At 71.4% G+C, this 112,392-nt stretch carries 109 protein-coding genes (1 of these 109 only partly in view); 22 read left to right on the forward strand and 87 right to left on the reverse strand.

What is annotated here, in order from left to right; all coding sequences use genetic code 11:
* Positions 1-351: 351 nt before the first annotated feature.
* The 4 genes from tyrS to AC4D2C_RS16655 all read right to left on the reverse strand — a co-directional run bounded on the left by tyrS (position 352) and on the right by AC4D2C_RS16655 (position 5,209).
* Positions 352-1,674 (reverse strand): tyrosine--tRNA ligase, encoded by a 1,323-nt coding sequence (tyrS, locus tag AC4D2C_RS16640; RefSeq protein ID WP_490915940.1) that lies wholly within the window; start codon positions 1,672-1,674, stop codon positions 352-354.
* 12 nt (positions 1,675-1,686) lie between these two features.
* Entirely contained in the window at positions 1,687-3,939 is a 2,253-nt protein-coding gene (locus tag AC4D2C_RS16645; protein WP_490915941.1) for a HelD family protein, read from the reverse strand.
* 47 nt (positions 3,940-3,986) lie between these two features.
* Positions 3,987-4,490, reverse strand: a complete 504-nt coding sequence (locus AC4D2C_RS16650; RefSeq protein WP_490916089.1) for an adenine phosphoribosyltransferase — start codon at positions 4,488-4,490, stop codon at positions 3,987-3,989.
* Between the two features lie 80 nt (positions 4,491-4,570).
* Positions 4,571-5,209 carry a DNA-3-methyladenine glycosylase gene (locus AC4D2C_RS16655; RefSeq protein ID WP_490915942.1) on the reverse strand — a complete coding sequence of 213 codons (639 nt, stop codon included), beginning with the start codon at positions 5,207-5,209 and terminating at the stop codon, positions 4,571-4,573.
* Positions 5,210-5,300: 91 nt separating this feature from the next.
* Between AC4D2C_RS16655 and AC4D2C_RS16660 the strand changes: the two genes are divergently transcribed.
* Both AC4D2C_RS16660 and AC4D2C_RS16665 read left to right on the forward strand, forming a co-directional pair.
* Positions 5,301-6,842 (forward strand): DNA-3-methyladenine glycosylase 2 family protein, encoded by a 1,542-nt coding sequence (locus AC4D2C_RS16660; RefSeq protein ID WP_490915943.1) that lies wholly within the window; start codon positions 5,301-5,303, stop codon positions 6,840-6,842.
* 42 nt (positions 6,843-6,884) lie between these two features.
* Complete coding sequence (locus AC4D2C_RS16665; protein WP_490915944.1) at positions 6,885-7,430, forward strand: methylated-DNA--[protein]-cysteine S-methyltransferase; 546 nt, start codon at positions 6,885-6,887, stop codon at positions 7,428-7,430.
* A 4-nt stretch (positions 7,431-7,434) separates the two neighbouring features.
* Here AC4D2C_RS16665 and AC4D2C_RS16670 read toward each other — a convergent pair whose 3' ends face one another.
* From AC4D2C_RS16670 to argC, 9 genes are all read right to left on the reverse strand, one after another.
* Positions 7,435-9,384, reverse strand: coding sequence for an ABC transporter ATP-binding protein (locus AC4D2C_RS16670; protein WP_490915945.1), 1,950 nt, complete (start codon positions 9,382-9,384; stop codon positions 7,435-7,437).
* 114 nt (positions 9,385-9,498) lie between these two features.
* Positions 9,499-10,965, reverse strand: coding sequence for an argininosuccinate lyase (gene argH, locus AC4D2C_RS16675; RefSeq protein ID WP_490915946.1), 1,467 nt, complete (start codon positions 10,963-10,965; stop codon positions 9,499-9,501).
* A gap of 29 nt (positions 10,966-10,994) precedes the next feature.
* Complete coding sequence (locus AC4D2C_RS16680; protein ID WP_490908170.1) at positions 10,995-12,197, reverse strand: argininosuccinate synthase; 1,203 nt, start codon at positions 12,195-12,197, stop codon at positions 10,995-10,997.
* A gap of 103 nt (positions 12,198-12,300) precedes the next feature.
* The gene (locus AC4D2C_RS16685; RefSeq protein ID WP_490908328.1) at positions 12,301-12,834 is read right to left on the reverse strand and encodes an arginine repressor; all 534 of its coding nucleotides are present in this window, start codon (positions 12,832-12,834) and stop codon (positions 12,301-12,303) included.
* Positions 12,835-12,836: 2 nt separating this feature from the next.
* Positions 12,837-13,802 carry an ornithine carbamoyltransferase gene (gene argF / locus AC4D2C_RS16690; protein ID WP_490915947.1) on the reverse strand — a complete coding sequence of 322 codons (966 nt, stop codon included), beginning with the start codon at positions 13,800-13,802 and terminating at the stop codon, positions 12,837-12,839.
* On the reverse strand, positions 13,799-15,079 hold the full coding sequence (locus AC4D2C_RS16695; RefSeq protein WP_490915948.1) for an acetylornithine transaminase: 1,281 nt from the start codon (positions 15,077-15,079) through the stop codon (positions 13,799-13,801). Before AC4D2C_RS16695 ends, argF begins: the two co-directional genes overlap by 4 nt.
* On the reverse strand, positions 15,076-16,023 hold the full coding sequence (gene argB, locus AC4D2C_RS16700; RefSeq protein WP_490915949.1) for an acetylglutamate kinase: 948 nt from the start codon (positions 16,021-16,023) through the stop codon (positions 15,076-15,078). Before argB ends, AC4D2C_RS16695 begins: the two co-directional genes overlap by 4 nt.
* A gap of 11 nt (positions 16,024-16,034) precedes the next feature.
* Positions 16,035-17,204 (reverse strand): bifunctional glutamate N-acetyltransferase/amino-acid acetyltransferase ArgJ, encoded by a 1,170-nt coding sequence (argJ, locus tag AC4D2C_RS16705; protein WP_490915950.1) that lies wholly within the window; start codon positions 17,202-17,204, stop codon positions 16,035-16,037.
* Positions 17,201-18,232, reverse strand: a complete 1,032-nt coding sequence (argC, locus tag AC4D2C_RS16710; protein WP_490915951.1) for an N-acetyl-gamma-glutamyl-phosphate reductase — start codon at positions 18,230-18,232, stop codon at positions 17,201-17,203. Before argC ends, argJ begins: the two co-directional genes overlap by 4 nt.
* A 129-nt stretch (positions 18,233-18,361) precedes the next feature.
* Between argC and AC4D2C_RS16715 the strand changes: the two genes are divergently transcribed.
* Positions 18,362-19,327 (forward strand): quinone oxidoreductase family protein, encoded by a 966-nt coding sequence (locus AC4D2C_RS16715; protein ID WP_490915952.1) that lies wholly within the window; start codon positions 18,362-18,364, stop codon positions 19,325-19,327.
* 97 nt (positions 19,328-19,424) lie between these two features.
* On the opposite strand, the gene pheT is transcribed toward AC4D2C_RS16715, so the two are convergent.
* The gene (pheT, locus tag AC4D2C_RS16720) at positions 19,425-21,968 is read right to left on the reverse strand and encodes a phenylalanine--tRNA ligase subunit beta (protein ID WP_490915953.1); all 2,544 of its coding nucleotides are present in this window, start codon (positions 21,966-21,968) and stop codon (positions 19,425-19,427) included.
* Positions 21,969-23,060: a phenylalanine--tRNA ligase subunit alpha gene (gene pheS, locus AC4D2C_RS16725; RefSeq protein WP_490915954.1), complete on the reverse strand. Its 1,092-nt coding sequence runs from the start codon at positions 23,058-23,060 to the stop codon at positions 21,969-21,971.
* A gap of 204 nt (positions 23,061-23,264) precedes the next feature.
* Between pheS and AC4D2C_RS16730 the strand changes: the two genes are divergently transcribed.
* Positions 23,265-23,735 carry an eCIS core domain-containing protein gene (locus AC4D2C_RS16730; RefSeq protein ID WP_490908179.1) on the forward strand — a complete coding sequence of 157 codons (471 nt, stop codon included), beginning with the start codon at positions 23,265-23,267 and terminating at the stop codon, positions 23,733-23,735.
* A 21-nt stretch (positions 23,736-23,756) separates the two neighbouring features.
* On the opposite strand, the gene pcp is transcribed toward AC4D2C_RS16730, so the two are convergent.
* On the reverse strand, positions 23,757-24,395 hold the full coding sequence (gene pcp / locus AC4D2C_RS16735; RefSeq protein ID WP_490915955.1) for a pyroglutamyl-peptidase I: 639 nt from the start codon (positions 24,393-24,395) through the stop codon (positions 23,757-23,759).
* Between the two features lie 64 nt (positions 24,396-24,459).
* On the opposite strand from pcp, the gene AC4D2C_RS16740 reads away from it, so the two are divergent.
* Positions 24,460-25,506, forward strand: a complete 1,047-nt coding sequence (locus AC4D2C_RS16740; RefSeq protein ID WP_490915956.1) for an Rv2578c family radical SAM protein — start codon at positions 24,460-24,462, stop codon at positions 25,504-25,506.
* On the opposite strand, the gene AC4D2C_RS16745 is transcribed toward AC4D2C_RS16740, so the two are convergent.
* The 3 genes from AC4D2C_RS16745 to AC4D2C_RS16755 form a co-directional block, all read right to left on the reverse strand.
* The gene (locus AC4D2C_RS16745) at positions 25,478-25,960 is read right to left on the reverse strand and encodes an NUDIX domain-containing protein (RefSeq protein WP_490915957.1); all 483 of its coding nucleotides are present in this window, start codon (positions 25,958-25,960) and stop codon (positions 25,478-25,480) included. The two genes, AC4D2C_RS16740 and AC4D2C_RS16745, sit on opposite strands and share 29 nt — an antisense overlap.
* Positions 25,961-26,030: 70 nt before the next feature.
* Complete coding sequence (locus AC4D2C_RS16750) at positions 26,031-26,279, reverse strand: hypothetical protein (RefSeq protein WP_490915958.1); 249 nt, start codon at positions 26,277-26,279, stop codon at positions 26,031-26,033.
* 103 nt (positions 26,280-26,382) lie between these two features.
* Positions 26,383-27,552 (reverse strand): glutamate--cysteine ligase, encoded by a 1,170-nt coding sequence (locus AC4D2C_RS16755; RefSeq protein ID WP_490915960.1) that lies wholly within the window; start codon positions 27,550-27,552, stop codon positions 26,383-26,385.
* A 325-nt stretch (positions 27,553-27,877) separates the two neighbouring features.
* Between AC4D2C_RS16755 and AC4D2C_RS16760 the strand changes: the two genes are divergently transcribed.
* Positions 27,878-29,113, forward strand: a complete 1,236-nt coding sequence (locus tag AC4D2C_RS16760; protein ID WP_490915961.1) for an MFS transporter — start codon at positions 27,878-27,880, stop codon at positions 29,111-29,113.
* A gap of 33 nt (positions 29,114-29,146) precedes the next feature.
* Here AC4D2C_RS16760 and AC4D2C_RS16765 read toward each other — a convergent pair whose 3' ends face one another.
* The 4 genes from AC4D2C_RS16765 to infC form a co-directional block, all read right to left on the reverse strand.
* Positions 29,147-30,091 carry a TrmH family RNA methyltransferase gene (locus tag AC4D2C_RS16765; protein ID WP_490915962.1) on the reverse strand — a complete coding sequence of 315 codons (945 nt, stop codon included), beginning with the start codon at positions 30,089-30,091 and terminating at the stop codon, positions 29,147-29,149.
* A gap of 46 nt (positions 30,092-30,137) precedes the next feature.
* Entirely contained in the window at positions 30,138-30,527 is a 390-nt protein-coding gene (gene rplT / locus AC4D2C_RS16770) for a 50S ribosomal protein L20 (protein WP_055772447.1), read from the reverse strand.
* An 87-nt stretch (positions 30,528-30,614) separates the two neighbouring features.
* Positions 30,615-30,809, reverse strand: a complete 195-nt coding sequence (gene rpmI, locus AC4D2C_RS16775) for a 50S ribosomal protein L35 (RefSeq protein WP_490915963.1) — start codon at positions 30,807-30,809, stop codon at positions 30,615-30,617.
* A 105-nt stretch (positions 30,810-30,914) separates the two neighbouring features.
* Positions 30,915-32,066 carry a translation initiation factor IF-3 gene (gene infC / locus AC4D2C_RS16780; protein WP_490915964.1) on the reverse strand — a complete coding sequence of 384 codons (1,152 nt, stop codon included), beginning with the start codon at positions 32,064-32,066 and terminating at the stop codon, positions 30,915-30,917.
* Positions 32,067-32,401: 335 nt separating this feature from the next.
* Between infC and AC4D2C_RS16785 the strand changes: the two genes are divergently transcribed.
* Positions 32,402-32,854 carry a DUF1844 domain-containing protein gene (locus AC4D2C_RS16785; protein ID WP_490915965.1) on the forward strand — a complete coding sequence of 151 codons (453 nt, stop codon included), beginning with the start codon at positions 32,402-32,404 and terminating at the stop codon, positions 32,852-32,854.
* A 17-nt stretch (positions 32,855-32,871) separates the two neighbouring features.
* On the opposite strand, the gene AC4D2C_RS16790 is transcribed toward AC4D2C_RS16785, so the two are convergent.
* The 8 genes from AC4D2C_RS16790 to AC4D2C_RS16825 all read right to left on the reverse strand — a co-directional run bounded on the left by AC4D2C_RS16790 (position 32,872) and on the right by AC4D2C_RS16825 (position 39,221).
* Positions 32,872-34,176: an MFS transporter gene (locus AC4D2C_RS16790; RefSeq protein ID WP_490915966.1), complete on the reverse strand. Its 1,305-nt coding sequence runs from the start codon at positions 34,174-34,176 to the stop codon at positions 32,872-32,874.
* 31 nt (positions 34,177-34,207) lie between these two features.
* The gene (locus AC4D2C_RS16795; RefSeq protein WP_490915967.1) at positions 34,208-35,074 is read right to left on the reverse strand and encodes an SseB family protein; all 867 of its coding nucleotides are present in this window, start codon (positions 35,072-35,074) and stop codon (positions 34,208-34,210) included.
* A complete protein-coding gene (priA, locus tag AC4D2C_RS16800) occupies positions 35,071-35,823 on the reverse strand; it encodes a bifunctional 1-(5-phosphoribosyl)-5-((5-phosphoribosylamino)methylideneamino)imidazole-4-carboxamide isomerase/phosphoribosylanthranilate isomerase PriA (RefSeq protein ID WP_490915968.1) in 753 nt (250 codons plus the stop codon). Before priA ends, AC4D2C_RS16795 begins: the two co-directional genes overlap by 4 nt.
* A gap of 64 nt (positions 35,824-35,887) precedes the next feature.
* The gene (locus AC4D2C_RS16805; RefSeq protein ID WP_490915970.1) at positions 35,888-36,046 is read right to left on the reverse strand and encodes a hypothetical protein; all 159 of its coding nucleotides are present in this window, start codon (positions 36,044-36,046) and stop codon (positions 35,888-35,890) included.
* Between the two features lie 4 nt (positions 36,047-36,050).
* Complete coding sequence (gene hisH, locus AC4D2C_RS16810) at positions 36,051-36,689, reverse strand: imidazole glycerol phosphate synthase subunit HisH (protein WP_104050753.1); 639 nt, start codon at positions 36,687-36,689, stop codon at positions 36,051-36,053.
* Positions 36,686-37,303: an imidazoleglycerol-phosphate dehydratase HisB gene (gene hisB, locus AC4D2C_RS16815; protein WP_490908193.1), complete on the reverse strand. Its 618-nt coding sequence runs from the start codon at positions 37,301-37,303 to the stop codon at positions 36,686-36,688. Before hisB ends, hisH begins: the two co-directional genes overlap by 4 nt.
* A gap of 143 nt (positions 37,304-37,446) precedes the next feature.
* On the reverse strand, positions 37,447-38,541 hold the full coding sequence (locus AC4D2C_RS16820) for a histidinol-phosphate transaminase (RefSeq protein ID WP_490915971.1): 1,095 nt from the start codon (positions 38,539-38,541) through the stop codon (positions 37,447-37,449).
* A gap of 83 nt (positions 38,542-38,624) precedes the next feature.
* Positions 38,625-39,221: a LysM peptidoglycan-binding domain-containing protein gene (locus AC4D2C_RS16825; RefSeq protein WP_490915972.1), complete on the reverse strand. Its 597-nt coding sequence runs from the start codon at positions 39,219-39,221 to the stop codon at positions 38,625-38,627.
* A gap of 383 nt (positions 39,222-39,604) precedes the next feature.
* Here AC4D2C_RS16825 and lexA point away from each other — a divergent pair, with 383 nt between their 5' ends.
* Positions 39,605-40,318 carry a transcriptional repressor LexA gene (gene lexA, locus AC4D2C_RS16830; protein ID WP_490916090.1) on the forward strand — a complete coding sequence of 238 codons (714 nt, stop codon included), beginning with the start codon at positions 39,605-39,607 and terminating at the stop codon, positions 40,316-40,318.
* 78 nt (positions 40,319-40,396) lie between these two features.
* Here the strand turns inward: lexA and AC4D2C_RS16835 are convergent, their stop codons facing one another.
* Both AC4D2C_RS16835 and hflX read right to left on the reverse strand, forming a co-directional pair.
* Complete coding sequence (locus AC4D2C_RS16835; RefSeq protein WP_490915973.1) at positions 40,397-42,478, reverse strand: ATP-dependent DNA helicase; 2,082 nt, start codon at positions 42,476-42,478, stop codon at positions 40,397-40,399.
* The gene (gene hflX, locus AC4D2C_RS16840) at positions 42,471-44,051 is read right to left on the reverse strand and encodes a GTPase HflX (protein WP_490915974.1); all 1,581 of its coding nucleotides are present in this window, start codon (positions 44,049-44,051) and stop codon (positions 42,471-42,473) included. Before hflX ends, AC4D2C_RS16835 begins: the two co-directional genes overlap by 8 nt.
* A 172-nt stretch (positions 44,052-44,223) precedes the next feature.
* Between hflX and AC4D2C_RS16845 the strand changes: the two genes are divergently transcribed.
* The gene (locus AC4D2C_RS16845) at positions 44,224-44,844 is read left to right on the forward strand and encodes a class I SAM-dependent methyltransferase (protein WP_490915975.1); all 621 of its coding nucleotides are present in this window, start codon (positions 44,224-44,226) and stop codon (positions 44,842-44,844) included.
* Positions 44,845-44,874: 30 nt separating this feature from the next.
* Here the strand turns inward: AC4D2C_RS16845 and dapF are convergent, their stop codons facing one another.
* The 6 genes from dapF to AC4D2C_RS16875 all read right to left on the reverse strand — a co-directional run bounded on the left by dapF (position 44,875) and on the right by AC4D2C_RS16875 (position 50,782).
* A complete protein-coding gene (gene dapF / locus AC4D2C_RS16850; protein WP_490915976.1) occupies positions 44,875-45,831 on the reverse strand; it encodes a diaminopimelate epimerase in 957 nt (318 codons plus the stop codon).
* The gene (miaA, locus tag AC4D2C_RS16855; RefSeq protein ID WP_490915977.1) at positions 45,828-46,772 is read right to left on the reverse strand and encodes a tRNA (adenosine(37)-N6)-dimethylallyltransferase MiaA; all 945 of its coding nucleotides are present in this window, start codon (positions 46,770-46,772) and stop codon (positions 45,828-45,830) included. Before miaA ends, dapF begins: the two co-directional genes overlap by 4 nt.
* Positions 46,769-48,319 (reverse strand): tRNA (N6-isopentenyl adenosine(37)-C2)-methylthiotransferase MiaB, encoded by a 1,551-nt coding sequence (gene miaB, locus AC4D2C_RS16860; RefSeq protein ID WP_490915978.1) that lies wholly within the window; start codon positions 48,317-48,319, stop codon positions 46,769-46,771. Before miaB ends, miaA begins: the two co-directional genes overlap by 4 nt.
* 45 nt (positions 48,320-48,364) lie before the next feature.
* Complete coding sequence (locus tag AC4D2C_RS16865; RefSeq protein ID WP_490915979.1) at positions 48,365-49,297, reverse strand: regulatory protein RecX; 933 nt, start codon at positions 49,295-49,297, stop codon at positions 48,365-48,367.
* A gap of 5 nt (positions 49,298-49,302) precedes the next feature.
* Positions 49,303-50,352 (reverse strand): recombinase RecA, encoded by a 1,050-nt coding sequence (recA, locus tag AC4D2C_RS16870; protein ID WP_490915980.1) that lies wholly within the window; start codon positions 50,350-50,352, stop codon positions 49,303-49,305.
* A 211-nt stretch (positions 50,353-50,563) separates the two neighbouring features.
* Positions 50,564-50,782: a DUF3046 domain-containing protein gene (locus AC4D2C_RS16875; protein ID WP_490908204.1), complete on the reverse strand. Its 219-nt coding sequence runs from the start codon at positions 50,780-50,782 to the stop codon at positions 50,564-50,566.
* Positions 50,783-50,988: 206 nt separating this feature from the next.
* On the opposite strand from AC4D2C_RS16875, the gene AC4D2C_RS16880 reads away from it, so the two are divergent.
* A complete protein-coding gene (locus AC4D2C_RS16880; protein ID WP_490908205.1) occupies positions 50,989-51,498 on the forward strand; it encodes a MarR family winged helix-turn-helix transcriptional regulator in 510 nt (169 codons plus the stop codon).
* An 80-nt stretch (positions 51,499-51,578) separates the two neighbouring features.
* On the opposite strand, the gene AC4D2C_RS16885 is transcribed toward AC4D2C_RS16880, so the two are convergent.
* From AC4D2C_RS16885 to dapA, 6 genes are all read right to left on the reverse strand, one after another.
* On the reverse strand, positions 51,579-52,019 hold the full coding sequence (locus AC4D2C_RS16885) for a helix-turn-helix domain-containing protein (protein WP_490908206.1): 441 nt from the start codon (positions 52,017-52,019) through the stop codon (positions 51,579-51,581).
* Between the two features lie 124 nt (positions 52,020-52,143).
* Entirely contained in the window at positions 52,144-52,641 is a 498-nt protein-coding gene (locus AC4D2C_RS16890) for a CinA family protein (RefSeq protein WP_490915981.1), read from the reverse strand.
* Positions 52,638-53,225, reverse strand: a complete 588-nt coding sequence (gene pgsA / locus AC4D2C_RS16895) for a CDP-diacylglycerol--glycerol-3-phosphate 3-phosphatidyltransferase (RefSeq protein WP_490915982.1) — start codon at positions 53,223-53,225, stop codon at positions 52,638-52,640. The genes AC4D2C_RS16890 and pgsA overlap by 4 nt, the downstream gene beginning before the upstream one ends.
* A gap of 9 nt (positions 53,226-53,234) precedes the next feature.
* A complete protein-coding gene (locus tag AC4D2C_RS16900) occupies positions 53,235-56,114 on the reverse strand; it encodes an FtsK/SpoIIIE family DNA translocase (protein WP_490915983.1) in 2,880 nt (959 codons plus the stop codon).
* Between the two features lie 108 nt (positions 56,115-56,222).
* The gene (locus tag AC4D2C_RS16905; protein WP_490915984.1) at positions 56,223-57,917 is read right to left on the reverse strand and encodes a ribonuclease J; all 1,695 of its coding nucleotides are present in this window, start codon (positions 57,915-57,917) and stop codon (positions 56,223-56,225) included.
* The gene (gene dapA, locus AC4D2C_RS16910) at positions 57,914-58,849 is read right to left on the reverse strand and encodes a 4-hydroxy-tetrahydrodipicolinate synthase (RefSeq protein ID WP_490915985.1); all 936 of its coding nucleotides are present in this window, start codon (positions 58,847-58,849) and stop codon (positions 57,914-57,916) included. Before dapA ends, AC4D2C_RS16905 begins: the two co-directional genes overlap by 4 nt.
* Before the next feature lie 101 nt (positions 58,850-58,950).
* On the opposite strand from dapA, the gene AC4D2C_RS16915 reads away from it, so the two are divergent.
* A complete protein-coding gene (locus tag AC4D2C_RS16915) occupies positions 58,951-60,132 on the forward strand; it encodes a heparan-alpha-glucosaminide N-acetyltransferase domain-containing protein (RefSeq protein WP_490915986.1) in 1,182 nt (393 codons plus the stop codon).
* 20 nt (positions 60,133-60,152) lie between these two features.
* Here AC4D2C_RS16915 and AC4D2C_RS16920 read toward each other — a convergent pair whose 3' ends face one another.
* The 7 genes from AC4D2C_RS16920 to AC4D2C_RS16950 are packed head-to-tail and all read right to left on the reverse strand — an operon-like array spanning position 60,153 to position 65,717.
* A complete protein-coding gene (locus tag AC4D2C_RS16920; protein WP_490915987.1) occupies positions 60,153-60,629 on the reverse strand; it encodes a hypothetical protein in 477 nt (158 codons plus the stop codon).
* Positions 60,626-61,396: a 4-hydroxy-tetrahydrodipicolinate reductase gene (dapB, locus tag AC4D2C_RS16925; RefSeq protein WP_490915988.1), complete on the reverse strand. Its 771-nt coding sequence runs from the start codon at positions 61,394-61,396 to the stop codon at positions 60,626-60,628. The genes AC4D2C_RS16920 and dapB overlap by 4 nt, the downstream gene beginning before the upstream one ends.
* Before the next feature lie 10 nt (positions 61,397-61,406).
* Entirely contained in the window at positions 61,407-61,844 is a 438-nt protein-coding gene (locus AC4D2C_RS16930; protein ID WP_490915989.1) for a molybdenum cofactor biosynthesis protein MoaE, read from the reverse strand.
* Positions 61,831-62,316, reverse strand: coding sequence for a MogA/MoaB family molybdenum cofactor biosynthesis protein (locus tag AC4D2C_RS16935; protein WP_490915990.1), 486 nt, complete (start codon positions 62,314-62,316; stop codon positions 61,831-61,833). The genes AC4D2C_RS16930 and AC4D2C_RS16935 overlap by 14 nt, the downstream gene beginning before the upstream one ends.
* A complete protein-coding gene (gene moaC / locus AC4D2C_RS16940) occupies positions 62,313-62,810 on the reverse strand; it encodes a cyclic pyranopterin monophosphate synthase MoaC (RefSeq protein WP_490915991.1) in 498 nt (165 codons plus the stop codon). Before moaC ends, AC4D2C_RS16935 begins: the two co-directional genes overlap by 4 nt.
* A 26-nt stretch (positions 62,811-62,836) precedes the next feature.
* Positions 62,837-64,141: a molybdopterin molybdotransferase MoeA gene (locus AC4D2C_RS16945; RefSeq protein WP_490915992.1), complete on the reverse strand. Its 1,305-nt coding sequence runs from the start codon at positions 64,139-64,141 to the stop codon at positions 62,837-62,839.
* Between the two features lie 22 nt (positions 64,142-64,163).
* Entirely contained in the window at positions 64,164-65,717 is a 1,554-nt protein-coding gene (locus tag AC4D2C_RS16950) for a molybdopterin-dependent oxidoreductase (RefSeq protein ID WP_490915993.1), read from the reverse strand.
* 126 nt (positions 65,718-65,843) lie between these two features.
* Between AC4D2C_RS16950 and moaA the strand changes: the two genes are divergently transcribed.
* Both moaA and AC4D2C_RS16960 read left to right on the forward strand, forming a co-directional pair.
* Positions 65,844-66,914, forward strand: a complete 1,071-nt coding sequence (gene moaA, locus AC4D2C_RS16955; RefSeq protein ID WP_490915994.1) for a GTP 3',8-cyclase MoaA — start codon at positions 65,844-65,846, stop codon at positions 66,912-66,914.
* 1 nt (position 66,915) lies between these two features.
* Positions 66,916-67,167 (forward strand): MoaD/ThiS family protein, encoded by a 252-nt coding sequence (locus tag AC4D2C_RS16960; RefSeq protein WP_490916091.1) that lies wholly within the window; start codon positions 66,916-66,918, stop codon positions 67,165-67,167.
* Here the strand turns inward: AC4D2C_RS16960 and AC4D2C_RS16965 are convergent.
* From AC4D2C_RS16965 to truB, 8 genes are all read right to left on the reverse strand, one after another.
* Positions 67,164-68,534 carry a M16 family metallopeptidase gene (locus AC4D2C_RS16965; protein WP_490915995.1) on the reverse strand — a complete coding sequence of 457 codons (1,371 nt, stop codon included), beginning with the start codon at positions 68,532-68,534 and terminating at the stop codon, positions 67,164-67,166. The two genes, AC4D2C_RS16960 and AC4D2C_RS16965, sit on opposite strands and share 4 nt — an antisense overlap.
* 102 nt (positions 68,535-68,636) lie before the next feature.
* Positions 68,637-70,892, reverse strand: a complete 2,256-nt coding sequence (locus AC4D2C_RS16970; RefSeq protein WP_490915996.1) for a polyribonucleotide nucleotidyltransferase — start codon at positions 70,890-70,892, stop codon at positions 68,637-68,639.
* Between the two features lie 298 nt (positions 70,893-71,190).
* Entirely contained in the window at positions 71,191-71,460 is a 270-nt protein-coding gene (gene rpsO, locus AC4D2C_RS16975; protein WP_087072138.1) for a 30S ribosomal protein S15, read from the reverse strand.
* Between the two features lie 103 nt (positions 71,461-71,563).
* Positions 71,564-72,559 (reverse strand): bifunctional riboflavin kinase/FAD synthetase, encoded by a 996-nt coding sequence (locus AC4D2C_RS16980; protein ID WP_490915997.1) that lies wholly within the window; start codon positions 72,557-72,559, stop codon positions 71,564-71,566.
* 153 nt (positions 72,560-72,712) lie between these two features.
* Positions 72,713-73,381 (reverse strand): DUF4345 domain-containing protein, encoded by a 669-nt coding sequence (locus AC4D2C_RS16985; RefSeq protein ID WP_490915998.1) that lies wholly within the window; start codon positions 73,379-73,381, stop codon positions 72,713-72,715.
* A 111-nt stretch (positions 73,382-73,492) separates the two neighbouring features.
* Entirely contained in the window at positions 73,493-73,951 is a 459-nt protein-coding gene (locus tag AC4D2C_RS16990; RefSeq protein WP_490915999.1) for a hypothetical protein, read from the reverse strand.
* Positions 73,948-74,316: a hypothetical protein gene (locus AC4D2C_RS16995; protein ID WP_490916000.1), complete on the reverse strand. Its 369-nt coding sequence runs from the start codon at positions 74,314-74,316 to the stop codon at positions 73,948-73,950. The genes AC4D2C_RS16990 and AC4D2C_RS16995 overlap by 4 nt, the downstream gene beginning before the upstream one ends.
* Positions 74,317-74,318: 2 nt before the next feature.
* Positions 74,319-75,245 (reverse strand): tRNA pseudouridine(55) synthase TruB, encoded by a 927-nt coding sequence (gene truB, locus AC4D2C_RS17000; protein WP_490916001.1) that lies wholly within the window; start codon positions 75,243-75,245, stop codon positions 74,319-74,321.
* 65 nt (positions 75,246-75,310) lie between these two features.
* Here truB and AC4D2C_RS17005 point away from each other — a divergent pair, with 65 nt between their 5' ends.
* On the forward strand, positions 75,311-76,483 hold the full coding sequence (locus tag AC4D2C_RS17005; RefSeq protein WP_490916002.1) for a pyridoxal phosphate-dependent aminotransferase: 1,173 nt from the start codon (positions 75,311-75,313) through the stop codon (positions 76,481-76,483).
* Between the two features lie 81 nt (positions 76,484-76,564).
* Here the strand turns inward: AC4D2C_RS17005 and rbfA are convergent, their stop codons facing one another.
* From rbfA to rimP, 5 genes are all read right to left on the reverse strand, one after another.
* Positions 76,565-77,002: a 30S ribosome-binding factor RbfA gene (gene rbfA, locus AC4D2C_RS17010; protein ID WP_490908229.1), complete on the reverse strand. Its 438-nt coding sequence runs from the start codon at positions 77,000-77,002 to the stop codon at positions 76,565-76,567.
* A 96-nt stretch (positions 77,003-77,098) separates the two neighbouring features.
* A complete protein-coding gene (infB, locus tag AC4D2C_RS17015) occupies positions 77,099-80,050 on the reverse strand; it encodes a translation initiation factor IF-2 (RefSeq protein WP_490916003.1) in 2,952 nt (983 codons plus the stop codon).
* 124 nt (positions 80,051-80,174) lie between these two features.
* Complete coding sequence (locus AC4D2C_RS17020) at positions 80,175-80,609, reverse strand: YlxR family protein (protein ID WP_490916004.1); 435 nt, start codon at positions 80,607-80,609, stop codon at positions 80,175-80,177.
* A gap of 35 nt (positions 80,610-80,644) precedes the next feature.
* Positions 80,645-81,634 (reverse strand): transcription termination factor NusA, encoded by a 990-nt coding sequence (nusA, locus tag AC4D2C_RS17025; protein WP_490908232.1) that lies wholly within the window; start codon positions 81,632-81,634, stop codon positions 80,645-80,647.
* Positions 81,635-81,644: 10 nt separating this feature from the next.
* Positions 81,645-82,274, reverse strand: coding sequence for a ribosome maturation factor RimP (gene rimP / locus AC4D2C_RS17030; protein WP_490916092.1), 630 nt, complete (start codon positions 82,272-82,274; stop codon positions 81,645-81,647).
* Between the two features lie 105 nt (positions 82,275-82,379).
* Between rimP and AC4D2C_RS17035 the strand changes: the two genes are divergently transcribed.
* Both AC4D2C_RS17035 and AC4D2C_RS17040 read left to right on the forward strand, forming a co-directional pair.
* A complete protein-coding gene (locus tag AC4D2C_RS17035) occupies positions 82,380-83,651 on the forward strand; it encodes a DUF4439 domain-containing protein (protein WP_490916005.1) in 1,272 nt (423 codons plus the stop codon).
* Positions 83,644-84,714 (forward strand): aminoglycoside phosphotransferase family protein, encoded by a 1,071-nt coding sequence (locus AC4D2C_RS17040; RefSeq protein ID WP_490916006.1) that lies wholly within the window; start codon positions 83,644-83,646, stop codon positions 84,712-84,714. Before AC4D2C_RS17035 ends, AC4D2C_RS17040 begins: the two co-directional genes overlap by 8 nt.
* On the opposite strand, the gene AC4D2C_RS17045 is transcribed toward AC4D2C_RS17040, so the two are convergent.
* The 9 genes from AC4D2C_RS17045 to dxr form a co-directional block, all read right to left on the reverse strand.
* Positions 84,700-85,518, reverse strand: coding sequence for a sulfite exporter TauE/SafE family protein (locus tag AC4D2C_RS17045; RefSeq protein ID WP_490916007.1), 819 nt, complete (start codon positions 85,516-85,518; stop codon positions 84,700-84,702). The two genes, AC4D2C_RS17040 and AC4D2C_RS17045, sit on opposite strands and share 15 nt — an antisense overlap.
* 6 nt (positions 85,519-85,524) lie before the next feature.
* Positions 85,525-87,324, reverse strand: coding sequence for a proline--tRNA ligase (locus tag AC4D2C_RS17050; protein ID WP_490916008.1), 1,800 nt, complete (start codon positions 87,322-87,324; stop codon positions 85,525-85,527).
* Between the two features lie 127 nt (positions 87,325-87,451).
* Complete coding sequence (locus AC4D2C_RS17055) at positions 87,452-88,354, reverse strand: GNAT family N-acetyltransferase (RefSeq protein WP_490916009.1); 903 nt, start codon at positions 88,352-88,354, stop codon at positions 87,452-87,454.
* On the reverse strand, positions 88,308-89,474 hold the full coding sequence (ispG, locus tag AC4D2C_RS17060) for a flavodoxin-dependent (E)-4-hydroxy-3-methylbut-2-enyl-diphosphate synthase (RefSeq protein ID WP_104179949.1): 1,167 nt from the start codon (positions 89,472-89,474) through the stop codon (positions 88,308-88,310). Before ispG ends, AC4D2C_RS17055 begins: the two co-directional genes overlap by 47 nt.
* Positions 89,475-89,573: 99 nt before the next feature.
* Positions 89,574-89,864 carry a YciI family protein gene (locus AC4D2C_RS17065; RefSeq protein ID WP_490908239.1) on the reverse strand — a complete coding sequence of 97 codons (291 nt, stop codon included), beginning with the start codon at positions 89,862-89,864 and terminating at the stop codon, positions 89,574-89,576.
* An 18-nt stretch (positions 89,865-89,882) separates the two neighbouring features.
* Positions 89,883-90,323, reverse strand: coding sequence for a hypothetical protein (locus AC4D2C_RS17070; protein WP_490908240.1), 441 nt, complete (start codon positions 90,321-90,323; stop codon positions 89,883-89,885).
* Positions 90,324-90,395: 72 nt separating this feature from the next.
* A complete protein-coding gene (locus tag AC4D2C_RS17075) occupies positions 90,396-91,004 on the reverse strand; it encodes a MarR family transcriptional regulator (RefSeq protein ID WP_490916011.1) in 609 nt (202 codons plus the stop codon).
* A 39-nt stretch (positions 91,005-91,043) separates the two neighbouring features.
* The gene (locus tag AC4D2C_RS17080) at positions 91,044-92,387 is read right to left on the reverse strand and encodes a M50 family metallopeptidase (protein ID WP_490916012.1); all 1,344 of its coding nucleotides are present in this window, start codon (positions 92,385-92,387) and stop codon (positions 91,044-91,046) included.
* Positions 92,384-93,652, reverse strand: a complete 1,269-nt coding sequence (gene dxr, locus AC4D2C_RS17085; protein ID WP_490916013.1) for a 1-deoxy-D-xylulose-5-phosphate reductoisomerase — start codon at positions 93,650-93,652, stop codon at positions 92,384-92,386. Before dxr ends, AC4D2C_RS17080 begins: the two co-directional genes overlap by 4 nt.
* 102 nt (positions 93,653-93,754) lie before the next feature.
* Between dxr and AC4D2C_RS17090 the strand changes: the two genes are divergently transcribed.
* Positions 93,755-95,326: an HNH endonuclease signature motif containing protein gene (locus AC4D2C_RS17090; protein ID WP_490916014.1), complete on the forward strand. Its 1,572-nt coding sequence runs from the start codon at positions 93,755-93,757 to the stop codon at positions 95,324-95,326.
* Positions 95,327-95,451: 125 nt separating this feature from the next.
* On the opposite strand, the gene AC4D2C_RS17095 is transcribed toward AC4D2C_RS17090, so the two are convergent.
* Genes AC4D2C_RS17095 through AC4D2C_RS17130 form a run of 8 tightly spaced genes read right to left on the reverse strand, consistent with a single transcriptional unit; the run spans position 95,452 to position 103,690 of the window.
* Positions 95,452-96,000: a dihydrofolate reductase family protein gene (locus AC4D2C_RS17095; protein ID WP_490916015.1), complete on the reverse strand. Its 549-nt coding sequence runs from the start codon at positions 95,998-96,000 to the stop codon at positions 95,452-95,454.
* Positions 96,001-96,038: 38 nt separating this feature from the next.
* A complete protein-coding gene (locus AC4D2C_RS17100) occupies positions 96,039-96,863 on the reverse strand; it encodes an HpcH/HpaI aldolase/citrate lyase family protein (RefSeq protein ID WP_490916016.1) in 825 nt (274 codons plus the stop codon).
* The gene (locus AC4D2C_RS17105) at positions 96,860-97,375 is read right to left on the reverse strand and encodes a MaoC family dehydratase (RefSeq protein WP_490916017.1); all 516 of its coding nucleotides are present in this window, start codon (positions 97,373-97,375) and stop codon (positions 96,860-96,862) included. Before AC4D2C_RS17105 ends, AC4D2C_RS17100 begins: the two co-directional genes overlap by 4 nt.
* Positions 97,372-98,022, reverse strand: a complete 651-nt coding sequence (locus AC4D2C_RS17110) for a CoA transferase subunit B (RefSeq protein ID WP_490916018.1) — start codon at positions 98,020-98,022, stop codon at positions 97,372-97,374. The genes AC4D2C_RS17105 and AC4D2C_RS17110 overlap by 4 nt, the downstream gene beginning before the upstream one ends.
* A gap of 2 nt (positions 98,023-98,024) precedes the next feature.
* Entirely contained in the window at positions 98,025-98,801 is a 777-nt protein-coding gene (locus tag AC4D2C_RS17115; protein ID WP_490916019.1) for a CoA transferase subunit A, read from the reverse strand.
* Positions 98,802-98,842: 41 nt separating this feature from the next.
* Positions 98,843-100,015, reverse strand: a complete 1,173-nt coding sequence (locus tag AC4D2C_RS17120; protein ID WP_490916020.1) for an acyl-CoA dehydrogenase family protein — start codon at positions 100,013-100,015, stop codon at positions 98,843-98,845.
* Positions 100,012-102,075, reverse strand: coding sequence for an acetyl/propionyl/methylcrotonyl-CoA carboxylase subunit alpha (locus AC4D2C_RS17125; protein ID WP_490916021.1), 2,064 nt, complete (start codon positions 102,073-102,075; stop codon positions 100,012-100,014). Before AC4D2C_RS17125 ends, AC4D2C_RS17120 begins: the two co-directional genes overlap by 4 nt.
* A gap of 4 nt (positions 102,076-102,079) precedes the next feature.
* Entirely contained in the window at positions 102,080-103,690 is a 1,611-nt protein-coding gene (locus tag AC4D2C_RS17130) for a carboxyl transferase domain-containing protein (protein WP_490916023.1), read from the reverse strand.
* Between the two features lie 121 nt (positions 103,691-103,811).
* On the opposite strand from AC4D2C_RS17130, the gene AC4D2C_RS17135 reads away from it, so the two are divergent.
* The 3 genes from AC4D2C_RS17135 (at position 103,812) to AC4D2C_RS17145 (ending at position 105,582) form a co-directional block, all read left to right on the forward strand.
* Positions 103,812-104,423 (forward strand): TetR/AcrR family transcriptional regulator, encoded by a 612-nt coding sequence (locus tag AC4D2C_RS17135; protein ID WP_490916024.1) that lies wholly within the window; start codon positions 103,812-103,814, stop codon positions 104,421-104,423.
* A gap of 97 nt (positions 104,424-104,520) precedes the next feature.
* Entirely contained in the window at positions 104,521-104,988 is a 468-nt protein-coding gene (locus AC4D2C_RS17140; protein ID WP_490908254.1) for a GNAT family N-acetyltransferase, read from the forward strand.
* A 48-nt stretch (positions 104,989-105,036) separates the two neighbouring features.
* Positions 105,037-105,582, forward strand: coding sequence for an SRPBCC domain-containing protein (locus AC4D2C_RS17145; protein ID WP_490916025.1), 546 nt, complete (start codon positions 105,037-105,039; stop codon positions 105,580-105,582).
* 12 nt (positions 105,583-105,594) lie between these two features.
* Here AC4D2C_RS17145 and AC4D2C_RS17150 read toward each other — a convergent pair whose 3' ends face one another.
* Genes AC4D2C_RS17150 through pdhA form a run of 3 tightly spaced genes read right to left on the reverse strand, consistent with a single transcriptional unit; the run spans position 105,595 to position 109,147 of the window.
* Positions 105,595-106,938 (reverse strand): dihydrolipoamide acetyltransferase family protein, encoded by a 1,344-nt coding sequence (locus AC4D2C_RS17150; protein ID WP_490916094.1) that lies wholly within the window; start codon positions 106,936-106,938, stop codon positions 105,595-105,597.
* Between the two features lie 17 nt (positions 106,939-106,955).
* Entirely contained in the window at positions 106,956-107,990 is a 1,035-nt protein-coding gene (locus AC4D2C_RS17155) for an alpha-ketoacid dehydrogenase subunit beta (protein WP_490916026.1), read from the reverse strand.
* Entirely contained in the window at positions 107,990-109,147 is a 1,158-nt protein-coding gene (gene pdhA, locus AC4D2C_RS17160; protein WP_490916027.1) for a pyruvate dehydrogenase (acetyl-transferring) E1 component subunit alpha, read from the reverse strand. The genes AC4D2C_RS17155 and pdhA overlap by 1 nt, the downstream gene beginning before the upstream one ends.
* Before the next feature lie 182 nt (positions 109,148-109,329).
* Between pdhA and AC4D2C_RS17165 the strand changes: the two genes are divergently transcribed.
* Both AC4D2C_RS17165 and AC4D2C_RS17170 read left to right on the forward strand, forming a co-directional pair.
* On the forward strand, positions 109,330-109,806 hold the full coding sequence (locus AC4D2C_RS17165; protein WP_490908258.1) for an Lrp/AsnC family transcriptional regulator: 477 nt from the start codon (positions 109,330-109,332) through the stop codon (positions 109,804-109,806).
* A 43-nt stretch (positions 109,807-109,849) separates the two neighbouring features.
* Positions 109,850-110,425 (forward strand): TetR family transcriptional regulator, encoded by a 576-nt coding sequence (locus AC4D2C_RS17170; protein WP_490916028.1) that lies wholly within the window; start codon positions 109,850-109,852, stop codon positions 110,423-110,425.
* Positions 110,426-110,504: 79 nt separating this feature from the next.
* Here the strand turns inward: AC4D2C_RS17170 and AC4D2C_RS17175 are convergent, their stop codons facing one another.
* The gene (locus tag AC4D2C_RS17175; protein ID WP_490908333.1) at positions 110,505-112,070 is read right to left on the reverse strand and encodes a solute symporter family protein; all 1,566 of its coding nucleotides are present in this window, start codon (positions 112,068-112,070) and stop codon (positions 110,505-110,507) included.
* A 65-nt stretch (positions 112,071-112,135) separates the two neighbouring features.
* Positions 112,136-112,392, reverse strand: the 3' portion of a protein-coding gene (locus AC4D2C_RS17180; protein ID WP_490908260.1) for a DUF485 domain-containing protein. Its footprint extends 127 nt past the window's final position; the window shows 257 of its 384 coding nt (coding positions 128-384); its start codon lies beyond the right edge, outside the window; the stop codon is at positions 112,136-112,138.

Raw genomic sequence — 112,392 nt, forward strand, 5'->3', positions numbered from 1 at the left:
GTCATGTCCTCGCTCCGAAGCAACTTCACAAGCCTACCCCCACCAGCCCGATCCCGCAAACCCGTCCCGAACCGCTCCAACCGCCCCGAGGACGACCAACGATCCACCAACAGACCCACACAACCGACAACAAACCAGAAGCCCATCCCAACGACATGCACCGCACACGCTGAAACGACTTCAACTCTGCAAGGGGGGTTTGCCGCCCTCACCGGGGCAACTCCATAACTATACGACCACCCCACCCCCACCACCAAATCCACCCACACGTCACCCCACCGCAACAGGGTTGCGGGACGCCAAGGGCCGGCACCCTCGTGAGGAGGATGCCGGCCCCTGGGGCCGGACTGGTCAGCCGACGTCGACCATGGCCAGGTTGCGCTTGCCGCGGCGCACGAGCAGGTACCGTCCGTGCAGGAGTTCGGCTTCCCCCACGACGTGGTCGGCGTCGGCGATCTTCGCGTTGTTCACGTAGGCCCCGCCTTCGGCCACCGTCCGTCGTGCCGCCGAGTTGCTCGCCGAGAGACCGGTGGCGACCAGCAGGTCGACGATCCCCAGCCCCTCCCTCGTGACGATCACCGATTCCAGTTCCGCGGTCGCGGCCTGGAGGGTGGCCGGGTCCAGTGCCATGAGATCCCCCTGCCCGAAGAGGGCGGCCGATGCGGCGATGACCTTCTCGGTCGCCTCGACCCCGTGCACCAGGGAGGTGACGTCGTAGGCCAGCGCCCGCTGGGCCTCGCGGGCGTGGGGACGCTCCACCGTCGCGCGCTCGAGGTCCTCGATCTCGGCGCGGGTGCGGAAGGTGAAGATCCGCAGCCGCTCGGCGACGTCGGCGTCGGAGGTGTTGAGCCAGAACTGGAACATGGCGTACGGGCTGGTCATCGCGGCGTCGAGCCAGATGGCGTTGCCCTCGCTCTTGCCGAACTTCGTGCCGTCCGAGTTCGTGATCAGCGGCGTACCGATCGCATGAACGCCCTTGCCCTCGACCTTGCGCACCAGGTCGGTGCCACTGGTGAGGTTCCCCCACTGGTCGGACCCACCGGTCTGCAGCACGCAGTCGTACTCGCGGTACAGCTGCAGGTAGTCCATGCCCTGGAGGATCTGGTAGCTGAATTCGGAGTAGCTGATGCCCTCGTCGGAGTTGAGCCGCTTGGCGACCGTCTCCTTCTTGATCATCGTGCCCACGCGGAAGTACTTGCCGACGTCGCGCAGGAAATCGATGACGCTCATCGGCCCGGTCCAGTCGAGGTTGTTGACCATCCGCGCGGCGTTCTCCCCCTCGAAGTCGAGGAACTTCTGCACCTGCCCCTGGAGGGAACCGACCCACTCGGCGACGGTCTCCTTGGTGTTCATGGTGCGCTCGGCCGTGGGCCGAGGATCACCCACGAGGCCCGTGGACCCGCCGACCAGGCCAAGCGGCCGGTGACCGGCCAGCTGCAGCCGGCGCATCGTCAGGAGCTGCACGAGGTTGCCCAGGTGCAGACTGGGTGCGGTCGGGTCGAAGCCGCAGTAGAACGTGATCGGCGCGCCGGCCAGCAGCTCCCTCAGCTCACCCTCGTCGGTGGACACATAGACCAGGCCCCGCCACACCAGCTCGTCGTACACGCCGTCGAAGGACGGATCGTTGCGCTGGCCGTCGAGGCCACTGACCGGGGTTTCTGTTCGCTGGGACACCCCTCCAAATTATCAGCCGGCGATACCGGCAGGAATCCGGCCGCTGGAGATGACGCGGAGCCGCTGCGTGGGGCGGGTCATGGCGACATAGAGATCGCCCACCCGGGCCGTCGCCGAGTCGAGCATCTCCTGCGGTTCGAGGATGACGACGCCGTCGAACTCCAGGCCCTTCGATTCGCGGGGTCCGATGACCACGATGTCCTGGCCCGGTCCGCCTGCTCCCGTCCCGACGCGGCTGTCGTAGACCGGGTTCAGAGCGGCACGGACGTCGTGCACGAGGTGTTCGGGAGCGATGACGGCGAGCAGCCCGCCGTCGATCGCGGCGAGCTCCTCGGGCATCGCCTCCAGGAGGGCAGGCAGGAGATCCGGGACGGTGTCGAGGACGGGCGGGAAGCGGCCCTCACGGACCGCCTTCGGGGCGGAGACGACCAGGCCGGCGGCGTTGGCCATCCGGACCGCGGCTTCGGCGATCTGCGAGGGGGTGCGGTAGTTGACCGTCAGCTCCTCCAGCTGCCAGCGCTCGCCCACGAACGGCTCGAGCGCCTGCTGCCAGGACCTGGAGCCTGCCGCGGAACTCGTCTGTGCGATGTCGCCGACGATGGTGAACGACTTCAGCGGACACCGGCGCATCAGGAGGCGCCACTGCATGGGCGAGAGCTCCTGCGCCTCGTCCACCACGATGTGGCCGTACGCCCAGGTGCGGTCGCCGGAGGCACGTTCCGCTGCGGACAGGCGCGTGGCCGTCACCGCGTTGTGCTGCGCGAGATCCTCCGCCGTGAGCACCCCGTCCACGCCGGCGTCCTCGAGCGAGGCGTTGACGTTCTCCAGGGCGCGCTCGGCGTTGGCGAGGTCGCGCTTCTGCTCCTGCTCCCGGGCGGAGGTGTCCCGTCCGGCCGAGGCATCCAGCTCTCCCAGGAGCTCGGCGGCCTCGTCGAGGAGAGGGACATCGGCCTCGGTCCACGGGGCGTCGGCGGGCCGGGTCAGGGCAGCCACCTCGGCGTCGGAGAGTGCAGGCGCCGCCGCACGGAGCAGCTCCGGGCGTGCGAACAGTTCGGAGACGAGCTTCTGCGGTGTGAGTGGCATCCAGGCGAGGTTGAGCGCGATCCTCACGTCGCGGGAACTGCGGACGTCCTCGGCGAGGTAGGAGCGGTCCGCGTTGTTCCCCCCGCCCGACGACTCCTCGAGCTTGTCCAGCAGTTGCTCGGTGAGCTCCCGGAGGAGGATCTTGACGAACGTGACGCGCGCTTCGTTGTGCGGCTTGCCGGTCGCACGCGCGCGGTCGCGCGCACGGGCCACCTGCCGGGGGGTGAGCGTGAGCATGGTCCCCTCGACGTTGACTCGCTTGTTCTCCGCCGGCACGCGCTCCCGATTGGCGACGGCGGTCCGGAGGACCTCGGCCATCTGCAGCCGGCCCTTGATGGCCGCTGCCTGCTCGCTCGCCTCCTGCACCGTCGTCACGCCGGGCATCAGGGTGCCGATACCGGCCATGACCACGCCCGTCTCACCGAGGGACGGCAGCACGCGTTCGATGTACTTCATGAAGGCGTCCGTCGGCCCGACGAGGAGGACGCCGGCCGACTTCAGCCGGTCGCGGTGGGTGTAGAGGAGGTAGGCGGCGCGGTGGAGCGCGACGGCCGTCTTGCCGGTCCCGGGGCCGCCCTGCACCACGGTGACCCCGGGGAGGGGCGCCCGGATGATGCGGTCCTGCTCGGCCTGGATGGTGCCGACGATGTCCGACATCTGTCCGGTGCGCCGCGAGTTCAGCGCCGCGAGCAGGGCGCCCTCGCCCTGCAGGGAGGCGTCGTCGCCGAGGAGGTCCGCGTCGAGGACGTCGTCCTCGATGGCGACGACGTCGCGCCGCGACAGGATGAGATGGCGACGGCGTCGGACGCCCATGCGCTCGAAGGCGGTGGCCTGGTAGAAGGTGCCGGCCTCGGGTGCGCGCCAGTCCACCATGAGCTGCCGGAGGTCGTCGTCCGAGAGGCCGATGCGGCCGATGTACCGTTCCTCGCCGCTGTCGAGGTCCAGACGGCCGAACACGAGGCGGTCGTCGACAGCGTTCAACTGGGCGAGGCGGTCCTCGTACATCGTGGCGAAGGCGTCCCGCTCCGACCGGTTCTGGTGGGAGCCGGCCGCCTGGGTGCGCCGGACCTCGGCGAGCTGCTCGACCTTCTCCGCGCGGAGTTCGTCGAGGCGGCGGTACAGCCCGTCGACGTAGCGGCGCTCGTGGTCCAGCTCGGCCCTGGCGTGGGACGTCTCGTGCATCGGACACTACCTTCCTTCAAAGACGGACCGTCAAGTCTAGCGCTTCGCTACACGGTCTTCAGCGCGTGGACGTTCCGGCCTGCCAGGGTGTCCCGGCCGCCCAGATCGCCCAGTTCGAGGACCACTCCGCAGCCCACGACGACGGCTCCGGCCTTTTCGAGCAACGCGCACGCGGCGACGAGCGTTCCACCCGTGGCCAGGACGTCGTCGAGCACCAGGACGCGTGCCCCGGCGGGGAGGTCGGACTGGTGGATCTCGAGCGTCGCCTGACCGTATTCGAGGTCGTAGGACTCGCTGTACACGGCGCGGGGCAGCTTGCCCGCCTTGCGCACAGTGACCACGCCGGTCCCGGTCGCATAGCCGACGGCGGCGGCGAGGAGGAACCCACGGGCCTCCACCCCGGCGACCGCGTCGAAGGTCCCGGCGAACGGTGCGGAGACGGCGTCGACGACCGTACGGAAGGCCTCGGCATCCGAGAAGACGGGGGTGAGGTCCCGGAACATGATGCCCGGTGACGGGAAGTCGGGGACGACGGCGCACAGGCGGTCGATCGCGCCCGCCGCACCCGCTGCGAGTCCGGCTGGTCCTGCTGCTGTCCCCGGGGTGCTGCCGGCGTCCGCTCCGCTGATTGTCACGGATCAACACTACGTGCTGTGGGGGGCTTGCCGGGACGATAGCGCGAGACGGTCGGGTCCCCGGGCAACCAGAAACGCCACGGATACTGCCCGGTCCCGCCGGCACCGCTGACACCGACGCGGGGGCCACGGCCGATGTCCGAGGGAGGCGACTCCGGCAGGACGAGCCGGAAGGGGTGCGCGAGGACATCGGCACCGTCGGACCGGCGATCCAGGCCCAGCGCCTGCGCGAGCCGGGCCGGGCCCCGTGCAAGGTCGAGGTCCGTGGCGGGTCGGGAGCGCCGCTCACGGGCGAGGTCCCTGCCCTCGGTGATCTCCCCCGCGCGGAGCAGCAGGCCCGTGGCCCACCCCTCGGTGCCGCACACGATGTTCGCGCAGTAGTGCATGCCGTAGGTGAAGTAGACGTAGAGGTGGCCGGCCGGGCCGAACATGGTGGCGTTCCGTGCGGTCTTCCCCCGAAAGGCGTGCGAGCCCGGGTCGTCGGGGCCGAGGTAGGCCTCCACCTCCGAGACGCGGACGGTCACCTGACCGTCGTCGTCCGTGTGGGTCAGGTGTGCACCGAGCAGCCAGGGGGCGACGTCGAGCGCGCTGCCGCCCAGTCTCCCGCGTACGTCTGCTGCCCCGCTCTGTCCCACCCGTCGACCGTAGCAAGCCCACGTGGGACGTTCCCGCCGTCGTGTCCGAAACCCGCTAGTGAGCGCTTCCGGCAGGTGGGAGGATGACGGCATGGACTTCTGGCAGCAGTACCGGGCGATCGACGCCCGCGACGTGCGCTTCGACGGGCAGTTCGTCACCGCCGTCTCGAGCACCGGCATCTATTGCCGCCCCTCGTGTCCCGCCCGCACGCCGAAGCCCTCCAACGTCACCTTCTACCGCACACCCGCCGCCGCGCACGAGGCCGGGTACCGTGCCTGCAAGCGGTGCCTGCCGGAGGCGGTGCCCGGGGACCCGGAGTGGAATCTCCGCAGCGACGCCGCCGCCCGCGCGATGAGGCTCATCGCCGACGGCGAGGTGGACAGGGCGGGCGTGGCGGGTCTCGCGGCCCGGCTCGGGTACTCGGCGCGCCACCTCAACCGCATCCTGAAGGACGAACTCGGAGCGGGCGCGCTGGCCCTCGCCCGCGCGCACCGCGCCCAGACCGCCAGGACGCTGCTCACCGCCTCGACGCTGCGCTTCTCCGACGTGGCTTTCGCGGCCGGCTTCGGGAGCATCCGCCAGTTCAACGACACCGTCCACCAGGTCTTCGACCTCACGCCGGGACAGCTGCGGGACGCGTCCCGGCAGGCGAGGGAAGCCCACGCGGGGGATGCCGCGTCCGGCGGCCCCGTGCGCATTCCGCTGTTCCTGCCCACGCGGCTGCCGTACGACAACGGGATCCTCCGTTTCCTCGCCGCGCGCGCCGTGGACGGCGTCGAACAGGCGACCGACGCCGCGTACGAGAGGCTGCTGCGCCTGCCGGCCGGCCCGGCCTGGTTCAGGGCGGGTCCCGCAGTGCCGCGCGGCACCGGGCAGGCCGCCCTGCCCGTGACGGTCTCGGTGGCGGGGCTGGGTGACCTGCCGGCGCTGCTGAGCCGGATCCGGCGGCTCTTCGACCTCGACTCCGACCCCGTGGCCATCGATGCCGCCCTCGCACGGAGCGCCGCCTTCGGTCGCCTCGCAGCCGCCACCCCCGGTCTCCGGCTTCCCGGTGCGGTGGACCCCCACGAGATCCTCATCCGGGCGATCGTCGGCCGCCAGTCGGCCACCGCGGCGACGGCAGCCCTCGGCCGCATCGCCCGGGTCGGACCTCCCGTCGACGTCCCCGGCACCGGCCTGTCGAGGATGTTCCCGTCCGCGCAGGACCTCGCGGACGCGCCCGAGGCGCTGCTGCGCGGGCCGCTTCGCCGGGACGACGCCCTGCGGACGGCGGCACGGCTCCTGGCGTCGGGCGCGCTCGATGTGGGTGTGGGAGCGCGACCGGAGACGCTACGCGCCGATCTGCTGCAGCTCCCCGGGATGGATCGACGGACTGCGGACTGCGTCACCATGCGCGTCCTCGGCCATCCCGACACACACCTGCCGACCGACGCCGCCGTGCGCACGGGGTGGCGTCTCGTGAGCCGGGACGCCGTCGGGCCGAACCCCGTGCAGGCTCCCGCTCCAGCTCTCGACGACGCGATGGCGGTGGTGCGCCCCTGGCGCTCGTACGCGACCGTCCACCTCTGGCGCGCCGCGGCCCTGCGTGGCGCCGGCAGGACCGGCGCGGAATCGCTCGATGTCGTCGCCTGACCCTGCCCCGTCTACCCTGTGACCATCGAAGGGATTCCCACCATGACCGCCATCCTCACTCCCCCGACCGCGCTGCCCGGTGCCACGACCACGACCGTCGGTACGCCCGACGGCCCCTTCACCGTGATCGAGGCGGAGGGCACGGTGCTCGCCTCCGGCTGGACCGAGCTCGCCTCCGAGCTGACGGGGCAGATCCATCCGGGCATCCGGGCGACGGCCTTCGATCCTGCCGCCTCCTCGGTCCGTCCGATCCTCGACGCCGTCTCCCGCTACTACGACGGCGACTTCGACGCGATCGGGACGGTGCGGGTGCGGCAGGCCTCGGGACCGTTCCGGGTGCATGCATGGGAGGTGCTCCGCGCCGTCCGGCCGGGGGCCCCGGTCACCTACCTCCAGTACGCCGAGCGCGCCGGCAACCCCGCCGCCGTCCGGGCCGCCGCGGCCGCCTGCGCCAAGAACGCTGCAGCGCTCTTCGTCCCGTGCCACAGGATCATCCGCACGGACGGTACGCTCGGCGGGTTCCGGTGGGGGCTGCCGGTGAAGCAGCGCCTGCTCGACCGTGAGGCCGGGCGTGCTCCCCTGATGTGATTGATCAGGCGTGCGCCACGAGGCGCTGGCGGGCCGCCATGTCGCGGTAGAGCTCGCTGCTCCCCAGGAGCTCCTCGTGCGTGCCGACGGCCTCCACGCGCCCCTGGTCGAGCACGACGATCTGGTCGAAGTCCGCGATCGTCGACAGGCGGTGGGCCACGACGACGACCGTCCGGTTCCGCGAGGCCTCCCCCAGCGTCCGCTGGAGGAGCTGCTCGGTGCGGGAGTCGACGGCGGAGGTGGGCTCGTCCATCAGCAGGACGGGCCGGTCCGCGAGGATCACCCGCGCCCAGGCCAGGCGCTGCCGCTGTCCGCCCGAGAGGCGGATGCCGTCCTCCCCCAGGTTGAGGTCGAGGCCGTCGTCGGAGCGCTCCCCGAGCTCGTCGAGGCCCACGGCGGCGAGGACGCGGCGGAGCTGGTCGTCGGTCGCCTGCGGAGCGGCCAGTCGTAGGTTGTCCGCGAGGGTCCCGCTGAGCACGGGGGCCTCCTGTTCCACGAGGCCGATGCGGGAGCGGAGCTCGGACCGCGGGATTCGTGACAGATCGGTACCGTCGACGATGATCCTGCCGTCCGTCGGCTCGTAGAACCGTTCGAGGAGTGCGAGCACGGTGGACTTGCCGGCACCCGACGGCCCGACCAGCGCCGTCCTGCTGCCCGCGGGGGCGGAGAAGCTGACGCCGTCGAGGACGAGGGGTTCGCCCTCGAACGGGTCCAGTGCCTCCAGCGGATCCGCCGACACGGATCCCTGCCGGTCGTCCCGCCCTGCCGCTCCCCCTATCGCTTCCCCGGTTGCTCCTCCGGACGCGGCCGGTCCCCCGGAGGACGCGTCCGTCACGGTGTAGTCCGTAGCGGTGTAGCGGAAGCTGACATCGCGGAGCTCTATCGTGCCGCTCGCGCTCGCCGCGGGAGACGGTGCGGGCGGCGGGGTCCCGGGCGCCACGACAGGCACCACGGCCGGCCCCGCCGGGACCGGCTGCTCCTCGTCCGTCCGCTCGGGCTCGAGCCGCGCGATCTCCTGGATGCGGTCCAGCGCGGCCAGCCCTGACTGGATCTGCACGAAGGCGCTCATGGCGGAGCCGATGGGCATCACGAGCAGGAACAGGTAGAGGATGAACGCGATGAGGTCGCCGAGCAGCAGCTCCCCCGCAGCGACGCGGATACCGCCGACGGCGAGCACCACGATGAAGGCACCCTGGATGCAGATGGACATGATGGGCTGGACCGCCGCCTGGAGCCGGGCCATCGCGATACCCGCCCGGTAGGCCTTCGTGGCTTCGACGTCGATCACCGCGGCTTCGCGCTCCTCGGCGACGGAGGCCTTGATGGTGCGGATCCCCGAGAGGCCCCGCTCGACGGCGGCCGTCATGGACCCGACGGCGTCCTGCACGTCCCGGCTGCGCCTGCGGATGAGCCGACCGAGGAACAGGACGCCTCCCGCGCCGAGGAGGACGGCGGCCAGGGTTATGCCGAAGAGCAGCGGATCGATGATCACCATCAGGACGACGGCGGCGAAGAACATCAGCACCGAGGACACGATCTCGAACAGCCCCGAGGTGATGACGCTGCGCATCAGCGTGGTGTCGGAGCCGACGCGCGACATGAGGTCGCCGACCCTGCGCCGGTCGAACTCGCGGATCGGCAGGGCCAGCAGCTGGCCGACCAGGGACCGGCGGACCCCGAGGACCACCGATTCCGCCGTCCGCTGCAGGAGGTAGGACTGGGCGGCACCGAAGACGGCGGCGCCGAGGGTGATGGCCACGAGCAGCCAGATGAATACTGTGGCGGGACGGCCGGCCGAGACCGCGTTGACGAGTTGCTGGACCATGAGGGGCTGGGCGATCGCCAGCCCGGTCGAGATCAGGGAGACCGCGGCGACCACGACGAGTACGCGGACGTGCCCCCGGAGGTAGGGGAAGAACTCGCGGAGCGTCGCGCGCTGGTCGGTGGGCTGCATGGACACACACTGCGCCGGGTGCAGAGGCGTGTCAAAGGACTTTCGCGGCCGGCGTAGCGGGACATCCGGATGCCCCGGGCGGCGTGGCTCCGGGCGGGAGCCACGCCGCGCGGGTCACGGACCCGCGTACACCGCGACGTCGTCGAGCTCTCCCCGCAGCACGGCGAGCTGGCGTCGGACGGCGGCGGGGGCCGTGCCGCCCTGCGCGTCGCGGCTGGCCAGGGAACCCTCGACCGTCAGGACCTCGCGGACCGCAGGCGTGAGGTGCGCCGAGATTCCTGCGAACTCCTCATCCGTCAGATCCCACAGTTCGACACCGCGCTGCTCGGCGACCCGGACGGCGGCACCCGAGAGCTCGTGCGCCTCACGGAACGGGACGCCCTGCCGGACGAGCCACTCGGCGATGTCCGTCGCCAGGGCGAACCCCTGGGGAGCGAGCGCCGCCATGCGCCCGGTGTTGAACACGAGCGTCGCGATCATGCCGGACACCGCCGGCAGGAGGACCTCAAGTGTGTCGACGGCGTCGAACACGGGCTCCTTGTCCTCCTGCAGGTCACGGTTGTACGCCAGGGGCAGTCCCTTGAGCGTCGCGAGCAGTCCGGTCAGGTCCCCGATCAGCCGGCCCGCCTTGCCGCGCGCGAGCTCGGCGACGTCGGGGTTCTTCTTCTGCGGCATGATCGACGAGCCCGTCGAGTAGGCGTCGTCGAGCGTGACGAAGGAGAACTCCTTCGTGGCCCAGATGATGATCTCCTCGCTCACACGGGAGAGGTCGACGCCGATCATCGCCGTGACCCACGCGAACTCCGCGTACACGTCCCGCGCGGCGGTGCCGTCGATGGAGTTGTGCGTGGCGGAGAAGAAACCGAGGTCGGCGGCCACGGCTTCGGGGTCGAGGCCCAGCGACGAACCGGCCAGGGCGCCGGAGCCGTAGGGCGAGACACCGGCACGCCGGTCCCAGTCCTGCAGGCGCTGCACGTCGCGCAGCAGCGCCCACGCGTGGGCTAGGAGGTGGTGACTGAGCAGGACGGGCTGGGCGTGCTGCAGGTGCGTGCGGCCCGGCATGGCCACCTCGAGGTGTGCCTCCGCCTGGTCGACGAGGGCACCGATGGTCGCGAGGACACCGCCGGCGATGATGCGGGCGTGGTCCCGCAGGTACATGCGTCCCAGCGTCGCCACCTGGTCGTTGCGCGACCGGCCGGCGCGCAGCTTGCCGCCGAGGGCCGGGCCCGCGCGCTCGATCAGGCCGCGCTCGAGCGAGCCGTGCACGTCCTCGTCGGTCTCGGCCGGCAGGTAGGCGCCGGACCGCACGTCGGTGTCCAGCCGGTCGAGGGCGTCGATCATGCCCGCGAGTTCGGCCTCGTCGAGCAGGCCCGCCCGGTGGAGCACGCGCGCGTGGGCGCGGGATCCCTCGATGTCGTAGGTGGCGAGGCGCCAGTCGAAGTGCGTCGACTTGCTCAGCGCCGCGAGGGCGTCGGCGGGGCCGCCGGCGAACCGGCCACCCCACAGCGAGCCCTCGTTCGTCCCCGGGCGCCCCCCGACCTCGCTCCGCTCGGCCGGGGACCCCTGCGCTCGTGGGCCCACCGGGCGCCCCCCGTCCTGCGCTCGGGCCATCAGGCGCCCGCCCGCTGGTCCCGGCTCGATGCCACCTTGGAGGACAGTCCGAAGATCTCGATGAAGCCACGGGCCATCGACTGGTCGAAGGTGTCGCCGGAGTCGTACGTGGCGAGGTTGAAGTCGTAGAGGGCGACGTCGGACCGGCGGCCCGTGACGGTCGCGCGGCCGCCGTGGAGGTCCATGCGGATGTCGCCGGTGACGTACTTCTGGGTGTCGTCGACGAAGGTGTCGAGCGAGCGCTTCAGCGGGGAGAACCACTGGCCGTCGTACACCAGTTCGGTCCAGCGCTGGTCCACGGTCTTCTTGAAGCGTGCCTGCTCGCGCTCGATGGTCACGTTCTCGAGTTCGCGGTGCGCGGCGATGAGGGCCATGGCACCGGGGGCCTCGTAGATCTCGCGGCTCTTGATCCCGACGAGGCGGTCCTCGACGATGTCGATGCGGCCGATGCCCTGCGCACCGGCGCGGCGGTTGAGCTCCTCGATGGCCTGCAGCGGCGTGACGGCGTGGCCGTCGATCGCCACCGGGATGCCCTCCTTGAAGGAGATGGTCACCTCGTCCGCGGCGGGCGGGAACTCGGGCGACGCCGTGTAGTCGTAGACGTCCTTGGTGGGACCGTTCCAGATGTCCTCGAGGAAGCCCGTCTCGACCGCGCGGCCCCAGACGTTCTGGTCGATGGAGAACGGGTTCTTCTTGGTGGTCTCGATCGGCAGGCCCTTCTCCTCGGCGAAGGCGATGGCCTTGTCGCGGGTGAGCGCGAGGTCGCGGACGGGCGCGATGCACTTGAGGTCCGGGCCGAGGGTCTGGATGCCCACCTCGAACCGCACCTGGTCGTTGCCCTTGCCCGTGCAGCCGTGGGACACCGTCGTGGCGCCGAACTCCCGCGCCGCGGCGACGAGGTGCTTGACGATGACGGGACGTGACAGGGCCGAGACGAGCGGATACGCGTCCATGTAGAGGGCGTTGGTCTTCAGGGCGGGCATGCAGTAGTCGGTGGCGAACTCCTCGCGGGCGTCGGCCACGTACGCCTCCACCGCACCGCAGCCGAGGGCGCGCTGGCGGATCGTCTCGAGGGACTCGCCGCCCTGTCCGACGTCGACGGCCACGGCGATGACCTCGGCCCCGGTGGCTTCGGCGATCCAGCCGATGGCGACGGAGGTGTCCAGTCCGCCGGAGTAGGCGAGGACGATGCGTTCTGTCACGGGAAATGCTCCTTCGATTGTCCGGGCGGGTGCCCGTGGGTCTGTAGGTGTTCAGGGTGTCATGCCGCGCACGGCCGGCGCAGGGCCGGTCCCTGCTGCGGGGTCAGGAGGGGTCGGCGGGTCCCTGCGGCTCCTGGGCGAGCCCGAGGAACCGTTCGGCGACGGCCGCTCCGCCGTCGGGGTCACGGCTCACCAGCATCACGGTGTCGTCGCCCGCGATGGTGCCGAGGATCGAGGGCATCACGGAGTGGTCGATGGCCAGGGCGAGGAAGTTCGCCGCTCCCGGCGGGGTGCGCAGGATGACGATGTTGCCCGAGGCCTCGGCGGTGACGAGCAGTTCGGTGCACAGTTTCGCCAGCCGTGCATCCAGGAGCTCCTGGGAGACGGCGCTCTGCACGTGGCGCCCGCCGCCCTCCACCGGGACCGCGTAGACGAGGGCGCCGTCGGCCCCTCTGACGCGCACGACGCCGAGTTCCACGAGGTCCCGTGACAGCGTCCCCTGGTTCACCTGCACGCCCTCGGCCGCGAGGAGTGTGGCGAGCTCGACCTGCGAGCGCACGGACTGTGCCGTGAGCAGGTCCGCGATGCGGGCGTGCCGCGCCGTCTTCGTGGTGGGTCGGGCCGAATCGCGCTGCATGGTCACGACGGCGTCCCCGGCATCCCCGGCGTCCCCGACTTCGCGACGAGCCACGCCATGAGGGCCTTCTGGGCGTGCAGCCGGTTCTCCGCCTCGTCCCAGACCAGGGACTGCGGGCCGTCGATGACGTCCGCACTGATCTCGTACCCGCGGTAGGCGGGCAGGCAGTGGAGCACGACGGCGTCGGGTGCGGCCTGCGCCATGGCCGCCGCGTCGACCGCGTACGCGCGGAAGAGGTCCTGCCGTGCGGCCTTCTCGTCCTCCTGGCCCATGGATACCCAGGTATCCGTGGCGACGACGTCCGCGCCCGCGAGCGCGGTGGCGGCGTCGGTGGTCACGAGGACCGAACCGCCGGTCTCCGTGGCGCGCTGCTCCGCGGCGGCCACCACCGCGGGGTCGGGGAGGTAGCCGTCGGGTCCTGCGATGCGGACGTGCATCCCGGCCGTTGCGCCGGCGAGGAGGTAGGAGTTGGCCATGTTGTTGGCGCTGTCCCCGAGGTAGGTCATGGTCAGTCCGGCGAGGGTGCCCTTGTGCTCGCGGATGGTCAGGAGATCCGCCAGCAGCTGGCAGGGGTGGTAGTCGTCGGACAGGGCGTTGATGACCGGGACGCTCGATGCCGCGGCCATCTCCTCGAGGCCCGCCTGCGCGTAGGTGCGCCAGACGATCGTGGCGACCATCCGCTCGAGCACCTTCGCCGTGTCCGTGATGGATTCCTTGTGCCCGAGCTGGGAGTCGCCCGCCCCGATGATGAGCGGCACCCCGCCGAGGTCGGCGATCCCTGCGGCGAAGGAGACCCGGGTGCGGGTGGAGGTCTTGTCGAAGATCACCGCGACAGTCTTCCGGCCCGCCCCCTCCCCGGCGTACGGCGCGTGGGAGTACGGCTTCGACTTCAGCTCCGCGGCGAGGTCGAGCACCTCGGTCTGCTCGGCGGGCGAGAGATCCGTGTCGACGAGGAAGTGGCGCGTCATGAGATTGCCTCCCGGGCAGTCGTGCGGGCGGTCGCGAGGATCGAGGGCAGGGCGTGGATGAACGTCGCCGCCTGCTCCCGTGTGAGGATCAGCGGCGGGGCGAGGCGGATGGTGGCCGGACCGGTCGCGTTGATGATGAATCCTGCGCCGAGCGCGGCCTGCACCGCCGCCGGTGCGTGGCCGCCGTCGAGGTCGAACCCGATGAGCAGCCCTCCGCCGCGCACCGAGGTGACGCCCTGCACGGCGGCGAGGTTCTCCCGCAGGTACGCGCCGACGTCGGCGACGTGCTGCAGCGCGTCCGAGGATTCGAGCGTGTGCAGGGTCGCGAGCCCTGCCGCCGTCGCCACCGGGTTGCCGCCGAACGTTGTGCCGTGCTGGCCTGCGGAGATGAGTGTCGAGACGTCCTCGCCGAACGTGACGAGCGCGCCGACGGGGAATCCGCCGCCGAGGCCCTTGGCGAGGGTCATGGCATCCGGGACGACGCCGTCCACCCACTGGTGGGCGAACCAGCGGCCCGTCCGCGCGATGCCGGACTGGACCTCGTCGAGGATCAGCAGGGCACCGTGCTCGCGGGTCAGCTCCCGTGCCGCGCGGAGGTACTCCGGGGAGAGCGGGCGGACCCCCGCCTCCCCCTGGATGGGTTCGATCACGAGGGCCGCCACTGTTCCGTCCATGGCGGCGCGCAGGGCGTCGACGTCGTCGAACGGGATGTGCTCGACGCCACCGGGAAGCGGTTCGAACGGTTCGCGGTAGGCCTTCTTGGAGGTGAGCGCGAGAGCACCCATGGTCCTGCCGTGGAAGGCTCCGTCGAGGGCGAGGATACGGTGCCGCTCGGGCGTGCTGTTGCGGCGCGCCAGCTTCATGGCCGCCTCGAGGGCCTCGGCCCCGGAGTTGGTGAAGAAGACGCGGGAGCCGGCGGGCGCCTGGGAGAGCTTCAGCAGCTTCTCGGCGAGCGCCACCTGCGTGGGGCTCGTGAAGAAGTTGGAGATGTGGCCGAGGGTCGCCAGCTGGCTCGAGACGACGGACGTGACGAACGGGTGCGCGTGGCCGAGGGCGTTCACGGCGATCCCTGCGAGGAGGTCGAGGTACTCGTTGCCGTCGGCGTCCCACACGGTGCAGCCCGCACCGCGCACGAGGACGCGCTGCGGCGTGCCGAACACGCCCATCAGCGACCCGTTGTACCGGGCGAGCCAGTCCGCGCCCGATGCGGCGCCCGTGAGCGCGTCGGCGCCGGGCCCGGTCGCCGAGACTGTCGCGGTCGTCTCGGTGTCGTTCACGAGGGCGCTCCCGGGGTGTCGATGACGGCGGCGTCCGGCACGACCTGCGTACCGATGCCCGCGGTGGTGAAGGTCTCCAGCAGCATCGAGTGGGCCAGGCGCCCGTCCACGATGTGCGCGCGCTCGACACCGGCCTCGACGGCCTGGAGGCAGGCCTTCATCTTCGGGATCATGCCCGATTCCAGGCCCGGCAGGAGCTCGCGCAGCTGCGTGGTGGAGAGGGAGGAGATGATGGAGCTGCGGTCCGGCCAGGCGGCGTAGAGGCCCTCGACGTCGGTGAGGATCACGAGCTTCGACGCGCCGAGGGCTGCGGCGAGCGCGGCGGCCGCGGAGTCGGCGTTGACGTTGAGCACCTGCTGCGTCGCCTCGCCGTCGCCGTCGTACTCGGGGGCGACGGTCGAGATGACGGGGATGCGGCCGGCCTGCAGGATGTCGAGGATCGCGCCCGGGTGCACGGCGGTCACCTCGCCGACGAGCCCGAGGTCCACGGGCTCGCCGTCCACGACGGTGCCCGTGCGGACGGCACGGAGCAGGCCGCCGTCCTCCCCCGACAGACCGACGGCGTAGGGTCCGTGCGAGTTGATGAGACCCACGAGTTCACGGCCGACCTGACCGGTGAGGACCATCCGGACCACATCCATGGCCTCGGGGGTCGTGACGCGCAGCCCGCCCTTGAACTCGGACTCGATGCCGAGGCGCTCCAGCATCGCGTTGATCTGCGGTCCTCCCCCGTGCACGACGACGGGATGGATGCCGACATGGTGCAGGAAGACGATGTCCTCGGCGAAGGCGCGCCGCATGGCGTCGTCCACCATGGCATTGCCGCCGTACTTGATGACCATCGTGGTCCCGGCGAAGCGCTGGATCCAGGGCAGGGCCTCCATCAGCGTGGCGGCCTTGTCCTGGGCCTGGAGCATGGAGGTGTGGGTCGGCGTGCCGTTCATGGTGACTCCCGTCAGCTCGAGTACGCGGAGTTCTCGTGCACGTACTCGTGCGTGAGGTCGTTGGTCCAGATCGTGGCGCTCGCGGGCCCGGCGGAGAGGTCGATCTCGACCGTGACGTCGTGCGCGGTGAGGTCCACGAGGTCGCGGGACTCCCCGATGCCGCCGTTGCGGCAGATCTGCACGCCGTTCATGGACACGTTCAGCCGCTCGGGTTCGAACGCCGCGTCCGTCGTGCCGACGGCGGCGAGGACGCGTCCCCAGTTGGGGTCGTTGCCGAAGATCGCCGTCTTGAAGAGGTTCGAGCGCGCGACGGCGCGGCTGACCACCTCGGCGTCGCGCTCGCTGGCTGCGTTGACCGTGGTCACGGCGATCGTGTGGCTCGCACCCTCGGCGTCGTGGATCAGCTGTGCGGCGAGGTCGAGGCAGACCTGCGTGAGCGCGGCCGTGAACTGCGCCTGGTCGGGGGCGACGCCGGCGGCGCCGGAGGCGAGCAGAACCACGGTGTCGTTCGTGGACATGCAGCCGTCCGCGTCGGTCCGGTCGAAGCTCACACGCGTGGCTTCGCGGAGGGCCGCGTCGAGGGCTACGGGGTCCAGGGCGGCGTCCGTCGTCAGGACCACGAGCATGGTGGCGAGTCCCGGCGCGAGCATGCCCGCGCCCTTGGCCATGCCGCCGATGGCGTAGCCCTCGCTCGCGGAGTCGGCGGTGGCCGGGTAGCGCGCCTCCTTGGACACGGTGTCCGTGGTCATGATCGCCTCGGCCGCGGTGGGCCCGCCTCCCCTGCCGAGCGACCCGGCGGCCTCCGTCACCCCGGACAGGAGCCTGTCCATCGGGAGCTGCTCGCCGATGAGGCCGGTGGAGCACACGAACACATCGGTCGCGGAGACGCCGAGCAGTTCGGCGGCGACCTCCGCCGTCCGGTGGGTGTTCTGGAAACCCTCCGGTCCGGTGCACGCGTTGGCACCTCCGGAGTTGAGGACGACGGCGTCGACGCGTCCATCGGACACGACCTGGCGCGACCACAGGACGGGAGCGGCCGCCACGCGGTTCGAGGTGAAGACCGCCGCGGCGTTGTGCAGCGGCCCGTCGTTGACCACGAGGGCGACGTCGGGCTTGCCGGTGCTCTTGAGGCCGGCCGCGACGCCAGAAGCGCGGAACCCGCCCGGATAGGTGATGCTCACGGTGCGATCCCCTGGATGGTCAGGCCCCGGGCCTCGTCGAGTCCTAGGGCGATGTTCATGGACTGTACGGCGCCGCCGGCGGTCCCCTTGGTGAGGTTGTCGATGACGCTGCTGACGATCACGCGGCCGGCATGCTCGTCGAAGGCGAGCTGCAGGGCGGCGTGGTTGCTCCCGAGGACCGACTTCGTCGAGGGCCACTGGCCCTCCGGGAGGACCCGCACGAACGGCTCGTCCGCGTAGGCGGCTTCCCACGCGTTCCTCAGCTGCGCGTACCCGATGCCGGGCTTCACGCGCGCGGTCGCCGTCGTGAGGATGCCGCGCGCCATCGGCGCGAGGGTGGGCGTGAAGGACAGCGAGACGCGCTCGCCGGCCGCGAGGCTGAGTCCCTGCTCCATCTCGGGGGTGTGACGGTGGCCGCCGCCGACCCCGTAGGGGCTCATGCCGCCCATGACCTCGGAGCCGATGAGGTTCGGCTTGGCCGCCTTGCCCGCGCCGGAGGTGCCGGAGGCGGAGACGATGACGACGTCGTCCGGCTCAAGGAGACCGGCGACGAAACCCGGGGTCAGGGCGAGCAGCACGCTCGTGGGATAGCAGCCCGGGACGGCGATGCGCCGGGCGCCCACGAGGTCTGTCCGGCAGCCCGGGAGTTCCGGCAGCCCGTACGGCCAGCTGCCGGCATGGGCGGAACCGTAGAACTTCTCCCACGCGGCGGGATCCTGCAGCCGGTGGTCCGCACCGGCGTCGATGACCAGTGTCTCGGGTGACAGCTGTGCGGCGAGCTCCGCGCTCGTGCCGTGCGGCAGGGCGAGGAAGACGACATCGTGCCCCGCGAGCACCTCGGGCGTGGTGTCCTGAAGCACGCGATCGGCGAGGGAGTGCAGGTGCGGCTGCAGCTCACCGAGGCGGGACCCGGCATTGCTGTGGGCGGTGATCGCCCCGACCTCGATGTCGGGGTGGTTGGCGAGGAGGCGCAGGAGCTCGCCTCCGGCGTAGCCGCTGGCGCCGGAAACAGCTGCTGTGAACGTCATGGTCTCGATCGTACAGCAACTCCATGCGTTCGTTCACATATTTATGCACCACAGTGGACCGGGATCAGTGCCACCGGACGGGTCCGTCCCGGGAATAGCATGAGGGAACGCCACCGAAAGGGAACCATCATGCCCTCAGCCATCGTCGTCACCGGACCCGGCGGTCCGGATGTCCTCACCCTCGCAACCGTCGAACGCCCGGATCCCGCCCCCGGCCAGCTCCTGGTGAAGGTAGCGGCCGCCGGGGTCAACTTCATCGAGACCTACCAGCGCAGCGGCGTCTACGCCGTCGAGCATCCGTTCACTCCCGGAGCCGAAGCGGCAGGGACCGTGGAGGCGCTGGGCGAGGGCGTGGCAGGCTTCGAAGCGGGTGACCGGGTGGCCTTCGCCGAAGGCAGCAACACGTACGCGGAGTACGCACTCGTGGACGCCGATCGTGCGCTGCCCGTGCCCGACGGCGTGGACCTCGAGACCGCGGCAGCCCTCCCCCTGCAGGGCATGACGGCGCACTACCTCATCACCTCGACGTTCCCCGTGCAATCCGGGCACACCGTCCTCGTGCACGCCGGTGCCGGCGGCGTGGGCCTGCTGCTGATCCAGCTGCTCAAGGCCAGGGGCGCCCGGGTGATCACCACGGTGTCCACCGCCGAGAAGGAGGACCTGGCGCGGGGCGCGGGTGCCGACGAGGTCCTGAAGTACGAGGGCTTCGCCGACGCGGTGAGGACCTCGACCGGCGGGACCGGTGTGGACGTGGTGTTCGACGGCGTCGGGAAGGCGACCTTCGACGAGTCGCTGCGCTCGCTGCGCATCCGCGGCACGATGGTCCTCTTCGGTGCCGCGTCCGGGGCGGTACCACCGGTGGACCTGCAGCGCCTCAACAGCGGTGGCTCGCTCTTCGTGACGCGGCCTACGCTCGCGCACTACCTGCTCACCCCCGAGGAGCGGCGCTGGCGATCGGAGGAGCTGTTCGGCGCCGTCGCCGCAGGTCAGCTGGACGTGAGGATCGGCGCCCGGTACGCGCTGGCCGACGCGGCCCGCGCCCACGAGGACCTCCAGGCGCGGCGGACCACCGGCAAGGTACTGCTGATCCCCTGAGTCTTCGGGCAGGGGTCAGGCCTCCAGCACCTGCGGCCGGGGTGGTTCTCCAGCCGGGAGGCCCGCCCCTGCTCGGGACGGGCCTCCATCCGGGAGATCAGCGCTGCACGGCACCGAACCGGTCGGCGGCGAGTGCCACGGCGGCGTCCCGCGCGGCACTGGCCTCCTCCGCGGTCAGCGTGCGGTCGGGCGCCCGGAACCGCAGGGCGAACGCCAGGGACTTCCGTCCCTCCCCGATGCCGTGTCCCGTGTAGACGTCGAACAGGCTGACGTCCTCGAGCAGCGCGCCGGCGCCCTCACGCAGTGCCTCGAGCACGTCCCCCGCGACCACGGCGGCGTCCACCACCAGCGCGACATCCTGCGTGGCCGGCGGATACGTGGACAGCGGCCGCGCGACGATGACGTCGGCCGCGGCCTCGAAGAGCAGATCGACGTCCACCTCGAGCGCGACCGTGCGCGCCGGGAGATCCTCGGCCGCGATCAGCTTCGGGTGGAGCTCGCCGGCGTGGCCGAGCACCTCGCCGCTGCGCAGCGAGATCTCCGCGGTCCGGCCGGGGTGGAACGCCTGGTGGCTTCCCTGCCGGACGACGACGTCGACGCCGGTGACCTGCGCCATCAGCTGCACCACATCGATGGCATCGGCCCAGTCCCAGGCTCGCGGTGCGACCCCGGCCGAGGGAGCGGCCTCGTGGCCGGTGAACAGCGCGGCGACGGTCTGCGGCTGGTCGGGGATCCCGGCGTAGAGGTCGTCGAGCACGCCGTCGTCGGGCCTGACGCCCAGCGGCGGGATGGACTCCGTCCCCAGTGGCCCGGCCGGCAGGAAGACCGCCCCGGACTCGAACAGCGCCAGGTCACGGAACCCGCGCGAGTGGTTCCGCTTCGCGAGTTCGACGAGGCCCGGCAGGAGCGACCGGCGGAGGTAGCCGCGTTCCGCGCTGAGCGGGTTGGCGAGCTTCACCGACGGAACCTCCGCGCCCTCCTCCGGGCTGCCGAAGACGGCGTTGGCTCGTCCCCCGACGAACGGGTAGGACAGCACCTCGGTGAGACCAGCCGCCGCCAGGGCGTTGAGGAGGCGGCGGCGCTGCTGCTGGACACGCGTCAGGCCACGACCGGGGGGCGCGACGGGCAGGGTCGACGGGATGGTGTCGTAGCCGAGGAGGCGGATGATCTCCTCGGTCAGGTCCTCGCGCGTCTCGAGGTCGGTACGCCAGCTGGGCGCGGTGACGCGGTAGCCGCCGACGGTCGGCTCCACGGCTGCGCCGAGGTCGGTGAGCGTACCGGTGATCTCCTCGTCGGTGAAGGCACGTCCGACCAGGCGCTCCGGGAAATCGGCGGCGAGGTCGATGACGCGCGGCGCGGGCGGCTGCCCGACGTCGGTCGCGGCGTCGTCCACGGAGCCGCCCGCAAGGTCGAGGAGGAGCTCGACGGCGCGCTGCGCGGCGATGTCCGCGATCTGCCAGTCGACGCCGCGCTCGAAGCGCCTGGATGCCTCGGACGGGAGCCGGTGCCGGCGACGCGAGCGTCCGATGCTGACGTCGTCGAAGTGGGCGGACTCGATGAGCACGTTGCTCGTGCCGTCGGAGACCTCGGTGGAGGCGCCACCCATCACACCCGCGATGCCGATCGGCCCGGACGCGTCGGTGATGAGGAGGTCCTCGGGGTCGAGCGTGCGCTCCCTGTCGTCGAGGGTCCGCAGGCTCTCGCCCGCACTCGCGCGCCGCACCACGATGTCGCCCGACAGCTTGTCGAGGTCGTAGAAGTGCAACGGCTGGCCGAGCTCCAGCATCACGTAGTTGGAGATGTCGACCACGAGGGAGATGGAGCGGATCCCGGCGAGGCGCAGGCGCGCTGACATCCAGGGCGGCGTGGGCCGCGTCGGGTCGACGCCCCGCACCGTCCGGACCACGAAGCGGTCGCATCCCGGTGTGCCGTAGATGGGCGCCCCGTCCTCGAGGCGCACCGGGTACCCGGTGCCGGCGGCGGGAGGCACGACGACGGCGCCGGCCGGATCGGTGAACGCCGTCCCGGTCGCGTGGGCGTACTCCCGGGCGACGCCGCGGATGGAGAAGCAGTACCCGCGGTCGGGCGTCACGTTGATCTCCGCGGCTTCGTCGTAGAGGCCGAGCAGCTCCATGGCGTCGGTGCCCACCTCGGGGTCGAGCCCCAGGGTGGAGAGCACCAGGATGCCGTCGTGGTCGTCGCCGATCCCGAGCTCGCGCACCGACGCGATCATGCCGGCCGATACGTGGCCGTAGGTCTTGCGGGGGCTGATCCGGAAGTCGCCGGGCAGGACGGCGCCGGGCAGCGTCACGACCACCTTGTCACCCTCGACGAAGTTGTGGGCGCCACAGACGATGCCCTGCACGCCGGAGGGGTCGATACCGTCGCCTGTGAGCGTCTGCGCGGCTCCCTCCGGCACCACGCGGACCTGGCACCAGTTGATGGTCTTGCCGTTGGACTGGGGCTCGCTGACGAGGCTGAGCACCTGGCCCACGACGATCGGGCCGCTCAGCTCGTCGGTGGGACGGTGGACGTCCTCCTCCTCCAGCCCCACCTTGACGAGCTCGGCCATGACCTCTTCCGCGGTCGCGTCCGCAGGGACGGCTGCGTATTCGCGCAGCCATGACAGTGGGATTCTCACCTAGATCTCCATCCCGAAGTGTTCGCTGAAACGTACGTCGCCCTCGATCATGTCGTGCATGTCGCCGACCTCGTTGCGGAACATCAGAGCCCGCTCGATCCCCATGCCGAAGGCGAAGCCGGAGTAGACGTCCGGGTCGATCCCGGTGGCGCGCAGCACGTTGGGGTTGACCATGCCGCAGCCGCCCCACTCGATCCAGCGCGGACCGCCCTTGGCACCGGGGTGCCAGATGTCCAGCTCCGCGCTCGGTTCGGTGAAGGGGAAGTAGTTGGGGCGCAACCGCACCTTGGCGTCGTCGCCGAAGAGCTGCTGCGTGAAGTGCTCCAGCGTGCCCACGAGGTCGGCCATGGTGAGGCCCTTGTCGATGGCGAGGCCCTCGAACTGGTGGAACACCGGCGTGTGGGTGGCGTCGAGCTCGTCCGTGCGGAACACCTTGCCCGGGCACAGGACGTAGATGGGCAGCTCGCGCTCGAGCATGGAGCGCACCTGGACCGGCGACGTGTGCGTGCGCAGCACCAGGTGGGCCTCCGGGGGCTCCACGAAGAAGGTGTCCTGCATCTCGCGGGCCGGGTGGTCCGGCTTGAAGTTCAGGGCGTCGAAGTTGAACCACTCCGACTCGAGCTCGGGCCCCTCGGCGATCTCCCAGCCCATGCCGACGAAGACGTCGCTGACCCGCTCCTGCAGCGTGGACAGCGGATGCCGCGCTCCCGTCCGGCGACGGCGCGGGGCCGCGGTGACGTCGACGGCCTCCTCGATGAGGATCCGTGCGTCACGCTCGGCTTCGAGCTCCACGGTGCGCGCGGCGAGCGCCTGGTTGATCCGGCCGCGGGCCGGGCCGATGTTCTTGCCGGCGGCGGACTTCTGCTCCTTGGGCAGGGCACCGATCCCCCGGTTGGCGAGGCTCAGCGGAGACTTCTCGCCGGTGTGCGCGATCCGCACCCCCTTCAGCCCGTCGAGGTCTGCGGCTGCCGCGATGGCGGCGAGCGCGGCGTCGACGGCCGCGGCGACCGACGAGGCGTCCAGCGGATCGGGGACTCGAGCATCGGGGGCCTCGGGGCCGTCGGGCCCGGCGTGCTCTGGGGTTTCGGACATGGGGATGGCTTACCTTGCACTCTCGGACGGCGGGCGGCCTGCCGGAGCGGGCCGCGCCTCTGGCGGGAACAGGAAAAGGCCGGGTCGCAGCGAGCGCGCACCGGCGTGTCAAGTCTAGGCGACCGGTTCGACGCCGTCGCAACGGCCGGCACTCGCGCCCGCCCTCAGGGCGTGGGCCGGATCCGCCGCGCGTACGATGACCGCATGGACCGGAGGCTCGTACCGCTGCTCAACTGGATCAACCTGTCGACGCCGTGCGGTCTCGCCGTCGCCGCCCTCTCCGGCTGCCGGATCTCCGCCGGACCCGGCGGTATCCTGCTCGCCGAGGGCTACCGGCGGCGCCTCCCGAAGGCACGGGCCTTCACGGTGGGCAGCGTGGTGCTCCTCCGGGGGACCGTGCCACGCCACGCCCCTGCGGGCTTCACCCGACTGCTCGAACACGAGGCGCGGCACACCCGCCAGTACGCTGCGTGTCTCGGACTCCCCTTCCTGCCGGCCTATCTCGCGGCGGCGGGCTATTCGCTCCTGCGCACCGGTGACCCGGCATCGCGCAATCCCTTCGAACGGGGAGCGGGACTGTCCGACGGCGGCTACCGCGAGCGCCCGGTCCGGCCGCTCGCGGGGACGGTCCGGGCCTCGGTCGCCTCCCTTGCGAGGAGTGCGCGGCGGCGGTGAGGGCAGGGTGCCGGGCCCGGCTCAGTGCTCGGCGCCGGCGGCGACCCGCAGGTCCGCCCCCGTGTCCGCCGTCGTCGTCGCAATGGTTGCGAGGGCCTCGGCCATGAGGTCGATCGCAAGTCCCGGCTGCCCGTGTGCCTCGCCCTGCTCGATGGAGAACGGGACGTGGACGAAGCCCCCGCGGGAGTGCCCCTGCTGGGCGAGCAGGTGCATGAGCCCGTAGAAGACGTGATTGCAGACGTACGTCCCGGCCGTCTGCGAGACCTCCACCGGGATGCCGAGCGCCGCCACCGCCTCACGGCACGCCTTGATGGGCAGCGAGGAGAAGTACGCGGCGGGACCACCGGGCACCACCGGTTCATCGATGGGCTGCCGTCCGGCGTTGTCGGCGATCCGGGCGTCGTCGACGTTGATGCCGACGCGCTCCACCGAGACGCGGCTCCGCCCGCCGGCCTGCCCCGCACACACCACGATGTCCGGCCGGAAACGGACCAGTGCGCCCTCCAGCGCCTTGATGCTGTCCCCGAAGACGCAGGGGAGTTCGACGGCCACAGCGTCCCTCCCCTGCTCCCGCAGGAGCAGCGCCGCGCGCTCTGCGGCGAGCCAGGACGGATTGGACGGTTCTCCCCCGAAGGGTTCGAAGCCGGTCAGCAGGATCATGCCCCCAGCCTAGGTCAGGCTCCGGACGGTGGCGGAGAATTAGTACACGTGTTCTACTGGGGGCATGCGGTGGGAAGGCCAGAAAGTGACAGCGGACGGCGTCGTGCCGTCGACACCGGCCCTGCTGCCGTTGGCCGGGCTGGTCCGCAGCGTGCAGACACCCGAGTTCGCGGGCATCACGTTCCACGAGGTGACCGCCAGGTCGATCCTCAACAGGGTCCCCCCGACGTCGTCGATGCCGTTCTCCTGGACCATCAACCCGTTCCGCGGCTGTTCCCACGCCTGTGTCTACTGCTTCGCCCGCAAGACGCACAGTTACCTCGACCTGGACACGGGCCTCGACTTCGATGCGCAGCTGGTGGTCAAGATCAACGCCGTCGAGGTGCTCACCCGCGAACTCGCGCGCCCCTCCTGGGAGCGCGAGCACGTGGCCCTGGGGACCAACACCGACCCGTACCAGCGCGCGGAGGGCCGCTACGGGCTCATGCCGGGGATCATCGGGGCCCTCGCGGACTCGGGGACGCCCTTCTCGATCCTCACGAAGGGCACGCTCCTGGCACGCGACCTGCCGCTGTTGAAGGCCGCGGCGCGGTCGGTCCCGGTCGGCATGGGTATCTCCCTCGCGCTCGTGGACCCGGTCCTCGCCGAGGCGATCGAACCCGGGACCCCCGCCCCGAAGGCACGCCTGGCCCTCATCTCCCGTCTGCGGGAGGCGGGCCTGCCGTGCGGTGTCCTGGCCATGCCGATCCTGCCCTGGCTCTCGGACGGGGACGAGTCGCTGGACCGACTGTTCGGGGCGCTGGCGGCGGCGGGGGCCACGGGGGTCACCGCGGGTCCCCTCCATCTGCGGCCGGGCTCACGCGAGTGGTTCATGCAGTGGCTGGCAACCCACCACCCGCATCTCGTCCCACGCTACGAGGAGCTCTACCGCGGGGGGAGCTACGCATCCAAGGAGTACCGGGACTGGCTGTCCGGCAGGATCCGGCTGTTCCGCGGGAAGCACGGCCTGGCGGCGGGCGCCGGCTTCTTCCGCAGCCTCTCGCCTGCGGGACAGCAGGAACCGGTCGCCGGCCGGTCCACGGCTACGCCGGTCCAGGCAGCGCTGTTCTAGCCGCGCCGGCCAGGCGGTCCGTCATCGCCCGCAGGGCGTCGAGGATGGGCCGGTCGGCCGGGATCCACGGCAGGGCGTCGAGTTCCCGGGCAGGGTGGAGCGCCACCCAGCGCAGTTCGTCGTGGTCCTGCAGGGGCGCCGCTTCACCAGCCTCCGTCTCGGCGAGCCACACGCGCATCGCCGCCGTGGCGTGGAGCGGCCAGCCCTGCGGACCCGGGCCGCCGATCTCGGGGCCGAGCCGCGCCTCGATGCCCAGTTCCTCCTCGAGTTCACGGAGGAGCGCCGCCTCGCAGGTCTCGCCGGGTTCCACCTTGCCCCCGGGGAACTCCCACATCCCGGCGAACTGCGGGGGCGCCGTCCTGCGGGCCACGAGGAGCCGGGTGGGGTGCTGGAGGGAGTCGACGACGGCGGCTCCGACGATCTGGCGGAGCCCGGTCTCTGCAGGGTGCGTCACCGGCCGAGTCTATCCATGGAAAACCGGCCACCACGGCATGCGACCGGCGTCGGGTGGTCCGATCCGGTCCTCAGCTCTCCTCGGGCGAGGCGAGCGCGTCCCCGGTGGGTGCCGTCTGGTGCTCGGGGTTGTCGCCGCGGCGGTACTCCCCCTGCGGGCTCAGGCCGGGGACATGCTGCCCCGCGTTGAGTTCGGTGGAGGTGTACGTCTCCTCGGAGAACTCCGCGGCACTCTCGTTCTCGGGTTCCTGGGGGAGGTTGATGTCCTGCCGCAGGTGCTCGCTCTGCGGCAGTTGGAAGGAGTTCGGCGTCCAGCCCATGATGCACTCCGATCTATCGGTGGTTCGCTTGGTTCTATCGGTGGTTCGCTTGCGGCGAGTGGTTCCGGCGGGGCCGCCCGTTGCGGGCGGACTCCCCGGCTCGTCATGATATCGCTGTGCGTCCTCGGCCCGTGGCCCTGGCCAGGATCCTGTGCGCGGGCCGCCGTGCCGCCTCGTGATGGTCCGCGATCCTGCCCCGCGCGAGATGGGTGACCCGGAGAGCCTCCGAGACGACGTCCTCGAGGCTGCCCCGGCGCAGGAGTGCCGCTCGCTGGCGCCGGGCCCCGGTACCGCGCGCCAGGAGCTGACGCAGCAGCGACTCGGCGATCTCCGCGTCGCCCTGGTCGCGGAGGGCCGGCCTGACGTGGCGCAGCAGCGTCAGCGCCACGGAGCCGGCGTCCTGCGGCTTCCCGGTGAGCGGATGCAGCAGCTTCCCGTCCAGGCCGAACCGGCCCGCCCGCCAGGACGCCATCCTCACCATGGCCGTGGGCACGGCGAGCGGGACGACGCCGGCGCGCCACTCGCGTGCCGCCGTCTCGACCAGTCCCCGCGTCAGCAGGGCGAGCAGGACGGCGTCGTCCGAATACAGGCACACATCGCTGACGCGTACCTCGACGGTGGGGTGGTGGTGACTCAGGCGGGCGTCGAAGTAGATCTGCGCGAGGTCCACCGGCACCGCCGTGTCGAGCAGCCCGGAGACGGTCGCGTGGTAGTGCTCGGGCGTGCCGAAGATCTCGCACGGGCCGGTCATGGGCCAGCGGCTCCACGCCTGGGACCGGTAGCTGGCGTACCCGGTGTCCGTCCCGTTCCAGAAGGGCGAGTTGCCCGAGAGCGCGAGGAGGACCGGCAGCCAGGCGCGGATGCGGTCGAGGACAGCGACGCCCTCCTCGTCGTCCGCCACGCTGACGTGGACATGGCAGCCGCACGTCAGCTGCTCGCTCGCCGTCAGCGCGAACGTGTCCTGCATCTGCTCGTAGCGCGTGCCCGGCGAGGCGATCGGGCGCGCGGGCTGGGGCGATGTGGCGAGGGCCACGGCCCGTGCGCCCACCCGCCGCGCCGTCTCGTCGGCGAGGGCCCGGCACCGGGCGATGTCCATGGCGAGGTCGTTCACGTCGTCGTACGGGTGGGTACTCGTCTCGATCTGTTCCTGCTTGATCTCGCAGCTCAGGCGCTCGTCGTGGCACAGGCGGAAGGCCTCCTGGCCCAGCGGCACCGCGTGGCCGCCGTCGGCGTCGACGAGGAGGAACTCCTCCTCCACGCCGAAGGTCCTCATGACCGCACCCCGCCGGTCGGGGCGGGGCACCTCGTCGCGTGCTGCAGCGACCGGGGAAAGGTGGTGGGCATGGTGGGTCTCCCTCAGCGGAACGATCGTCGGGCCGCTGCTGAACCACGTTGTCGTCCATCCACCGTAGGACCGCCGACGGTGCCGCAGCAATGTCGCCGCGGCGCCGCTCTCTGTTGACTTCCCGGGCCGATGCGGTCATCGCCTACGCTTGACGGAGACGACGGCGTCCGCGTCCGCGTCGCCGCGTGTTCTCCCCGCGCCTCGGAGGGCGGCGACCTTCCCTTCCTCGAATGATCACGCCGCAAGGACACCCATGACTGCCCCCGTTCCATCCCCGACGTCCTCCCAGCGGCTCGCAGGCCGCCCGTTGGCCATGGCCATCGGGGCGCTGGCCGTGGGGGGCTTCGCCCTCGGGACCACCGAGTTCACCATCATGGGTCTGCTCGAGCAGATGCGCGCCGATCTCGGCGTCGACTACGAGCGTGGCGGTCAGGTCATCTCGGCCTACGCGCTCGGCGTCGTCGTCGGCGCTCCGGTCCTCGCCACCCTCGGCGCGAAGAGACCCCAGCGCTCGGTCGCCCTCGCGCTCGCCCTGGTCATCACCCTGGCGAACCTGTCCTCGTTCTTCGCCTCGGGCTTCGGGTGGATGCTGGTCTCCCGGTTCCTGTCCGGGCTGCCGCACGGCGCCTACTTCGGTGTGGCCGCCGTCATCGCCGCCTCCCTCGCCGATCCTGCCAGGCGCGGGCGCGCCATCTCGATGGTGATGCTCGGGCTCAGCATCGCGAACGTCGTCGGGGTGCCCTTCGCGACCTGGGTGGGCCAGCAGTTCGGCTGGCGGTCCATGTTCCTGCTGGTGGGGCTGATCGGTGCGGCCACGCTGGTGCTCATCAGGGTGTTCGTCCCGGCTCTCCCGGTGCGGCCCGGAGCGAGCATCCGGGGTGAGCTCGGAGCGCTGCGCCGTCCGCAGCTGTGGATGACACTGCTCATCGGGATCGTGGGTTTCGGCGGGTTCTTCGCCGTCTACTCCTACATCGCGCCGGTGATGACCGAAGTGGCCGGGGTGGGGGCTTCCCTCCTGCCGTTCGTCGTCGCGCTGTACGGGGTAGGCATGGTGGTCGGCAACATCCTCGGCGGGCGGCTGGCGGACAGGTCGATCATGGGCAGCATCTACGGGTCGATGACCGCCATCGCCGCGGTTCTGCTGGTGTTCCCGCTCGCGGCCGGCACGCCCTGGTCGGCATGCGTCTTCGTCTTCCTGGTCGGGGCCACCGGCTCCACCCTCATCCCGCCCCTGCAGGCGCGGCTCCTGGACGTCTCCCCCGGAGCGCCCTCCCTCGCCTCGTCGATGAATCATTCCTCGCTGAACCTGGCGAACGCGCTCGGTGCAGCACTCGGGGGCGCCGTCATCACGGCGGGTTGGGGCTTCACGGCGCCGGCCCTCGTGGGTGCCGTCCTCGCCGTGCTGGGACTCGGGGTGGCCCTCGTCAGCGGAAGGATGGACCGGCGGCAACGCGCCGGGTCGCAGCGCCGGTCGGTCCCCGTCGCCTGAGGCGCGGCACTCGGTTCCGGCCGGCAGGCCGCGCTAGCCGACGCGCTGCGCGCGCGCCGAGGCGTAGAGACAGACCGTGGCGGCGGTGCCGACGTTGAGGGATTCCGCGTTCCCGTAGACGGGCACGGCGACCCTCGCGTCGGCCGCGGCGGTCACCGCGGGCGGTAGTCCCTGCGCCTCGTTGCCGAAGAGCCACGCGGTCGGATCCTCCAGGCGGACGGAATCGGGAAGACCTTCCGCGCCGGGCACTGGTCCGGCGCCCTTCGGGGACGGTCCTCCGCCCACTGCGCGGGCAGCGCTCGCGTCCTGCAGGTCGTCGAGATCCACGGCCCCGTACCCGTCGGCGGCGAGGACGGTCATCCCGCCACCCTTCAGGCGGCCGGTCAGCCCGTCGAGCTCCACGCCCAGGACGAGTGGCAGGTGGAACAGCGAACCGACGGTGGAGCGCACCGTCTTCGGGTTGTAGGGATCCACGCTCGCGCCGGTGAGGATGACCGCACCGGCGCCGGCGGAGTCGGCCGCGCGGATGATCGTGCCCGCGTTGCCCGGGTCACGCACCTCGACCAGCACGGCCACGAGCCGCGGTCCGGCGGCGAGGACGTCCTCGAGCGGGACGTCGACGAACCGGCAGACCGCCACGAAGCCCTGCGGCGTCACGGTGGAGGACATCGCCGCGAGGACCTCCGGCGTCGCCAGGCGGAGGACGGGCGCACCGTCCAGGGCGAGCAGCGCCGCGATGTCGGCATGCCGCTCGAGCGCCTCCGGCGTGGCATAGGCGCCGACCACCACGTCGTCCCTGCCCTCCCCACGCCGTTCGAGATGGAGGCGCAGCGCCTCCCGTACGGCCTGCGGCCCCTCGGCGAGGAACTCGCGGCGCCGTAGACGCGACGGACGCCCAGCCAGGCGTGCCACCTCCTTCACCCGATCAGCCTGGGTGTTGGTCATCAGTGGCGCCTGGGGGCGTCCGTCGTCAGTCATCGTGGTCCGGTCGGGCGGGCCGCACGGCCCGCTCCAGCCGATGTGCCTAGGCCGAGGCCTTGAGCGGGGCCGACGTGTCGGCCGGCAGGGCGTTCTTCGCGATCTGGACGAGCGCGGCGAAGGCGGCTCCGTCCGTGACGGCGAGGTCGGCGAGCATCCGGCGGTCGACCTGGATCTCGGCGGCCTTGAGGCCCTGGATCAGGCGGTTGTAGGTCAGGCCGTTGGCGCGGGAGGCAGCGTTGATGCGCTGGATCCAGAGGCGACGGAAGTCGCCCTTGCGCTTGCGGCGGTCGCCGTAGCTGTAGACGAACGAGTGGAGCAGCTGCTCCTTGGCCTTGCGGTACAGGCGCGAACGCTGTCCGCGGTAGCCCTTGGCGCGCTCGAGGATGACCCGACGCTTCTTGTGGGCATTGACTGCCCGCTTCACACGTGCCACGTGCGTACTCCTTTTGTTCTTCGGTGACGGCCGCAGCCGCAGCGCCGCACAGTCCGTGCGAACGCTTTCCCCGGGGTGGATAGGTGGTTAGATGCCCAGCATCTTCTTGATGGTCTTGGTGTCGGCCTTCGAGACGATCTTGTCGCTCGCGAGGCGGCGCGTCACGGTCGAGGACTTGTGCTCGAGGTAGTGACGGCGGTTGGCCTGCTGGCGCTTGAGCTTTCCGCTTCCGGTCAGCTTGAAGCGCTTCTTGGCGCCGCTGTGGGTCTTCATCTTCGGCATGGGAACCGATCTCCTTCTGGTAGCCGGGGCGGGTGCGCCCGGAGTTCGGCACCGTGTCGATGCCTGCTGGTTGTGGAACGAGCCCGTCAGGACCGGCCTGAAGGCCTAGTCCGTGCTCCCGGGCTTGGGCCGACTGGTCGGGCTCTTGGAGGGAGCCGTCCTGCCGGCGGGCTTGGGGGTCGCCGACGGCTTCGGCGCTCCGGGCTTCGGCGTGGCCGAGGGCTGGGCTGCTGCGGACGGCTTCGGTGCCGACGCGGCGGGCTTGGGGGCCGCTGCGGCAGGCCTCGGTGCGGGGGCGGGCGGAGCCGACCTCGGTGCCGGGGCAGCCGCTGCGGGGCGGGACGTCGCAGGGCGCGGAGCCGAAGCGGGCCGGGACGTGGCAGGGCGTTCGGCAGCCGGACGCGGCGCCGTCGACCGCGGGGCCGAGGAGGTGCGGGCCGGTGCTGCCGGAGCCTGCTCCGCCTTCGGTGCCTGCACGGGCTGTGCCGCCGTCGTGCCGGAGTCCGTCGCCTCCGCCGTGGGCGCGCTCTGGGCGGGTGCCTGGGGGGCACCCGTCTGCTGTGCCTCGGCTGCGGTGTCGGTCTCGGCTGCGACGGTCTCGACTGCCTCGGGCGCACTCCTGATCTCGTAGCCCTCGGGCAGCAGGTCCGCGAGGGACTGCGTCAGCGGCGCGTTGTCGGCACCGGAGGTATCGACGCGCGGCGGCGCCTCGCCGTTCCTGGCGGCCTCGTTCGCTGCCTTGGCCTCGGCACGCTGGGTCTCCCGTCGCGCCTCCGCCTTGGCTTCGGCCTTGTTCTTCGTGGGACCGATGACCATGACCATGTTGCGGCCGTCGATACGCGGCGAGGACTCGACGATGCCTACCTCGGCGACATCTTCCGCGAACTTCTGCAGCAGGCGGATACCCATCTCGGGGCGCTGCTGCTCACGTCCGCGGAACTGGATCATGGCCTTGACCTTGTCGCCGGCGCCGAGGAAGCGGATGGCGTGGCCGCGCTTGGTCTCGTAGTCGTGCGTGTCGATCTTGAGGCGGAAACGGATCTCCTTCAGGACCGTGTTGGTCTGGTTCTTCCGCGCCTCGCGGGCCTTGACGGCCGCCTCGTACTTGTATTTGCCAAAATCCATGAGCTTGGCGACCGGCGGCTTGGCCTGCGGTGCTACCTCGACAAGATCCAGGTCGGACTCGGCGGCAAGTCGGAGTGCGTCCTCGATACGGACGATTCCTACCTGTTCGCCGGCAGGTCCGACCAACCGCACCTCGGGAACGCGGATACGATCGTTGATTCTTGGCTCGCTGATGTGTGACTCCTGTGGATACTCAAGCTGAAACCGCCTGCAGACGAAAGAAGGCCTTCCATTGCATGCGCAATCGAAGGCCTCGGTAACCGGTCATGCACGGTCGGGGAGGCAGAAGCCTCCTGCGCAACGGCAGAACCGACCAGGTGACCCGGCTACCTGCAATGCGACGAGCGGTCGCACCAGGCAAACGCGGGTGGGAGAGGACTCCGCTTGCATCCCGGCCACCACCCGCCGCTCCTGGAGGGAGCACGGCAAGTAACGGCGACCGGTTGGTCTATGCCAAGCTTACCAGTATGGACACCCCACACGACAATCCGCAGCCCGCCCCCGACGAGGTGCCCGCACCGGTGACCCGCCGCAGCTTCGCGGACGAGCAGGAGCAGGGCCACGACACGCCGGACGACGCCGAGCAGGACGTCCGACGGCAGATGAGGGACATCTCCGAGGTGGCCGCCGTCGAGGTCATCGTCACCTCCGCAGTCCACCTCATGAGCGCCGCGGCGGTGAAGTGCGGCCTCGGCCACGAGGAGAACGCCGAGCAGCTCAAGGACCTCGACGAGGCGCGCAAGCTCATCACCGCTCTCGCCGGTTTCGTGACGGCCGCGGCGCCGGAGATCGGTTCCCAGCACGCCGGACCGCTGCGCGACGGGCTCCGCTCCCTGCAGCTCGCTTTCCGGGAGGCATCGATCATCCCCGACCCGCCCGGCCAGGGCCCTGGCGAGAAGTACACCGGGCCGGTCAACTAGCGCTTCCCGGCGGCCCGCTACCGAGCGGGCTGCCCCGATGCCGCCGGGGACCGGAGGCTCCGACCGCGCGCGAGGTAGCCGATGGCGCCGATGGCCGCGGAGACCACGGACACGGCGGTGAAACCGCCCCAGGGGCCGGTCGCGTCGATGAGCAGCCCTGCCACCGGTGCGCCCAGCGCCACACCGGAGGTCAGCGCGGAGCCGTACCAGCCCATGGCCTCCCCCCGCCGGTCCTCCGCGACGAGGTCCGCGACCTTCTCCGAGGCGGCAGAGAGGACCGGCGCACACAGCAGACCCGGTGGGATGGACAGCAGTGCCAGTGAGAGCGTGTCCTGGGCGAATCCCATGGGCAGCGTCAGGAGTCCCATGCCGAGCAGCAGCAGCGACGGCGGGACCGGCCGGTGCAGGGCTCCGTAGAGGAGACCGCCGACCACCGACGCCGCGCACCACGCCACGAACACGAGCCCCAGCTGCCCCTCGTTCCCGGCGAGCTCGAGGGCCGCGACGATGCCGACCTCGGACCCCGAAAGGACCAGTCCGGCACCCGCGGCGATCACCATGACCAGGACGAGCGGCGCCGTCAGCCACGGGAACGCGCGACGCACTCCCCTGCGCAGCATCGAGGACCCGCGCCCCGCCGTCGTGCCCGGGTATCCGACGAGGTCGGCCGGTGCCTCGCCGAGCACCGCCGGCCCGGGTGCCGGGACGGGGTCCGCGACGGGGGCCGCGTCGTGCAGCTGCTCCGACCGCGTCGCAGGGTTGATCCACATGAGGAAGAGCCCGGCCGACGCGGCGGCGACGCCGACGAGGGTGAGGCCGAGGACGGAGGACACCTGCGTGGCGAGGACGACGCCGACCGCCGGCCCCGCCATGAAGACCACTTCCGTGGAGATCGCATCGAGGGTGAAGGCCGTGCGCCGGCGGTCACCGTCCACCAGGACGCCGAGTGCCTGGCGGATCACCGAGAAGGCCGGGAGGGTGAAGAGTCCCCCGATCAGGGCCGCGACGAGCAGCCACTGGTAGGACAGGTGCGGCGCGATCGACCAGATGATCGCCTCGGCGACCACCGACGGGATGAGTGCCCGGCGCAGCCCCACGTCGTCGATCCGCCGGCCGCGCCAGGGAGCGCCCACGGCGATGCCGATCGTGACGACGGCCGCCACGGCGCCCGCTTCGGCGTAGCCCCGGTCGAGGGTCTGCACCACGTGCAGGGTCAGCAGCACGCCTGCCGCGGAGTGGGGGAAGCGGGCGATCATCCCGATGATCAGCAGCGTCCGCACGGAGCGGATCCGCAGCAGGTCGCGGTAGACGGCGAAGTTCACGGCTCTGTCTTTCCTGGCCGACGGCGCTGCGTCAGCGGGTGAGTTTGATATCGAGCGAGTCGACGCGTTCCACGAAGGCATCGAGGCCCAGGAGCGTCGCCCGGAAGGCCGCGACGACGTCGTGCACCTCCTGCGGCCCCAGCCCACCGCGGAGCCGCAGGTCCATCCGCAGCTCCGGTCCGGGTCCTCCGCCGGAAGCAATGGTACCGTCGGCGGCCCGTGCGAGGACGCCGGCGGCGGGCCGGAGAGCCACGGAGAGGATGTCCGGCACCTCGCCCGCCGCGGTCGCGACGAGCGATGCCAGGTCGGGGTCCTCGTACGACGGTCTCCAGTCGATCTGCCGGGCGAGGGCCCACACGGCAGGACGCCGGAGGACGACCGTCAACTCGCCGCCCGGGTCGAGCACCATCAGTTCGGCGTCCTCCGCCGCCGCGGCCAGGGCGGCTCGCGCGGCGTAGGCCGCCACGGGCCTCGCATCCGCGTGCCAGCGGGTCAGCGCCGCCGTGGAGGAGAACACCGGCAGGGCCTTCCGCCCGTCCGGCGCTGTCAACGTGACGAGCGCCATCTCGGCTTCCTTGTCGGCCGCCAGGCCGGCGACGCCCTCCGCCCCCTGGCCGAGTCGGGCGACGATGGGGATGAACACGCGTGCGGTGGTGAGGGCCGCGAAGACCGCCCGTTCGCGCGGGCCGGGCTGGTCCACCGTCCCGTCCGAGGCTCCCAGGAGCCCTGCCACGGCAGCCGAGAGCGCGTGGTCGGCGGAACCGTCGTCGTCGTCGAAGGCGTGCAGCGGATTCTCGGGACCGGACAGGTCCCGGCCCGCCCATGCCCGGCCCGCGGAGTCGGCGGTGTTGCCGGCGAGCGCCGCGGCGATGTGGGCGGGCAGCTCCCTCCGGCTCACGCTGCGGGCAGCCCTGCCACATCCAGTGCCTGCGGCAGGGTGAAGGCACCGGCGTAGAGGGCCTTGCCGACGATGGCGCCCTCCAGCCCGCGCGGCACGAGGTCGCGGAGGGCCGCGATGTCGTCCAGGCTCGAGATCCCGCCCGACGCCACGACCGGGCGGGTGGTCCTGGTCAGCACCTGCTCGAGCAGGGCGATGTTCGGCCCCTTGAGCGTCCCGTCCTTCGTCACGTCCGTCACGACGTAGCGTGCGCAGCCGGCGTCCTCGAGGCGCTGCAGGACCTCCCAGAGGTCGCCGCCGTCCTCCGTCCAGCCGCGGGCCGCGAGCGTGGTGCCGCGCACGTCGAGTCCGACGGCGACGGCGTCGCCGTACCGGGCGATGGCGAGTTCGGTCCACTCGGGGTTCTCCAGGGCGGCCGTTCCGAGGTTCACCCGCGTGGCGCCGAGCTCGAGTGCGGCGTCGAGGGATGCGTCGTCCCGGATGCCGCCGGAGAGCTCCACCTTGATGTCGAGGTGCTTCACCACGCGCTCGAGCAGGGGCTGGTTGGACCCCCGGCCGAATGCGGCGTCCAGGTCGACCAGGTGGACCCACTCCGCCCCGGCCTCCTGCCACGCGAGGGCCGCGTCGAGCGGGTCGCCGTAGCCGGTCTCGCTGCCGGCCTCGCCCTGGACGAGGCGGACGGCCTGCCCGTCGGCGACGTCGACGGCGGGGAGGAGTTCGAGTGAGGGCTGTTCGGCGAAGGGGCTCATGGTCTGCTTTCGTGCGGTCTGCGGGCTGCGGAAGTCCTGCGGGATGGGGTCGGGTCGGGTCCGGCTAGTCGCCGGGGAGGGTGAAGAGGTAGGCGGCGAAGAGCGAGAGGCCCGCCAGCGCGAGGAAGGCGATCCACACCCAGCGCGGGAAGTCCTGGCTGCGCAGGGAGTACGCGCCGCCGATGAGGAGGCCGGCGGCTCCCATGAGCACGAGGCTCAGCACCGGTTCACCGCAGGCCCTCGATCCAGTTCCGCAGCAGCTGCGCTCCGGCGTCGCCCGACTTCTCGGGGTGGAACTGCGTGGCGCTGAGCGGGCCGTTCTCGACCGCGGCGATGAAGGGCCCGCCGTGGTGGGACCAGGTGACCTGCGGGGGCTTCATGGCGGGCTGGGTGACGTCGAAGGACCAGTCCTGGACGCCGTAGGAGTGCACGAAGTAGAAACGCTCGTCCCCGATGCCGTCGAACAGGACGGTGTCCGCGGGGGCCTCCACGGTGTTCCAGCCCATGTGGGGGACGACGTCGGCCTGGAGCCGCTCGACCGTGCCGGGCCATTCGCCCATACCCGGCGTGCGCACGCCGTGCTCCACGCCCTCGTCGAAGAGCACCTGGAGTCCCACGCAGATCCCGAGGACGGGGCGGCCGCCGGCCACGCGCCGGCCGATCATGCGCAGCGCGTCGACGTCCTTGAGTCCCTTCATGACGGCGGCGAACGCTCCCACGCCCGGGACCAGCAGGCCGTCGGCGGTGAGGACGTCGTCGGGCTTGGCGCTCAGTACGACGTCGGCTCCCACGTGTTCGAGGGCGCGGACGACGGAGCGGACGTTGCCCGAGCCGTAGTCGAGCACGGTCACGGTACGCGGGCTCACAGTGCTCCCTTCGTGGAGGGGATGCCCTCGACCCGGGGATCGGGTTCCACAGCGGCACGGAGCGCCCGGGCGAGGGCCTTGAACTGGGCCTCGACGATGTGGTGCGGGTCGCGGCCGGCGAGGACGGTGACGTGCAGGCAGATCTGCGCGTGCAGTGCGATGGCCTCCAGCACGTGCCGGGTGAGCGATCCCGTGAAGTGGCCGCCGATGAGGTGGTACTCCTGGCCCGCCGGTTCGCCGCCGTGCACGAGGTACGGGCGTCCCGAGATGTCGACGACGGCGTTCGCGAGGGCTTCGTCCAGCGGGACCGTGGCCTCGCCGAAGCGGCGGATGCCGGCCTTCGTGCCGAGGGCGATGCGGAGCGCCTCCCCGATGGCGATCGCGGTGTCCTCGACCGTGTGGTGGACGTCGATGTGCGTGTCCCCGGAGGACGTGATGGCGAGGTCGATCAGCGAGTGCTTCGACAGGGCGGTGAGCATGTGGTCGTAGAAGGGCACCGTGGTGTCGATCGAGGACACCCCGGTGCCGTCGAGGTCGAGCTCGACGACGACGCTGGACTCGCTCGTGACGCGTTCGATCCGGGCCGTGCGGCCGCGGGCGGCATCAACTGTCATTGCATTCCTTCTGTGCGCTGCCGGGCATCCGGCACCGATCGGGGTTCGGCGGTGGCTGGGGGCGATGCACGGTGAGGTGCGGGACCGCCCCCAAGTCTAGGAGACTCGCGTGCGGGACGATGCTCCATGCGGGCCGGAGCGGGCTAGAGCAGCTTCGTCAACGCCGAGAGGAACACCGTGGTCTCGTGTTCTGTTCCCGCGGTGACCCGCAGGGACCCGGTGATGCCGACGTCGCGGATGAGGACCCCGGCCTCCAGCAGTCCCTCCCAGACGCGATGCGGATCCTCGAGGCCGGAGAAGAACACGAAGTTCGCATCCGACGGTGCCGGCGACAGGCCGAGCCCCTCCAGTTCCCTCACGATGCGGTCCCGCTGCACCTTGATCGCCTCGACGTTGGACAGCAGCGTGTCCGCGTGCGTGAGCGCGGCGTTGGCCGCGGCCTGCGTGATGGCGGACAGGTGGTACGGCAGGCGCACCAGCCGCAGGGCGTCGGTGATCTCGGGCGCGGCCGCGAGGTAGCCGATCCTGGCTCCGGCGAGGGCGAAGGCCTTGCTCATGGTGCGGGACACGAGCAGCCGCGGGCGCCCGGGCAACAGCGTAAGCGCGCTCGGCGTGCCCTGCTGCGCGAACTCCCCGTACGCCTCGTCGACGATGATGATGGCGCGGGCGGCCTCGCCGGCGTCGTAGGCGGCCTCGATGACGTCGAGACCCAGGGCCGTGCCGGTGGGGTTGTTCGGCGAGCACAGGAAGACGATGTTCGCGCCGGACTCGCGGACCGCCCGGGCCGTGGCCTCGGGCGTCATGGCGTAGGCGGCCCCGCGCTCCGCCGTGACGTAGCGCGTGCCCGTGCCGCTGGCCAGCAGCGGGTACATGGAATAGGTGGGCGGGAATCCGATCGCCGTCCGCCCCGGTCCGCCGAAGGCCTGGAGGACCTGCTGCAGGACCTCGTTGGAGCCGTTGGCCGCCCAGAGCTGGTCGGGGGTGAGGCCGTGGCCGAGGTAGTCGGCGAGGTTCTTCCGGAGTTCGGTGAATTCGCGGTCCGGGTAGCGGTTCAGCCCCTGCGTGGCCCGGGCGACGGCCTCCACGATGGCCGCGTGCACGTCGTCGGGGACGCCGTGCGTGTTCTCGTTCACGTTCAGGAGGATCGGGACGTCCAGCTGGGGGGCGCCGTAGGGGTGCAGCCCCACGAGGTCGTCACGCAGCGGGAGGTTTGCGAGGGCGTCGACGGAGGAGGGCACCTCACGAGTTTAAGCGATGCCGGCTGCAGCGGCGAACGGCCGGTACCGGATGACGACGATTGCCGCCGCCGGGTGCTGCGTGCCTAGCCGGCCGCGGGGATCGCGACGGTCTGCCCGGTCTGGACGACGGAGCCGCGGAGATCGTTGAGCTCGACCATCTCCGCGACGACGTCGCGGGGATCGCGCTCCGGTGCGAACCGGACGGCGAGGTCCCAGAGGGACTCCCCCGCCGCGACGCTCACCTCGACGGTCGACGACGGCGCGGGCAGCGACTCCCCGGCCTGCGCCTGCGAGGTGAGGAAGGCGCCGAGGAGGATGAGCGCCGCCACGCCGAGCGCGATCGGCAGGCCGACCAGGACGAGCCGGCCGCGCCGCGTAAGCGTCAGGGGGCGCTCCGCACTCCGCTGCGTGGAGGTACGGGGCTGCATGGAGGTGCGGGGCTGCATGGAGGTGCGGGGCTGCGTGGAGGCAGGAGACTGCAGGGCGGTCCGGGGCTGCAGGAATGCGTGGGCGGAGATCGAGGGTGCTGTCGCCGTGCGGGATGGTCGGGGTACGCGCGGGCGGGCCGTCGCGGTGCGCTCCGGTGTCGCCGGGCGGACGAGACGCAGGCGTCCCTCGCCGCGGGTGGGGGTCAGCGCCCATAGCGCCGTGCTGCCGTGCAGTGCGGGTGCTTCAGCCATTGCCTAGCCTCTTTCCCTTCGAATAGCCAATCAGGGCTGGACTCCTGTTTCGAACGCGTGTTCTAATTTATCTGAGCCTATTTCTAGCACTGACCGACGACCGTTGTCGAGACTCGCTCGAACATATGTTTGAAAAGCCCTACCGTCTGCCCTAGCGTGAACAGGGCAGGGCATCGACGGCACCGGCTGCTACCGAGCGGCAGGCACGGCGTCGACATACCTCAGGCAATCACCCGCCACTGACAGAACCGCTTCCCGCGCAGGCGGGGGGCGGCAGGCGGGCACAACGGGATCTCCAGTCCAGGGCGAAAGGCGCAACAGTGGCGGAACCAACACGGACGGACCGGCCGGAATCGAACACGGCCGAGGTGCCGGCGGACGCCGTGCCCATCTCGGCCGGTCGCGGCCGTCCCCGCGGCCGTTCGGTGTCCAAGGGGCTGACGGCGCGCCAGCTGACGATCCTCGAGACCATCCAGCGTTCGATCGCGGACAAGGGGTACCCGCCGTCGATGCGTGAGATCGGCGACACGGTGGGGCTCGCGAGCCTCTCGAGCGTGACGCACCAGCTGTCGCAGCTGGAGCGGCTCGGCTATCTCCGGCGCGATCCCAAGCGCCCCCGCGCCATGGAGGTCCTGCTGCCGCTCACACTGCCTCCGGAAGCGTCGGCGGGCACGGACGGAGCACCGGAGCGGAAGTCCGCCGGCGAGCACCGCGTCGCGGTGGACACGGCACTGGTACCGCTCGTGGGCCGCATCGCAGCGGGCGGGCCCATCCTCGCGGACCAGGTGGTGGAGGACGTCATGCCCCTCCCCCGGCAGCTCGTGGGCCACGGCGAGCTCTTCATGCTCCGGGTCTCCGGCGACTCGATGGTCGACGCCGCGATCTGCGACGGCGACTGGGTGGTGGTCCGCAAGCAGCAGAGCGCACAGAACGGCGACATCGTCGCAGCCCTGCTCGACGACGAAGCCACCGTGAAGACCTTCCGCCAGCGCGACGGCCACACCTGGCTCCTGCCCCAGAACACACGCTACGAGCCCATCCTCGGCGACCACGCCAGCATCATGGGCAAGGTCGTCTCGGTGATGCGCGCGCTCTAGCGGCCCGCTTCCCCGGATGCCCGGAGGGCGCCGCAGTCCCGGACTGCGGCGCCCTTCGCGTACCCCGGGGCAGGCGTGTCAGCGGGCGGAGAGCCGTTCGAGGATCCCGGTGACCGTGGCCCTGTCGGTCGTCGCCCAGAACGGCGGCAGCGCGGCGCGGAGGAAACCGCCGTACCGGGCCGTGGCGAGGCGGCTGTCGAGCACGGCGACGACGCCCCGGTCCCCCGCCGAGCGGATGAGCCGGCCCGCCCCCTGCGCCAGTCGCACCGCGGCATGGGTGGCGGAGACGCTCATGAAGCCGTTGCCGCCGTTCCGTGCGACCGCCCGCGTGCGCGCGGTCATCAGGGGATCGTCGGGTCGCGGGAAGGGGATGCGGTCGATCACCACGAGGCGGCACGAGGCGCCGGGCACGTCCACGCCCTGCCACAGTGACATCGTGCCGAACAGACAGGTGTCCGGTTCGGCGGCGAACCTGTCCACGAGGCCGCTGAGCGAGGACTCGCCCTGGCAGAGGATCTCGAAGTCGACCTGCGGGCGCAGGGCCTCCGCTGCCTCCTCGGCGGCCCGCCGGGAGGAGAACAGCCCGAGCGCACCCCCGCGGGAGGCCTTCAGGAGCGCCAGCAGCTCCTTCAGCTGCGCATCGGAGGTACCCCGCTCCGGTTTCGGCAGGTCCTTTGCCACGTACAGCACGCCCTGCCGGGGGTAGTCGAACGGGCTGCCGACGTCGATACCGGTCCACGCGGGCGCGCCCGGTCCGCTCAGTCCCAGCGATCCCGCGACAGGGCCGAACTCGGCGCCGATGGCGAGCGTCGCGGAGGTGAGGATCACGGTGTGGTCCTCGAACAGGCCCTCCCGCAGGCGTGCCGCGACGGACAGCGGCGCGACGTTGAGCGTGGCCGGCGCGGTCTCGTCCGGCTGGGCGTAGCCGGAGCCGGGCGTGAACGTGCTGGGGCGGGACGCCCACACCACCTCACCGGCGGCGGCGGCCGAGAGGATCCGCTCCGCGAGGTCGAAGACCAGGGTGGCGCGCGAGCGGGCCACCTGCCGCCCGCCGTCGGCGTCGGCCTCCGACTTGCCGTCGGTCTTCGTGTCGGACAGCGCGGCCCGTGCGGCGTCACGGACCTGCTCCAGCGACTGCTCGAGGTCCTCAGGCAGGCCGCCGGGCAGGAGCCCGGAGGGCACGAGTTCCGACGCAGCCTCGAAGGCGGACGCTGCGGTGTCGAGACCGGCGGTGCCGATCGAGGCGTGGCGGCGCAGAGCCGTGGAGGCTGCGCCCACCATCGAGGCGGAGAGCTGCCCGGACACTGCCCCGGTGACGCGGTCGTGCAGCTCGTGGGCTTCGTCGATCACGACGACGTCGTACTCGGGCAGCACGGCGAGCCCCTCGAACGCACTGATGGCGAGCATGGCGTGGTTGGTGATGATGATGTCGGCATCGGCGGCCGCCGCCCGCGCCTTCTCGCTGAAGCACTCCTGCGCCACGGGACAGCGGGCGGCGCCGACGCACTCCATGCTGGACACGGACACCTGGCGCCACGCGCGGTCGCTGACGCCGGGCACGAGGTCGTCGCGGTCGCCGGTGGAGGTCTCGTCCGCCCATTCGCGGAGCCTGACCACCTCGCGGCCGAGGGCGGAGGATGGACCCCCGCCGCCGTGCGCGGGGGCGGGGTGCGGTGTCGCGTCCTCCCCGAGGCTGAAGAGGGCATCCGGGGCGTCCTCCTCGGGGAAGCCGCCGCCGGTCTTGTGGAGGCAGACGTAGTTCGAGCGGCCCTTGAGCAGCGCGACGTCGACGGGGCGTGCGAGAGCGGGCCGCACCGCGTCGAGCAGGCGCGGCAGGTCACGGCCCACGATCTGCGCCTGCAGGGCGAGCGTCGCCGTGGAGACCACCGACGGGCGGTCGCTGTCCATGGCGTGGGCGATGAGCGGTACGAGGTAGGCGAGCGACTTGCCCGTGCCGGTGCCCGCCTGCACGAGCAGGTGGTCGCCGGAGCGGATGGCTTCGCTGACCTGCCGCACCATCTCGTGCTGGCCGGCGCGCATCTCACCGCCCATGGCCCCTACGGCGGCGTCGAGCAGCTCGAGTGCCTGCCGGGCCTCGGCGGTGTGGCGCGCCGGGTCCGGCGCCACGACGGCGGCGCCGGACGGCGTGCTGTCACTCATGCCGCAGATACGGCTCCAGGTCGGCGGCCAGGCCCTCGCGGACCATGACCTCGAGGCGTGTGCCCTCGTCGACGTGCTCGAGGCCGAGGATCTCGACGTCCTCCTCGTGCAGCCGGCTGAGGACCTGTCCCTGCTCGTAGGGCACCAGCAGGTCCATCTTGACCCCGGGACGGGGGATGTTCGTGCTGATGAGCTGCCGGAGCTCGGTGAGCCCGGCACCCGTGCGGGCGGAGACGACGACGGAGCGCGGCTCGCGCTGCCGCAGCCGCTCGATGACGAACGGGTCGGCGGCATCTGCCTTGTTGAACACGATGATCTCGGGCACCTTGCGGGCGTCGATCTCGGTCAGGACGGCACGGACGGCCGCGATCTGCCCTTCCGGGTCCGGGTGCGAGGCGTCGACGACGTGGAGGATCAGGTCCGAGTCGGCCACCTCCTCGAGGGTCGAGCGGAACGCCTCGACCAGCTGGGTGGGCAGCGAGCGGACGAACCCCACGGTGTCGGCGAGCGTGTAGCCGATGCCGTCGGGCGTCTCCGCCTTGCGCACCGTGGGATCGAGGGTCGCGAACAGCGCGTTCTGAACGAGCACGCCCGCGTCGGTGAGGCGGTTCAGCAGGGACGACTTCCCGGCGTTGGTGTACCCGGCGATCGCGACGGAGGGCACCTGGTTGCGCCGGCGGTTGGACCGCTTCGTCTCGCGCGCAGGCTTCATCGCGGCGATCTCGCGGCGCAGCTTCGCCATGCGGGTGCGGATCTTCCGGCGGTCGAGTTCGATCTTCGTCTCACCGGGACCACGGGAGCCCATGCCGGCGCTCGCGCTGCCGACCTGTCCACCGGCCTGGCGGGACATCGACTCGCCCCAGCCTCGGAGGCGCGGCAGCAGGTACTCGAGCTGCGCGAGCTCCACCTGGGCCTTGCCCTCGCGGCTCTTGGCGTGCTGGGCGAAGATGTCGAGGATCAGCGCGGTGCGGTCGATGACCTTGACCTTGACGATGTCCTCGAGGCTGCGTCGCTGGGACGGGGACAGCTCGCTGTCGACGATGACCGTATCTGCACCGGTGGCCTGCACGATGTCCTTGAGCTCCTGCGCCTTCCCGGAGCCGAGGAAGGTGCCGGGGTCCGGCTTCAGCCGGCGCTGCACGATGCCGTCGAGCACCTCAGAGCCCGCCGTCTCGGCGAGAGCGGCGAGTTCCTGCAGCGAGTTCTCGGCGTCCTGCGCGGTCCCCTCGCTCCACAGCCCGGCGAGGACGACGCGCTCGAGCCTCAGCTGCCGGTACTCGACCTCCGAGACGTCCTCGAGTTCCGTCGAGAGTCCCGCGACACGGCGGAGGGCACGGCGTTCGGCCAGGTCCTGCTGGTCCCCGTCGGCGTCCGACCGCTCGTCGTCGCCTGACAGGGCGAGGGCACGCGAGCGCCAGTTGGTCTCGACGGGTGCGCTGGTCGTGCCCGGTGTCGTCCCCTTCTTCGCCTTCGCCGCGGCAGCTTCGTCGCTTGCCAGGATGCGGTCGATGACGGCTTGGATCTCCTCCGGGCCCATGTCGGCTCCGGTGGAATGTCCGTGGTTCTCGGTCATAATCTCCCTAGTTGGCTGTCTGTCGATTCTACGGCCGTCCTCCGGGTCGTTCCATCGGATTCTCCCCCGGCGAAACCGTTGTCCGCCTGCGCCGTCGACCGCCTGTGGATACGGGCCCGGACGGGTGAGGGCGGGTGAGGGCGGGTGGGGGCGTGCCACTAGGCTTTCCTCCATGGATTCACAGCAGGAGCCGCAGCACTATTTCAGCGCACAGCCGGCGGGCCCGGACACGCGGAGGCCCCTTTCGGTCGTCCTGGCGGGCGGGCAACGGGACCTCGTGACGTCGTCGGGCCTCTTCAGCCCGGACGGCGTGGACAAGGGCACGGCGATCCTCCTGGACTCCGTTCCGGATCCCGAGGGGCGGCGCCTGCTCGACCTCGGCTGCGGTTGGGGGCCGATCGCCCTCACCCTGGCCCTGACGGCACCCGATGCCGAGGTCCTCGCCGTCGACGTCAATGAGCGGTGCATCGCGCTGACCGCGGAGAACGCCCGGCGGCTGGGGCTCCGCAACGTCACGGCCAGCACGCCCGACGCCGTGGATCCGGACCTCGAGTTCGACACCATCTGGTCCAACCCCCCGATCCGCATCGGGAAGCAGGAACTGCACGCCCTGCTGCTCCGCTGGCTGCCGCGCCTGGCTCCCGGCGGGAGCGCCTGGCTCGTGGTGCAGAAGAACCTGGGCGCCGACTCCCTGCAGCGGTGGCTCGCCGAGGAGCTGCCCGCGGGCTTCGGCGTGCGGCGTGCGGAGACGTCGAAGTCGTTCCGCATCCTGGAGGTGCGGCGCCCCGCGTGAGATCGGCCGGCGGCCTTCCGTGCCGCCGGCTCAGTCTGCGGGCAGCAGCACTCCGTCGGCCACGAGGACGGCCGGTCCGCTGAGCTGCACGTGCTCACGGTTGTCGGGACCGGCGAAGAACGTCACGCCGACGACGCCCCCGGGCACCGACACGAGCCACTGGGCCGGGGCCCCCTCGCCCGCCCAGAACCGGGTGCCGGCAGCGGCGGCGCACGCGCCCGTGCCGCAGGACTGCGTCTCGCCGACACCCCGTTCGTGCACGCGCATCGTGAGGCGTCCGACGCCGTCGGCCCCCACGAGCGGATCCGACGGGACGACGAGTTCGACGTTGGTGCCCTCCGGCGGCACGGGCTGGACCGCGGGCGGGCGGTGCAGCTCCGTCCGGTCCAGCTCCGCATGTTCGGCCAGCGCGACGACGGTATGGGGGTTGCCCATGCTGATGGACAGGGCGGGCCGGTCGACGTCGAGCCCTCCGATGGCGACGAGAGAATCCATGCCGCGCGCCACGGCCGCGTCCGGGAAGATGAACTCCCACGGCCCCATGTCCACGGCGTAGCCGCCCCCGGACCGTGTCACGCGCTTGACGCCGGCGCGGGTGCCGATGGCGAGCTCCCCGCCCGCGGGGAGCTCGGCGACGCCCTTCGCGAGGAGGAAGTGCGCGAAGACCCTGACGCCGTTGCCGCACATCTCGGACACCGACCCGTCGCCGTTGCGGTAGTCCATGAACCACTCCGCGCGCGGTTCCGTCTGGAGCAGGGCGCGTCCCTCGGGCAGCGAGGCGGACCGGACTGCCCGGATGTAGCCGTCGGCGCCGATCCCGCGGTGCCGGTCGCATGCGGCCGCGACGAACGCCGGGTCGATCGGCGCGTCGCCGTCGGGGTCGAGCGTCAGGATGAAGTCGTTGCCCGTCCCATGGCCCTTCGTGAAGGGGAGCCCGGGGGGCTGCGGTGCGGGGGGCACGGGCGTCTCGCCGGGGAAGTCGGTCACCCTTCTAGGATAGGTGCCGCGGCGCGGCCGACGAGCCCGGCGGCCGCCTCGGCGAGGTCCGGCGCCTGCCAGTCGAGCCAGGCGACGCGCGGGTCGCCGCGGAACCAGGTGAGCTGTCGCCGGGCGAACCGGCGGGTCGCGGCGATCGTGTCCTCCACCGCCTCCACTTCCGTCAGGGTCCCGTCGAGGACCTGGAGGAACTGCCCGTACCCCAGGGCACGGGACGCCGTCCTCCCGTCGCGGAGGCCCACCGCGGCGAGCCGGCGGACCTCGTCGGCGAGACCGGCCCGCACCATGGCATGGACCCGCTCGGCCAGGCGTGCGCGCAGCACGTCCCGGTCGACGGCGAGGCCGATCTGCACCGCCGGCTGGTGGTACTCGCGCCGCGGCATGAAGGCGCTGAAGGGGCGTCCGCTGAGCTCGTGCACCTCGAGCGCCCGCACGAGGCGGCGGTCGTCGTCGATCCGATCGGCCGACACGGGATCGACGGCGCGGAGCCGCGCCCGGAACGCCGCACTGCCTCCGGCGGCGAGGTCCGCCTCGAGCCGTGCCCGCACCCCCGCGTCGGTGGGCGGGAACTCCAGGCGATCGAGGGCGGCCCGCACGTAGAGGCCCGAGCCGCCGACCAGGATGGGGATCCTGCCACGCTCGCGGATGCCGTCGATGACCCGGCGGGCGTCCTCCTGGTATGCGGCGACGCTGGCCTCCTCGGTGACGTCGAGGACGTCCAGCAGGTGGTGCTCGACGCCGTGACGCTCCTCGCGGGGCAGCTTCGCCGTGCCGATGTCCATCCCCCGGTAGAACTGCAGGGCGTCGGCATTGACGACCTCGCCGCCGAGGCGCTGCGCCAGGGCGACGCCTAGGTCGGACTTCCCCGAGCCCGTGGGACCGACCACCGCGACGACCGGGAGGACGGCCGGGCGGCCGACCGGAAGGGTCAAGGGGCGCTCGCGCGGACGGGCAGGGACGGCATCCCGAGGGACACGGCGCGCGGGGCGCCGTCCGATGGTCCGGGGACGCCGCACGAGTCGGCCTGGCTCCGGTCCCAGGCATCGCCCGCGCGTGACCGGCGGAGCGAGTACTCCGACGGCGACGGGTCGGACAGCAGGTGGAACGAGGCCGCCTCGGTGACGGGAAGCGTCACGAAGTCGCCGGGCCTCGGGGCCTCGGCGCCTGCCGGGACGGAGAAGTGGACGAGGCGCTGATCGCGTGCCCGCCCGGTGAGCCGGTGAGTCTCGGAGCCCTTCCGGCCCTGCTGGTCGGTGACGAGCACCTCCACGGTCGCGCCGACCTGGCGCGCGTTCTCCTCGCGGGCGATGCGGTCCTGCAGGGCGGTGAGCCGCTCGAAGCGTTCCTGCACCACGGCCTTCGGCAGCTGGTCGGGGAGGTCGGCCGCCGGGGTGCCCGGGCGCTTGGAGTACTGGAACGTGAAGGCGGTGGCGAAGCGGGACTGCTCGACGACGTCGAGGGTCGCCTGGAAGTCCTCCTCCGTCTCGCCGGGGAACCCGACGATGATGTCCGTGGAGATGGCGGCGTGCGGCATCCGGTCGCGGACGCGGTCGAGGATGCCGAGGAAGCGCGCGGACCGGTAGGACCGCCGCATCGCCTTCAGCACGGTGTCCGACCCGGACTGCAGGGGCATGTGCAGCTGCGGCATCACGTTCGGTGTCTCGGCCATGGCATCGATGACGTCGTCGGTGAATGCGGCGGGGTGGGGGCTCGTGAAGCGGACGCGTTCGAGTCCCTCGATCGACCCGCAGGCGCGCAGCAGCTTCGCGAAGGCACCGCGGTCCCCGAACTCGACGCCGTAGGAGTTGACGTTCTGGCCGAGCAGCGTGACCTCGACGGCGCCGTCGGCCACGAGGGCCTCGATCTCGGCGAGGATCTCCCCCGGCCGCCGGTCGCGCTCCTTGCCCCGGAGGGACGGGACGATGCAGAAGGTGCAGGTGTTGTTGCAGCCGACGGAGATGGACACCCAGCCGGCGTAGACCGATTCGCGCCTGGTGGGCAGCGTGGACGGGAAGACGTCGAGGGACTCGAGGATCTCGAGCTGGGCGTCCTGGTTGTGCCGGGCGCGCTGCAGCAGGGCGGGCAGCGCGCCGATGTTGTGGGTGCCGAAGACGGCGTCCACCCAGGGCGCCCGGCGGAGGATGGTCTCGCGGTCCTTCTGGGCGAGGCAACCGCCGACGGCGATCTGCAGGTCGGGGCGGGCTTCCTTCACGGCCTTGAGGATGCCGAGATTGCCGTACAGCTTGTTGTCGGCGTTCTCGCGTACGGCGCAGGTATTGAAGACGACGACGTCCGCCTGGCCCTGCTGCACCCGGACGAGGCCGGCATCCTCGAGCAGGCCGGAGATGCGCTCGGAGTCGTGCACGTTCATCTGGCAGCCGAAGGTGCGTACCTCGTAGGTGCGCTGATCGGGGACGCCGGGGGTGCTGCCGGTCTCACTGATGGTCGCGCTGGCGGGACCCGGGACTGTGATGCTCACGTCATCCAGCGTACGGCGGGCGGCGGGGACGTCCACAATCGCGGGTCAGTCGGCGTCCGCCTCGGCGAGGACGCCCTTGACGAGCGAGAAGGCCGTGCCGGGGCTGTAGCCCTTGCGTGCGAGGACGCCGACGAGGCGCCGCACCTCCTTCTCCCGGACGGCACGGTCCGACAGGTCGGCGTTCCGGCGGAGCTTGCGGCGGACGACGTCGCGCGCCTGCTCGTGCTCGTCCTCGTCGGAGATCTGCAGCAGGGCGTCCTCGGCCAGGTCGCCGTCGATGCCCTTGTCGGCGAGTTCGCGGCGCAGGGACGAGCGGGAGAGCGCCTTCGCGGCGGTCCGTGTCCGCACCCACATCCGGGCGAACTCGGCGTCGTCGATCAGCTGCACCTCCTCGAACCGGTCGAGGAGGGAGGTGATGATCGCGGGCGGGACGGCCCTCTCGGCGAGCTTCAGGGCGAGCTGGTGGCGGCTCCTGGCGCCGAGGGCCAGCTGGCGCAGCAGGACGGACCGGGCCTCCGACGTCCACTCCTCGTCGCTCTTCTCGGCAATGGATGCTTCGGGCCTCCCGGCTCCGGTGGGGCCACCCCTCGACCGTCGCCTGCCCGAGCCGTCCGAGCTGCCCGGGCCGTGTCCGACGTCGACCGGGGCCGCGTCCTCCCCGGGAGTCTCCGCGGGGTACTCCACCGGCGGGGCGTCGGCGGACGAGCCGACGACCGGCCCGAACGGGTCGTCGGACCGTGCCCGGCGTGAGCCACTGGTGCGACCGCCCGTGCGGGCTTTCCGTTGCCCCCCGCCCGAACGCCGGCTCCCGAAGGACGAGGAGGACGAGGAGGACAGCGCGGAACCCCGGCGCCCGAAGGACGAGCGCCGGGGTCCCGCGGCACCGGGAGGATCAGCGGCAGGGTCGGACCCGTCCGCACCGAACAGTCCGGACGAAGTCCCCCACTCGACCGGGTCCGCTCCGGTATCGGACGGCACCGTGCCTACTCGCCGCTGACGGCCTTGAGCTTGGGAGCCTCGGCCTCGTCGGCCGCGGGCTGCACCCCGATGCCCAGCTTGACCCTGATCTTCTGCTCGAGCTCATCCGCGAGGTCCGGGTTGTCCTTGAGGAACTTCCGGGCGTTCTCCTTGCCCTGGCCCAGCTGGTCGCCGTCGTAGGTGAACCAGGCACCGGACTTCTTGACCAGGTTGTTCTCGACGCCCACGTCGATCAGGCCACCCTCGCGGGAGATGCCGTGACCGTACAGGATGTCGAACTCGGCCTGCTTGAACGGCGGGGCCATCTTGTTCTTGACGATCTTCGCGCGGGTCCGGTTGCCCACCGGGTTCACGCCTTCCTTCAGGGTCTCGATGCGCCGCACGTCGATACGGACCGACGCGTAGAACTTCAGCGCCTTGCCACCCGTGGTGGTCTCGGGGCTCCCGAAGAAGACACCGATCTTCTCGCGCAGCTGGTTGATGAAGATGGCGGTGGTCTTGGTCTGGCTCAGGCGGCCGGTGATCTTCCGGAGCGCCTGGCTCATCAGGCGGGCCTGCAGACCCACGTGGCTGTCACCCATTTCACCCTCGATCTCCGCGCGCGGGACGAGGGCTGCGACGGAGTCGATGACGATGATGTCGATCGAACCCGAGCCGATCAGCATGTCCATGATCTCCAGCGCCTGCTCGCCGGTGTCCGGCTGCGAGACGAGGAGGGCGTCGGTGTCCACGCCGAGCCTCTTCGCGTACTCGGGGTCGAGCGCGTGCTCGGCGTCGATGAAGGCGGCGATGCCGCCGTTGCGCTGGGCGCTCGCGACGGCGTGGAGCGCCACGGTGGTCTTGCCGGAGGATTCCGGGCCGTAGATCTCGACGACCCTGCCGCGCGGCAGCCCACCGATGCCCAGGGCGACGTCCAGGGCGATGGAGCTCGTGGAGATGGTTTCGATGGGGGCACGGGTCTCGTCTCCGAGACGCATGACGGATCCCTTGCCGTACTGCTTGTCGATCTGGGCGAGAGCAGCTTCGAGGGCTTTCTCGCGGTCTGGAGCGGCCATTCTTCACCTCGGTTTTTCATGGCCAACTGGCCTGTTTACGTGTTCGGTACGACTGTATGGGCCTGCGCCGACAGTTTGAGGTGGAGCCGCCGGTATGTGCACAAGAGCGGGCCACCGCCGTGAACATCATACCGCGATCCGAACAGATATTCGATTATCCGTGGCGCCGCGCGTGTCCGTCCGACCCGGTCCGAGGACGCGCTCCCGGCGGTCACCGGGGCTTGACGTCGCGGCCGAGCCAGCGCTCCCGCGGCACGTCCTGGATACGGCACACCGCCTCCCAGACCGCCTTCGGGTCGACGCCCGCCGCGAGGGCCTCGACCGCCGTCCTGTCACCCAGGCGGTCGACGACCAGGTCCCGGGCGAGCGTCCTCGAGTATCCCGCCCCGAATTCGTCGTCCATCAGCCGCCAGAAGTCGCTCAACCGCATGTGCCGTTCCCTGCTCTCGTCGTCTCCGCGCCGCCGACCCCCGCCGCGGTCCGGGCCTACCGCCGTACACGTCTCCTCCATTCTGCGCGCTCCGCCGCCGCGCGCGGGCACCGGAGCCCGCGCGCGGCCGGACCGGATGGCCGGGCCGCCGAAAGTAGCGTCCCACCGCATGGTGTCCCGCGGACGCGTCACCCTACAATTGCCCCATGAACGCGAAGCCGAGTACCACAGACACCGAGCCGGGCCTCGCCGCGTACCCCGGGGACGATGCCGACACCGATGCGGCCATCGAGGCCCTGGAGCAGCAGCTCAGCATGCTGTGGCGCCGCGCGCGGTCCAACTCCTACAAGGTGGCCCGCCGCGTGCACCCGGACATGGAGCCGGCGGCCTACGGGCTCCTCGTCATACTCCAGCGGGAGGGTTCCATGCGCCTCACGGACATCGCAGCCAGCGTGGGCGTCGGAAAGCCGTCCGTCAGCCGCCAGATCGCGATGCTCGAGCAGCTCGGGCTGGTGCAGAAGGAGGCCGATCCGCTCGACGGCCGGGCGCAGGCCATCTCCCTGACGGAGGCCGGCACGCGTCAGCTCGTGGCCGCGCAGTCCGCGCGCAAGCAGGCGTTCCACCAGCTCATGGAGGACTGGGACGTGGACGACCTGACGCGCCTCGGCACGCTGATCGCCCAGCTGAACAACACGTACACCAAGGACAACTGGTAGCAGACGGACGACTGGTAGCAGACGGCAGGAAGGCCCGTCCCCTGGGGGGACGGGCCTTCCTTGTGGGGTCGTGCGGGGAATCAGCGGTTCGTGGCCGCGAGTCCCCGACGGAAGTCGTCGTTCAGTTCGTCGGTGAGGTCGTCCCCGAACTCCTGGGAGAATTCCTGCGGGATGGTATCCGGGATGGAGACGCCTTCTGCTACTGCCAGTCGGTCGCTGACTTCCCGCAGCATCGAGGAAAGGGGCACCTCGAGTGCGCTGCAGATCGATGAGAGGAGTTCAGAGGATGCTTCCTTCTGGCCACGCTCAACCTCGCTGAGGTATCCGAGGGAGACCCTCGCACTGTGCGACACCTCTCGCAGGGTACGGCCCTGGCGCTGGCGGACGTCACGCAGGACGTCGCCGATCTCATGGCGAAGAACTACCATCTTGCGCTCCTTAGGCTTGCGTTGTGCATCATCTGCCAACCCCACATCACGCCAACGGACTACGCCGTTTACGGATACGGGTTGCTTTGCCATCTGTATCGCCTTGCTCCCTCATGAATGGGCACCGCCCGGACGGACGTGTGCACCGTGATGATGACCTGGCCGTTCTGCTTGAGCCTGAGTCGCCCACCCTATCAACGGCAGGCACTGTTTATAACTACCCCCGCGCACGGTTTGTTCCCCTGGACAGGGCCCCGAGGAGCTCCGAGAGCGCAGCGTCGCGGGAGGCGCTGCGGATCTCGTCGCGGCCGCCGGAGAAGTGGTGCTCGCGTGCTTCCGCGCCCGAGACCGACGAGATCGCCGTGAACACGGTGCCGACGGGCTTCCCCTCGTGTGCGGCGGGTCCGGCTACGCCGGTGGTCGCGACGCCGATGTCGGCCGAAAGGGCCTCCCGCGCCCCGCGCGCCATCGCCTCGGCCACGCGGGGATCGACGGCGCCGGCCTCGGCGAGGAGCCGGGCGTCGACGCCCAGGAGGTTCTGCTTGACGGATACCTGATAGGCCACTATGCCGCCCTGCAGGACGGACGAGGCGCCGGGCACCTCCGCGAGGGCCGCCGCGACCATCCCGGCCGTCAGGGATTCCGCCGTTGCCACGGTGAGGCCCAGCCGGGTGGCGAGGGCGACGACGTCGGACGCGAGCTGCGCGCCGGTCACTTCCGCGCGTCCGCCCGGAGGCGGGCGGCCTGCACGACGTAGTCCACGCCGGTCACCACCGTGATGACGACGGCGGCCGCCATGACCGAGGCCGAGAGCCACCAGGCCCAGTCCCCCAGCAGGGCCTGCAGCGGCAGCAGGAAGAGCAGGATGGCGACGGTCTGGACGACGGTCTTCAGCTTGCCGCCGCGGGAGGCGGGCATCACGCCGTACCGGATGACCGCGAAGCGCAGGAGCGTGATGCCGATCTCGCGGACGAGGATGACGACCGTCACCCACCACCAGAGCTCTCCCAGGACGGAGAGCAGCACGAGCGCGGAGCCGATGAGGAGCTTGTCGGCGATCGGATCGGCGATCTTGCCGAAGTCGGTGATGAGCCCGCGGCTGCGCGCCAGGTCACCGTCGAGCTTGTCCGTGTAGATCGCGACCACGAAGGTGAGGACCGCGAGCCAGCGGAACAGCCCGGCCTGCCCGTCGTCGAGCAGGAGAAACCAGATGAAGAACGGGACGAGCAGGATCCGCACGACGGTGAGGACGTTCGCGATGTTCAGGACCGGCACCGCCGGGCTCGGGGAGCTGTTCACCATGTCAGGCTACCTGCCGGTGAGGTTCCAGGCGTCCTCGCCGCCGTCGTCGTCGGATCCGCCGGGGGTGTCCGCGTCGTCGTAGTAGTCGACGGCCTGCGGTCGCGACGCGAGGTCCTCGGCCACGAGGTCCACCGGCCCCGGGGCGGGGCGGGGCGCGACCGGCGGCTCGTCCCCGCGCATCGCGGCGAGGACCGGCTCGAGGTCGTCCGGCTTGACGAGGACGTCGCGGGCCTTCGAGCCCTCCGACGGGCCGACGACGCCGCGGGACTCGAGGAGGTCCATGAGCCGTCCCGCCTTCGCGAAGCCCACGCGGAGCTTGCGCTGCAGCATCGAGGTGGAACCGAACTGCGTGGTGACGACGAGCTCGGTGGCCTGCAGCAGCACCTCGAGGTCGTCCCCGATGTCGTCGTCGATCTGCTTCTTGGGCGCCTCCACGGCGACGTCCTCGCGGTAGGTGGCCTGCAGCTGGCCCTTCACGTGCTCCACGACGCGGTGGATCTCGGACTCGGTGACCCAGGCCCCCTGCACACGCATGGGCTTGGAGGCGCCCATCGGCAGGAACAGGGCGTCGCCCTGGCCGATCAGCTTCTCGGCGCCGGGCTGGTCGAGGACCACGCGGGAGTCCGTGACGGAGGACGTCGCGAAGGCCATGCGCGACGGGACGTTCGCCTTGATCAGGCCGGTGACGACGTCCACCGACGGCCGCTGGGTCGCGAGGACGAGGTGGATTCCGGCGGCACGCGCGAGCTGCGTGATCCTCACGATCGAGTCCTCGACGTCGCGGGGCGCCACCATCATGAGGTCGGCGAGCTCGTCCACGATGACCAGGAGGTACGGGTAGGGACGGACCACGCGCTTGGAGCCCTCGGGCGGGACCACCTTGCCGTTCCGCACCGCCTTGTTGAAGTCGTCGATGTGCTTGTAGCCGTAGTTCGCGAGGTCGTCGTAGCGCGTGTCCATCTCGCGGACCACCCACTGCAGCGCCTCGGCGGCCTTCTTGGGGCTCGTGATGATCGGCGTGATGAGGTGCGGCACGCCCTCGTAGGCCGTCAGCTCCACTCGCTTCGGGTCCACCATGACCATGCGCACCTCGTCGGGGGTGGACCGCATGAGGATGGAGGTGATCATCGAGTTCACGAAGGAGGACTTGCCCGCGCCGGTCGCGCCGGCGACCAGGAGGTGCGGCATCTTGGCGAGGTTCGCGACGACGAATCCGCCCTCGACGTCCTTGCCGACACCCATGACCATCGGGTGGTCGGTCTTGCGGGCGTTGCCGGAGCGCAGCACGTCACCGAGGGACACGGTCTCGCGGTCCGTGTTGGGGATCTCGATGCCGATGGCCGACTTGCCGGGGATGGGCGAGAGGATGCGCACGTCGGAGCTGGCGACGGCGTAGGAGATGTTCTTCGACAGGGCGGTGACCCGCTCCACCTTGGTGCCGGGTGCGAGCTCGATCTCGTACCGCGTGACCGTCGGGCCACGCGAGAACCCGGTGACCTTCGCGTCCACGTTGAACTGGTCCAGGGTGTGCGTGAGCGCGGCGACGACGGCGTCGTTGGCCTCGGAGCGCTCCTTCGGCGGGGTGCCGGCCGGCAGGTAGTCCGACGGCGGCAGCGTGTAGGCGACGTCGCCGGCGAGCTGCAGCTGCTCGGTGCGCTGCGGGATGGGCGTCGGCGGGACCTGCGGCTGCACCGGCGTGGAGGGGACGATGATCGCCTTCGCGGCGGGGACCATGTCGATGGCCTCCGTGGCGCCCTCGGGTGCGCGTTCCGGCGCCTCCGTGGGCGGAACGCGGCTCGCCTGCGACCGCTTGATCTCCTCGGCGGCGAGTTCCTGCCTCGTCGGACGGCGGACACCGGGCGGCACGGCGGCCTCGGCCTCGCGGGCGCGGCGCTCCTCGTCCTCGATGACGGCGCGCTCGAAGGCCTCGTCGCCCACGTAGCCGTCGGCGTCCGACCCCTCCTCCGCGTGCTCGGCATCGAAGGGCGCGTCCGTCTTCTCCTTGCCGAACAGGCGCTTGCGCTTCTTCGGCTCCGGCTTCGCCGTGGCGCCGTGCGCCTCGTAGAGGTAGCTCTGGTCGTGGCCGTCGTCGCGCGTGTGCCGGGCGTCGTCGGGGTCCTGGCCCATCAGGTGCTCGTAGAGCGCGCGCAGGCGGGCGGGGATGTGGCGGAAGGGCGTCGCGGTGACGATCAGCAGGCCGAGGAGGATCGCGGCGCCGAGCAGCAGGCCGACCGGCCACGCTGTCAGGACGCTGCTGAGGGGTCCGGCGACGAGGAAGCCCACGACACCGCCCGCGCGCCAGAGGGCGTCCAGCCCGTGCTGGAGACCCGGCTGCCCGCCGACGAGGTGCGCTATCCCGGAGCCGGCGAAGAGGATGACGAGCAGGCCGATACTGATGCGGTTGTTGGCCCGGTGGCGCTCCGGGTACCGGAATAGGCGGACGGCGCCGATGCCGAGCAGGAAGGGGACGAGCAGGGCCATCCAGCCGAAGGTGCCCCCGGCTGCGGCGTGCACGATGTCCGCGGGTGTGCCGCCGAGGGCCCACCACTCGACGGCGGCGACGGCGAGGGCGAGCAGGAGGAGGAACAGGCCGGAACCGTCACGCCGGAGCTCCCGCTCGGGGTTCACCGTGTGGCCGAAGGCCCGGACGCCGGACCCGACGACGCCTGCGGCACCCATCCAGACGGCCTGGACCGCGCGCACGGGGAGGGCGGGGCGGTCGTCCTGCCGCGGTTCGGGGGCGACCGGCGCCTGCCGGGTCTTCGCCGGGGCGCGGGTGGCGCCCTTCGCGGGCGCCTTGCCGCGGGAGGTCCCTGCAGCGGCGGACGCTCCCCTGCTGCGGGTCTGCTGCTGGCCCCGCGGGGCAGGGGAGGTTCGAGTGGCCATGCACTCCACGGTACCGGACGGCGTCGCCCAACCGGCGGATCCCGGCCCCCCGCGGGGACGGCGTGACCGGCCGGGGACTGCCGGTCACCGGCCGGTCCCGTGCCCGGGTCAGGCCTCCAGGACCACCGGGATGATCATGGGGCGCCTGCGGTAGCGCCGGTTGACCCAGGTGCCGACGGTTCGCCGGACGACCTGCTGGAGCTGGTACGTGGTGTGCTCGGTGGTGTTCGTCACGGCGTCCTCGAGGGCGGTGCTGATCCTCGGTCTGATCTCGTCGAAGACGGACTCGTCCTCGGCGAACCCCCGCGCGTGGATGTCCGGGCCGGAGACGATCTTGCCGGTGGTGCGGTTGACGACCGTGATGATCGAGATGAAGCCCTCCTCGCCGAGGATGCGGCGGTCCTTGAGGTCGGCGTCCGTGATCTCGCCGACGCTGGAGCCGTCCACGTAGACGTAGCCGCACTCGACGGCTCCGACGACGCGGGCGGTGCCGTCCACGAGGTCGATCACGGAGCCGTCCTCGGTCAGCAGGACGTTCGACGCCGGCACGCCGGTCTGCTGCGCGAGCTTACCGTTCGCGATGAGGTGGCGTGTCTCGCCGTGCACGGGCATGACGTTCCGCGGGCGGAGGATGTTGTAGCAGTAGAGCAGCTCGCCGGCCGCGGCGTGGCCGGACACGTGCACCTTCGCGTTGCCCTTGTGGATCACGTCGGCGCCGAGCTTCAGGAGCCCGTTGATCACCCGGTACACCGCGTTCTCGTTGCCGGGGATCAGCGAGGACGCGAGGATCACGGTGTCGCCCTCCCCGACCGTGATGCGGTGGTCGCCGTTGGCCATCCGGGACAGTGCCGCCATGGGTTCGCCCTGGGAGCCCGTGGACATGAGGACCACGCGGTCGTCGGGCAGGTCGTCCACGTTCTTGATGTCCACGAGGATGCCGTCCGGCACCCTGAGGTAGCCGAGCTTCTCCGCGATGGCCATGTTCCGCACCATCGACCGACCGGCGAAGCAGACGAAGCGGCCGTGGGCGTGCGCGGCGTCGAGCACCTGCTGCACGCGGTGCACGTGGGAGGAGAACGACGCGACGATGATGCGCTTGCTCACCTGCCCGAACAGGTTCTCCAGCACGGGGCCGATCTCGCGTTCGGCCGTCGTGAAGCCCGGGACGTCGGCGTTCGTGGAGTCGACCATGAACAGGTCCACGCCCTCCTCGCCGAGGCGGGCGAAGGCCCGCAGGTCCGTGATGCGGCCGTCGAGGGGCAGCTGGTCCATCTTGAAGTCGCCCGTGTGCAGGACCGTGCCCGCCTCGGTGCGGAGGAACACGGCCAGGGCGTCCGGGATGGAGTGGTTGACGGCGACGAACTCGCACTCGAAGGGGCCGAGCTGCTCGATCTGCCCCTCCGAGACCGTGAGCGTGTACGGGCGGATGCGGTGTTCCTGCAGCTTCGCCTCGACGAGGGCGAGGGTCAGCTGGGAGCCGATGACCGGGATGTCGGCCTTGAGCCGCAGCAGGTACGGGACGGCCCCGATGTGGTCCTCGTGCCCGTGCGTGAGGACGAGGCCGACGACGTCGTCGAGCCGGTCCTCGATGTAGGAGAAGTCGGGCAGGATCAGGTCGACGCCGGGCTGGTTCTCCTCGGGGAACAGCACCCCGCAGTCGACGATCAGGAGCTTGCCGCCGATCTCGAAGACGGCCATGTTCCGGCCGATCTCCCCGAGGCCGCCGAGCGGCACCACCCGGAGGGTACCCGGCTCGAGCACCGGCGGGAGGGCCGGCCGCGTGGCGGGAGGGGCGTCGCTCATGCGCCCGACTCCCGGCCGGACGACGACGCCGGGTCCCAGCCGGTGCCGGCGAGATCGGCGAGGACCGCCTCGAGTTCGTGCGGCTCGGGCCCGACGAGGGGCAGGCGCACGACCGCGTTCGGCAGCACGCCCTGCAGGTGCAGGATCTCCTTGGCCGAGACCGCGCCCGGGATGTGCGTCATCACCGCCCGGATCACGGGATCGAGCTCGAAGTGGGCCCGGCGGGCCTCCGCGAGATCACCGGCGGCGGCCGCGTCCACAAGGGTCCGGAAGGCCCGTGTGGCCACCTGCGCGGTGACGCTGACGACGCCGACCGCCCCCGCGGCCATCCACGGCAGGGTGAGGCCGTCGTCGCCGCAGTAGACGTCGAGGTCGGTGGCGGCGAGGACCCGGGTGATGGCGGCGAAGTCCGCCTTCGCATCCTTCAGCGCGCCGATCCTCGGGTTCTCGGCGAGCCGCAGGATCGTCTCGGTGGTGATGGGGATCCCGGAGCGGCCGGGGATGTCGTAGACCATGACCGGCAGGTCGCTGGCCGCCGCGACGGCCTCGAAGTGGGCCAGCACACCGGACTGGGTGGGCTTGTTGTAGTACGGCGTCACGACGAGCTGCGCGTGGGCGCCCGCCCGTTCGGCGCGCCGTGCCATCTCGACGGAATGCGAGGTGTGGTTCGTGCCGGTACCCGCGATGACGCGCGCCCGGTCGCCCACCGTCTCGGCGACCACGCGGTAGAGGTCCTCCTTCTCGGAGTCCTCCAGCGTGGACGTCTCCCCCGTGGTGCCCGACACCACGAGGCCGTCGCAGCCGTCGTCGACCAGGCGGGCGGCGAGGGCGGCGGTGGCGTCGAAGTCCACGGCGCCGTCGGCGGTGAAGGGCGTGACCATCGCCGTGACGAGGGAACCGAACGGGAGCGTGCGTGAGGGGGTGTCGACCATGGGGAAAACGTTACCCGCTCGCGCGGTGCCCGGTGGGACGGGCACCTGCGGGCACGAGGTGCGCACAGGACGGCAGGGGGTGCCTGTGGGACCATGGCGGGATGCACACGACGTCCGCTCCCCGGCGGCTGACCGGGATCGACGCCGCCCGCGGCGTGGCGCTCTTCGGCATGATGAGCACCCACGTCCTGCCGCTCTACGCGCCGGGCACCATCGATGCCACCTGGACGGCCCAGGTCTTCTCCGGCCGCGCGTCGGGGCTGTTCGCCGTCGTCGCCGGCATCGGCCTGGCCCTCCTGACGGGAGGCCGCTCGCCGCACCGCGACCGCCTGCTGTCCGCGGACCGGAACGGCATCGCCGTGCGGGCCGTGATCATCGCCCTGATCGGCCTCGTCCTCGGCGGCGTGGAGACGAACATCGCGATCATCCTGTTCCACTACGGCGTGCTCTTCCTCCTCGCCCTGCCCTTCATGGGCCTCCGGGTCCGGCCGCTCGCGGCGTGGGCCGCGGGCTGGGTGCTCCTGGCGCCCATCGCGGCCTACCTGCTGCGCCCGATCGTGACGGCGGGCGTCGTGCCGTCGTCGGTCGGCGGCAATCCCGTCTTCGAGCACTTCCTCGAGCCGCAGACGCTGGCCGCGGACATCTTCCTGACCGGCTACTACCCGGTGCTGCAGTGGCTCGGTTTCCTCCTGGTCGGCATGGTGATCGGGCGGCTGGACCTCTCCCGGCTCGGCGTGCAGCTGGCCCTGGTCGGGGCCGGGATCGTCGCCGCGGTCGGCGCGCGTTTCGTGAGCGCGCAGCTGCTGGGGCCCGGCGGCGGGCTCGCCGCGCTCCTCGCGACGCCCGAGGGCACCCGCTACCCGCTCGAGGCGATGCTCGACGTCGGACTGGCCGGCGTGGAGCAGTCGGGTTCGTGGTGGTGGCTGGCCGTCAGCGCACCCCACTCGGGCACCACCCTGGACCTGGTGCACGTGGCCGGGTCGGCAGCGGCCGTCGTCGGGGTGTGCCTCCTGCTGACGCGGCGGTTCCGGCAGGCGCTCCTGCCCCTCTCGGCGCCGGGCGCCATGACGCTGACGCTCTACACCCTCCACGTCTGCGTGATGAGCTGGGCGGACCAGCTGGTGCCCCTGCCGGACCCGGTGCCGCTGTTCTGGGTGCAGGTGGTCGTCGCGGTCGCGATCGGCATCCTCTTCCAGCGCGTGCACTCGCGCGGCCCGCTGGAGCTCCTCACCTCGGGGGCCGCGAACGCGGCACGCGAGGGCCGTGCCGAGGTGCGGCGCTAGACGTACTGCTCGACGTACTGCTAGACGGCGGCGTCCTGCCGGTACAGCTTCGCGGCCTCGCGCATGGCCTTGCGCGCCCGCTTGCGGTCGCCGGCGGCGTCGTAGGCGCACGAGAGCCGGAACCAGCTGCGCCAGTTCCCGGGATCGGCCTCGACCTCGGCCTGGTAGGCGGGGAACGCGCTGTCCGCGGCGGAGCGCACGATCCGGCCGGAGGGTGTCCTCGGCAGGTCGTCCACGGGGAGCCCGCCCTCGCCCTCGAGCTGCCGCGCCATGCGCTGCGTCTGCGCGCCGAAGAGCAGCTCGCGGATCAGCGCCCACGCGCCGATGCAGGGCAGCAGGAGGTAGCCGGCGCCGATGGCCTTCGCCACCGGCTCCGGGTCGCCGAGGAGCAGGAAGCTGCGCTGGAAGGCCACGGCGAGCCAGAAGACGAGCAGGGCCGTGACGAGCAGGACGCCGAGCCGGACCTTGTACTTCCGGTAGAACTCCACCGCGCTCACCGGCTTCCGCCGGCCTGCAGGTCGAGGTAGCCGTCGAGGCCGACCGTCAGGCCGGGATGGTCGGCCACGGACCGGATCCCGAGGAGGACACCGGGCATGAAGGACGCGCGGTCGTAGGAGTCGTGCCGGATGGTCAGCTGCTCCCCCGGGCTGCCGAGCAGCACCTCCTGGTGTGCCGTGAGCCCGCGGAGGCGCACGGAGTGCACGGCGATGCCATCGACAGTGGCCCCGCGGGCGCCGTCGAGCGTGTCGCGCGTCGCGTCGGGCCCGGCCGGGACGCCGGCGGCGGCCCGGGCTGCGGCCATGAGCTGCGCGGTCCGGACGGCGGTGCCCGAGGGGGCGTCCACCTTGTCCGGGTGGTGCAGCTCCACGATCTCGACCGACTCGAAGTAGCGCGCCGCGGTGGCGGCGAACGCCGTGGCGAGCACGGACCCGAGGGCGAAGTTCGGGGCGATCAGGACCCCCGTGGCGGGCGAGGCCGCCAGCAGGGACCGGAGGCGCTCGAGCCGTTCCGCGGACCAGCCCGTGGTCCCGACCACGGCGTGCATGCCGTGCTCGACGGCGAAGGCGACGTTGTCGAAGGTGGCGTCGGGCACGGTCAGGTCGACGACGACGCGCGCCCCCGCGGATACGAGGGAATCGAGCGGGTCGCTGCTGCCCAGGGCCGCGACGAGCTCGAGGTCGGGTGCCGCCCCGACGGCGCGGACGGCCTCGGCGCCCATGCGGCCCCGGGCTCCGAGGACGGCGACGGGCAGGTGTTCGGTCATGCGGTCAACCCTACTGTTCAGCCCCTGCGCCGACCCACTCCACGGTCCCGTCCGTGAAGAACTGCTCCTTCCAGATGGGGACCCGCTCCTTCACGAGGTCCACGAGGTCCGAACACACCCGGAACGCCTCCCCGCGGTGTGCGGCACCGACGGCGGCGACGAGCGCCTGGTCGCCGATGGCGAGGGGCCCGATGCGGTGCGCCACCCAGATGCGGACGCCGTCGTGCCGGGCGGCGATCTCCTCGGCGACCTCGCGGATGACCCGTGCCGCGCTCGGGTGCGCGGAGTAGCTCAGGGACGTGACGGCACGCCCGCCGTCGTGGTCCCGGACCACGCCGCTGAAACCGACGACGGCCCCGCAGAACGGGGAGTCGACGCCGGCGTGGGCCTGCTCCGGGGTGATCGGGGTGGCGGCGACGGCGGCATGCACGACTTCACCGGTGGTCATGGTGGCCCTCCAGCTGGGAGCAGATGTGGTCGATGAGCGGTGCGAGCACGGCGAGCCCGTCGCGCACGCCGCCGGGCGACCCTGGCAGGTTGATCACGAAGGTCGACCCCGCGGTGCCGGCGAGGCCCCGGCTGAGGGCCGCGGTGGGGACCGCCTCCGCGCCGGCGCGGCGCATCGCCTCCATGATGCCGGGCAGGCTGCGGGTCAGGTAGGGGGCCGTCTGCTCGGGGGTGGCGTCGTCGGGGCTGATCCCGGTGCCGCCGCTCGTGATGAGGACGGCCGGGCGGGCCTCGAGCGCGGCGCCGATCGCGGCTCCCACGGCCTCGCCGTCGGGCACCACGACGGCGTCGGCGACCGCGAAGTCGTGCCGGTAGAGCCAGTCCGCGATGGCGGGCCCGCACTCGTCCTCGTAGGTGCCGGCGGCGGCGCGGGTCGAGGCGATGACCACGGCGGCGGTGCGCAGCGTCGTCATACGGCCCAGTCCCCGCTCTTCCCGCCGGACTTGGAGAGCACGCGGGTGCCGTTGATGACGGCGTGCCGGTCCACGGCCTTGATCATGTCGTACAGGGTGAGGGCCGCGACGGACGCGGCCGTGAGGGCCTCCATCTCCACCCCGGTGAGGGCGGTCGTCCGCACGAGCGCGCTGATCCTGACACGTCCGCCGTCGGGCTCGAAGTCCACTGTGACCTTCGAGAGCGGCAGCGGATGGCACAGCGGGATCAGCGACGAGGTCTGCTTGGCGGCCATGATGCCGGCGATCCGGGCGACCGCAAGGGCGTCGCCCTTCGGCAGGTCCCCCTCCGCGATGAGCGCGACGACGTCGGCCCGGGTCTCGAGGACGGCTTCGGCGACGGCCTCGCGGACGGTGGCCTGCTTGCCGGAGACATCGACCATGTGGGCGGTGCCGTCGGCGCGGACATGGGACAGTGTGCCGGCGGACGGCGGGGCGGGCGGGCGCGTGCTCATGGGTGGATCCTTTCTGCGGAGACCATTCAACCAGTCCCGGCGGCCTCGGTCCCGGCGTCCTCCAGGACGAGGACGTCCTCGACGACGAAGGGGTCCGTCGGCACGGGGCCGGTGAGCGTGACCTCCACGGTGTCCCCCGCCGCCAGCGCCGCGACCCCGGCGGGCACGTGGACGAGGCAGTTGGAGGCGGCGAGGGCGTGCAGGAGGTGGGAGTCGGGCCCGCCCACGAGGGCCACCTTCCCGTCCCGGTAGAGCCCGCGGCGCACCTGGTGCTTGGCGGCGGGACTGTCGAGGCCGTCGACGAGGACGGCGTCGAGCACGGGACGCGGAGCCGGGGCACCGGTCAGCTGGTGGAGGGCGGGTCTGAGGAACATCTCGAAGGAGACGAGGGCGCTGACGGGGTTGCCGGGGAAGCCGAGGAAGGGGATGCCCGAGAGGGTGCCGTGGGCCTGCGGGCCGCCCGGCTGCAGGGCCACCGAGGAGAACTCGACCGTGCTGTCCGCCAGCGCCTGCTTGACCACCTCGTAGGCGCCCTGGCTGATCCCGCCCGTGCTGAGGACGAGGTGGGTGCTGCCCGCGGGGATCGCCGCGAACGCGTCCTGCAGGACGGCGGGATCGTCGCCGAGCAGCCGGTGGCGGGTGACCAGGGCCCCGGCCTCGCGCAGAGCCGCCTCGAGGAGGGTGGAGTTGGCGTCGTAGATCGCGCCGGGAGCCAGCGGGGTGCCGGGTTCGGCGACCTCGTCGCCCGTGGAGAGCAGCAGCACGCGGAAGCGGGGGCGCACGCGGACCGTGCCGACGCCGCAGGCCGCGAGGAGGCCCAGCTGGGCGGGGCCGAGCAGCGTGCCCGCCGGCAGGGCCGTGGCGCCCTCGGCGATGTCGCTGCCGGCCCGGCGGACGAACAGGCCCGGCGCGGTGTCGCCGGGCAGCCGGACGGCGACCGGTCCGTCGGCCCGCTCCGCCACGGAGTGGAACTGCGCCGGGTCGGCGCGTTCGATAGGCACGACGGCGGCCGCGCCGTCGGGCAGCATCGCGCCCGTCATGATGGGCGCGGCCGTGCCCGGCTGCAGGGGCGGCGGTACCGAGCCGGCGGGGATGGCGTCGGCGACGAGGAGGGCTGCGGTCGCCCCGAGGTCGTCGGCGTGCACCGCGTACCCGTCCATCTGCGAGTTGTCGAAGGGCGGCAGGCTCACGGGTGCCTGGATGTTCTCGGCCAGGGCGCGGCCCTGCGCGTCGACGAGCGGGAGGACCTCCGGAGCGGAGCGGTCGTACCCGCTGCTCCAGCGCAGGAGGCCGACGACGGCGGACCGGTGTTCGGCGACGGTTCTTCTCATGACTGCCCTCCGCGGCTCCGGTCTAGGTCACCGTGAACGTTACCGTGTGCAGCCCCTCGGCACCGTCAGGCGCGGGCGCCACGGAGGCCTCCGACTGGATGCCTCCCGCGCGGTCCATGGCCCGCGACTGCAGGGTGTGTGTGCCTGCCTCCAGCTGCAGCGTGGCGCGGTACTGGCACCAGGTGTCGGCGGAGATCGGCGTGGCGAGCTCCGCGCGCTCCCACGCGCCGCCGTCGACCCTCACCTCCACGGCCTCCACGCCCGTGTGCTGCGCCCACGCCACGCCCCCGACGACGACCTCACCCGCCGGCACGCGGGCATTGGCGCGCGGCACGTCGATGCGGGACGAGGTCTTGACGGGACCGCGCTCGGACCAGCCGCGCGTGGACCAGTAGGCGCGGTCATCGGCGAAGCGGGTGACCTTCAGTTCGCTCACCCACTTCGTCGCCGACACGAAGCCGTAGAGGCCCGGCACGACCAGGCGCACCGGGAAGCCGTGCTCCACGGGCAGGGGCTCGCCGTTCATGCCGACCGCCAGGAGGGAGTCCCGGGCGTCCGTCAGTGCCTCGAGCGGCGTTCCGGCGGTGAACCCGTCGACGCTGCGCGACAGGACCATGTCCGCTCCCGGCCGCACGCCTGCGCGGGCCAGGAGCTCCCGGACCGGCCAGCCGAGCCAGCGGGCATTGCCGGTGAGGTCCCCGCCGACGGTGTTGGAGACACAGGCGAGCGTGACGTAGCGCTCCACCAGGGGCAGGGCGAGGAGCTCGTCGAAGGTGAGCTCGATCTCGCGGTCCACCAGCCCGGTGACCGTCAGTGACCACTGCGCCGGGTCGACGACCGGCACCACGAGGGCCGTGTCGATCCGGTAGAAGTCGTCCGACGGTGTCACGAGGCCGGTGATGCCCTCGACCTCCAGCTCGGCGCCCGCGGGGATGACCGACCCCGCCGGGGGCGGCGTGCCGGCCGCCGCCGGGGCGGGGAGCCGCACGGCGGCACGCTGCCCGGCCACGGTGGACTGCGAGGAGCGCACGCGGGTTGCCACCGCGCCCGTGGCCACGGCGACGACGGCCGCCCCCGATGCTCCCTGGAGGAACCGGCGGCGTGCCGGAAGCGGGTCCGCGCCGCCGCCGTCGGACGCCCCGACCCAGGCGCGCAGCGACCGCACGAGGGCGTCGAGCACGAGCACCGCGAGCACCACGGCGAGGACGGGCGCCACGAACGACACGAGGGACGACTGCGGCCGCGAGGCGACGGCGAGGACACCGAGGACACCGAACCCCACGACGAGCGCGCGCCCCGCGAACGGCCTGCGGTCCTCGAGGACGCCGGCCGCGAGGGCGAGGACCGCGATCACCACGGCGATGACCGTGAGGAGGACGGCCTTGTCCGCCGTGCCGAACCAGGCGATCGCCCAGTCCTTGACGCCGGGCGGCAGGAGGTCGATCACGGCGGAACCCACGGCGCTGACCGGGGTCACCGAAGGGCTCAGGGCAGCGGCGGCCAGTTCGCCGCCGATCACACCGAGACCGACCGCGAGGACTCCGGAGAGCGCTGCCCAGGTGCGGCGTCGGATCATTGCTGCCTTCCCGGCCCCGACGACGGTCCGTCGCCGAAAAGGACCATCCCTTACACGACCGCGGGCGCGGGCTGGTTCCCTGTTCGCGCGATAGGGTCACGGGGCCGGAAGGCGTACGCTCGTCCCATGGGAGTTCACCTCGGAATGCCGCGCGACGCCCGCGGGGCCGCCGCCCACGGTCTCCTCGACGTCCACGGCCGACGCGCCACGGACATGCGACTGTCCCTCACGGACAAGTGCAATCTGCGCTGCACCTACTGCATGCCCGCGGAGGGCCTCAACTGGCTGCAGAAGGACCAGGTCCTCACCCGCGCCGAGATCGTGCGCCTGGTCGGCATCGGCGTCGACCGGCTCGGCATCCGGGAGCTGCGCCTGACGGGGGGCGAGCCGCTCGTGCGCGCCGACCTCCTCGACATCATCCGGGACATCCGCGCCGACCACGCCGACCTGCCCATCTCCATGACGACGAACGCCCTGGGCCTGGACCGGCGCGCCGTGCAGTTGAAGGACGCCGGGCTGACCCGCATCAACGTCTCCATGGACTCGCTGCACCCGGAGACGTTCGCGCAGCTGACGCGCCGGCCGTTCCTCGACCGGGTCCTGAAGGGGATCGAGGCCGCCGCCGACGCCGGCCTGGGACTCGTCAAGATCAACGCCGTGCTCATGCGCGGCATCAACGACCACGAGGCACCGGACCTCGTGGCGTGGGCGGTGTCCCGCGGCTTCGAGCTCCGGTTCATCGAGCAGATGCCCCTCGACGCCGACCACGGCTGGACGAAGGAGGGCATGGTGACGGCCGCCGAGATGCGCGCACTCGTCGAGACGCGCTTCGTCCTCACGCCGGATCCGCGCACCCGCGACGGCGCCCCCGCCGAGCGGTGGGAGGTCCGGGCGAAGGAGGACCCCGACGCCGTCCTCGGCATCGTGGGGATCATCGCGTCCGTCACGGAGCCCTTCTGCGCCGACTGCCGCCGTACCCGCGTCACGGCGGAGGGCAAGGTGATGAGCTGCCTGTTCTCCCGCGAGGAGACGGACCTGCGCGGACTCCTGCGCTCCGGGGCGGACGACGACGCCGTCGCCCAGCGGTGGCGGGAGGCCATGTGGCTGAAGCCCCGGGCGCACGGTATGGACCACACGGGGCTCGGCTCCGACGACTTCGTGCAGCCCGACCGGTCGATGAGCGCCATCGGTGGCTGACGTGCTGGTGAGGTACTTCGGTGCGGCCCGCGCCGCGACCGGCGTCGACGAGGAACGCCTGCCGGGCGGCCGCACGCTCTCAACGGTCCTTGCGGACCTGCGCTCACGCCCCGCGGCGACGGCAGGGCCGTCCCTCGCGAAGGTCCTGGACCGCAGCAGCTTCCTCCTCAACGAGGTGGCGCTGCGCGATCCCGCGACGGTACTGCAGGACGACGACGTGCTCGACGTCCTGCCGCCCTTCGCCGGCGGCTAGCGCGCGAAGTCCGCCGCGGAGTCGAACGGCCCGACGACGACCGTCGTGCGCGGCGCGGCGGCCAGCTCACGCGCCAGCGACTGCACCTCCTCGGCGGTGACGGACCGGATGCGGTCGAGCGACGTGTCCATGTCGACGAACTCCCCCGAGACCAGTTCCGAGCGTCCCAGCCGGGACATGCGGGAGCTGCTGTCCTCGAGGGCCATGACGAGTCCGCCCGAGAGCTGGCCGACCGCCTTGCGGAGCTCCTCCGCGTCGATGCCGTCGGCCGCCAGCCGGTCCAGCTCGGCTCCGAGCAGCTCGATGACCTGCCCGGTCTTGGCCGGTGAGCACCCGGCGTACATGCCGAAGTACCCGGAGTCGGCGTAGGCGGCCGAGAAGGAGTAGGTGGAGTAGACGAGGCCGCGCTTCTCCCGGATCTCCTGGAACAGCCGGGAGGACATCCCGCCGCCGAGGACGGCGTTCAGGACGCTCATGGCGAACCTGCGTTCGTCGGTCGCGGTGAGGGACGGGCAGCCGATGAGGATGTTCGACTGTTCGACGGCACGCCGGATCACGTGCGTGCCGGTCTCCCCCGTCACCCGGGCGGTGGCGGTGGAGCGGCGCGCCACGGGCAGGGCGCCCTCGTCCAGCGCCCAGCCGGCGGTCTCGAGCGCTTCCTGCACGAGCCGGCACACGATGTCGTGGTCGAGGCCGCCCGCGGCGGTGACCACGAGTTCGGCGGGGGTGTAGTAGCGCCGGTAGTGCGCGAGGACGGAGTCCCGCGGGACGGCCCGGATGGCCTCGGGGGTCCCGCCGATCGGGCGGCCGAGCGGGTGGTCCCCCAGGACCAGCTCGACGAACCTCTCGTGGGCGACGTCCGCCGGGTCGTCGCTGTCCATCGCGATCTCCTCGAGGATCACGTCGCGTTCCTGCTCGAGCTCCTCCGGGTCCAGCACGGCCGAGGTCACCATGTCGGCGATGACGTCGATGGCCATGGGCAGGTCGGAATCGAGGACCCGCGCGTAGTAGCAGGTGTTCTCCTTCGCGGTGGCGGCGTTCGATTCGCCGCCCACCTCGTCGAAGGCCGACGCGATGTCCATGGCGGAGCGGCGCGTGGTGCCCTTGAAGAGCAGGTGTTCGAGGAAGTGGGTGCTGCCGTGCTCGCCGTCGGCCTCGTCGCGGGAGCCGACGCCCACCCAGAAGCCGATGGTGGCGGACCGCTGGCCGGGCATGGCCTCGGTGAGCACGCGCACCCCGCCGGGCAACACGCTGCGCCGCACGACGTTGCCGCCCGGATCCCCGGCCACGAAGGTGGGGTCGAGGTCGTCGCCGCCCGTGCGGGGCGTCGGCAGCAGGGGAAGGGACACTACGGAGGACAGGGGCATCCTGGTCTTTCTGGGAGTTCGGTGAAAAGGCCGACGGCCCCGACACCGACCGAGTCGTTCGGTCGGTGCCGGGGCCGCGGGCCGTGGGCTGCTCCGGACGGGCTAGTCGTCGTCGCCCTCGGCGAGGGGGATCTCGATCCCGGCGTCCTCGGTCGGCTGCTCGTCGGCGACGACGGGCGAGAGCGAGAGCTTTCCGCGATCGTCCACCTTCGTGATCTCGACCTGGACCTTCTGGCCAACGGACACGATCTCGTCTACATTGTCGACGCGCTTGCCGCCGGCGAGCTTGCGCAGCTCGGAGATGTGCAGCAGGCCGTCCTTGCCCGGGGTCAGCGAGACGAAGGCGCCGAAGGTCGTGGTCTTGACGACCGTGCCCAGGTAGCGCTCACCGATCTCGGGGACCTGCGGGTTGGCGATGGCGTTCACGGCGGCGCGGGCGGCCTCGGCCGACTCGCCGTTCGTGGCGCCGATCAGCACGGTGCCGTCGTCCTCGATCGAGATGTCGGCTCCCGTGTCCTCCTGGATCTGGTTGATCATCTTGCCCTTGGGGCCGATGACCTCGCCGATCTTGTCCACGGGGATCTTGACCGAGATGATGCGCGGCGCGAACTCGGAGAGCTCGTCCGGGGCGTCGATCGCGGCCTGCAGCACACCGAGGATGTGCAGGCGTGCCTCGCGGGCCTGCTTCAGCGCGGCGGCCAGCACCGAGGCGGGGATGCCGTCGAGCTTGGTGTCCAGCTGGATCGCGGTGACGAACTCGGACGTACCGGCGACCTTGAAGTCCATGTCGCCGAAGGCGTCCTCGGCTCCCAGGATGTCGGTCAGCGCCGCGTAGCGCGTCTGGCCGTCGACGACGTCGGACACGAGGCCCATGGCGATGCCGGCGACCGGCGCCCGGAGGGGCACGCCGGCGTTCAGCAGCGACAGCGTCGAGGCGCACACGGAGCCCATCGACGTCGAGCCGTTGGAGCTCAGCGCCTCGGACACCTGGCGGATCGCGTAGGGGAACTCCTCGCGGGTCGGCAGGACGGGCACGAGGGCGCGCTCTGCCAGGGCCCCGTGGCCGATCTCGCGGCGCTTCGGCGAACCGACGCGACCGGTCTCACCGGTGGAGTAGGGCGGGAAGTTGTAGTTGTGCATGTAGCGCTTGCGCGTGACGGGCGACAGCGAGTCGATCTGCTGCTCCATCTTGAGCATGTTCAGCGTCGTGACGCCCATGATCTGGGTCTCGCCGCGCTCGAAGATCGCGGAGCCGTGCACGCGCGGCAGGACCTCGACCTCGGCGGTGAGCTTGCGGATGTCGCTCAGGCCGCGGCCGTCGATGCGGACCTGGTCCTTGAGGATGCGCTGGCGGACCACGGCCTTGTTGAGCGAGCGGAAGGCTGCGGACAGCTCCTTCTCGCGTCCCTCGAACTGGGCGCCGAGGGCGTCCATGAGCTCGGTCTTGAGCGCGTCCGTGGCGTTGTTGCGCTCCTGCTTGTCCGCGATCTGGAAGACCTGGGCGAGCTTCTCGGAGCCGGCGGCCTCGATCGCCTCGTACACGTCGTCCTGGTAGTCGAGGAAGATCGGGAACTCGACGGTCGGCTTCGCGGCACGCGCCGCGAGGTCGGCCTGCGCCTCGCACAGCGCGCGGATGAAGGGCTTGGCCGCCTCGAGGCCGTCGGCGACGATCTCCTCGGTGGGGGCGGTGGCGCCGTTCTCCTTGATGAGGGTCCACGAGTTGTCGGTGGCCTCGGCCTCGACCATCATGATGGCGACGTCGTCACCTGCGATGCGCCCGGCGACGACCATGTCGAAGACGGAGTTCTCGAGCTCGGAGTGCTTCGGGAAGGCGATCCACTGGTCGGAGCCGCTGCCGTCGGACACGAGGGCCACGCGGACGCCGCCGATCGGGCCGGAGAAGGGCAGGCCGGACAGCTGGGTGGACATCGAGGCCGCGTTGATGGCGACGACGTCGTAGCGGACGTCGGGGTTGATCGCGAGGATGGTCACGACGACCTGGACCTCGTTGCGGAGTCCCTTGACGAACGCGGGGCGCAGCGGGCGGTCCATGAGGCGGCACGCGAGGATGGCCTCGGTGGAGGGGCGGCCCTCGCGGCGGAAGAACGAGCCCGGGATGCGGCCCGCGGCGTACATGCGCTCCTCGACGTCGACCGTCAGGGGGAAGAAGTCGAACCCTTCGCGCGGCTGCTTGCCCGCGGTGGTGGCCGAGAGCAGGGCGGTGTCCTCGTCGATGTAGACCATGGCGGAGCCGGCGGCCTGCTGGGCGAGACGCCCGGTCTCGAAGCGGACGGTGCGTGTTCCGAAGCGACCGTTGTCGATCACTGCTTCGGCGAACTGGATTTCGGGACCCTCCAAGAGAGTCACCTCCGTTTCTCAGGTATCGGAGGCAATCGGCACCCGTCGTGGTCCCGTCCTCGCTGGACGGTCCACAGCACCCGGTCTTCGATCGAGATCCACGGAGCGGCATCGTCTCGATGCGTTCCGGGGACCACTACCGAGGACCGCGAATGCGCGGTGCCGGTTGACCCCTGTTGTGCGGTCTTTGCTGCTGGTGGTGCTGTTCTGCTGTCCTGCCGATCGCTGGCCGACGATGTCCGTCAGCGAGAGAAGGCGGCGCCCTCTCCGGAGAGAAGGTGCCGCCTTCCGATGCTACTTATCGACGCAGACCCAGGCGCTCGATGAGCGACCGGTAGCGCGTGATGTCGGTGTCCCGCAGGTAGTCCAGCAGGCGACGGCGGCGACCCACGAGAAGCAGCAGGCCACGACGCGTGTGGTGGTCGTGCTTGTGCATCTTCAGGTGCTCGGTCAGGTCGAGGATACGACGGGAAAGCATCGCGATCTGCACCTCGGGTGAACCGGTGTCACCTTCGGCCAGGGCGTATTCCTTGATGATTTCCTGCTTGATGGCGGCGTCAAGGGCCACGAGTAACTCCTAGAGTTGTACCGTGAACAAGTGCTGAGCATCGCTTGCACGACGACACAGAAAAATCCAGCCACCACGGACTGCAGCCGGATCTTCGACCAGTTTAGCGTCTGGGCTGGTGTTCTGTCGAAAGCAGACCGCGCGCGTTCTCGACATCGAGCTTCATCTGCTCGATGAGCGCCTCGGGCCCGGTGTAGGCGACCTGCCCGCGCAGGCGTTCGACGAATTCGACCACGACGGCCTGCCCGTACAGGTCGAAATCCTGCACGCGCTCGGGTGGCCTGTTGATGACGTGCGCCTCGACCTGCCGGTCGACGCCGTCGAAGGTCGGGTTCGAACCGACGGAGATGGCCGCCGGCCACCGCGTGCCCGCCTCGTCGACGAGCCAGCCGGCGTAGATGCCGTCAGCAGGGATGTAGCCCTGGGAGGACGCGGCGAGGTTCGCCGTCGGGTAGCCGAGCTCCCGTCCGCGCGCCGCCCCGTGCACCACCTCCCCCCGCATCCGGTGGGAGCGCCCGAGCACCCGCGCCGCGGTGCCGACCTCTCCCGCCTCCAGCGCCTCGCGCACCCAGGTCGACGAGCACCGGCGGTCGCCGTCGTCGTCCGTGGCATCCATGGGGAAACTCGCGCCGAAGTCGTCGATGGTGATGACCTCGAAGCCGAGCTTCCGGCCGAGCGCGCGCATGGTGTCGAGGTCACCACTGTTGCCGCGGCCGAACCTGACGTCGTGTCCGATCACCACGGCCTTGGCCTTCAGGGTGCGCACGAACACCCGCTCGACGAACTCCTCGGGGGTGTTGGAGGCCAGCTCGAGGGTGTAGTGCATCATGAGCAGCGCGTCGATGCCGGTCTCGGCGAGGGTGGCCACGCGGTCCTCGAGGCCCATGATCAGTTCGGGGGCCGAATCGGGGCGGTGCACCTGGGCGGGGTGCGGGTCGAAGGACACGACGACGGCGGCCGCGGAACGCTGCCGCGCTGCCTCGACGACCTGCTGCAGGACGCGCTGGTGGCCCCGGTGCACGCCGTCGAAGTTGCCGAGCGTCAGGACGGAGGGCCCGAACTCCCGGGGCACGCTGTCCAGGTCTCTCCAGTAGTACACGCATCTCCTTCGGGATCCGGCTGATCCCCGGGGCCTCGGATGAGTTCCGGCGGGGGAATCGCCTCTCCCATTATGGCCGAAAGCCCTGCGGCGGACGGCATCGCGCCGGGCGCACGGGAGGGGCGCCGGGCTCGCGGGCGGGGCGACCGCGGGTCAGCCGCGCTGCGCGAACTCCCTGCGGAGGTCGCTGGTCTTCGCGATGTACTTGTGCCACACGAGCAGGGCCGGGGGGAATGCCAGCTCCACGACCATGAGGATGATCAGGACGTAGTTGGGGGTGCCGGAGAAGGCCCAGGACAGCACCCGCCCGATACCGCCGATGAAGACCATGAGGCACACGAGCCAGAGCATGTTGGCCCACTGGAACTTGATGGCGATCGTGATGAAGGCGGCGCCGACGCCCACCATCATGGCCGAGAAGAACCTGAACTGGCTCTCGAGCGTGGGGTTCGCGGGGCTCGCCTCGGTGTCGGGCAGTCCCGCGGTCCCGAGGATCAGGTAGTAGGCGCCGAATGCGGCGAGGACGAGGCCCACCAGGACGACGACGGTCCGGAAGACGTTCCAGTCCTCGCCCGAGCCCTTGCCGGGCTTCTTGCTCTTGGCGGGGGCGGTTCCACCCTTGGCCGGGGTGGTCCCGCCCTTCGTGGCGGGCGGGGAGGCAGGGGTGGAGGTCGGGGTGGAGGCAGGGGTGGAGGTCGGCGCGGACGTGGGTGACGCTGCTCCGGTTCCGGTCCCGGTTCCCTGCCGCGGCCGGGCGTCCGGCGCCACGGGCCGCCCCCCGGATGCCGCGGGATTCTCGTGCTCGGGGCTGTTGCTGGTCATGTCACTCCCTGGGTGCGGGCCGGATGATGCTCTCCCGCCATACTCTCACGGGGCCGCCCGCCGTCGGCGGCGGATTCCGGGGCCGCCTCCGACGGCGGCCGGCTCCGTCCGTCAGGCGGTGACGCGGCCCGGCCGGTTCCGACGCAGCCAGGCGAGTCCGAGGATCGGCAGGATGAGGGGCACGAATCCGTAGCCCCGGCCGAAGGCGGACCAGACCGTCTCGTGGGGGAAGGCCTCGGCGTCGAACACGCTGAGGAGTCCCACGGTGACCACGCCCACGAGCTCGGTGGTCACGGCCACGACCGACACCCGGTAGGCGCGCCCGCCCGGCCGGGCGAGGGACACCGTCGCGACGATGTACACCACGGCCGCGACCGCCGAGAGCAGGTACGCGAGCGGAGCCTCGCCGAACTTGGTCGCGATCTGGAAGGCCGCGCGGGCCGTCGCCGCGAGGGCGAACACCCCGTACACGGCGACCAGGAGCCGCCCCGGCCCGCCGGCGCGGCTCGTCCCGCCGACATCAGCGGCGCGGTCCGCCGCGCCGTCCGGCCGCTGTCCCCGCTTCGTCACAGTCCCGCCACCCCGTCCCAGATCTGCTCCATGCGGAAGAGCATGACGAACACCGTCAGCCCCGCCGCCGCGAGCACGAAATTGCTCCACCGCGTCTTCTCGAGGATCGCCCACCAGAACGCCCCGACCGGCACCAGGAGCGCCGTGAGGAGGTAGCCCCAGAACTCCCAGGCCTCCCCCAGCACGGGGTCTCCCGTGGCCTGCCGGATCACCGCGCCGACCGTGTAGGCCAGCAGGAAGAGTTCGACGGCCGCGACGGACAGGATGGTGATGTCGTTCGGGGGCTGCCGCAGCAGGGCGGCGCCGATGCACAGGAGGGCGGCCAGGCCGCACACCAGCGACCCGACGAGGAGGAAGGGATCCACGGCTAGTCCTGCCCGCCCGGCGCGAACACGAGCGCGGTCCGGGCAGCCCCGCCGCGGTTCTCCAGCAGCGCCACGAGGGTGCCGTCCGGGGCGAACGCGGCGACGGGCACGTCGGGCTCGCTGTTGGGCCCGATCCGCCGGCCGTGGGAGACGTCGGCGGCCTCGGCGTCCGTCAGCTCCCGGACCGGGAACAGCGCGCGACCGGCGTCGTCGAGCGGGAGGATCTCCAGGTCCTGCGCGAGCTCGTCCAGCGTGCGGGCCTGCTCGATCGAGTACGGGCCGACCTTCGTGCGGCGGAGGGCCGTCAGGTGCCCGCCGACGCCGAGCGCGTCCCCCAGGTCACGGGCGAGGGCGCGGATGTAGGTGCCGGAACTGCATTCGACAGTGACGTCGAGGTCCTGCAGGCGTCCGTTGCTGACCCTGCGGGTGGCGTGGACGTCGAAGCGGTGGACGGTCACGGGGCGTGCGGGGAGGTCCACGTCCTCGCCGGCACGCACCCTGGCGTAGGACCTCTCCCCCTTGACCTTGATGGCGCTCACACTGCTCGGTACCTGCTGGATGTCGCCCGTGAGGGCGGCCACCGCGGCGCGGATGTCCTCCTCGGTGACGGCGGCGGCGATGCTGCCGCCCGTGACCTCGCCCTCGGCGTCGTCCGTGAGGGTCGACTGGCCGAGGCGGATGGTGGCGGTGTACGTCTTCGACGTGCCCACGATGAAGGTGAGCAGGCGGGTGGCACGGTTGATCCCGATCACGAGGACGCCGGTGGCCATCGGATCGAGGGTCCCGGCGTGCCCCACCTTCCGGGTCCCGGCGAGCCGGCGGAGGCGGCCCACGACGTCATGACTGGTCCAGCCCTGAGGCTTGTCCACGATGATCAGCCCTGAGTGGACCTGCCCGGAATTCACGCCTCCCAGTATATGGGCCTGCATGGCCCGCGGCTGCGCGGTCCCGCGCCCCGACGCCGGTGCCCGGGGTGCGCGATACGATCCTGCCTATGCCTTCCGCTCCGTTCCGTGTGGTCAACGTCCCGGTCAACCAGATCCGCGAGATCACGCAGCTGGCGTGGGCCACGCCGGACTCCATCGTCCTCAGCATTGGCGAACCCGGGTTCCCCGTGGCGCGGCACGTGCTCGAGGCGGGCATGGCCGCGCTCGACCGTGACGACACGAACTACACGCCCAACGCGGGCCTCGCCCCGGTGAGGGCCGCGTTCGCCGAGCGGTTCTCGCGCCTGTCCGGCGTGGAGGAGGACCCCTCCCGCGTCTTCGTCGTCGCCGGCGCGCAGCAGGGTCTGCACCTGGCCCTCAGCACCCTCATCGGGTCGGGCGACGAGGTCCTGATCCCGGACCCGGGCTATCCCACGTTCACCATGACGGTGGGCCTGCTGGGCGGCATCCCCGTGCCCTACCCCCTCGTGCCGCACCACGGCTTCCAGCCCCGCATCGAGGACCTGCAGCGGCTCGTCACCTCGCGGACCCGCGTGCTCATGCTGAATTCGCCGTCGAACCCGCTCGGCTCGGTGTTCGACCACGACCTCACGCGGGAGCTCGTCCGCTTCGCGCACCGGAACGATCTGTGGATCATCTCGGACGAGTGCTACGAGGCCTTCACCTACGACGTGCCGCACGTCAGCCCCGCGCGGTTCGACGCCGGCGGCCCGGAGGCCGTGCCGGAGGCGCGCGAGGCGCGGGTGGTCACCTCCCTGACGCTGTCCAAGACCTACGGCCTGACCGGGCTGCGCATCGGCGCGCTCGTCACCCCGCCGGGCATGGAGCAGCTGCTCAGCAACATCATGGAGGCCACGGTCTCCTGCGTGGCGGCGTCGTCGCAGTACGCGGCCCTCGCCGCGATCACCGGGCCGCAGGACTACGTGTCCACGGCCCTGGAGCACTACCGGCACAACCGGGACGCGGCGACGGCCGTCCTCGACGCCCTGGGCATCGGCTATCTCGACGCGCGCGGGGCGTTCTACCTGTGGGCGGATCTGTCCCACGCGACGGGCGGCGACGTCCGCGGCTGGACCCGCCGCTTCCTCGCCGAGCGGGGGGTCGCGGTCGCCCCCGGCACGGCGTTCGGCGCCATGGGAGAGGGGTGGGTCAGGATCGCGCTCTGCGGCAGGACGGACGAGCTCGTCGAGGGGCTCTCGCGGCTCCCCTCCCCCTCCTGACCCCGCGCCCGGCCCAGGAATGCGAAAGGCAGCCGACCCGAGGGGCCGGCTGCCTTTCTGCACGGTGGTCGCGCGGGCGGACTAGCGTCCCGCCTCGTCGTCCTCCGACGTACGGTACGGGTCCGCGTCTCCCGCGAAGTCGGCGCCCTGGGCGATGGCCGCCACTTCGGCGTCGCGCTCGCGGGCCTTCTGCAGCAGTTCCTCGAGGTGGCTGGCGTTGACCGGCACCTCGTCGGGGATGAACTCGAGCGTCGGCGTCAGGCGCGCGGTGATGTTCTTGCCGACCTCCGAGCGCAGCACGCCGCGCGCGGACTCGAGCGCCATGCGGGTGGCCTGCTGCTCCTCCGCGTCGCCCAGCACCGTGTAGTACAGGGTGGCGTGCTGGAGATCGTTGGTCACGCGGGCATCCGTGATGGTGACCGCCTCCAGCCGCGGGTCCTTCACGCGGCGCCGGAGCGCCTCGGCGACGATGACTTTGATGCGCTGCGCGAGCCGCGCGGCGCGGGCCGGATCTGCCATTGCTGATACTCCTACTGGAATGGGGGGACCCTTCCGGGCCCGGGACGAATGACGCAGGCGCCCCGGAGAACCGGGACGCCTGCGCCGACCGAGGTGCTAGACGCGGGGCTTCTCCCGCATCTCGAAGGTCTCGATGGTGTCGCCTTCCTTGACGTCGTTGAACGACCCGAGGCCGATACCGCACTCGAAGTCCGTACGGACCTCGGTGGCGTCGTCCTTGAACCGCTTGAGCGAGTCCACGGAGAGGTTGTCCCCGATGACCTTGCCGTCGCGGAGCACACGTGCCCTCGTGTTGCGGCGGATGATGCCCGACCGGACGATCGAACCGGCGATGTTGCCGAACTTCGAGGAACGGAACACCTCGCGGACCTCTGCGGTTCCGAGCTGCACCTCCTCGTACTCCGGCTTGAGCATGCCCTTGAGGGCGAGCTCGATATCGTCGATCGCCGCGTAGATCACCGAGTAGAAGCGCATGTCCACGCCTTCACGCTCGGCGAGGTCCGCGACGCGCTCCGCCGGCTTGACGTTGAAGCCGATGATGATCGCGTTGTCGACCGTGGCCAGGTTGACGTCGTTCTGCGTGATGGCACCGACACCGCGGTGGATGACGCGCAGCTGCACGCCTTCCCCGACGTCGATCTTGAGCAGCGAGTCCTCCAGGGCCTCGACGGCACCCGACACGTCACCCTTGAGGATGAGGTTGAGGGTGTCGACCTTGCCCTCGGCGACGGCCTGGTCGAAGTCCTCGAGGCTGATGCGCTTGCGGCGCTTGGCGAGGGCCGCGTTGCGGTCCGCCGCTTCACGCTTCTCGGCGATCTGGCGTCCGGTGCGCTCGTCGTCGGTGACGAAGAACGTGTCACCTGCACGGGGCACGTTGGACAGGCCGAGCACCTGCACGGGACGCGACGGTCCCGCCGTGGTGACGACGTCGCCGTTCTCGTCGAACATCGCACGTACACGGCCGTGGGCCGTACCGGCGACGATCGTGTCGCCGACGCGCAGCGTTCCGGACTGCACGAGCACCGTGGCCACCGCACCGCGACCGCGGTCGAGGTTCGCCTCGATCGCGATACCGCGGGCGTCCTTGTTCGGGTTGGCCCGCATGTCCAGCGCGGCGTCCGCGGTGAGCAGGACGGCCTCGAGGAGCTCGTCGATGCCCATGCCCTGGAGCGCGGACACGTGGACGAACATGGTGTCGCCACCGTATTCCTCGGGGACCAGGCCGTACTCGGTGAGCTGGCCCTTGACCTTGTCGGGGTTCGCGCCTTCCTTGTCCATCTTGTTCACGGCCACGACGATCGGCACGTTGGCCGCCTGGGCGTGGTTCAGCGCCTCCACGGTCTGCGGCATGACGCCGTCATCCGCGGCGACGACGAGCACCGCGATGTCCGTGACCTTCGCGCCGCGGGCACGCATGGCGGTGAACGCCTCGTGGCCCGGGGTGTCGATGAAGGTGATGGCGCGCGTGCTGTCCTCGTGGACGTGCTGGATCTGGTAGGCACCGATGTGCTGGGTGATGCCACCGTGCTCGCCCTCGACGACCTTGGTGTTGCGGATCGCGTCGAGCAGTCGCGTCTTACCGTGGTCGACGTGGCCCATGACCGTGACGACCGGCGGACGGACCTCGAGCTCCTCGTCGCCCTCGGCTGCCAGCTCGGCATCGAAGTCGATGTCGAAGCTGCTGAGGAGCTCGCGCTCCTCGTCCTCGGGCGAGACGACCTGGATCTTGTAGCCCAGCTCGGTCCCGAGCACCTCGAAGGTCTCCTCGTCCAGCGACTGGGTCGCCGTGGCCATCTCACCGAGGTGGAACAGCACGGTGACCAGTGCGGCGGGGTTCGCCTCGATCTTGTCGGCGAAGTCCGTGATGGACGAGCCGCGGCGCAGGCGGACGATGGTGTTGCCGTCTCCGCGGGGTACGCTCACGCCGCCCAGCGAAGGAGCCGACATCTGCTCCAGTTCCTGCCGCTTCGCGCGCTTCGACTTGCGCTGCTTGCCGCGACCGGCTCCACCCTTGCCGAAGGCGCCGGCGGTGCCGCCGCGTCCGCGGGTGCCCTTGCCGAAGCCGCCGCCGGCGGGCGCGCCGCTGGGGCTGTTCGGTGCTCCGCCGGGTCCGCGGCGCGGACCGGCGCCTGCACCTGCACCGGGGGCTCCGCGGCCGGGGGCAGCGGGGCGCTCGGTGCGGTTCGGCATCATCCCGGGTGTGGGACGCGAGCCGGGGGCACCGGGACGGGGAGCGCCGGGGCGCGGTGCACCCGGGCGGGGTCCACCGGCACCTGCCGCCGGACGGGGTCCGCCCGCACCAGCGGCGGGACGGGGGCCACCGGCACCTGCGGCCGGGCGGGGGCCACCGGCTCCGGCGTCGTCACGACGACCGGGGCGGGGCATGCCCTGCGACGGCGCGAAGGGGTTGTTACCCGGACGCGGCGGACGCTCCGAGGTCCGGTCCGCTCCACGGTCGGTGTCGCCGCGGCGCGACCCCATGCCCTGCGAGGGGGCGAAGGGGTTGTTGCCGGGGCGGGGTGCGCCACCGGGACGGGCACCCGAGGGCCGGGTACCTGCTGCGGGTGCGGCGGGCGGGGTCGCCGGGCGGGGCGCAGGGCGCACTCCCGGCGTCGGACCGCCCTGGGTCTCCTGCTGGGCAGGAGCGGGGGTGTTCTCGGCAGCTGCCGGAGCAGGCGTCTCCGCCGGAGCGGAACCGTTCGAGAACGGGGATGCCTGCGGAGCGGCCGGAGCGGCCGGAGCGGCCGCAGCTGCGGGCGGGGTGGGTGCTGCGGGCGCGGCCGGGGCGGGTGCCTCGGGGACGGCCTGGGCAGCGCCCGGCTTGGGGCCCGACGGCGCGGGGGCCGCGGGGCGTGAGGGTGCGGGAGCGGCGGCGGGCTTGGTGCCGCCGGCGCCGGGGTATGCGCCGCGAAGCTTCTTCACGACGGGGGCCTCGATGGTGGATGAGGCTGAACGGACGAATTCGCCCAGTTCCTGCAGTTTAGCTACTGCGTCTTTCGAGGTGATACCGAGCTCTTTCGCGAGCTCGTGTACGCGGACCTTGGCCACATTTCTCCTGTCTCGGTCCGCACCGAGCCAGGCACGAACCGTCTATTTCCTACTGCTGATCCCAGCCACCGGGGCGCCTGGACGATCGATTGCAGAGCGCAACGAAAAGGTCATCGTTGCGCACTCATCGCTGGGTACTCATCGGGTTTCCATGAGGGTACTGACCCGCTTTCAGGGAGGACGGTGATGAATCGGAGCGCGTGTCTCGACGCTCCAGGGATGCCTGGAAGCCCGCTGCCAACAGGGCAGTGTCCACCGGCCCGCGGAAGGCCCTGTGAAAGGCTTTCCGCTTGACGGCCGTTTCCAAGCATGCCGGGTCGGGGTGCAGCCAGGCGCCCCGTCCGGATAGCCGGCGCCGCTCGTCGATCACGGCGACCTTGATCCCGTCGATCGGTTGTGCGACAACCCGCATCACGTTCGACTGGCGGTCCCGCCGGCGGCATCCCACGCAGGTGCGTAGCGGATGGTGGCCTTCCGGGTGCTGCCCGGACTCTCGCTCACCGATACTTCCTCGATGGACAGAGTCTTCCGGGCACGACTCCACAGCAGTCACGTCCATTCTACCCCTTCCGGCCCCGTCGACAGACCGGGCTGCTACGCCTTGGCCGCCTGGGCGGGCTTGGCGGCGTCGGAGACGATGTCGATCCGCCAGCCGGTGAGCTTCGCGGCGAGGCGCGCGTTCTGGCCTTCCTTGCCGATCGCGAGCGAGAGCTGGTAGTCGGGCACGACGACGCGCGCGGACCGCGTGGTCTCGTCCGTGATGGTCACCGACGTCACGCGCGACGGCGAGAGCGAGCTGGCGATGAAGGAGGCGGCGTCGTCGTTGTAGTCGACGATGTCGATCTTCTCGTCGTTCAGCTCGTTCATGACGGCGCGGACACGCGTGCCCATCTCGCCGATGCATGCGCCCTTGGCGTTGACGCCGGGCACGTTCGCCTTGACCGCGATCTTCGTGCGGTGGCCGGCCTCGCGGGCGAGGGCCACGATCTCGACCGTCCTGTCGGCGATCTCGGGGACCTCGAGTTCGAAGAGCTTCCGCACGAGCCCCGGGTGCGAGCGGGACAGCGTGATCGAGGGACCCTTCATCCCGCGGTGCACGTCGACGACGAACGCGCGCAGCCTCGTGCCGTGCAGGTACTTCTCCCCTGGGACCTGCTCGGGGGGCGGCAGCACGGCCTCGACCGAGCCCAGGTTGACCTGGACCATGTGCGGGTTGGTGCCCTGCTGGATCATGCCGGCGACGAGTTCGCCCTCCTTGCCGCGGAACTCCCCGAGGATGTTCTCGTCCTCGGCGTCGCGCAGGCGCTGCAGGATGATCTGGCGCGCTGTGCTCGCCGCGATCCGGCCGAACCCGCCGGGGGTGTCGTCGAACTCGCCGACGGCCTCGCCGTCGTCGTCCTTCTCCGTGGCCCAGATGGTGACGTGTCCATTGCGGCGGTCCAGTTCGGCCCGCGCCGTCTCGTGGGCGCCGGGCGTGCGGTGGTAGGCGATGAGCAGTGCCTGCTCGATCGTGGGGATCAGCTTGTCCAGCGGGATCTCGCGTTCGCGCTCGAGCAGCCTCAGTGCGCTCATATCAATGTCCATGTGGGTCTCCTTACGCGGGGTGCACGGCGCCGGACTCATCCGGTTCGGCACCCTCGCTGTCATCGTGGTGTTCATCCTCAAGATGCGCGAATTCGACCTGAACGGTCCCCTTGCGGATCCTGGAAAACTCGAGGGCGAGTGGATCGCCCTGTTTGGGCTTCATGCCCTTCTTGACCGGCAGCTGGGGGATCAGCCGGATCCCCGCGGCGGTGACGTCCTGAAGGCGCCCGACGACGACGTCGCCGGTCACCGGCTTGACCTCGACCATGCGACCCACGTTGCGGCGCCAGTGCCGCGGCTCCGTGAGCGGGCGTGATACGCCGGGCGAGGAGATCTCGAGGTTGTACGGGCGGTCGTCGTCCTCGGGGTCGCTGTCCATGGCCTCGGACAGGTCCGAGGAGATGGCGGAGATCACATCGAGTCCCACGCTCCCCGTCGCGTCCTCGGGCAGGTCGACGACCACGTGGACCGTGCGGTGCGAGCCGGCGACCTTCACCTCGACGTCCTCGAGGTAGAGGTTGTGCTCCTCCACGACGGGCTGCAGCCTGGTCCGCAGGCGCTGTGCTTCAACCTGCAGTTCCGCCTCCGCGGCGGACTTGCGGGTCGAGGCATGTTTTTCGTTCCCGGACCGGACCGCCATAGCTGCCTCCCACTCGATGATGTTGTCTCCCAAGAGTACCGACATTCCGCGACGCCGGGTGTATGGCCGGGTGAAACGCGGACCGCCGTGGGATCATCGGAAATTGTGAGAAGGCAGGCGGATACGGGCGTACAGCAAGGGCGTGACGGCACGACGGCCTCCGCTGCCGGGCGATGGGCCCGGGGTGCTGCGAGGCTCGTCGGCCTCTTCCTCGTGGTCCTCCTCGTGGTCGGCGTCGGCGTGGGCGTGACTCCCGACGAGCCGCAGGCACCGGTCTACTCCGCCGCGGAGCGGGCGCAGCTCGACGCCGAGGGGCGGTACCGTGCACTGGCCGAGGATGCCCGGGAGGCCGCGGCGGCCGACCCGGCGCTCGCCGGTGCCCTGGTGGCCGCCGCCGACGATCTCGCGGCGCAGGCCGACGCGGTCGCCCTGCCACGCTCCACCACGGTGCCGTCGCCAGGATCCCCGTCACCGGACGCCGCGCCCGGGGCAACCGATCCTGCCGAGCCGTCCGATCCCTCCGATTCCTCCGGGCCGTCCGATCCGGCGGTCCCCGCTCCCGCACCGGCCGACGCGGCAGGCGTGCTCGCCCTCCTCCGCGACAGTGCCCTGCACAGCCTGAGCGACGCGGTGGGCGCCGAGCCCGGTCCGGCCCGCGTCCTCGCGTCGGCAGGAGCGAACCAGTGGCGGCACGCGGTACTGCTCGGTGCGCTCCTCGGAGCCGATGCCGGCCTGCCGTCCGCCGATGCCGTCCCGGTCGGGGACCTGGCCGGCTCGACGGGACTGTTCGCCGCCGTGGCCCCGGCCGCAGCAACCCCCTCGGCCCCGTCCGATCCAGGCGCCGCCCCGTCCGATCCAGGCGCCGCTCCGTCCGATCCGTCCGCTCCGTCCGGTCCCGCTGACTGCGCCGGGACGCCGCGCGGGCCGGACGCCGACCGGAAGGCCATGCTCAGTGCGAAGACCGCGGAGGACCAGGCACGCTTCGGGTACGAGGTCGCCGCGGCGCTGCTTCCCGACCCGCCGGCCCTGCTCGCCCGGGCGTCGCTGCACGGGGCGGCCGCCGACGACGCCGCACGACGTCTCGAGGACCTGTGCGCCCCGGCCGCCCCGGCACCGGCCGGTTTCGCGATCGGGACCGACTTCCGCGCGGATCCGGCAGCGGCCCTGCGCCACCTCGAACAGGAGCATGCCGGGCTGTACGCGGGGCTGATCCCTGCGGTCGGGCCCGATGCCCGGGCATGGGCCGTCGTCTCCTTCAACGCGGCCGCGCAGCGCAGCCTCGACGCCGGGGCACCCCTCGGAGCCTTCCCCGGGCTCGAGGACGGCGCGACCGGCGCCACGGGACCGGACGAGCCGGAGGAGCCGGCCGATGGCTAGCGGAGCGGGCGTGGTGCCCGACGGGCACGACCGGTCGCCGGTCAGCAACACAGCCGACACCCAGCGGGTGATTCCCGATCTGCCGCCGCGCCTCGTGGGCAGCGCACGGACGATCACCGGTGGCGCCCGGTGGCTGCGGGACTGGCGCGGACTGCTGGCCGACCGGCTCGCAGCCTGGGACCTCGACCTGGACCTCGCGCCCGGGCAGCCCGTCTGGGCGGGCCGGTGCGCCGTCGTCGTCCCGGTGGTAGGGCACACCGGCGGCCGCACGCAGCGGTGCGTCCTCAAGCTCACCGTCCCGCACGACGAGGCCCTCCCGGAACCCGACGCCCTGGCGCTGTGGGACGGGACGGGCGCTGTGCGGTTGCTGGCGTCGTCGCGCCCGGACTTCGCGCTGCTGCTCGAACGCCTCGACGGCGACTCGTCGCTGCACGACGTGCCCCTCGACGCGACGCCCGGCCCGTGGGGCGCCGTGATGCGGCAGCTGTCGATCCGGCCCGGCGACAGCGCGGCGTGGGCGGCCATCCCGCACCTGGCCGCCGCGGCCGAGGAGTGGACGGACACGCTGCCCGCGCGGTGGGACGAGCTCGGTGAGCCGTTCCCGCGGTGGCTCATGGAGTCCGCCCTCGAGGTGTGCCAGTCGCGCGGTGCGGTGGGCAGGAGGTCCGACCACGACGTGCTCGTGCATGCCGATCTGCACTACGCGAACCTGCTGCCGTCGTCGCCCGGGCAGCTGCTGCACTTCACGGCGATCGATCCGAAACCGGTGCTCGGGGACGCGGAGTACGCGGTGGCCCCGATGCTGTGGAACCGCCTCGACGAACTCGACGCGGGTGATCCCGCCGGGCACCTCCGGGCGCACGGCACGGCCCTGGCCGTCGCCGCGGGGCTGGATGCGGGCCTGGCCCGCGGCTGGACGGTGGTCCGGGAGGTGCGGAACGCGCTGTTCTACCTCGGGCACGGCCTGGGCGGGGACGCGCAGCGCTCGCTCTGGGTGGCGAGCTCGGTCCTGGGGCGGACGCTGGACGGGCTGCCGCCGGTCAGCGCCCTACCCGCCCTGTAGGCCGAGCATCGGCCTGACGTTCTCCACCCACACGTCGTAGCCGAGCTTGAGGATCAGCGCCCCGACGACGGCGAGGAACACCACGCGGATGAACCTGCTCCCCTGGCTGATGGCCATGCGGGATCCGGTGTAGCCGCCGGCCATGTTCGCGACGCCGAGCAGCAGTCCGAGCCCCCAGAGGATGGACCCGTTGGGGAGGAAGAACATGAGCGCCCCGAAGTTGGTGGCCATGTTCACGATCTTCGCCTTCGCGCTGGCGCCGAGGAAGTCGTACCCGAGCAGCGTGACCATCGCGATGATGAGGAAGGACCCGGTGCCGGGGCCGATCAGCCCGTCGTAGAAGCCGATCACGAGGCCGATCGCGCCGGCCGTCCCGTAGTGCCGTGCCCCCTGGTGGCGCAGCTGCGTGAGCGTCCCCACCGAGGGCCTGAGGGCCGTGAACACCGCGACGGCGATGAGCGCCACGACGATGATCGGCTTGAACACCGACGACGGCAGCGACGCGGCGAGGATCGCGCCGCCGAAGCTCCCCACGAGGGCGATCCCCGCCATGGGCAGGGCGGTGCGAAGGTCCGGGTGGGCGCGGCGGTAGTACGTGACGGCGCTCGTCGTCGTGCCGAAGATGGACCCCAGCTTGTTGGTCGCGAGGGCCTCCACGGGCGTGATGCCGGGCACGAGGAGGAGGGCGGGCAGCTGCAGCAGCCCTCCTCCCCCGACGACCGCGTCCACCCAGCCGGCGGCGAACCCCGCGACGAGGACCAGCAGGATCGTGGCGAGGTGCAGTTCCTCGAGTCCGGACACCACCGGGGCCTAGTGCGCGGTGAGCTCGCGCAGCAGCGCGACGGCCTCGTCCACGGCGACGTCCTGCGCCTCGCCCGTCCGGCGGTCCTTGACCTCGAGGACGCCGTCCGCGAGCCCGCGGCCGACGACGACGATGGTGGGCACGCCGATGAGCTCGGCGTCGCCGAACTTGACGCCCGGGGAGACCTTGGGGCGGTCGTCGTAGAGCACGGTCAGTCCGGCCGCCTCCAGTTCGCCGGCGAGCTTCTCGGCCGCCTCGAACACCTCGGCGCCCTTGCCGGTCGCGACGATGTGCACGTCGGCGGGCGCGACGTTGCGGGGCCAGATGATGCCCGCATCGTCGTGGTTCGATTCGGCGAGGGCCGCGATGGCGCGGGTCACGCCGACGCCGTACGAGCCCATGGTCACCGTGGCGAGCTTGCCGTTCCGGTCCAGGACCTTGAGCCCGAGAGCGTCCGCGTACTTGCGGCCGAGCTGGAAGATGTGGCCCATCTCGATGCCGCGGGCGGCGATGAGCGGTCCCGATCCGTCGGGCGCCTCGTCGCCCTCGCGCACCTCGACGGCCTCGACGATCCCGTCCCAGGTGAAGTCCCGACCGGCCACGAGGCCGAAGACGTGCCGGCCCTGCTCGTTGGCGCCCGTGATCCACGAGGTGCCGCTGACCACGCGGGGGTCCACGAGGTAGCGCAGGCCGGTGGAGCCCTCGAGGCCGAGGACGGCGGCGTCGAGCGCGAGCCCCGGGCCGATGTAGCCCTTGACGAGGCCCGGGTGCTTCCTGAGGTCCTCCTCGCCGGCGGCCTCCACGGCCACTTCGCCGCCCGTCTCGAGGTGGCCGGCGATGTTCGCCTCGATGCGCTTGAGGTCCACGGTGCGGTCCCCGGGTACGCCGACGACGACGATCTCGCGCTCGCCGGTGGGCAGCACGGCCGCGAGGACGACGTTCTTGAGCGTGTCGGCGGCGGTCCACGCGCGGTCGGCCCGCGCCGCTGCGGCGTTCGCGTGGTCCACGAGGGTGTCGATGGTCGGGGTGTCCGGGGTGTCGCGGACCTCCGCTGCGGGCGCACCGGTGAAGTCGACGGCGTCGGGCACCACGGTGGTGACGGCCTCGACGTTGGCGGTGTAGCCGCCCGCGGAGCGCACGAAGGTGTCCTCACCGATGGGCGTCGGGTGGAGGAACTCCTCGCTCTTCGAGCCGCCCATGGCACCGGCGGTCGCGGTCACGGGGACCACCTCGAGTCCGAGGCGCTCGAAGATGCGCAGGTAGGCGCCGCGGTGCAGCTGGTAGCTCGCCTCGAGGCCCTCGTCGTCGATGTCGAAGGAGTAGGAGTCCTTCATGATGAATTCGCGGCCGCGGAGCAGACCCGCGCGGGGCCGTGCCTCGTCGCGGTACTTGGTCTGGATCTGGAACAGGCTCACGGGCAGGTCCTTGTACGAGGTGTACAGGTCCTTCACGAGCAGCGTGAACATCTCCTCGTGCGTGGGCGCGAGGAGGTAGTCGGCGCCCTTGCGGTCCTTGAGGCGGAAGATGCCGTCGCCGTACTCGGTCCACCGGTTCGTCGCCTCGTAGGGCTCCTTGGGCAGCAGCGCGGGGAAGTGGACCTCCTGGGCGCCGATGGCCTCCATCTCCTCGCGGATGATCGCCTCGACCCGGGCGAGGACCTTCAGTCCCAGCGGCAGCCAGCTGTAGATGCCGGGCGCCGCACGCCGGATGTAGCCGGCACGCACCAGCAGGCGGTGGCTCGCGACTTCGGCGTCGGCTGGATCTTCCCGCAGGGTGCGGAGGAAAAGGGTCGAGAGTCGTAAGACCACGCGGGTGTCCGTTCGTTTCTATCGCGCACCGGGATCGTGCGCTGCCGTTCACGCTCCCGCCGTCCGGCGGGAGACAACAGATACCAATCTAGCGGGTCGGCGCCGCCGTGCCCGGCCGCCCGGGTCCTCAGAAGAGGATGGTCGCGAAGGTGTCCACCTGTTCGAACCCCACGCGCTTGTACGCGGCGATCGCGCGGGCGTTGTAGGAGTTCACGTAGAGGCTCACCGTGGGCGCGAGGGCGCGGGCGGACGCGACGACACCCGCCATGTACGCGGCGCTCAGTCCTTTGCCGCGATGATCCGGGTTCATCCAGACGCCCTGCACCTGCACGACCTGGGAGGACACCGTACCGAGCTCGGCCTTGAAGATCACCTGGCCGGCGTCGTCGAAGGCTGCCAGGGAGTGCTTGCGGCCGATGAGCGAGGCGACGCGGCGGCGGTAGTGTTCCGACCCGCCGATGAACGGCGAGTAGCCCACCTCCTCCTCGAACATGGCCGCGCACGCGGGCAGCAGCCGGTCGAGCTCATCGGGCCGTGTGAAGCGGAGATCGGTCGCCGGAGCGACTAGGGGGTCCGCGTCGATGGCCATGAGCGGCTGCGTGGGGCGGACGTCGAACGGTTCGGCGCTGTAGTCCTCGAAGGTGGACCACAGGTCCATCACGCCCTCCGAAAGGCCGAAGATCGATGAGAAGGAACGCCCGGAGCGCCCGAGGTGGTCGCCGAAGATGGCGCCGGTCTCGTCCGTCACCCCGACCGGCACGAGGTTCACGCCCGCCCAGCAGGCGGCGCGCAGGTCGTGGTGGCGGAACATGCCGATGATCTCCCCGCCCGAGAAGGACGGCGCGGCGCTGCCCATCGACTCGAGGTGGGAGGCGACGAACACGTTGGCCACGGGATCGTCGTCGACGATGGTCCAGAGGTCCCGGGTGTCCTCCTCGCCGAGCACGCGGAAGGACCAGGGTCCCTCGGGGTCGGGCTGCGACCTAGCTGACGGTAACCATGGGGCCACCCTGGCCAGCAGTTTCGCCATCGGACTCACCCATTTCCTCTGCGAGCCGCATGGCTTCCTCGATGAGCGTCTCCACGATCTGGTCCTCGGGCACGGTCTTGATGACCTCGCCGCGCACGAAGATCTGGCCCTTGCCGTTGCCGGAGGCGACGCCGAGATCGGCCTCGCGTGCCTCGCCCGGCCCGTTGACGACGCATCCCATGACGGCCACCCGCAGCGGTACCTCCATGCCCTCGAGGCCGGCGGTGACCTCCTCGGCGAGGGTGTAGACATCGACCTGCGCCCTGCCGCAGGAGGGACAGGAGACGATCTCGAGCTTGCGGGGGCGGAGGTTGAGCGACTGCAGGATCTGGTTGCCCACCTTGATCTCCTCGACCGGCGGGGCGGAGAGGGACACGCGGATGGTGTCGCCGATGCCCTTGGAGAGCAGGGCGCCGAAGGCCGTGGCGGACTTGATGGTGCCCTGGAAGGCGGGCCCGGCCTCCGTGACCCCGAGGTGCAGGGGCCAGTCGCCGCGCTCGGCCAGGAGCTCGTAGGCACGCACCATGATCACCGGGTCGTTGTGCTTCACGGAGATCTTGAAGTCGTGGAAGTCGTGCTCCTCGAAGAGGGACGCCTCCCAGACCGCGGACTCGACGAGTGCCTCGGGGGTGGCCTTGCCGTACTTCTGCATGAGGCGCGGGTCGAGGGAGCCGGCGTTGACTCCGATTCGGATCGAGGTGCCGGCGGCCTTCGCCGCATCGGCGATCTGCTTGACCTGGTCGTCGAACTTGCGGATGTTGCCCGGGTTCACGCGGACAGCGGCGCACCCGGCGTCGATCGCCGCGAACACGTACTTCGGCTGGAAGTGGATGTCGGCGATGACCGGGATCTGCGACTTCCTCGCGATGATCGGCAGGGCCGCGGCGTCATCGGCCGAGGGGCAGGCCACCCGGACGATGTCGCAGCCGGTGGCCGTCAGCTCGGCGATCTGCTGGAGCGTCGCGTTGATGTCCGTGGTCGGCGTCGTGGTCATCGACTGGATGCTGATCGGCGAGTCCGACCCGACGCCCACCGAGCCGACCTTGATCTGGCGGGTCTTGCGCCGGGGCGCGAGGACCGGCGGCGGCGCTGCGGGCATTCCTAGGTTGACCGAGGTCAATGGTTCCTCCATGCTGGCGGCCTTGACCGCGCGTCTGACGAGTTCGTTTTTTTCATTATCCACCCGCCCCGGCGGTCCGGGGCGCGGTGGCGATGCACGTCACACGTGGTCGCGGAATGCCCCGATGATGGGTTTCCATTCGGTGGTCTTCACCGCCGAGATCGCTCCCGCGACGGCGAAGGGGTCCTGGCCGACCAGCCGGCTGAGGTCCGACTCGTTCTCCGAGGTGAACAGCAGGAGTGCTCCGCTGCCGTCGGCGAAGGGCCCGGACGCGAGGACACGGCCCTGGCCGACGAGCTCCTCGAGCCACTGCCGGTGTGCGGGTCGGTGCTGCGCGCGGAGGTCGTCGTGGTCTGGGTTGTACACGTACTCGACGGCGAAGATGCTCATGGAATCACCCTACGTGAGTCACAGCAGGTACACCTTGACGAGGGTCGCGACACCCGCGGCCCACAGCATGGAGGTCAGGGTGCCGATGATGAAGCGTTCCGACGCCGCCGGTGTCTCCTTCAGCTCGGCGTAGCGGCCGAGGGCCTTGACGGCCACCACGTAGGCGATAGCGACCGGCTGGCCGCCCAGGATGGCGACGGTCACCGCGAGGCGCTCAAGCACGCCGATGACGAGTCCGCCCCGGAGCACCCCGGGCGGCAGGGCGTCCACGGGCGCCTGCGGGGGCTGGGCGGGCGGTTCGGGGAGATCGAGCTGCGGCTGGTCCGCGGGCTCGGGCAGTTCCTCCCGGCGCCGTTCCGCGGTGTCCACGGAGCGTGCGAGGCGCAGCACGAGCATGGTCACGGGCAGGCCGACGCCGCCCGCCACCACCAGCGCCGCCACGATCCACAGTGCGTCCACCCGACCTCCTCCTGGTCTCCCGGTCTCTGCTCCATGTCTACCCCACGGCACCCCCAGGCAGACGCCCGTGGACTACGCGGCGCCTGCATCGGCCCAGGCCAGCAGCCGCGCCGCCGCGGGCCGGACGGCGTGTTCCTCGTGCCAGGCGGCCCGCGCGGCGGCCTTGCTCACGGCCTGCGGGCTGATGCCGAGCGTGCGGGCGACGGCCGTCTGGGTACCGCGCTCGCCCGGCTGCAGGAGATCGAGGATGCGCCACTCCGCCTCCGAGCGTCCGAGGACGTGCCGGCCGAGCAGCGCGAGCACGCCCTCCGCCTCCGCCGCCGCACGGGCTCCGCCGTCGGGGGACTCGACGGCCAGTGGTGCCCGCTCCCCCGTCTTCTTGGCGCGCTCGACGGCGCGCCGGGCGGCCACGAAGGCGGACCCGCGGGCCTCGCGCGGGGAGCGTGGGAAGGGCTCCTCCACGCCTCCGATGCCGATGCCGACGTACCAGCCGCCGGAGCGCAGGCAGAGCAGGACGGCGTCGACGACGTCACCGGCGTGGGTCAGGACGCCCTGCGCCTCGTCCCCGACCGAGCGCTCCCAGGGCAGGGCGGCGGGAATCGGGGCGAGGAGGTCCAGCAGGTCCGGGATGCGGTCCGTCGTGCTGCGGCTGCCGGCCTGGTCGATCGTGAGGACGAACATTCTTCAACCGTATGAGGTTGAAATCCGATTTACAACCGATCAGCCGAACAGATCGACCGGCTTCACGATGTCGGCGTAGATCAGCAGCACGCCCATGCCCATCAGCAGGATCGCGACGGCGTAGGTGAGCGGCAGGAGCCTGGCCATGTCGAACGGCCCGGGGTCCGGACGCCCGGACAGGCGGGCCACGGTGCGCCGCAGGCCCTCCCAGAGCGCCCCTGCGACGTGGCCGCCGTCGAGCGGGAGAAGCGGGATGAGGTTGAACACGAACAGCGCCAGGTTCACGCCGGCCACCAGTCCAATCAGTGTCGCGGCGCGGGACTCCACGGGGATCTCCTCCATCGCGGAGATCTCCCCCGCGATCCGGCCGACGCCCACCACGCTGATGGGCCCCTCGGGATCGCGCGGTGCGTCCGAGAAGGCCGCCTGCCCCACCTCGACGACGCGCTGCGGGAGGTTCAGGACCACCCCGGCCACGCGGGCCAGCGAGTCGCCGACGGCGGGAAGCACGGCGCCCGCGGGCTGCGGCACGAGCTCCTGCGTCGATCCGACGCCGATGAAGCCCACCTCCTGGGTGACGGTGGTGCCCTCGTCGTCGACCTCGGCCGTGCCGTCCGCGGTGGCGACGGGCCGCTCGGTGAGCAGCGGGGTGATGGTGGAGTCGATGGTCTCGCCGTCGCGCACGTAGCTGATGGCGACCTCACGTCCGGCTGCTTCCCTGATCCAGCCGGAGAGCTCGTCCCAGCCCGTGACGTCCCGGCCGTCGAAGGCGACCACGCGGTCGCCGGGCAGGAGGCCCGCTTCGTACGCGGGGGCGGCGGGATCGTCCGCGCCGCACTCCGTCTGCCCGGTCTCGGCCTGCTGGCTCGCGGGGACCACGCACTCGGAGACGGAGGCGATCGTGGTGGTGGGCTGGGCGGTGCCGAAGCCCATGAGCAGGACGGCGAACAGCACCGTGCCGATCAGGAGGTTCATCAGCGGACCGCCCATCATGATGATGATGCGCTTCCAGATGGGCAGCTTGTAGAAGACGCGGTCCTCGTCGCCCGGCTGCAGCTGCTCCGCCGCGGCCTGCCGTGCGTCGTTGGTGAGCTGCTGGAAGACGCCGGTGCTGGACTGGCGCACGGCGGCGTCGCCGGTCGCGGCGGGTGGGAACATGCCCACCATCGAGACGTATCCTCCGGCAGGGATCGCCTTGAGTCCGTACTCGGTCTCGCCCCGGCGACGTGACCAGACGGTGGGCCCGAAGCCCACCATGTACTGCGTGACGCGGACCCGGAACAGCTTCGCGGGCACGAGGTGTCCCACCTCGTGCAGGGCGATCGAGGCGGCGATCCCGACGACGACGAAGAGCACCCCGACGATGAACAACAGAACAGTCACAGCTTTTCCTTTTGGATCTCCGATGCCGCTGCCGTTCCGGGCAGCGACTCCCCGAGGCCACAACGGGCCCGGGCACTCGTGCGTGCCCAGCGCTCGGCTTCGAGGACTGCAGCGAGGGTGAGGTGTGCCCCGCCGGCGGCGTCCAGCGCGCGCTGGTCGTCGACGACGGCGGAGACCGTGTCCACGATGTCAGGAAAACCTATGGCTCCCCTGTGAAAGGCCTCCACGGCCTCCTCGTTCGCCGCGTTGAACACGGCCATGCGCGTGCCTCCCTCGGCGGCGGCCCGCTTGGCGAGGGTGATCGCGGGGAACGCCTCCTCGTCCAGGGGTTCGAAGGTCCACTCGGCGGGGCGGCTCCAGTTGCAGGCCTTGGCCGATCCCGGCACCCGGAACGGCCAGCCCATGCCGAGGGCGATCGGGAGGCGCATGTCCGGTGGCGAGGCCTGCGCCAGCGTGGAGCCGTCGACGAACTGGACCATGGAGTGGATCACGGACTGCGGGTGGACGACGACGTCGATGCGCTCCAGCGGGATGTCGAAGAGCAGGTGGGCCTCGATGACCTCGAGGGCCTTGTTGACCATGGACGCGGAGTTGGTGCTGATGACACGGCCCATGTCCCAGGTGGGGTGGGCGACGGCCTGGGCCGGGGTGACATTGCGCAGCTGCGAACGCGTCAGGCCACGGAAGGGCCCGCCCGAGGCGGTGAGGACGAGACGGTCCACCTCGTCCGCCGTCCCCCCGCGCAGGGCCTGGGCGATGGCCGAGTGCTCCGAGTCGACCGGCACCAGCTGTCCCGGTGCGGCTGCTGCCCTCACGAGGGCTCCCCCGGCGATCAGCGACTCCTTGTTGGCGAGCGCGAGCAGGTGCCCGGCGGCGAGCGCGGCGAGGGTCGGCTCGAGCCCGATTGACCCGGTGATGCCGTTGAGGACGACGTCGGCGTCGGGCCAGGCGGCGACGCGCGCCGCGGCGCCGTCCCCGGCGAAGAGCTGCGGCGCATAGCCCGAGACACCGGCGGTGTCGGCGGCGGCTCCGATGGCGTGCTCGAGCTCGGCCTCCGTGGCGGAGGCGACACCGACGGCGGGCGCGCGGACGGCGACGGCCTGGCGCGCGAGGAGGTCCAGGTTCCGCCCGCCCGCGCTGAGGCCGGCGACGCTGAAGCGGTCCGGCGCCGCGGCGATCACATCGAGTGCCTGCGTGCCGATCGAGCCGGTGGAGCCGAGGATGGAGACGCGCCGGTGCTCCCGGGTGGGGTTGCTGAAATCCATGGCCCCAGTATCCCGCAGAGTAGGGGTCGGCACGCCCCCGGCGGCCACCTCCAACCCCCTGACGGGCACCGATAGTGTCGGTGCCGGGTGATGGAATGGGGTATGTCCACCGGATCGGCGCTGCTGGCCCTCGAGGACGCCTACGACGAGGCGATCTGGGGATGGCCCGCGGATGCGGTCGACGAGATCCTCGGTCCACTGGAGGACCTCGGCACCGAGGACGCAGGGACCGACAGCTATCGGCGAGCGCTCATCGAGGAGGCGTCGCCGTCCGGACTGGTGGCCCGCCTGCAGGACGCGCCGATGATCGCCGCTCCCTCCCGCCTCGACGACACGCTCGAGCTGCTGCGCGCGGCCGAGCGCCTTGCGTCCTGGGCGGCCGCCCAGCGGGCCCGCTTGATCACGGAGGTCCGCACGTTCAGCGATCGCGGGCACCGGACCTGGTCGGGCGGGTCGTCGTCCCTCGCGTTCACGGAGACGGTCGTGGAGACCGCGGCACTCCTGAAGCTGTCCGAGGGCTCGGCCGCCCGGCTCGTCTCGGAGTCGCTGACCCTGACGCGTGAGCTGACGAGCACCCTGATGGCCCTCGAGACCGGCGGGATCTGCCCGGCGCGGGCGTCGGTCATCGTGGAGCAGTCCCGCACCCTTCCCGGCGAGGCCGTGCACGCCTTCGAGGCGGAGATCCTCGAGACGGCGGGCGAGCTGAACCGGCCGAAGCTGACGGTGCGGTGCCGGCGGTTGAGGGAGAAGCTGCATCCGGAGACGCTGATCGCCCGGAGGGTGAGAGCTGCCTCGGACCGGCGTGTCGTGTTCGAGCCGGATCAGGACGGGATGGCGTGGTTGAACGCCTACCTCCCGGCGGAGCAGGCACTCGCCCTCCACACCACGGTGGACGCCGCTGCCCGGATTCTCCGCGCCGCGGACGATCCGCGGACGCTGCCCCAGTTGCGGGCCGATGTCCTGGCGGACCTGCTGCTCGGCACCGGCGGATGCACCCGAGGAAGCGCCGGAGGAAGCACCGGAACGGTTCCCGGCTGCGGCGCGAGCTGCCGTTGCGGAAGCAGCAGCTCCGAGACTGGGCAGGGCCGGTTCCCACGGTCCGCCGCGGCGAAGATCGTCGTCACGGTTCCGGTGTTCTCGCTCATGGGACTCACCGACGAGCCGGCCGAGCTGGAGGGCTACGGTCCCATCCCGGCCGATGCCGCCCGAACGCTGGCCGCAGGCGCCACCTCGTGGCTGCGCCTGCTCACCCATCCCTTCACCGGCGCTGTCCTCGGCCTGGACAGGACCCGGTACCGCCCGAGCGAGGACCTCAGGACCTGGGTCCGGCTCCGGAACAGCACCTGCAGCTTCTACGGATGCTCACGTCCCGCCAGTCGCTGCGATCTCGATCACCTGCTCGCCTGGGCCGACGACGGAGCGACCGGCCCGGACAACCTCTTCCCCGCCTGCAAGCGACACCACATGCTCAAGCACCGGACGGACTGGTCCCCGAGCCCCGACCCCGACGGCGGCCTGACCTGGCTGTCGCCGGGCGGCCGTACCTACACCACGCCGCCGGAGCCGCCGCCCGGTGAGCCGGGTACGTCCGCGACGGCCCGGATACTGCAGGGTGTCGACGTTAGACGGCGTGCGGATGGGGAAGCCGGGGCCGAGGCACTGCCGCCCTTCTGAGGGATACCCGGTCGGCCGCACGACAGGGGGTGCCCGGCGAGCGCCGGACCAGTACACCCGGTGGGATCGAACGGGAAGGACCGGCAGGGCGCCGGACCGGCCGCAGCCTGCACAACCTGCGCCGGCTAGGCTCGCGGCTCGTACCGCAGGGCTACCGCGCCGGAGCCGAACTCCTGCCGGTCCACCAGGCGGAGGTCCAGGTGCTGCGACAGGCCGGCGAAGAGCGTAGGGCCATGGCCTGCGACCCGGGGGTGCACCACGAACTCGTACTCGTCGATCAGGCCGAGTTCCGCCAGGGCCAGCGGGAGCGTGACCCCTCCCGTGAACAGCCCCCTGCCCGGTGCCCGCTTGAGCTCCAGCACCGCCTCTGCAAGATCCCCGCGCAGCAGCTCGGCGTTCCAGTCGACCCGCTCCAGCGTGCTGGACACCACGTACTTCTTCGCCGCATCGATCGTCCGTGCGAAGGGCTCGGTCCACGCGGGCCCTGCACCCGCGTGCGCCGGACCGCGGAACGCGGCCTCCATCATCCCGTAGGTCACCCGGCCGAACAGGAGGGCATCGGCCCGCTCGAGATTCTCCACGGCGTGCCGGTGCAGCTCCTCGTCCGCCTCAGCCGCTCGGTGGTCGCAGCACCCGTCCAGGGTGATGTTGATGGAATACCTCAGCGGCTGCATCGCCCCAGCGTACGGAAATCGACGCCGGGCACAACCCCTCAGCTGCGCTGTGCCCTGCCCAGGACGCTGCGGGCGTGCCGGAGGATCGGCTCGTCCACCATGCGCCCCTGGTACGTGAAGACGCCGCGCTCGTGCTCGGCGGCCACGAGCAGGGCACGGGCGTGCTCCACCTCGTCCGCCCCGGGGGCGAACGCGGCACGGATCGCGGCCACCTGACCCGGGTGGATGGACGCCTTGGCCGCGAAACCGGAAGCGGCGGCGTCGTCGGCCTCCACGGCAAGGCCCGCCAGGTCGGCGATGTCCACGTAGACGGCGTCGATGGCCGCGCGGCCCGCTGCGCCGGCCGCGAGGAGCACCTGCGAGCGCGCGTGGAGGGCCACCGCGCGGTAGGCGCCGGTCGGTGTCCTGCTCGAGGTCCCGCCGAGGGACGCCACGAGGTCCTCGGCCCCCCACATGAGGGCGGTGACGCCCTCAGCCCGGGCGATGTCCACGGCGTTGACGACGCCGCGTGCGGTCTCGCACAGCGCGATGACGTCCACGTCGCCGAGGGCGGCCCGGACGGCGGCGACGTCGTCGGGTGACTCCGTCTTGGCGAGCATGACCGTGCGGTAGGCAGTGCGGCGGACGGCGTCGCAGTCGCGGGCGAAGTCCGCGGTCCCGACCGCGTTGAGGCGCACCACAGTGGTATCCGGGGAGAGGGCCGACGCGGCGAGCGCGGCGCGGGCCGAGGGTTTCGCGGCCGGCGCGACGGCGTCCTCGAGGTCGAGGATGACGGTGTCGGCGCGGTCCACCGCTTTCGCATAGCGCTCCGGCCGGTCCGCCGGGCAGAAGAGCAGGGCCGGGCCCAGCACGATGCCGCTCATGCCTGCCCCTGCTGAGCCGCCTGCTGACCCGTCGAGGACCACATGAGGACGCTGCGGCTCGCCGTCGCCACGACCTCGCCGTGCTGGTTCCTCCCGGTGTGGGCCATGGTCACGATGCCCTGCCCCGGGCGGGACGACGACGGCCTGACGGCGGTGATCTCCGTCTCGGTGTACAGGGTGTCACCGTGGAAGAGCGGCTTCGGGAACGCGACGTCGGTGAGGCCGAGCTGCGCCACGATGGTGCCCTGCGTGAGCTGCGAGACGGACTGGCCCACGAGCGTGGCGAGGGTCAGCATCGAGTTCACGAGGCGCTGGCCGAACGGCTGCTCGGCCGACCACGCCGCGTCGAGGTGCAGGGCCTGGGTGTTCATGGTCAGCGTGGTGAACAGGACGTTGTCCGCCTCCGTGAGAGTGCGGCCCGGCCGGTGCGCGTAGACGGCGCCGACGGTGAGCTCGTCGAGGTAGAGCCCGCGCTGCTCGATCACGGAGCGCTCCCCCGAGGGACCGCTCACGCCGCGGCTTCCGGGAGATCGATCCGCAGCGGTGCACCGGTGGCGGCGACGACGTCGTCAGCACTCACGCCCGGGGCGGTCTCACGCAGGACGAGGCCGTCGGGTTCGACGTCGATCACCGCGAGGTCTGTGATGATCCGGTCGACGCAGCCCTTGCCCGTCAGCGGCAGCGAGCAGGCCTCGACGATCTTGGGTCGGCCGGCGCGGTCCACGTGCTCCATCATGACGATGACGCGCTTGGCCCCGAACACGAGGTCCATGGCGCCGCCCATCCCCTTGACCATCCTGCCGGGCACCATCCAGTTCGCGAGGTCGCCGTTGCGCGCGACCTCCATCGCCCCGAGCACGGCGACGTCGACGTGGCCGCCCCGGATCATGCCGAACGAGGACGCCGAGTCGAAGAACGCAGCCCCGGCGTTCGCCGTGACGGTCTCCTTCCCGGCATTGATGAGATCGGGGTCCACGGCGTCCTCCGCCGGGTACGGGCCCACGCCGAGGATCCCGTTCTCCGAGTGCAGCACCACCTCGACGCCGTCGGGGATGTAGTTGGGGATGAGCGTGGGCATGCCGATACCGAGATTGACGTACTGGCCGTTCTCGAGCTCCTGGGCGACGCGGGCCGCCAGTTCGTTGCGGGTGAGTGCCATGCTCATGCTCCTTCGGACGCGGCGGGTGCAGCCAGCGAGACCGTGCGCTTCTCGACGCGCTTCTCCGCGTCCGGGGCGACGACGACGCGCTGCACGAAGATGCCGGGTGTGTGGATCTGCCCGGGGTCCAGCTCGCCGGGCTCGACGAGCTCCTCGACCTCGGCGATGGTGATCCTCCCGGCCTGGGCGCACAGCGGGTTGAAGTTCATCGCGGTCGCGTGGAACACGAGGTTGCCGTGCCGGTCGCCCTTCCAGGCGTGCACCAGCGCGAAGTCCGGGCGGAGCGATTCCTCCAGGACATAGTCGACGCCGTCGAAGGACCGCACCTCCTTCGCCTTCGAGGCGACGGTGACGTTCCCCTCGGTGTCGTAGCGCTGCGGCAGGCCGCCCTCGCTCACCTGGGTGCCGACGCCCGCCGTCGTGTAGAACGCGGGGATGCCCGCCCCGCCCGCGCGGAGCTTCTCGGCCAGCGTGCCCTGCGGCGTGAGCTCCACCTCGAGCTCACCGGCCAGGTACTGGCGCGCGAACTCCTTGTTCTCGCCCACGTAGGAGCTGACGGTGCGGCGGATGCGGTGGTCGGACAGCAGGATGCCGAGGCCCCAGTCGTCCACGCCGCAGTTGTTGCTCACCGTCTCCAGCTCCGCCGTGCCCTGCTCGTGCAGGGCCTCGATGAGCGACACCGGGATGCCGCACAGGCCGAAACCGCCGACGGCGAGCGACGCTCCGTCGGGGATGTCCGCCACGGCCTCCGCCGCGCTGCTGACCACTTTGTTGATCACTGCTTCTCCTTCGTGTCGCCGCTGGCGTCGGCCGGGTGGACCTAGAGGCCGAGTTCCCGCGCGATCAGCATGAGCTGGACCTCCGTGGTCCCCTCGCCGATCTCGAGGATCTTCGAGTCACGGTAGTGCCTGGACACCACGAACTCGTTGATGAAACCGTAGCCGCCGAAGATCTGCGTGGCATCGCGTGCGTTGTCCATGGCAGCCTCGCCTGCCACCAGCTTCGCGATGGAGGCCTGCGTCTTGAACGGCTTGCCGGCGAGCATGCGGGCCGCGGCGTCGTAGTAGGCCAGGCGCGCGGTGTGGGCGCGGACCTGCATGCGGGCGATCTTGAACTGGATGGACTGGTAGGCGCCGATGGTGCTGCCGAACGCCATGCGCTCGCCGGCGTACCTGATGGACTGCTCCACGCAGCCCTGCGCCGCACCGGTGGCGAGCGCGGCGATGGCGATCCGGCCCTCGTCGAGGATCTGCAGGAAGTTTGCGTAGCCGCGGCCTTGGGTGCCGAGCAGGTTCGCCTCGGGGACGCGGACGTCGCGCAGGGTCAGCGGGTGCGTGTCGGAGGCGTTCCAGCCCACCTTGTTGTAGGCCTTCTCGGCCGTGAAGCCGGGGGTGTCCGAGGGCACGAGGATCGTGGAGATCTCCTTCTTCACCGTGCCGTCCGGCCGTTCCGAGGTCCCGGTGACGGCGGTGACGGTCACGAGGGAGGTGATGTCGGTGCCCGAGTTCGTGATGAACTCCTTGGTCCCGTTGATCACCCACTCGGGTCCGTTGGCGCCCTCCTCGAGGATCGCCGTCGTCCTCGTGCCGGACGCGTCGGATCCCGCCTCGGACTCGGTGAGGCCGAATCCGCCGAGGGCCTGGCCGGCGGCGAGGGAGGGCAGCCACTGCTGCTTCTGCTCCTCGGTGCCGAACCGGTAGATGGGCATGGCCCCGAGGGACACCCCGGCCTCGAGGGTGATGGCCACCGACTGGTCCACGCGGGCCAGCTGCTCGAGCGCCAGGCAGAGCGCGAAGTAGTCACCGCCCATGCCTCCGTACTGCTCGGGGAACGGCAGGCCGAACAGGCCCATGTCCCCCATCTGCTTGACCACCTCGTAGGGGAAGCTGTGCTCGGCGTCGTGCTTGGCGGAGACCGGGGCCACGACCTCGTCGGCGAACTCGCGGACGGTGTCGACGAGGTCCTGGTACTCCTCGCTCAGTTCGAATTTCATGCTGCGTTCCCTTCCGTGGGGATAGGTGCCGGGCTGCCCTCGGGGGCGGCCTCGATGGTGGCGAGGATCTGCTGGGCCCGGACGAGGTCGCCGGGCTTCAGGGACAGGCGGACGACGCCGGACAGGGCGGCGGTGAGCTGGTGTTCCATCTTCATGGCCTCGACGGCGACGAGGACGTCCCCCGCCTCGACCGTGGCGCCGTCCTCGACGGACACGGACACCACGGTGCCCGGCATGGGGCTGCGGACCAGCGGGTCGGCGGCTCCCTCCTCGCGCGTGATGCGGGACAGGGCGGCGTCGAGCAGTTCGCGGCGGCCCGGTCGGCGGACGCGGGCCGACCAGCCGGCGTCCCCCAGCCAGACGGTGTCCCCGTCGACGGCGTACTGCCGGCGGGTGCGCAGGCCGTCGACGGTCGCTCCCCCGCCGTCGACGGTGACCGTGACGGCCGTACCCCCGACCTCGGCCTCCCAGCCGCGTCCGGTCCGGAGGAGCCGGACGGTGGCGGACGTGTCCTGGGCCTCGAGCGTCACGGCGCGCGGCCGGGGCGTCCCGAGCCGGAAGCCGTCCCCCCGGTGCCAGGGCGAGCCTCCCGGGACGACCGGCTCGGCCTCGAGGAGCAGGACGGCGGCGAGCGCGAGGTCCTCGGCGCCCACGCGGCGGAAGGCCAGCTCCGGGAGTCTGCGCTCGATCAGGGTCGTGTCGAGCCGCGCGGCCCGCACGTCGTCGTCGTTCACGAGCAGGCGGAGGTACTCGATGTTGGTGTCCACGCCGAGTACCACCGTGGCCGCGAGGGCCGCGTCGAGGCGGTCGAGCGCCTCGCGCCGGTCCGTACCCCACGCGATGACCTTCGCGAGCATCGGGTCGTACGACGACGAGACGGTGCCGCGGGGCAGGAGGGAGCTGTCCACGCGGATGCCCTCCCCCGTGGGTTCGGCGAGCGCCAGGACGGTCCCGGTGGACGGCAGGAATCCGGCCTCGGGGTTCTCGGCGTACACGCGGGCCTCGACGGCGTGGCCGGTGAGGACGACGTCGTCCTGCGTGAACGGCAGCTGCTCCCCGGCGGCGACGCGGATCTGCCACTCCACGAGGTCGATGCCGGTGACGAGTTCCGTGACGGGGTGCTCGACCTGCAGGCGCGTGTTCATCTCCATGAAGAAGAACTCGTCCGGCGCGGTGTCGGAGACGAGGAACTCGACGGTGCCGGCGCCGGTGTAGTCGACGCTGCGGGCCGCGGCGCACGCGGCCTCGCCGATCCTGCGGCGTGTCGCCGCGTCGAGAAGGGCGGACGGCGCCTCCTCGATGACCTTCTGGTGCCGGCGCTGCAGGGAGCACTCGCGCTCGCCGAGGTGGATCACGGTGCCGTGGCCGTCGGCGAGGACCTGCACCTCGATGTGGCGCGGGCGTGGAACGAGGCGTTCGAGGAACAGGGTGTCGTCGCCGAACGCGCGGGCCGCGACGCGGCGCGCCGTGGTCAGCGCCTCGGGGAGGTCCTCGGCACGGTGGACGGCGTGCATGCCCTTGCCGCCGCCCCCGGCGGAGGGCTTGATGAGCAGCGGGAACCCGACGCCGCCGGCCGCACGCAGCAGGTCCGCGTCGGAGAGGCCCGGTTCGGCGATGCCGGGCACCACGGGGACGCCGGAGCGGGCCACGTGGTTCTTCGACCGGATCTTGTCGCCCATGACGTCCAGGGCATGGACGGACGGACCGATGAACACGATCCCCGCGCCCTGCAGGGCGTCGGCGAAGGCGGCGTTCTCGCTGAGGAACCCGTAGCCGGGATGCACGGCGCCGGCGCCCGTGCGGCGGCAGGCCTCGAGGACGGCGGGGATGGACAGGTAGCTCTCCGACGGCGCCGCCGCGCCGATGCGGACCGCGACGTCGGCCTCGAGGACATGCCGCGCTCCTGCGTCGGCGTCGCTGTACACGGCAACGGAGCGCAGCCCCAGGGCGCGCACGGAGCGGATCACGCGGCTCGCGATCTCGCCGCGGTTGGCGACGAGGACGGTGTCGAACGGCCGGTCGGCGCTGGAGGTCTGGCTGGAGGTCTGGCTGGAGGTCATGGGGTCACATCCGGAAGAGGCCGAAGGAGGTATCGGGCAGGGGCGCGTTGGCGCAGACCTCGAGCGCGAGGCCGAGCACGGTGCGGGTGTCGGCGGGGTCGATCACGCCGTCGTCCCACAGGCGCGCCGTGGAGTAGTAGGGGTTGCCCTGCGCCTCGTACTGGTCGCGGATCGGGGCGCGGAACGCCTCCTCGTCCTCGAGCGGCCACTCCTGCCCGCGCGCTTCGAGCTGGTCGCGCTTGACGGTGGCGAGGACCGACGACGCCTGGTTGCCGCCCATGACCGAGATGCGGGCGGCGGGCCACATCCACAGGAAGCGGGGCGAGAAGGCGCGCCCGCACATGGAGTAGTTGCCGGCGCCGAAGGAGCCGCCGACGACGACGGTCAGCTTGGGCACGCGGGCCGTGGCGACGGCGGTGACCATCTTGGCGCCGTTCTTCGCGATGCCCCCGGCCTCGTAGTCCTTGCCGACCATGAACCCCGAGAGGTTCTGCAGGAAGACCAGGGGGACGCCGCGCTGGTCGCAGAGCTCGATGAAGTGGGCTCCCTTGAGCGCGGATTCGCTGAACAGCACGCCGTTGTTGGCCACGATCCCCACGCGGTGCCCGTGGATGCTCGCGAAGCCGGTGACGAGCGTGGTGCCGTACTCGCGCTTGAACTCGTGGAACTGCGAGCCGTCGACGAGGCGCGCGATGATCTCGCGGGCGTCGTAGGAGGCGTTCACGTCCGTCGGCACGGCGCCGTAGAGCTCGTCCCGGTCCACCACGGGCTCGAGGACGGGCACCACCGGCGCCTGCACGGCCGCCGCCGCGGGCGGCAGGGTGGCGATGATGTCGCGGACGATCTCGAGGGCGTGCTGGTCGTTCTCCGCGAGGTGGTCCGTGACACCGGAAACGCGGGAGTGGACGTCGCCGCCTCCGAGCTCCTCCGCCGTGACCACCTCGCCGATGGCTGCCTTCACGAGGGGCGGTCCGCCGAGGAAGATGGTGCCCTGGTTGCGGACGATCACGGTCTCGTCGCTCATGGCCGGCACGTACGCGCCGCCGGCGGTGCAGCTGCCGAGCACGGCGGCGATCTGCGGGATCTTGGCCGCCGACATGGTGGCCTGGTTGTAGAAGATGCGGCCGAAGTGGTTGCGGTCCGGGAAGACGTCGTCCTGCCGGGGCAGGAACGCCCCGCCGGAGTCCACGAGGTACACGCACGGCAGGCGGTTCTCGAGGGCGATCTCCTGCGCCCGGAGGTGCTTCTTCACCGTCATCGGATAGTACGTGCCGCCCTTGACGGTCGCGTCGTTGGAGATCACGAGGACGTGGCGGCCGTGCACGAGGCCGATCCCCGCGATCACGCCCGCGCCCGGGCACTCGTCGTCGTACATGCCGTTCGCCGCCAGCGGGGCGATCTCGAGGAACGGGCTGCCGTCGTCGAGCAGCTGGTCGATGCGCTCGCGGGGCAGGAGCTTGCCGCGGGCGACGTGCCGCTCGCGGGAGCGCTCGGGACCGCCGAGCGCGGCCGTGGCGAGGCGTCGGCGGAGGTCGCCGACGAGCTCCGCCTGGGCCTCGGCGTTCTCCGAGAACACGGGTGAGAGCGGATCGACCTTCGATGCCAGGGTCTCCATCGACTACTTCCTCGCGCACAGTTCAGTTAGCAGGCGCTAACTGGATTCAGGTTAGTGGTCATTAACCCGGTTGTCCATGACAATGAGGGGACGAATTCCCCGGCCGACGACAAGGACCCCCATGGACGCACTGCCCACCGAGGAGCGCGTGACCGGCCGGAGCATCGCGAAGGCCAGCCGGCGGGCCGCGCTGCTGGACGCCGCGGCCCAGCTGTTCGCGGACCGCGGGTACAACGGCGTCTCCATCGAGGACCTCGGTGCGGCGGCAGGGGTCAGCGGCCCTGCCGTGTACCGGCACTTCCCGGGCAAGCCCTCGGTCCTCGCGGCCCTGCTCACGGGGGTCAGCGAGGACCTGCTCGAGGGCGGGCGCGCCGTGGCCGATGGAGCGTCCTCGCCGGAGGATGCGCTGCGCGGGCTGATCCGCTTCCAGGTGGAGTTCGCGCTGAGCAACGCGAACGTCATCCGCGTCCAGGACCGCGATCTCGGTTCCCTCCCGCACGACGACGAACGCACCGTCCGGTCCCTGCAGCGCGGTTACGTCCAGGTGTGGGTGGACGAGCTGGCACGCCACGCGCCCGAGACGGAGCGGTCGCTGCTGCGGCGCAAGGTCCACGCCGTGTTCGGGCTCATCAACTCGACACCGCACACCACGCGCAGCAGCACCTCGCCCCGCGAGCTGGCGGCGCTCCGGGACCTGCTGCAGGACATGGCCTGGGCGGCCCTCACGGTATGAGGCCTCCGGGACGTGCCGGGGCGGCTAGTACGCTGATCCCACGAGAAGTTCCGGCCGCGCAGCCCGCCCGGCCCCTCCACCGACTGAAAGTGCCGCTGTGATCACGCTACGTCCCGTTGAAGCACCCGACCTCGACGCGTTCTTCTCGCACCAGCTCGACCCCGGGGCCAACCACATGGCCGCGTTCGGCGCGAAGAACCCCTCCGACCGCGGCGTGTTCGACCACCACTGGCAGGACATCCTCAACGACGGCAGGATCACGGTGCGCACCATCCTCTCCGACGGCGAGGTGGTGGGCAGCATCCTCGCCTACCACGACGCCGACACCCCGGAGATCAGCTACTGGATCGACCGCTCCCGGTGGGGCCAGGGCATCACGACCGCCGCCGTCGGGCAGTTCCTCACCGAGGTCACCGACCGGCCCATCCGGGCGCGCGCCGTCGCCGACAACGTGAGCTCCATCCGGATCCTCGAGCGCTGGGGGTTCCAGCAGGTCGGCGAGACGCAGGGCTTCGCGCCGTCCCGCGGGGCCGTGGTGAAGGAACTCATCCTCGAACTGGCCTAGCGCCCCCGACAGCACCGACTACCCGGGCGACCTTCAGGAGGACACAGCATGGAAATCCCCGCCCCGCTCGGTCACCGCGAGACGCGCGACGGCGTCGAGCACCTCGTCTTCACCCGCTCGCTCGCCGCGCCGCCCGCCGACGTCTGGGCCGCCTGCACCGACCCGACGCGCATGCAGCGCTGGATCGGCACGTGGAGCGGTGATCCGTCCTCCGGCGAGGTGCGGTTCCGCATGACGGCCGAGGGCGACGACGTCCCCGAGGAGGTCTACCTCGTGGAGGACTGCGAGCCGCCCCGCCGCTTCGCGGTCCGCAGCCGCGACGGCGCCACCTTCTCCCCCGACGGATCCGGCCCGCGCGTGGCCTGGCAGCACACCCTCGAGCTCGACGGGTCCGCCGGCGGCGGGACGACCCTGGTCTTCACGCAGGTGGTCCCCGCCGGGCCGGTGGGAGCAGCCATGGTGGCCGACGTCGGCCCCGGGTGGGACTACTACCTCGATCGCCTCGAAGCCGCCGTGAGTGGTGCCGACCCCGAATCGATCGTGTGGGAGCCCTACCTCGAGCGCACGGGAGGCTACCGCGCCCTCTTCGGGTGAGACCCCCGTCCGCTACACCATGGCCAGGACCATCGCAGGATTGCGGAGGATGGTGCCCACGTCCGAGAGGAAGCGCGACCCCTGCTCGCCGTCGACCAGCCGGTGGTCGAAGGAGAGGCTGAGCGTCAGGACGGAACGCAGGGCGACAGCCCCCTGGTACTCCCACGGCATGCTGCGGATGGCCCCGACGGCGAGGATGGCGGCCTCCCCCGGATTGAGGATGGGCGTGCCGGCGTCGATCCCGAAGACCCCGATGTTGGTGATCGACAGGGTCCCCCCGGTCAGGTCTGCCGGCGTGGTCCTCCCGGCACGCGCGGTCTCCGCCAGCGAGCCGAGGGCCCGGGCGAGGTCCACCAGGGCCAGTGACTGCGCGGCCTTGATGTTGGGGACCAGCAGTCCGCGCGGTGTCGCGGCCGCGATCCCGAGGTTCACGTCCGCGTACTGGACGATCTCCTGCGCCTGTTCGTCCCAGGACGAGTTGAGGGTCGGGTTCCGGGCGACGGCGATGCACACGGCCTTCGCGACGACCGCGAGCGGTGTGATCCGGGTGCCCTCGAACGCGCGGCTCTGCTTCAGCTCGGCCAGCAGGTCCATGGTCGGCGTGACGTCGATGGTGAGGAATTCCGTCACGTGCGGCGCCGTGAAGGCACTCGCCACCATGGCCGCCGCGGTGTGCTTGCGTACGCCCTTGATCGGGGTCCGCGTCTGGCCGGCCGGAACCGTGCTCCGCGGGCTCGCGGGCACGACCGGATCCGTCGCCACGGGGTGTCCCGCCGTGCCCGCGAGGGCGGCGAGGACATCGGCCCGGGTGATGAGCGAGCCCGGGCCGGTACCGGTGAGGCCGTCGAGCGGGATGCCGAGGTCGCGGGCGAGCTTCCGGACCGGAGGCGTGGACCGCGGCCGCTCGGCAGGGACGGGACCCGGAGGAACTGCCACCGTGGACAGGACGGCCGGCAGGACGCGGTTCCGGCGCTGCGGACGCCCGCCCTTCTCCACCGCGGCCCCGTAGCCCACGAGGTTCGGTTCGCGCTTCGCGGGCTGCTCCTCGCGGACCGCGGGACGGGAGGACACCGTGGCCTCCCCCGTGACCTCCCCCGTGACCTCGGACGTGGCCTCGGACGGGACGGCGAAGGAGACGATCGGCGCTCCGACGTCGACCGTGGTGCCGGCGGGCTCGTGCAGCCGCACGACGACGCCGGCGTAGGGCGAGGGCAGCTCGACGACGGCCTTGGCGGTCTCGACGTCGGCGATGATCTGGTTCAGCTCGACGGTGTCGCCCTCGGCGATGTGCCACTGGACGATCTCCGACTCCGTGAGGCCCTCCCCGAGGTCGGGGAGGCGGAACTCGCGGACGATGCTCGACGACGTCGTCGTCACTGTACTGCTCCTTCGGTGGTGGACGCGCTGTCGGGTCCGCTCAGGGAGTTCGGCCGGCGCATCACGCGGTCCACGCCGTCGAGGATCCGGTCGAGGTCCGGCAGGTGGTGGAACTCGAGCTTGGAGTACGGGTACGGGATGTCGAAGCCCGTGACGCGCACCGGGGCGTGCTCGAGGTAGTCGAAGCACCGCTCCGTGATGCTCGCGGCGATCTCGGCACCGAGGCCCCCGGACTGTGCGGCCTCGTGCGTGACCACGAGCCGGCCGGTCTTCCGGACCGACGCCTCGACGGTCGCGAAATCGATCGGCGCGAGGGACCGGAGGTCGATCACCTCGATCGAGAGGCCGTCGTCGGACGCGGCGGTCGCGGCGTCGCGGGCCGTGGGGACGAGCGGGCCGTACGTCACGAGCGTGACGTCGGTGCCCTCGGTGACCACGCGGGCGGCGCCCATGTCCGACGACGCCGGGTCGGACGCCTCGTCCACCTCGCCCTTGACGTGGTAGCGGCGCTTGGGCTCGAAGTACAGGACGGGGTCGTCGCACCGGATGGCCTGCTGGATCATCGTGTAGGCGTCCTGCGGGTTCGAGACGCTGATCACCCGCAGGCCGGAGGTGTGCGTGAAGTAGGCCTCCGGCGATTCCGAGTGGTGCTCCGGCGAGCCGATGCCGCCGCCGAAGGGGACCCGGATGGTGAGGGGCATCCTCACGGCACCCTGGGTCCGGTAGTGCAGCTTGGCGACCTGGCACACGATCTGGTCGAAGGCCGGGTAGATGAAGCCGTCGAACTGGATCTCCACCACGGGACGGTACCCGCGGTAGGCCATGCCGACGGCGGTGCCCATGATGGCGGCTTCGGCCAGTGGGGTGTCGAGGACGCGGTGCGCACCGAAGTCCTTCTGCAGGCCGTCGGTGATGCGGAAGACGCCACCGAGCTTGCCGATGTCCTCCCCCATGAGGACCACCTTGGGGTCCTCGTCCATGGCGCGGCGGAGGCCGGCGTTGATCGCGCGGCCGAAGGTCATCGTGGACATCAGCGGGGTCCTTCCTGCGGGGCCTGGGCGAAGGAGGCCAGGTACCGCTCGTAGTGGTCCTGCTGGCGGTCCAGCCAGGAGTTCGGCTCGCTGTACACGTGCCGGAAGACGTCGGACGGGGCCGGCTCCGGCATCGACAGGCAGCCCTCGCGCAGCTCGGCGGCGACGGCGTCGGCTTTCGCCTTCACGGAGTCGGTGTAGTCGGCGTCGAGCAGGCCGAGCGAGTCCAGCAGGGTCGCGAGCCGCGCCAGCGGGTCACGAGCCGCCCAGTCCTCGAGTTCGTTCGCGTCCCGGTAGCGCGTGGGGTCGTCCGCCGTCGTGTGGGGTCCCATGCGGTAGGTGACCGCCTCGATGAAGGTGGGTCCGCCGCCCGAACGTGCCCGGGCGAGAGCCTCGCGCGTCACGGCGAGGCAGGCCAGGACGTCGTTGCCGTCGACGCGCACGGACGGGATGCCGAAACCGGGGGCACGGCGGGCGATCGGCACGTGCGCCTGCAGCCCCACCGGCTCGGAGATGGCCCAGTGGTTGTTCTGGCAGAAGAACACCACCGGCGCCTGGTAGCTCGCCGCGAAGACCATGGCCTCGTTCACGTCGCCCTGGCTCGTGGCGCCGTCGCCGAAGTAGGTGACGGCGACGGCGTCGGCGCCGTCGTTGAGGATGCCCATCGCATAGCCCGTGGCGTGCAGGGTCTGCGCGCCGATGATGACCTGCGGCGTCGCCATGTTGATGGTGTACGGGTCCCAGCCCGACGAGGCGTTGCCGCGCCACACCCGCAGGAGGTCGGCGAGGTCCACCCCGCGGCAGTAGGCCACGGCGTTCTCGCGGTAGCTGGAGAACACGAAGTCGTCGGAGCGCAGGGCCCGGCCGGACCCGATCTGCGCTGCCTCCTGGCCGAGGAGCGGGGGCCAGAGCGCGAGCTCCCCCTGGCGCTGCAGCGCGGTGGCCTCGGCATCGATGCGCCGCACCACCACCATGTCCTCGTAGAGCTTCTGCAGGGCGGGGCCGTCGACGTCGGCCACGAGGTCGTCGTAGTGTCCGTGAGGGTGGCGGACGCCGTGGGGATCGACGAGCTGCACGAGCTCGTCGGCGCCGGGACGGGAGGGGCCGGGGTGCACCGTGCCGCTCGCCCGGTCCGGGGAGGAGCCATCCTGGGTCATTGCACGCAACCTTCGTACTCGCAGGCAACCCTCCATCGATCGATCGGTCTGGAGGGCTCCGGGCGCCTTTACCCGGAGTGAGTGTGACCCTACTCACAGAGGGCAGGAGGCACAACCGTCAACTCGTTCAGTGAGCAGAGTGCACTATTGCGGTGTCATCCGCCGTGTTAGCGTTGCGCACTATGCAACCCCTCGACCTCACCGACACCCGCCTGCTGCAGGCCATGGCCAAGGACCCGCGGCGCACCGTCGTCGCCCTCGCGCAGAAGCTGGGCCTGTCGCGGAACACGGTGCAGGCGAGGATGGCGCAGCTCGAGAAGAAGAGCGTCTTCCTCTCGTTCGAGCGGCGCATCAACACGGTGTCGCTGGGTTACCCGCTGACCGCCTTCATCCACGTCCACGTGCAGCAGCAGAAACTGGCCGCGATCACCCGCAGCATCGCCGCCGTCCCCGAGGTGGTGGAGGCATTCGGCGTGACGGGCCAGGCGGACATCCTCGTCCGGGTGGTCGCGGTCGACGCCGAGGACCTGTTCCGCATCAACGGCAAGATCCTCGCCTGCGAGGGCGTGGAGCGCTGCGACACCTCGCTCGCGATGGGCGAGCTCATCCCGTTCCGGGTGGAGCCGCTGCTCGCCCGCGGGCCGCGCACGCCGGCCTGACCCACCGCGCCGCCCGGCCCCACGACCGCCCTACACTCGTCGCATGGACAGACGGGCGCGGGGATCCTATGCCAAGGGCGTCGAGCGGAGGCGCGAGCTCCTCACGGTCGCCGCGGAGGTCTTCGCCGCGGAAGGCTTCGAGGGCGCCACCCTGAAGCTCGTGGCCGAGCGTGCCGGCATCCGGGAGGCGACGCTCTTCCACTACTTCAGCGGCAAGCAGGACCTCCTCACGGCGGTCCTCGCCGACCGCGACGAACAGCACGCCGCAGAGCACAGCAGGACGGCCGCGTCGCTCGCCGACCTGCCGCGCGTGGCGGAGCGGAACGCGCAGCACCCCGGGCTGACCGCGCTCTTCGCGGTGGCCTCGGCGACGGCCACACGGCCGGGCCACGCCGCGCGTGACTACTTCCGGAACCGCTACGCGTGGGTGGTGGCAGTGACCGCCGAGGATATCGCGCGTGCACAGGAACGGGGCGAGGTCCGCTCCGACGTCGATCCGGAGGACGCCGCGCGCATCATCATCGGGGTCTTCGACGGCATCCAGCTGCAGTGGCTCTACGACCCGTCGGTCAGCATGCCGGCAACCCTCGCCGCGGTCCTCCGGCTCCTCGAGCCATGACCTCCTCGAGCCGCGACCCGCAGACGGACGAGGCCGCCCCACCGGCAGGTGGAGCGGCCTCGAGCGGTAGGGGAACCTGTCAGTGGTCGGTGGCCTTCTCGGCGCCGACACCGGTGAGCGAGCGGACCTCCATCTCGGCCTGCTTCATCGGATCCTCCTTCGTCCGGGACAGGATGGTGCCCAGCCAGCCGAGGAAGAACGCCAGCGGGATGGACACGATGCCCGGGTTGCTCAGCGGGAACAGGGAGAAATCGGCGCTCTGGATCATCGACTTCTCACCGCCGGAGACGACGGGCGAGAGCGCGATCAGCAGGATGGCCGAGCCGAGCCCGCCGTACATGCTCCAGATGGCGCCCTGGGTGTTGAACCGCTTCCAGAACAGGGAGTAGAGGATGGTGGGCAGGTTGGCGCTGGCCGCCACCGCGAAGGCGAGCGCCACGAGGAATGCGACATTCTGGCCCTGGGCGCCGATGCCGCCGAGGATCGAGAGCAGGCCGATCACGACGACGGTGCGCCGTGCGACCTTGACCTCGCCGTCGGGGTCCACCTTGCCGCGCCGGATGACGCTCGCGTAGATGTCGTGCGCGAACGAGGCGGCGGCCGTGATGGTGAGGCCCGCGACGACCGCGAGGATCGTGGCGAACGCGACGGCGGAGATGAGGCCGAGCAGGATCGACCCGCCGAGCTCGTAGGCCAGGAGCGGGGCCGCCGAGTTGACGCCGCCGGGAGCGGCCGCGATGCGCTCGGCGCCGATCAGGGCGCTCGCGCCGTAGCCGAGTACGAGGGTGAACAGGTAGAACGCGCCGATGAGCCAGATGGCCCAGACCACCGAGCGGCGCGCCTCCTTCGCCGTGGGTACGGTGTAGAAGCGCATGAGGACGTGCGGCAGGGCCGCGGTGCCGAGGACCAGGGCGAGCGCCAGGGACAGGAAGTCGAGGCGCGTGGTGGCGCTGAGGCCGTACTGCAGGCCCGGGCTCGTGATGGCGGCGTTGCCGGAGGTCTCGATGGCCGCGCCGAGCAGCGTGGACAGGTTGAAGTCGTGCAGGGCCAGGACCCAGACCGTCATGATGAACGCGCCCGCGATCAGGAGGCACGCCTTGATGATCTGCACCCAGGTGGTGCCCTTCATGCCGCCGATCAGCACGTACATGATCATGAGGACGCCGACTACCGTGATGACCACGGACTGGCCCACGCGGTCGTTGATCCCGAGCAGGAGCGAGACGAGACCGCCTGCGCCGGCCATCTGCGCGAGCAGGTAGAAGAAGCAGACCGCGAGGGTGGTGATGGCCGCGGCGATGCGGACCGGCCGCTGCTTGAGGCGGAAGGACAGGACGTCGGCCATGGTGAACTTGCCGGTGTTGCGCAGCAGCTCGGCGACGAGGAGCAGGGCCACCAGCCAGGCGACGAGGAAGCCGATCGAGTACAGGAAGCCGTCGTAGCCGTTGATCGCGATGGCGCCCACGATGCCGAGGAACGATGCCGCGGACAGGTAGTCGCCGGCGATGGCGGTGCCGTTCTGCCCGCCCGTGAAGGAGCGCCCGGCCGCGTAGTAGTCGGCCGCGGTCTTGTTGTTGCGGCTGGCGCGCAGCACGATCACGAGGGTGATCGCGACGAACACGCCGAAGATGGCGATGTTCAGCAGCGGTGAACCGACCGTCGTCGCCTCTGCGGTCTGGAGCGGTACGCGGACGGCCGCGCTGGGAGCGATCACTTGGTTCCTCCTGCGGGGTCGATGAAGGCCTCGGGTGCCGCTTCCTCGAGCTCGTGCCGAAGCTCCGCGGCGATCGGGTCGAGGCGCCGGTTGGCGTAGCTGACGTACCACATGGTGATGGCGAAGGTGCTGACGAACTGCAGCAGCCCGAGGATGATGCCGATGTTGATGTTGCCGAAGACCGGCGTGGCCATGAACTCGTGCGCGTAGTCGGCCAGCAGCACGTAGGCGAAGTACCAGAGCAGGAAGAACA

Source organism: Arthrobacter sp. TJ-240 (assembly GCF_058269195.1).

Bases quoted from the DNA above. Each gene is read 5' to 3' on its own strand.
- AC4D2C_RS16900 (WP_490915983.1), bottom strand. From the start codon at position 56,114: ATGGCCACTCGAACCTCCCCTGCCCCGCGGGGCCAGCAGCAGACCCGC.
- priA (WP_490915968.1), bottom strand. From the start codon at position 35,823: ATGAGCCCCTTCGCCGAACAGCCCTCACTCGAACTCCTCCCCGCCGTC.
- AC4D2C_RS16875 (WP_490908204.1), bottom strand. From the start codon at position 50,782: ATGCGGTTGAGCGACTTCTGGCGGCTGATGGACGACGAATTCGGGGCG.
- AC4D2C_RS17130 (WP_490916023.1), bottom strand. From the start codon at position 103,690: ATGGAGACCCTGGCATCGAAGGTCGATCCGCTCTCACCCGTGTTCTCG.
- AC4D2C_RS16985 (WP_490915998.1), bottom strand. From the start codon at position 73,381: ATGACCAGCAACAGCCCCGAGCACGAGAATCCCGCGGCATCCGGGGGG.
- truB (WP_490916001.1), bottom strand. From the start codon at position 75,245: ATGCAGGCCCATATACTGGGAGGCGTGAATTCCGGGCAGGTCCACTCA.
- AC4D2C_RS16845 (WP_490915975.1), top strand. From the start codon at position 44,224: ATGGATTCACAGCAGGAGCCGCAGCACTATTTCAGCGCACAGCCGGCG.
- pdhA (WP_490916027.1), bottom strand. From the start codon at position 109,147: ATGACCCAGGATGGCTCCTCCCCGGACCGGGCGAGCGGCACGGTGCAC.
- recA (WP_490915980.1), bottom strand. From the start codon at position 50,352: ATGGCCGCTCCAGACCGCGAGAAAGCCCTCGAAGCTGCTCTCGCCCAG.
- dapB (WP_490915988.1), bottom strand. From the start codon at position 61,396: ATGACCGAACACCTGCCCGTCGCCGTCCTCGGAGCCCGGGGCCGCATG.
- AC4D2C_RS17075 (WP_490916011.1), bottom strand. From the start codon at position 91,004: ATGTTCGTCCTCACGATCGACCAGGCCGGCAGCCGCAGCACGACGGAC.
- AC4D2C_RS17120 (WP_490916020.1), bottom strand. From the start codon at position 100,015: ATGAAATTCGAACTGAGCGAGGAGTACCAGGACCTCGTCGACACCGTC.
- AC4D2C_RS17155 (WP_490916026.1), bottom strand. From the start codon at position 107,990: ATGTCCACGATGACCTTCGGCCGCGCGATCAACGCCGGCCTCCGCCGC.
- AC4D2C_RS17100 (WP_490916016.1), bottom strand. From the start codon at position 96,863: ATGAGCGGCATCGTGCTGGGCCCGGCCCTGCTCTTCTGCCCGGCGGAC.
- pcp (WP_490915955.1), bottom strand. From the start codon at position 24,395: ATGATCCTGCTGACCGGCTTCGAACCCTTCGGGGGAGAACCGTCCAAT.
- AC4D2C_RS16835 (WP_490915973.1), bottom strand. From the start codon at position 42,478: ATGAGTGACAGCACGCCGTCCGGCGCCGCCGTCGTGGCGCCGGACCCG.
- AC4D2C_RS17135 (WP_490916024.1), top strand. From the start codon at position 103,812: ATGGACGCACTGCCCACCGAGGAGCGCGTGACCGGCCGGAGCATCGCG.
- AC4D2C_RS16755 (WP_490915960.1), bottom strand. From the start codon at position 27,552: ATGAGGACCTTCGGCGTGGAGGAGGAGTTCCTCCTCGTCGACGCCGAC.
- AC4D2C_RS16945 (WP_490915992.1), bottom strand. From the start codon at position 64,141: ATGAGAAGAACCGTCGCCGAACACCGGTCCGCCGTCGTCGGCCTCCTG.
- AC4D2C_RS17110 (WP_490916018.1), bottom strand. From the start codon at position 98,022: ATGGCACTCACCCGCAACGAACTGGCGGCCCGCGTCGCCCAGGAGCTC.
- AC4D2C_RS16785 (WP_490915965.1), top strand. From the start codon at position 32,402: ATGGACACCCCACACGACAATCCGCAGCCCGCCCCCGACGAGGTGCCC.
- AC4D2C_RS16670 (WP_490915945.1), bottom strand. From the start codon at position 9,384: ATGCAGCCCACCGACCAGCGCGCGACGCTCCGCGAGTTCTTCCCCTAC.
- pheS (WP_490915954.1), bottom strand. From the start codon at position 23,060: ATGTCCGAAACCCCAGAGCACGCCGGGCCCGACGGCCCCGAGGCCCCC.
- AC4D2C_RS16760 (WP_490915961.1), top strand. From the start codon at position 27,878: ATGACTGCCCCCGTTCCATCCCCGACGTCCTCCCAGCGGCTCGCAGGC.
- argC (WP_490915951.1), bottom strand. From the start codon at position 18,232: ATGACGTTCACAGCAGCTGTTTCCGGCGCCAGCGGCTACGCCGGAGGC.
- AC4D2C_RS17065 (WP_490908239.1), bottom strand. From the start codon at position 89,864: ATGAGCATCTTCGCCGTCGAGTACGTGTACAACCCAGACCACGACGAC.
- AC4D2C_RS17005 (WP_490916002.1), top strand. From the start codon at position 75,311: ATGCCTTCCGCTCCGTTCCGTGTGGTCAACGTCCCGGTCAACCAGATC.
- AC4D2C_RS17170 (WP_490916028.1), top strand. From the start codon at position 109,850: ATGGACAGACGGGCGCGGGGATCCTATGCCAAGGGCGTCGAGCGGAGG.
- AC4D2C_RS17145 (WP_490916025.1), top strand. From the start codon at position 105,037: ATGGAAATCCCCGCCCCGCTCGGTCACCGCGAGACGCGCGACGGCGTC.
- AC4D2C_RS16950 (WP_490915993.1), bottom strand. From the start codon at position 65,717: ATGATCCGACGCCGCACCTGGGCAGCGCTCTCCGGAGTCCTCGCGGTC.
- AC4D2C_RS17040 (WP_490916006.1), top strand. From the start codon at position 83,644: ATGGCTAGCGGAGCGGGCGTGGTGCCCGACGGGCACGACCGGTCGCCG.
- moaA (WP_490915994.1), top strand. From the start codon at position 65,844: ATGGGAGTTCACCTCGGAATGCCGCGCGACGCCCGCGGGGCCGCCGCC.
- AC4D2C_RS17165 (WP_490908258.1), top strand. From the start codon at position 109,330: ATGCAACCCCTCGACCTCACCGACACCCGCCTGCTGCAGGCCATGGCC.
- AC4D2C_RS16880 (WP_490908205.1), top strand. From the start codon at position 50,989: ATGAACGCGAAGCCGAGTACCACAGACACCGAGCCGGGCCTCGCCGCG.
- moaC (WP_490915991.1), bottom strand. From the start codon at position 62,810: ATGAGCACGCGCCCGCCCGCCCCGCCGTCCGCCGGCACACTGTCCCAT.
- AC4D2C_RS16885 (WP_490908206.1), bottom strand. From the start codon at position 52,019: ATGGCAAAGCAACCCGTATCCGTAAACGGCGTAGTCCGTTGGCGTGAT.
- AC4D2C_RS16730 (WP_490908179.1), top strand. From the start codon at position 23,265: ATGGACCGGAGGCTCGTACCGCTGCTCAACTGGATCAACCTGTCGACG.
- rbfA (WP_490908229.1), bottom strand. From the start codon at position 77,002: ATGGCAGATCCGGCCCGCGCCGCGCGGCTCGCGCAGCGCATCAAAGTC.
- nusA (WP_490908232.1), bottom strand. From the start codon at position 81,634: ATGGACATTGATATGAGCGCACTGAGGCTGCTCGAGCGCGAACGCGAG.
- AC4D2C_RS16965 (WP_490915995.1), bottom strand. From the start codon at position 68,534: ATGCCCCTGTCCTCCGTAGTGTCCCTTCCCCTGCTGCCGACGCCCCGC.
- AC4D2C_RS16935 (WP_490915990.1), bottom strand. From the start codon at position 62,316: ATGACGACGCTGCGCACCGCCGCCGTGGTCATCGCCTCGACCCGCGCC.
- AC4D2C_RS16740 (WP_490915956.1), top strand. From the start codon at position 24,460: ATGCGGTGGGAAGGCCAGAAAGTGACAGCGGACGGCGTCGTGCCGTCG.
- AC4D2C_RS17020 (WP_490916004.1), bottom strand. From the start codon at position 80,609: ATGGACGTGACTGCTGTGGAGTCGTGCCCGGAAGACTCTGTCCATCGA.
- AC4D2C_RS16715 (WP_490915952.1), top strand. From the start codon at position 18,362: ATGCCCTCAGCCATCGTCGTCACCGGACCCGGCGGTCCGGATGTCCTC.
- argB (WP_490915949.1), bottom strand. From the start codon at position 16,023: ATGAACGGCACGCCGACCCACACCTCCATGCTCCAGGCCCAGGACAAG.
- AC4D2C_RS16750 (WP_490915958.1), bottom strand. From the start codon at position 26,279: ATGGGCTGGACGCCGAACTCCTTCCAACTGCCGCAGAGCGAGCACCTG.
- AC4D2C_RS16905 (WP_490915984.1), bottom strand. From the start codon at position 57,917: ATGAGCGACGCCCCTCCCGCCACGCGGCCGGCCCTCCCGCCGGTGCTC.
- dapA (WP_490915985.1), bottom strand. From the start codon at position 58,849: ATGGTCGACACCCCCTCACGCACGCTCCCGTTCGGTTCCCTCGTCACG.
- AC4D2C_RS16915 (WP_490915986.1), top strand. From the start codon at position 58,951: ATGCACACGACGTCCGCTCCCCGGCGGCTGACCGGGATCGACGCCGCC.
- AC4D2C_RS16765 (WP_490915962.1), bottom strand. From the start codon at position 30,091: ATGACTGACGACGGACGCCCCCAGGCGCCACTGATGACCAACACCCAG.
- AC4D2C_RS17125 (WP_490916021.1), bottom strand. From the start codon at position 102,075: ATGACCTCCAGCCAGACCTCCAGCCAGACCTCCAGCGCCGACCGGCCG.
- dxr (WP_490916013.1), bottom strand. From the start codon at position 93,652: ATGGATTTCAGCAACCCCACCCGGGAGCACCGGCGCGTCTCCATCCTC.
- hisB (WP_490908193.1), bottom strand. From the start codon at position 37,303: ATGACAGTTGATGCCGCCCGCGGCCGCACGGCCCGGATCGAACGCGTC.
- AC4D2C_RS16685 (WP_490908328.1), bottom strand. From the start codon at position 12,834: ATGCAGCGCGATTCGGCCCGACCCACCACGAAGACGGCGCGGCACGCC.
- AC4D2C_RS17055 (WP_490916009.1), bottom strand. From the start codon at position 88,354: ATGGCGAAACTGCTGGCCAGGGTGGCCCCATGGTTACCGTCAGCTAGG.
- AC4D2C_RS16660 (WP_490915943.1), top strand. From the start codon at position 5,301: ATGGACTTCTGGCAGCAGTACCGGGCGATCGACGCCCGCGACGTGCGC.
- AC4D2C_RS16825 (WP_490915972.1), bottom strand. From the start codon at position 39,221: ATGGCTGAAGCACCCGCACTGCACGGCAGCACGGCGCTATGGGCGCTG.
- rimP (WP_490916092.1), bottom strand. From the start codon at position 82,274: ATGGCGGTCCGGTCCGGGAACGAAAAACATGCCTCGACCCGCAAGTCC.
- AC4D2C_RS16645 (WP_490915941.1), bottom strand. From the start codon at position 3,939: ATGCACGAGACGTCCCACGCCAGGGCCGAGCTGGACCACGAGCGCCGC.
- argF (WP_490915947.1), bottom strand. From the start codon at position 13,802: ATGACGCGCCACTTCCTCGTCGACACGGATCTCTCGCCCGCCGAGCAG.
- hflX (WP_490915974.1), bottom strand. From the start codon at position 44,051: ATGACCGAGAACCACGGACATTCCACCGGAGCCGACATGGGCCCGGAG.
- AC4D2C_RS16930 (WP_490915989.1), bottom strand. From the start codon at position 61,844: ATGACCACCGGTGAAGTCGTGCATGCCGCCGTCGCCGCCACCCCGATC.
- rpmI (WP_490915963.1), bottom strand. From the start codon at position 30,809: ATGCCGAAGATGAAGACCCACAGCGGCGCCAAGAAGCGCTTCAAGCTG.
- AC4D2C_RS17090 (WP_490916014.1), top strand. From the start codon at position 93,755: ATGTCCACCGGATCGGCGCTGCTGGCCCTCGAGGACGCCTACGACGAG.
- AC4D2C_RS16665 (WP_490915944.1), top strand. From the start codon at position 6,885: ATGACCGCCATCCTCACTCCCCCGACCGCGCTGCCCGGTGCCACGACC.
- AC4D2C_RS17095 (WP_490916015.1), bottom strand. From the start codon at position 96,000: ATGCAGCCGCTGAGGTATTCCATCAACATCACCCTGGACGGGTGCTGC.